The 113,347-nt window shown below is 64.7% G+C and carries 103 protein-coding genes (2 of these 103 only partly in view); 36 read left to right on the top strand and 67 right to left on the bottom strand.

Annotated elements, in window-relative coordinates:
- Positions 1–984, bottom strand: the 5' portion of a protein-coding gene (locus CFE42_RS10010; protein WP_004627697.1) for a helix-turn-helix domain-containing protein. 12 nt of this gene lie to the left of the window's left edge; 984 of the gene's 996 nt are visible here — the first part of the coding sequence; the start codon lies at positions 982–984; the stop codon falls past the left edge of the window.
- Between the two features lie 134 nt (positions 985–1,118).
- Between CFE42_RS10010 and CFE42_RS10015 the strand changes: the two genes are divergently transcribed.
- Positions 1,119–1,778: a cysteine hydrolase family protein gene (locus tag CFE42_RS10015; RefSeq protein WP_004627698.1), complete on the top strand. Its 660-nt coding sequence runs from the start codon at positions 1,119–1,121 to the stop codon at positions 1,776–1,778.
- 4 nt (positions 1,779–1,782) lie between these two features.
- Here the strand turns inward: CFE42_RS10015 and CFE42_RS10020 are convergent, their stop codons facing one another.
- Positions 1,783–2,322, bottom strand: coding sequence for a hypothetical protein (locus tag CFE42_RS10020; RefSeq protein ID WP_004627701.1), 540 nt, complete (start codon positions 2,320–2,322; stop codon positions 1,783–1,785).
- A 299-nt stretch (positions 2,323–2,621) separates the two neighbouring features.
- Between CFE42_RS10020 and CFE42_RS10025 the strand changes: the two genes are divergently transcribed.
- Positions 2,622–4,406, top strand: a complete 1,785-nt coding sequence (locus tag CFE42_RS10025) for an IlvD/Edd family dehydratase (protein WP_004627703.1) — start codon at positions 2,622–2,624, stop codon at positions 4,404–4,406.
- A 21-nt stretch (positions 4,407–4,427) separates the two neighbouring features.
- Here the strand turns inward: CFE42_RS10025 and CFE42_RS10030 are convergent, their stop codons facing one another.
- Both CFE42_RS10030 and CFE42_RS10035 read right to left on the bottom strand, forming a co-directional pair.
- Entirely contained in the window at positions 4,428–5,444 is a 1,017-nt protein-coding gene (locus tag CFE42_RS10030; RefSeq protein WP_004627704.1) for a LacI family DNA-binding transcriptional regulator, read from the bottom strand.
- An 89-nt stretch (positions 5,445–5,533) separates the two neighbouring features.
- Entirely contained in the window at positions 5,534–6,289 is a 756-nt protein-coding gene (locus tag CFE42_RS10035) for an IclR family transcriptional regulator (protein ID WP_004627706.1), read from the bottom strand.
- A 139-nt stretch (positions 6,290–6,428) separates the two neighbouring features.
- Here CFE42_RS10035 and CFE42_RS10040 point away from each other — a divergent pair, with 139 nt between their 5' ends.
- A complete protein-coding gene (locus CFE42_RS10040) occupies positions 6,429–7,613 on the top strand; it encodes a fumarylacetoacetate hydrolase family protein (protein ID WP_004627708.1) in 1,185 nt (394 codons plus the stop codon).
- Here CFE42_RS10040 and CFE42_RS10045 read toward each other — a convergent pair.
- The 5 genes from CFE42_RS10045 to xylF form a co-directional block, all read right to left on the bottom strand.
- Positions 7,604–8,509, bottom strand: coding sequence for an SMP-30/gluconolactonase/LRE family protein (locus CFE42_RS10045; RefSeq protein ID WP_004627709.1), 906 nt, complete (start codon positions 8,507–8,509; stop codon positions 7,604–7,606). The two genes, CFE42_RS10040 and CFE42_RS10045, sit on opposite strands and share 10 nt — an antisense overlap.
- On the bottom strand, positions 8,506–9,273 hold the full coding sequence (locus CFE42_RS10050) for an SDR family oxidoreductase (RefSeq protein WP_004627711.1): 768 nt from the start codon (positions 9,271–9,273) through the stop codon (positions 8,506–8,508). The genes CFE42_RS10045 and CFE42_RS10050 overlap by 4 nt, the downstream gene beginning before the upstream one ends.
- Before the next feature lie 46 nt (positions 9,274–9,319).
- On the bottom strand, positions 9,320–10,486 hold the full coding sequence (locus tag CFE42_RS10055; RefSeq protein WP_004627714.1) for a sugar ABC transporter permease: 1,167 nt from the start codon (positions 10,484–10,486) through the stop codon (positions 9,320–9,322).
- Between the two features lie 32 nt (positions 10,487–10,518).
- Entirely contained in the window at positions 10,519–12,090 is a 1,572-nt protein-coding gene (gene xylG / locus CFE42_RS10060) for a D-xylose ABC transporter ATP-binding protein (protein WP_004627716.1), read from the bottom strand.
- Between the two features lie 81 nt (positions 12,091–12,171).
- Positions 12,172–13,200 carry a D-xylose ABC transporter substrate-binding protein gene (gene xylF / locus CFE42_RS10065; protein WP_004627719.1) on the bottom strand — a complete coding sequence of 343 codons (1,029 nt, stop codon included), beginning with the start codon at positions 13,198–13,200 and terminating at the stop codon, positions 12,172–12,174.
- Between the two features lie 269 nt (positions 13,201–13,469).
- Here xylF and CFE42_RS10070 point away from each other — a divergent pair, with 269 nt between their 5' ends.
- Positions 13,470–14,693, top strand: coding sequence for a DNA-binding transcriptional regulator (locus CFE42_RS10070; RefSeq protein WP_004627722.1), 1,224 nt, complete (start codon positions 13,470–13,472; stop codon positions 14,691–14,693).
- Entirely contained in the window at positions 14,690–15,772 is a 1,083-nt protein-coding gene (locus CFE42_RS10075) for an aldose epimerase family protein (protein ID WP_004627724.1), read from the top strand. The genes CFE42_RS10070 and CFE42_RS10075 overlap by 4 nt, the downstream gene beginning before the upstream one ends.
- Before the next feature lie 28 nt (positions 15,773–15,800).
- Here the strand turns inward: CFE42_RS10075 and CFE42_RS10080 are convergent, their stop codons facing one another.
- The 13 genes from CFE42_RS10080 to nosZ form a co-directional block, all read right to left on the bottom strand.
- Positions 15,801–17,228: a nucleobase:cation symporter-2 family protein gene (locus CFE42_RS10080; protein WP_004627726.1), complete on the bottom strand. Its 1,428-nt coding sequence runs from the start codon at positions 17,226–17,228 to the stop codon at positions 15,801–15,803.
- Between the two features lie 378 nt (positions 17,229–17,606).
- Positions 17,607–18,368: an RNA polymerase sigma factor FliA gene (locus CFE42_RS10085; protein WP_004627728.1), complete on the bottom strand. Its 762-nt coding sequence runs from the start codon at positions 18,366–18,368 to the stop codon at positions 17,607–17,609.
- Positions 18,369–18,376: 8 nt separating this feature from the next.
- Positions 18,377–19,162, bottom strand: a complete 786-nt coding sequence (locus CFE42_RS10090) for a hypothetical protein (protein WP_004627730.1) — start codon at positions 19,160–19,162, stop codon at positions 18,377–18,379.
- 15 nt (positions 19,163–19,177) lie between these two features.
- Positions 19,178–21,088, bottom strand: a complete 1,911-nt coding sequence (gene flhF, locus CFE42_RS10095) for a flagellar biosynthesis protein FlhF (RefSeq protein ID WP_004627732.1) — start codon at positions 21,086–21,088, stop codon at positions 19,178–19,180.
- The gene (flhA, locus tag CFE42_RS10100) at positions 21,085–23,211 is read right to left on the bottom strand and encodes a flagellar biosynthesis protein FlhA (protein WP_004627733.1); all 2,127 of its coding nucleotides are present in this window, start codon (positions 23,209–23,211) and stop codon (positions 21,085–21,087) included. The genes flhF and flhA overlap by 4 nt, the downstream gene beginning before the upstream one ends.
- A 293-nt stretch (positions 23,212–23,504) precedes the next feature.
- Positions 23,505–24,668 (bottom strand): flagellar biosynthesis protein FlhB, encoded by a 1,164-nt coding sequence (gene flhB / locus CFE42_RS10105; RefSeq protein ID WP_004627735.1) that lies wholly within the window; start codon positions 24,666–24,668, stop codon positions 23,505–23,507.
- A 193-nt stretch (positions 24,669–24,861) separates the two neighbouring features.
- Positions 24,862–25,464, bottom strand: a complete 603-nt coding sequence (locus CFE42_RS10110; protein WP_004627737.1) for a nitrous oxide reductase accessory protein NosL — start codon at positions 25,462–25,464, stop codon at positions 24,862–24,864.
- 2 nt (positions 25,465–25,466) lie between these two features.
- The gene (locus tag CFE42_RS10115; protein ID WP_004627739.1) at positions 25,467–25,997 is read right to left on the bottom strand and encodes a nitrous oxide reductase accessory protein NosL; all 531 of its coding nucleotides are present in this window, start codon (positions 25,995–25,997) and stop codon (positions 25,467–25,469) included.
- The gene (locus CFE42_RS10120; protein ID WP_004627741.1) at positions 25,994–26,818 is read right to left on the bottom strand and encodes an ABC transporter permease subunit; all 825 of its coding nucleotides are present in this window, start codon (positions 26,816–26,818) and stop codon (positions 25,994–25,996) included. Before CFE42_RS10120 ends, CFE42_RS10115 begins: the two co-directional genes overlap by 4 nt.
- Complete coding sequence (locus tag CFE42_RS10125; protein ID WP_004627743.1) at positions 26,815–27,771, bottom strand: ABC transporter ATP-binding protein; 957 nt, start codon at positions 27,769–27,771, stop codon at positions 26,815–26,817. The genes CFE42_RS10120 and CFE42_RS10125 overlap by 4 nt, the downstream gene beginning before the upstream one ends.
- On the bottom strand, positions 27,749–29,044 hold the full coding sequence (locus tag CFE42_RS10130; RefSeq protein WP_004627744.1) for a nitrous oxide reductase family maturation protein NosD: 1,296 nt from the start codon (positions 29,042–29,044) through the stop codon (positions 27,749–27,751). The genes CFE42_RS10125 and CFE42_RS10130 overlap by 23 nt, the downstream gene beginning before the upstream one ends.
- The gene (locus tag CFE42_RS10135; RefSeq protein WP_024542224.1) at positions 29,041–31,665 is read right to left on the bottom strand and encodes a NosR/NirI family protein; all 2,625 of its coding nucleotides are present in this window, start codon (positions 31,663–31,665) and stop codon (positions 29,041–29,043) included. The genes CFE42_RS10130 and CFE42_RS10135 overlap by 4 nt, the downstream gene beginning before the upstream one ends.
- A 57-nt stretch (positions 31,666–31,722) precedes the next feature.
- Positions 31,723–33,672, bottom strand: coding sequence for a TAT-dependent nitrous-oxide reductase (gene nosZ / locus CFE42_RS10140; RefSeq protein WP_004627751.1), 1,950 nt, complete (start codon positions 33,670–33,672; stop codon positions 31,723–31,725).
- A gap of 238 nt (positions 33,673–33,910) precedes the next feature.
- Here nosZ and CFE42_RS10145 point away from each other — a divergent pair, with 238 nt between their 5' ends.
- Together CFE42_RS10145 and CFE42_RS10150 are read left to right on the top strand one after the other, a co-directional pair.
- Positions 33,911–34,333 carry a c-type cytochrome gene (locus tag CFE42_RS10145; protein WP_004627754.1) on the top strand — a complete coding sequence of 141 codons (423 nt, stop codon included), beginning with the start codon at positions 33,911–33,913 and terminating at the stop codon, positions 34,331–34,333.
- A gap of 4 nt (positions 34,334–34,337) precedes the next feature.
- Entirely contained in the window at positions 34,338–35,378 is a 1,041-nt protein-coding gene (locus CFE42_RS10150; protein WP_004627756.1) for an FAD:protein FMN transferase, read from the top strand.
- Between the two features lie 75 nt (positions 35,379–35,453).
- Here the strand turns inward: CFE42_RS10150 and cheZ are convergent, their stop codons facing one another.
- The 21 genes from cheZ to CFE42_RS10255 form a co-directional block, all read right to left on the bottom strand.
- Positions 35,454–36,122, bottom strand: coding sequence for a protein phosphatase CheZ (cheZ, locus tag CFE42_RS10155; protein ID WP_004627757.1), 669 nt, complete (start codon positions 36,120–36,122; stop codon positions 35,454–35,456).
- On the bottom strand, positions 36,122–36,523 hold the full coding sequence (gene cheY / locus CFE42_RS10160) for a chemotaxis response regulator CheY (RefSeq protein WP_004627759.1): 402 nt from the start codon (positions 36,521–36,523) through the stop codon (positions 36,122–36,124). The genes cheZ and cheY overlap by 1 nt, the downstream gene beginning before the upstream one ends.
- A 149-nt stretch (positions 36,524–36,672) precedes the next feature.
- Positions 36,673–37,800, bottom strand: coding sequence for a chemotaxis response regulator protein-glutamate methylesterase (locus CFE42_RS10165; protein ID WP_004627761.1), 1,128 nt, complete (start codon positions 37,798–37,800; stop codon positions 36,673–36,675).
- A gap of 22 nt (positions 37,801–37,822) precedes the next feature.
- Entirely contained in the window at positions 37,823–38,440 is a 618-nt protein-coding gene (gene cheD, locus CFE42_RS10170; RefSeq protein ID WP_037022279.1) for a chemoreceptor glutamine deamidase CheD, read from the bottom strand.
- Between the two features lie 89 nt (positions 38,441–38,529).
- Positions 38,530–39,411, bottom strand: coding sequence for a CheR family methyltransferase (locus CFE42_RS10175; RefSeq protein WP_182594004.1), 882 nt, complete (start codon positions 39,409–39,411; stop codon positions 38,530–38,532).
- 103 nt (positions 39,412–39,514) lie between these two features.
- Entirely contained in the window at positions 39,515–41,419 is a 1,905-nt protein-coding gene (locus CFE42_RS10180; RefSeq protein ID WP_004627766.1) for a methyl-accepting chemotaxis protein, read from the bottom strand.
- A gap of 224 nt (positions 41,420–41,643) precedes the next feature.
- Entirely contained in the window at positions 41,644–43,491 is a 1,848-nt protein-coding gene (locus CFE42_RS10185; RefSeq protein ID WP_004627768.1) for a methyl-accepting chemotaxis protein, read from the bottom strand.
- 123 nt (positions 43,492–43,614) lie between these two features.
- Positions 43,615–44,106 (bottom strand): chemotaxis protein CheW, encoded by a 492-nt coding sequence (locus CFE42_RS10190; protein WP_004627770.1) that lies wholly within the window; start codon positions 44,104–44,106, stop codon positions 43,615–43,617.
- A gap of 80 nt (positions 44,107–44,186) precedes the next feature.
- The gene (gene cheA / locus CFE42_RS10195) at positions 44,187–46,361 is read right to left on the bottom strand and encodes a chemotaxis protein CheA (protein ID WP_004627773.1); all 2,175 of its coding nucleotides are present in this window, start codon (positions 46,359–46,361) and stop codon (positions 44,187–44,189) included.
- A gap of 18 nt (positions 46,362–46,379) precedes the next feature.
- Entirely contained in the window at positions 46,380–46,793 is a 414-nt protein-coding gene (locus tag CFE42_RS10200; protein WP_004627775.1) for a response regulator, read from the bottom strand.
- 25 nt (positions 46,794–46,818) lie between these two features.
- A complete protein-coding gene (motB, locus tag CFE42_RS10205; RefSeq protein ID WP_004627777.1) occupies positions 46,819–47,766 on the bottom strand; it encodes a flagellar motor protein MotB in 948 nt (315 codons plus the stop codon).
- 200 nt (positions 47,767–47,966) lie between these two features.
- On the bottom strand, positions 47,967–48,827 hold the full coding sequence (motA, locus tag CFE42_RS10210; protein WP_004627779.1) for a flagellar motor stator protein MotA: 861 nt from the start codon (positions 48,825–48,827) through the stop codon (positions 47,967–47,969).
- A gap of 541 nt (positions 48,828–49,368) precedes the next feature.
- A complete protein-coding gene (flhC, locus tag CFE42_RS10215; protein ID WP_004627781.1) occupies positions 49,369–49,929 on the bottom strand; it encodes a flagellar transcriptional regulator FlhC in 561 nt (186 codons plus the stop codon).
- 77 nt (positions 49,930–50,006) lie between these two features.
- Entirely contained in the window at positions 50,007–50,324 is a 318-nt protein-coding gene (flhD, locus tag CFE42_RS10220; protein ID WP_004627783.1) for a flagellar transcriptional regulator FlhD, read from the bottom strand.
- Positions 50,325–51,184: 860 nt separating this feature from the next.
- Entirely contained in the window at positions 51,185–52,081 is an 897-nt protein-coding gene (locus tag CFE42_RS10225; RefSeq protein ID WP_004627784.1) for an SMP-30/gluconolactonase/LRE family protein, read from the bottom strand.
- On the bottom strand, positions 52,078–52,932 hold the full coding sequence (locus CFE42_RS10230; RefSeq protein WP_004627787.1) for a citryl-CoA lyase: 855 nt from the start codon (positions 52,930–52,932) through the stop codon (positions 52,078–52,080). The genes CFE42_RS10225 and CFE42_RS10230 overlap by 4 nt, the downstream gene beginning before the upstream one ends.
- A gap of 2 nt (positions 52,933–52,934) precedes the next feature.
- On the bottom strand, positions 52,935–54,122 hold the full coding sequence (locus CFE42_RS10235) for a CoA transferase (protein ID WP_004627789.1): 1,188 nt from the start codon (positions 54,120–54,122) through the stop codon (positions 52,935–52,937).
- 71 nt (positions 54,123–54,193) lie between these two features.
- Positions 54,194–54,988 (bottom strand): IclR family transcriptional regulator, encoded by a 795-nt coding sequence (locus tag CFE42_RS10240; RefSeq protein WP_004627791.1) that lies wholly within the window; start codon positions 54,986–54,988, stop codon positions 54,194–54,196.
- 20 nt (positions 54,989–55,008) lie between these two features.
- Positions 55,009–56,013 carry an ABC transporter substrate-binding protein gene (locus CFE42_RS10245; protein ID WP_004627792.1) on the bottom strand — a complete coding sequence of 335 codons (1,005 nt, stop codon included), beginning with the start codon at positions 56,011–56,013 and terminating at the stop codon, positions 55,009–55,011.
- 33 nt (positions 56,014–56,046) lie between these two features.
- Positions 56,047–56,877 carry an ABC transporter permease gene (locus CFE42_RS10250; RefSeq protein WP_004627794.1) on the bottom strand — a complete coding sequence of 277 codons (831 nt, stop codon included), beginning with the start codon at positions 56,875–56,877 and terminating at the stop codon, positions 56,047–56,049.
- Entirely contained in the window at positions 56,861–57,682 is an 822-nt protein-coding gene (locus tag CFE42_RS10255) for an ABC transporter ATP-binding protein (RefSeq protein WP_004627795.1), read from the bottom strand. The genes CFE42_RS10250 and CFE42_RS10255 overlap by 17 nt, the downstream gene beginning before the upstream one ends.
- A 258-nt stretch (positions 57,683–57,940) precedes the next feature.
- On the opposite strand from CFE42_RS10255, the gene CFE42_RS10260 reads away from it, so the two are divergent.
- Complete coding sequence (locus CFE42_RS10260; RefSeq protein ID WP_004627796.1) at positions 57,941–58,453, top strand: FlxA-like family protein; 513 nt, start codon at positions 57,941–57,943, stop codon at positions 58,451–58,453.
- Between the two features lie 158 nt (positions 58,454–58,611).
- Positions 58,612–60,225 (top strand): membrane protein, encoded by a 1,614-nt coding sequence (locus tag CFE42_RS10265; protein ID WP_004627797.1) that lies wholly within the window; start codon positions 58,612–58,614, stop codon positions 60,223–60,225.
- Positions 60,226–60,234: 9 nt separating this feature from the next.
- On the opposite strand, the gene CFE42_RS10270 is transcribed toward CFE42_RS10265, so the two are convergent.
- Positions 60,235–60,942 carry a GNAT family protein gene (locus CFE42_RS10270; RefSeq protein WP_004627798.1) on the bottom strand — a complete coding sequence of 236 codons (708 nt, stop codon included), beginning with the start codon at positions 60,940–60,942 and terminating at the stop codon, positions 60,235–60,237.
- 376 nt (positions 60,943–61,318) lie between these two features.
- On the opposite strand from CFE42_RS10270, the gene CFE42_RS10275 reads away from it, so the two are divergent.
- The gene (locus CFE42_RS10275; protein WP_235202090.1) at positions 61,319–61,915 is read left to right on the top strand and encodes a hypothetical protein; all 597 of its coding nucleotides are present in this window, start codon (positions 61,319–61,321) and stop codon (positions 61,913–61,915) included.
- Between the two features lie 411 nt (positions 61,916–62,326).
- Here CFE42_RS10275 and CFE42_RS10280 read toward each other — a convergent pair whose 3' ends face one another.
- A complete protein-coding gene (locus tag CFE42_RS10280; protein WP_004627801.1) occupies positions 62,327–62,881 on the bottom strand; it encodes an NADPH-dependent FMN reductase in 555 nt (184 codons plus the stop codon).
- Positions 62,882–62,924: 43 nt separating this feature from the next.
- The gene (locus CFE42_RS10285; protein ID WP_004627802.1) at positions 62,925–64,142 is read right to left on the bottom strand and encodes a cation:proton antiporter; all 1,218 of its coding nucleotides are present in this window, start codon (positions 64,140–64,142) and stop codon (positions 62,925–62,927) included.
- A 238-nt stretch (positions 64,143–64,380) separates the two neighbouring features.
- Between CFE42_RS10285 and CFE42_RS10290 the strand changes: the two genes are divergently transcribed.
- The 5 genes from CFE42_RS10290 to CFE42_RS10310 all read left to right on the top strand — a co-directional run bounded on the left by CFE42_RS10290 (position 64,381) and on the right by CFE42_RS10310 (position 67,458).
- On the top strand, positions 64,381–65,145 hold the full coding sequence (locus tag CFE42_RS10290; RefSeq protein WP_004627803.1) for a CoA-transferase: 765 nt from the start codon (positions 64,381–64,383) through the stop codon (positions 65,143–65,145).
- A 28-nt stretch (positions 65,146–65,173) separates the two neighbouring features.
- Positions 65,174–65,848 (top strand): 3-oxoacid CoA-transferase subunit B, encoded by a 675-nt coding sequence (locus CFE42_RS10295; protein ID WP_004627804.1) that lies wholly within the window; start codon positions 65,174–65,176, stop codon positions 65,846–65,848.
- Between the two features lie 16 nt (positions 65,849–65,864).
- Entirely contained in the window at positions 65,865–66,500 is a 636-nt protein-coding gene (locus CFE42_RS10300; protein ID WP_004627805.1) for a 2-hydroxychromene-2-carboxylate isomerase, read from the top strand.
- Complete coding sequence (locus CFE42_RS10305) at positions 66,493–67,197, top strand: Crp/Fnr family transcriptional regulator (RefSeq protein WP_004627806.1); 705 nt, start codon at positions 66,493–66,495, stop codon at positions 67,195–67,197. Before CFE42_RS10300 ends, CFE42_RS10305 begins: the two co-directional genes overlap by 8 nt.
- 93 nt (positions 67,198–67,290) lie before the next feature.
- Entirely contained in the window at positions 67,291–67,458 is a 168-nt protein-coding gene (locus CFE42_RS10310; protein WP_004627807.1) for a hypothetical protein, read from the top strand.
- A 412-nt stretch (positions 67,459–67,870) separates the two neighbouring features.
- On the opposite strand, the gene CFE42_RS10315 is transcribed toward CFE42_RS10310, so the two are convergent.
- The 4 genes from CFE42_RS10315 to CFE42_RS10330 form a co-directional block, all read right to left on the bottom strand.
- Positions 67,871–68,608: an aspartate/glutamate racemase family protein gene (locus tag CFE42_RS10315; protein ID WP_004627808.1), complete on the bottom strand. Its 738-nt coding sequence runs from the start codon at positions 68,606–68,608 to the stop codon at positions 67,871–67,873.
- Positions 68,609–68,638: 30 nt separating this feature from the next.
- Positions 68,639–70,054: a dihydropyrimidinase gene (gene hydA, locus CFE42_RS10320; protein WP_004627810.1), complete on the bottom strand. Its 1,416-nt coding sequence runs from the start codon at positions 70,052–70,054 to the stop codon at positions 68,639–68,641.
- 21 nt (positions 70,055–70,075) lie between these two features.
- Complete coding sequence (locus tag CFE42_RS10325; RefSeq protein WP_004627812.1) at positions 70,076–70,804, bottom strand: aspartate/glutamate racemase family protein; 729 nt, start codon at positions 70,802–70,804, stop codon at positions 70,076–70,078.
- Positions 70,805–70,966: 162 nt separating this feature from the next.
- Positions 70,967–72,274 carry an MFS transporter gene (locus CFE42_RS10330; protein WP_004627814.1) on the bottom strand — a complete coding sequence of 436 codons (1,308 nt, stop codon included), beginning with the start codon at positions 72,272–72,274 and terminating at the stop codon, positions 70,967–70,969.
- Between the two features lie 230 nt (positions 72,275–72,504).
- Here CFE42_RS10330 and CFE42_RS10335 point away from each other — a divergent pair, with 230 nt between their 5' ends.
- Both CFE42_RS10335 and CFE42_RS10340 read left to right on the top strand, forming a co-directional pair.
- Positions 72,505–73,272, top strand: a complete 768-nt coding sequence (locus CFE42_RS10335; protein WP_024974584.1) for a GntR family transcriptional regulator — start codon at positions 72,505–72,507, stop codon at positions 73,270–73,272.
- Positions 73,269–74,117, top strand: coding sequence for a fumarylacetoacetate hydrolase family protein (locus CFE42_RS10340; protein ID WP_004627818.1), 849 nt, complete (start codon positions 73,269–73,271; stop codon positions 74,115–74,117). Before CFE42_RS10335 ends, CFE42_RS10340 begins: the two co-directional genes overlap by 4 nt.
- Positions 74,118–74,135: 18 nt before the next feature.
- Here the strand turns inward: CFE42_RS10340 and CFE42_RS10345 are convergent, their stop codons facing one another.
- From CFE42_RS10345 to nirK, 3 genes are read right to left on the bottom strand one after another with little or no spacing between them, the layout of a single operon-like run.
- Positions 74,136–74,720 carry an SCO family protein gene (locus tag CFE42_RS10345; RefSeq protein WP_004627821.1) on the bottom strand — a complete coding sequence of 195 codons (585 nt, stop codon included), beginning with the start codon at positions 74,718–74,720 and terminating at the stop codon, positions 74,136–74,138.
- Positions 74,717–75,508 (bottom strand): formylglycine-generating enzyme family protein, encoded by a 792-nt coding sequence (locus CFE42_RS10350; protein ID WP_004627824.1) that lies wholly within the window; start codon positions 75,506–75,508, stop codon positions 74,717–74,719. The genes CFE42_RS10345 and CFE42_RS10350 overlap by 4 nt, the downstream gene beginning before the upstream one ends.
- Before the next feature lie 16 nt (positions 75,509–75,524).
- Entirely contained in the window at positions 75,525–77,024 is a 1,500-nt protein-coding gene (nirK, locus tag CFE42_RS10355) for a copper-containing nitrite reductase (protein ID WP_004627825.1), read from the bottom strand.
- 273 nt (positions 77,025–77,297) lie between these two features.
- Here nirK and CFE42_RS10360 point away from each other — a divergent pair, with 273 nt between their 5' ends.
- From CFE42_RS10360 to CFE42_RS10400, 9 genes are all read left to right on the top strand, one after another.
- Positions 77,298–77,588, top strand: a complete 291-nt coding sequence (locus tag CFE42_RS10360; RefSeq protein ID WP_004627827.1) for a DUF2249 domain-containing protein — start codon at positions 77,298–77,300, stop codon at positions 77,586–77,588.
- A gap of 32 nt (positions 77,589–77,620) precedes the next feature.
- Positions 77,621–79,897: a nitric-oxide reductase large subunit gene (locus CFE42_RS10365; protein ID WP_004627828.1), complete on the top strand. Its 2,277-nt coding sequence runs from the start codon at positions 77,621–77,623 to the stop codon at positions 79,895–79,897.
- Between the two features lie 146 nt (positions 79,898–80,043).
- The gene (locus CFE42_RS10370; protein WP_004627829.1) at positions 80,044–80,766 is read left to right on the top strand and encodes a GntR family transcriptional regulator; all 723 of its coding nucleotides are present in this window, start codon (positions 80,044–80,046) and stop codon (positions 80,764–80,766) included.
- Positions 80,767–80,819: 53 nt separating this feature from the next.
- Positions 80,820–81,614 (top strand): ABC transporter ATP-binding protein, encoded by a 795-nt coding sequence (locus CFE42_RS10375; protein WP_004627830.1) that lies wholly within the window; start codon positions 80,820–80,822, stop codon positions 81,612–81,614.
- The gene (locus CFE42_RS10380; RefSeq protein WP_004627831.1) at positions 81,604–82,500 is read left to right on the top strand and encodes an ABC transporter permease; all 897 of its coding nucleotides are present in this window, start codon (positions 81,604–81,606) and stop codon (positions 82,498–82,500) included. Before CFE42_RS10375 ends, CFE42_RS10380 begins: the two co-directional genes overlap by 11 nt.
- 292 nt (positions 82,501–82,792) lie before the next feature.
- Positions 82,793–83,821, top strand: coding sequence for an ABC transporter substrate-binding protein (locus tag CFE42_RS10385; RefSeq protein WP_004627832.1), 1,029 nt, complete (start codon positions 82,793–82,795; stop codon positions 83,819–83,821).
- A 35-nt stretch (positions 83,822–83,856) separates the two neighbouring features.
- Positions 83,857–84,255 carry a DUF488 family protein gene (locus CFE42_RS10390; RefSeq protein ID WP_004627833.1) on the top strand — a complete coding sequence of 133 codons (399 nt, stop codon included), beginning with the start codon at positions 83,857–83,859 and terminating at the stop codon, positions 84,253–84,255.
- Between the two features lie 29 nt (positions 84,256–84,284).
- Complete coding sequence (locus CFE42_RS10395; RefSeq protein ID WP_004627834.1) at positions 84,285–84,815, top strand: DUF3455 domain-containing protein; 531 nt, start codon at positions 84,285–84,287, stop codon at positions 84,813–84,815.
- Between the two features lie 135 nt (positions 84,816–84,950).
- Positions 84,951–85,169: a DUF1059 domain-containing protein gene (locus tag CFE42_RS10400; RefSeq protein WP_004627835.1), complete on the top strand. Its 219-nt coding sequence runs from the start codon at positions 84,951–84,953 to the stop codon at positions 85,167–85,169.
- Between the two features lie 17 nt (positions 85,170–85,186).
- Here the strand turns inward: CFE42_RS10400 and CFE42_RS10405 are convergent, their stop codons facing one another.
- Positions 85,187–85,828 carry a helix-turn-helix transcriptional regulator gene (locus CFE42_RS10405; RefSeq protein WP_004627837.1) on the bottom strand — a complete coding sequence of 214 codons (642 nt, stop codon included), beginning with the start codon at positions 85,826–85,828 and terminating at the stop codon, positions 85,187–85,189.
- A 116-nt stretch (positions 85,829–85,944) separates the two neighbouring features.
- Positions 85,945–86,382, bottom strand: a complete 438-nt coding sequence (locus CFE42_RS10410; protein WP_004627838.1) for a multidrug/biocide efflux PACE transporter — start codon at positions 86,380–86,382, stop codon at positions 85,945–85,947.
- Between the two features lie 115 nt (positions 86,383–86,497).
- Between CFE42_RS10410 and CFE42_RS10415 the strand changes: the two genes are divergently transcribed.
- On the top strand, positions 86,498–87,382 hold the full coding sequence (locus CFE42_RS10415; RefSeq protein WP_004627841.1) for a LysR family transcriptional regulator: 885 nt from the start codon (positions 86,498–86,500) through the stop codon (positions 87,380–87,382).
- Positions 87,383–87,386: 4 nt separating this feature from the next.
- Here CFE42_RS10415 and CFE42_RS10420 read toward each other — a convergent pair whose 3' ends face one another.
- The 7 genes from CFE42_RS10420 to CFE42_RS10450 all read right to left on the bottom strand — a co-directional run bounded on the left by CFE42_RS10420 (position 87,387) and on the right by CFE42_RS10450 (position 95,499).
- The gene (locus tag CFE42_RS10420; RefSeq protein WP_004627843.1) at positions 87,387–88,268 is read right to left on the bottom strand and encodes a flagellar brake protein; all 882 of its coding nucleotides are present in this window, start codon (positions 88,266–88,268) and stop codon (positions 87,387–87,389) included.
- A gap of 151 nt (positions 88,269–88,419) precedes the next feature.
- On the bottom strand, positions 88,420–88,809 hold the full coding sequence (locus CFE42_RS10425) for a RidA family protein (RefSeq protein WP_004627844.1): 390 nt from the start codon (positions 88,807–88,809) through the stop codon (positions 88,420–88,422).
- Positions 88,806–89,783, bottom strand: coding sequence for a threo-3-hydroxy-L-aspartate ammonia-lyase (locus CFE42_RS10430; protein ID WP_004627847.1), 978 nt, complete (start codon positions 89,781–89,783; stop codon positions 88,806–88,808). The genes CFE42_RS10425 and CFE42_RS10430 overlap by 4 nt, the downstream gene beginning before the upstream one ends.
- Complete coding sequence (locus tag CFE42_RS10435) at positions 89,780–90,421, bottom strand: PAS domain-containing protein (RefSeq protein WP_004627849.1); 642 nt, start codon at positions 90,419–90,421, stop codon at positions 89,780–89,782. The genes CFE42_RS10430 and CFE42_RS10435 overlap by 4 nt, the downstream gene beginning before the upstream one ends.
- Positions 90,422–90,562: 141 nt before the next feature.
- The gene (locus CFE42_RS10440) at positions 90,563–93,685 is read right to left on the bottom strand and encodes an efflux RND transporter permease subunit (protein WP_004627851.1); all 3,123 of its coding nucleotides are present in this window, start codon (positions 93,683–93,685) and stop codon (positions 90,563–90,565) included.
- Entirely contained in the window at positions 93,682–94,797 is a 1,116-nt protein-coding gene (locus tag CFE42_RS10445; protein WP_004627854.1) for an efflux RND transporter periplasmic adaptor subunit, read from the bottom strand. Before CFE42_RS10445 ends, CFE42_RS10440 begins: the two co-directional genes overlap by 4 nt.
- 87 nt (positions 94,798–94,884) lie before the next feature.
- Positions 94,885–95,499: a TetR/AcrR family transcriptional regulator gene (locus CFE42_RS10450; protein WP_004627855.1), complete on the bottom strand. Its 615-nt coding sequence runs from the start codon at positions 95,497–95,499 to the stop codon at positions 94,885–94,887.
- Between the two features lie 86 nt (positions 95,500–95,585).
- On the opposite strand from CFE42_RS10450, the gene CFE42_RS10455 reads away from it, so the two are divergent.
- The 3 genes from CFE42_RS10455 (at position 95,586) to CFE42_RS10465 (ending at position 99,446) form a co-directional block, all read left to right on the top strand.
- The gene (locus tag CFE42_RS10455; RefSeq protein ID WP_004627857.1) at positions 95,586–97,046 is read left to right on the top strand and encodes a TolC family protein; all 1,461 of its coding nucleotides are present in this window, start codon (positions 95,586–95,588) and stop codon (positions 97,044–97,046) included.
- A 63-nt stretch (positions 97,047–97,109) separates the two neighbouring features.
- On the top strand, positions 97,110–97,916 hold the full coding sequence (locus tag CFE42_RS10460) for an oxidoreductase (protein WP_004627860.1): 807 nt from the start codon (positions 97,110–97,112) through the stop codon (positions 97,914–97,916).
- 66 nt (positions 97,917–97,982) lie between these two features.
- Positions 97,983–99,446, top strand: a complete 1,464-nt coding sequence (locus CFE42_RS10465) for an MFS transporter (protein ID WP_004627861.1) — start codon at positions 97,983–97,985, stop codon at positions 99,444–99,446.
- A 95-nt stretch (positions 99,447–99,541) separates the two neighbouring features.
- On the opposite strand, the gene CFE42_RS10470 is transcribed toward CFE42_RS10465, so the two are convergent.
- The gene (locus CFE42_RS10470) at positions 99,542–100,498 is read right to left on the bottom strand and encodes an alpha/beta hydrolase (RefSeq protein WP_004627863.1); all 957 of its coding nucleotides are present in this window, start codon (positions 100,496–100,498) and stop codon (positions 99,542–99,544) included.
- Between the two features lie 55 nt (positions 100,499–100,553).
- Positions 100,554–101,315: an SDR family oxidoreductase gene (locus CFE42_RS10475; RefSeq protein ID WP_004627865.1), complete on the bottom strand. Its 762-nt coding sequence runs from the start codon at positions 101,313–101,315 to the stop codon at positions 100,554–100,556.
- 112 nt (positions 101,316–101,427) lie between these two features.
- Here CFE42_RS10475 and CFE42_RS10480 point away from each other — a divergent pair, with 112 nt between their 5' ends.
- From CFE42_RS10480 to CFE42_RS10490, 3 genes are all read left to right on the top strand, one after another.
- A complete protein-coding gene (locus CFE42_RS10480) occupies positions 101,428–102,354 on the top strand; it encodes a LysR family transcriptional regulator (protein ID WP_004627866.1) in 927 nt (308 codons plus the stop codon).
- 209 nt (positions 102,355–102,563) lie between these two features.
- Complete coding sequence (locus CFE42_RS10485) at positions 102,564–103,103, top strand: hypothetical protein (RefSeq protein WP_004627868.1); 540 nt, start codon at positions 102,564–102,566, stop codon at positions 103,101–103,103.
- Between the two features lie 79 nt (positions 103,104–103,182).
- A complete protein-coding gene (locus CFE42_RS10490; protein WP_004627869.1) occupies positions 103,183–104,904 on the top strand; it encodes a SulP family inorganic anion transporter in 1,722 nt (573 codons plus the stop codon).
- 59 nt (positions 104,905–104,963) lie between these two features.
- Here the strand turns inward: CFE42_RS10490 and CFE42_RS10495 are convergent, their stop codons facing one another.
- The 3 genes from CFE42_RS10495 to CFE42_RS10505 form a co-directional block, all read right to left on the bottom strand.
- Positions 104,964–106,730 (bottom strand): AcvB/VirJ family lysyl-phosphatidylglycerol hydrolase, encoded by a 1,767-nt coding sequence (locus tag CFE42_RS10495; RefSeq protein ID WP_004627870.1) that lies wholly within the window; start codon positions 106,728–106,730, stop codon positions 104,964–104,966.
- Positions 106,727–109,360, bottom strand: a complete 2,634-nt coding sequence (mprF, locus tag CFE42_RS10500) for a bifunctional lysylphosphatidylglycerol flippase/synthetase MprF (protein WP_004627871.1) — start codon at positions 109,358–109,360, stop codon at positions 106,727–106,729. Before mprF ends, CFE42_RS10495 begins: the two co-directional genes overlap by 4 nt.
- Before the next feature lie 284 nt (positions 109,361–109,644).
- Positions 109,645–109,839: a hypothetical protein gene (locus CFE42_RS10505; protein WP_004627872.1), complete on the bottom strand. Its 195-nt coding sequence runs from the start codon at positions 109,837–109,839 to the stop codon at positions 109,645–109,647.
- 294 nt (positions 109,840–110,133) lie between these two features.
- On the opposite strand from CFE42_RS10505, the gene CFE42_RS10510 reads away from it, so the two are divergent.
- The 3 genes from CFE42_RS10510 to CFE42_RS10520 all read left to right on the top strand — a co-directional run.
- Positions 110,134–111,651 carry a sensor domain-containing diguanylate cyclase gene (locus CFE42_RS10510; RefSeq protein WP_004627873.1) on the top strand — a complete coding sequence of 506 codons (1,518 nt, stop codon included), beginning with the start codon at positions 110,134–110,136 and terminating at the stop codon, positions 111,649–111,651.
- Between the two features lie 87 nt (positions 111,652–111,738).
- Positions 111,739–112,755, top strand: a complete 1,017-nt coding sequence (locus tag CFE42_RS10515) for a helix-turn-helix domain-containing protein (RefSeq protein ID WP_004627875.1) — start codon at positions 111,739–111,741, stop codon at positions 112,753–112,755.
- A gap of 321 nt (positions 112,756–113,076) precedes the next feature.
- Positions 113,077–113,347 carry the 5' portion of a S8 family serine peptidase gene (locus CFE42_RS10520; RefSeq protein ID WP_220485412.1) on the top strand. The gene runs 1,640 nt beyond the window's last position, so the window shows 271 of its 1,911 coding nt (coding positions 1–271); the start codon lies at positions 113,077–113,079; its stop codon lies off the right edge, out of view.

Here is a 113,347-nt window from a genome sequence, read left to right on the forward strand (position 1 = left end):
AAACAAGGCGCGGTAAGCGCTGGGCGACGTGTGATACGTCCGGCTGAAATGCTGGCGCAGCGATACGGCGCTGCCGAACCCCGCCAGTTGCGCAATCGCTTCGACGGGCTGACGCGTGGTTTCCAGCATGCGTTGCGCATAGGCCAGACGCTGCCCGAGCAACCATTGGCTGACGGTGGTTCCGGTCAGTTCACGAAAGCGCCGCGTGAAATTGCGCCGGCTCATGGCCGCGCGTTCGGCCAGCGAGTCGAGCGAATGCGGCTCCGCCAAGTTGGCCACTGCCCAGTTCAGCAAATCGGACAGTCGATCACCGCCCGGCGCATCGTGCAGCGGTTGCTCGATGTATTGCGCCTGACCGCCCTGCCGGTGCGGCGCCACCACGAGCCGCCGCGCCATGCGGTTGGCCACCTCCGCGCCATGCCAGCCGCGCACCAGGTGCAGGCAGCAATCCAACCCGGCGGCGGTGCCTGCAGATGTCACCAGCCGGCCGTCGGCAGCGTCCAGATACAGGACATCGGGCACCAGCTTCACACGCGGGTAGCGTTGGGAGAACGCATCGGCAGCGCTCCAGTGCGTGGTGGCCTCGTGGCCATCGAGCACGCCTGCCTCCGCCAGCACAAACGCGCCCAGGCACAGGCCGACCACCGTGGCGCCGCGTTCGTAAGCATCCCGTACCGCATTCACCATGGCCGTCGGCGGCCGCTCTTCCGTATCGCGCCATGACGGCACGACCAGCACGTCAGCGCGGGCGGCATCTTCGAGTGTGAAATCCGTCTGCACGGCAAACCCAGCCGTGGTGCGCAGACCGCCCTTCCTGGCGGGCTCCCCGGCACAGATCCGCAGGTTGTAGGACGGCAGCCCCGCCCAGACGCGGTCTTCAAATACAAGACACGGCACGGACAGGTGAAACGGGCTGATGTCGTTGAAGGCCAGAACGGCGATTTCCTGGGGATGCTGAGGTTGCTGGAGTTGCTGGGGTTGCATACGGGCTCCGCGCTTTGGCCCGATTCTTTCGATAAACGTCTTTCGGGCCACTGTCGGGAAGGATAGTCATCCGCGAAGATGCTGTCCACGGGCTCACGCAAATGCCCGATCCAACCGACCTTGAGGAGTCAGCCATGACCACGAACAACACCCCGAAGCGCGCCCTGATCGTCATCGATGTGCAGAACGAATATTTCACCGGCGGCCTGCCGATCGAGTATCCGGACCCGCAGCAGACCGTCGCAAACATCGGCGTCGCCATGGATGCGGCACGCGAGGCGGGCATTCCGGTGATCGTCGTGCAGCAGACCTCGCCGGCCAGCTCGCCGCTGTTTGCCATTGATACCGACGGCTGGCAACTGCACCCCGTGGTGGCGTCGCGTCCGCATGACCACTATCTGCGCAAGCTGCTGCCGAGCGCCTATCCCGAGACGGTCCTGGCGCAATGGCTGGAAGCCCGCGGCATCGATACGCTCACCGTGGTGGGCTACATGACGCACAACTGCGATGCATCCACGATCAACCACGCCCTGCACAACGGCACGGCGGTGGAGTTTCTGCATGACGCGTCGGGCGCGGTGCCGTATCAAAACCAGGCCGGCTTTGCGAGTGCGGAAGAGATCCACCGCGTGTTCAGCGTGGTGCTGCAATCGCGCTTCGCGGCGGTCATGTCGACCCAGGAATGGGTGCACAGCGTGAAGACCGGCGCGGTGCCCGTGCGCGACAATATCTACAAGTCGAATCAGCGGGCCCGTGGGCTGCTCAAGGATGAGGTGGCGCAGCGGGCAGCGTGACCGGTCAGCCGGCCACACCGTCCTCGGCCGGCAGGAACCCGCGGAACGACACCTCCACCTGTTCCACCATCGACGCCGATGTGGCTTCGCGCAGGGCCGCCAGCAACGCATCGAACGCGCTCTCCACAGAGGCGCGGTCGGTGGCCTCGACCAGGCGCTGGCGGATCGGGTGCTCGGCCGAGCTGAATGTGCGTGCCGCAATGTCCATGAGGTACATGCGCGCCGCCGCCAGCGAACGCTTGCGCGCCGGTGCGGCAGGTGCAGCGCGCTTGGGCACCTCGGGTTGCGGCTCGGCCACCTGAACGAAGACGGGCTCGCCAGCAACATCGGTTGCGCTTTGAATGAAACCTGCCTGCACCAGCTCAACCACGGCCTGCGCTTCCAGGCCGAGCTGGCCGGCACGTACGACAAGGTCCTCGCCCGTAGCCTGCCCGTCCACCATGATGAGCAGCGCGCGGCTTGAGCGGCTGAGCGCGCCGCTGCGCATGGCGATTTCACGTCGCCCCGCGTCAGTCTTTTCGAATCGTGCGGATAACACCTGCATGGCAGCCCCCCTATCTTCCCCCGAAGATCGGCACAACATAGGGCGGGTTGTTTGCAGATTCGTGAAACCGCAAGCCTCCCCCTCCAGCCGGCGGGCGGCAAACGCTTGCGCTCAGGCAGGTGTCGACAAATCCAAACACCCTCCCCGACAGTGGGGCTGACAACGCGCGCTATTGCCTGCGCTTTCTTCCAGCTCTACTATGTTTTGTTACCGGTACCAAAATAGCCTCGCAGGCCCCGGAAAGCGATACGCCGGTTCCCCGCAGAGGGAACCCTGTTCCTCATAACGACCGAGACGCCATGCCCGCCCAACCTCCACGCAGACTGCGCAGCCAGCTTTGGTTCGATGACCCGAGCCACGCAGACATGACCGCCCTCTACGTAGAACGCTTCATGAACTACGGCTTGACGCGTGAAGAGCTGCAGTCTGGCCGGCCGATCATCGGCATTGCGCAGACGGGTAATGATCTGGCCCCTTGCAACCGGCACCACCTTGAGCTGGCGCAGCGTGTGAAGGCCGGCATACGCGACGCGGGCGGCATTCCGATGGAGTTTCCAGTTCACCCGCTGGCCGAGCAAAGTCGCCGCCCGACCGCGGCGCTCGATCGGAATCTCGCCTATCTCGGTCTGGTCGAGATCCTGCATGGCTTCCCGCTGGACGGCGTCGTGCTGACGACCGGCTGCGATAAAACCACGCCCGCCTGCCTGATGGCCGCGGCCACGGTCGACCTGCCGGCCATCGTCCTGTCTGGCGGGCCGATGCTGGACGGCTGGCACGAGGGCAAACGGGTGGGCTCGGGCACCGTCATCTGGCATGCGCGCAACCGGCTGGCTGCCGGCGACATCGACTACGAAGGCTTCATGGAGTTGACCACCGCGTCGTCGCCGTCGATTGGCCACTGCAATACGATGGGCACCGCGCTGTCGATGAACAGCCTGGCCGAAGCGCTGGGCATGTCGCTGCCTGGGTGCGCCAGCATTCCGGCGGCGTATCGCGAGCGTGGGCAGATGGCCTATGCCACGGGCAAGCGCATCGTCGACCTCGTGCGTGAAGACATCCGCCCCTCAACGATCATGACGCGCGCGGCGTTCGAAAACGCCATCATGGTGGCCTCCGCGCTTGGTGCGTCGACCAACTGCCCGCCACACCTCATCGCAATCGCGCGCCACATGGGCGTGGAACTGAGCCTTGAAGACTGGCAGCGCCACGGAGAGTCGGTTCCGCTGCTCGTGAACTGCATGCCGGCAGGCGAATACCTGGGCGAGAGCTTCCACCGCTCGGGCGGCGTGCCCGCCGTATTGCGCCAGCTTGACGCGGGCGGGTTGCTGCGCCGCGATTGCCCCACCGTATCGGGCCGGACGATCGGCGCAATTGCCGATGCCGCCCCCCCCGCCGACCGCGAGGTGATCTTTCCTGTGGACGCACCGCTCAAGCATCGCGCCGGCTTCATCGTGCTATCGGGCAATTTCTTCGACAGCGCCATCATGAAGATGTCGGTGGTGGGCGAGGCGTTCCGGCAGACTTACCTGAGCGAACCCGGTGCGGAAAACGTCTTCGAGACCCGCGCCATTGTCTTCGATGGCCCCGAGGATTATCACGCCCGCATCAACGATCCGGCCCTCGCCATTGATGAACGCTGCATCCTCGTTATCCGTGGCTGCGGAACGGTCGGTTATCCGGGCAGCGCGGAGGTCGTCAACATGGCGCCGCCTGCAGCACTGGTCAAGCAAGGGATCGAATCGCTGCCGTGCATGGGCGATGGACGGCAAAGCGGTACCTCGGCCAGCCCATCGATCTTGAACATGTCTCCGGAGGCGGCAGCCGGTGGCGGGCTTGCGCTGCTGCGCACGGGCGATCGCATCCGCGTGGACCTCAATGCACGCAGGGTCGATGTGTTGGTCGATGCGGAAGAGCTGGAACGCCGCCGTGAAAGCGCGACCTTCAGCGTGCCGCAGTCGCAAACGCCCTGGCAGGAAATCTATCGGAAGTGCGTCGGGCAGCTCTCAACGGGCGGGTGCCTGGAGCCGGCAACCCTGTACCTGAACGTCATCGAGACGCGCGGCAATCCACGGCACTCGCATTGACGCTGCGCATGAAGCTGTCGGCTATGCGCTCTCGCGCTCGACAACGCTGAAGTCGATGCGCGAGAGCTTGCGGGTGCTCTTGGCCTCGCCAACGCCGAGCGCATCGAGCAAGACCTCGCCCGTGCGCAGGCCGATGCCATAGGCGTCGACGGAAATCGTCGTGATGGTCGGGTGGCAGCACCACGCGACTTCAAAATTGCCGAAGCCCGCAACAGCAATGTCACCGGGCACGGACAGACCGCGCCGGTGGCATTCCATGATGGCGCCGAATGCGGACATGTCGCTCACGCACATCACGGCATCGGTGTCGGGCCAGGCATCGAGCAACGCGGCCATCGCCGGGCCGCCGTGGCTCATGGTGATGGGCGACTCGCCCAGGCGGATCACACGCGGCTCGCCAAGGCCAAGCGACTTGATTCCGCTCATGTACCCGCGCATGCGGTCGGTGCCGCGCCGGTCCAGTTCGCTTGCCCCGCACAGGAAACCAATGCGCCGGTAGCCCCGCTGATGCAGGTGATGCAGCATCGCGAGCGACGCCTTGGCGTTCGAGAACCCGACCGCGCGATCGATCGGGCGTTCAGGCAGATCCCACATCTCGACGATGGGGATGCCGGCGCGCTCGAGCAACGCGCGCGTGCCTGGACTGTGATGGCGCCCGGTCAAGGCAATGCCACGCGGCTGATGGCGCAGCAGCGACCGCACCAGCGCCTCCTCCTGATCGAGGTGGTAGTCGGTATCGCCCAGGAGCAGTTGCAGACCATGCGGCGCCAGCGCATCGCTCAGTCCGCGCACGGTATCGGCAAAGTTGGAACTCGCCAGCGAAGGCACCAGGGCGGCGACGAATTCCGATCGGCCGCTGGACAGCATTCCAGCCGCGGCCGTAGCAACGTAGCCGAGTGCATCGATGGCCTCTTGCACGCGTGCGCGGGTCTCGGGCGACACGCTGCCGCCTGCCAGCACCCGCGACACGGTCATCTTCGACACGCCGGCAACGCGCGCAACGTCGGCCATGCGAGGAGGAGTGGTGCCGGTGGTCATGAGAAACGTCTACGCGCCGAGGGGAGAAAAGAGGAAAGAAAAAAGAGGTGTGGCGATCATAGCGGAACCGGCCACGAAGCAGCCCGCCGCTATGCCTGCGCGAGCGCGCGGCCGATGCGGTCCGCCATCCCCGCAACACCGACGACGAGGCGTTTCTCCCTGCGGGCGTCCAGTCGGCTGACGGGCACGCTCGAACTCACCGCAACGCGTTTCCCTAGCGGCGTGATGCCCACAAACGCCGCGAAGCAGGCGAGCCCCGCCACCACCTCCTCACGCTCTGTCGCCAGCCCCCGCACGCGAATGCGCTCAAGCTCGTCGAGCAAATCGGCGCGGCGCGTGGTGGTGCGCTCCGTCATGGCGGCAAGACGAGCCGGCAGGAGCGCGCACACCGCGTCATCATCAAGGCTTGCGAGCAGCGCCTTCCCCAGCGCGCAGCAATGCGCCGGCAGGCGCAGGCCGACATCCGATACCAGGCGGACCGGCCTCGGCGCGTCTTCCCGCGCGATGTAGACGACCTCCGTACCGTCGAGCACAGCCAGTTGCACGACTTCATTGTGTGCGGCCACGAAGGCGGCGGATTCGCGCCGGAACGCTGCCAACAAGCTGTCGTGGCGGAAGTAAGCGTTGCCCAACTCAAACAGGGTCAAGCCGATCAGATAGCCGTCTGCCCGCTTCTCGATCCAGCGACGCTTTTCGAGCGACTCCAGCAGCAGGTACAACGTGCTTCCGGACATGCCCGTCGCCTGCGCCAATACGGCCGGCCGGACGGGAGACGTCGCCGCGCAGAGTATTCCCAGCACGTCATGAATGCGCTTGAGTGCTGGCACCTCGTAGTCTGTCTTCACTGGAAACCTGCTCCGCTCGCAATTGGCTCGATTTTCCAACAGGTTGGAAATTGCGTCACGTGGTTGGACACCCCGCATCGCCATCTCTACGATCACGCGGGTTCCCTGGCAACAGGACAGTTCAATGAACGGAGCGCACATGACCGCCATCGCCAACCACTTGCCGCACGATCTCGAGCATGCAACGCTCGTCGGTCGGGTCTGGCGCACAACAGAAAAAAGCAAGGGGCCATCCGTCGTGGTGGTGCGCAACGGGGTCGTGTTCGACATCACGGAAGCCGTGCCAACGGTGGCAGATCTGTTCGAGCATCCTGACGCACTGGCCGTCGCGCGGCAGGCCCAAGGGGAAAACCTCGGTCGCGTCGAAACGCTTGTCGAACGCTCCCTGGCTGCCGATCGTGCGGGCAACGCGCCAACCCTGCTCGCTCCGAACGATCTGCAGGCGATCAAGGCTTGCGGCGTGACGTTTGCCGTCAGCCTGATCGAACGGGTGATCGAAGAGCAGGCGGGCGGCGACCCAGCCAAGGCGCGCGACGTGCGCGCGTCCATTGTCGGGGTGGTGGGCTCGGACCTCTCCAAGATCAAGCCCGGCTCCGATGCGGCCATGCGGCTCAAGGACGAACTGCAGCGCCGGGGCGCATGGTCACAATACATGGAAGTCGGCATCGGCCCCGATGCGGAAGTGTTTTCCAAATCGCAACCGATGTCGGCAGTCGGATTCGGCGCCGACGTGGGTCTGCATCCGGCCTCGCGGTGGAACAATCCGGAGCCGGAGATCGTGCTGGCGGTCAGCAGCACGGGGCATGTCGTGGGAGCAGCGCTGGGCAACGACGTGAATCTGCGCGACATCGAGGGGCGCTCCGCGCTGCTGCTGGGCAAATGCAAGGACAACAACGGCTCCTGCGCCATCGGCCCGTTCGTGCGCCTGTTTGACGAGCGCTTCACGCTCGACACGATCCGCGCGACGCAGGTATCGCTGCGTGTTGAGGGCGCCGACGACGGCTTCGTGCTCGACGGCGTGAGCCACATGAGCGAGATCAGCCGCGACCCGCTTGACCTTGTCGCCCAGACCTGCGGGCCGCACCATCAGTATCCGGACGGCTTCATGCTGTTTCTCGGCACGATGTTCTCGCCGATCAAGGACCGTGACGCACCTGGCGCCGGCTTTACGCACCACCTGGGCGACCGCGTGACGATCAGCGCCCCGCCCCTCGGCGCGCTGGTCAACACGGTACGCCTGTCGACGGAGATCGCGCCGTGGACGTTCGGTGTCCGTGCCCTGTATCGCAACCTGGCGGCGCGCGGGCTCATCAGTCAGGATTGATCGGTCATCGCGGCTGAAAAGTTCACGGTGCATTCCGCAGAAGGTAGCCCTTTGACCGGCGCGCGAAACGCAAACAAGCCGCCGGCAAGCGGCTCCTTCTGCAACGCCTCGTCCGTCAGGCCCTTTCGGGCGGTGGTCGCATAGACCGTCTGCAGGTCATCGCCGCCGAACGCAAGCTTGGTGATGTTGGAACAGGGAAAGTCGACACGCCCGATGCATCGGCCGTCGGGCGAGAACCGCTCGATCCGCCCGCCGCCGAACAGCGCGACCCACAGGCACCCCTCCTCGTCGACGGCCATGCCGTCTGGATAACCGCTGCCCTCGATCGAGGTGAAGATGCGTTTGCGTTCCAGGCTGCCGTCGTCGCCGAGGTCGAAGGCATAGATCACACGCTGCAAGGTATCGGTGTGATAGAGCGTGCGGCCGTCCGGGCTCGCGGTCGGGCCATTCGTGATCACGTAGCCCGAATCGCGCACGCTCAGCCCACCATCCCGGCCTACCCGGTAGAGCTGCCCGCTCGGCTCGCGCTCCGCATCGTCCATCGAACCAAACCACAGCGCGCCGGTGCGGTCGACATAACCATCATTGAGCCGATTTCCCGGCCTGTCGGTCTCGACCGGCAACACGCGGCTGAAGGTGCCGGTTTCGAAGCTGAACCGATAGAGACCGCCTTGTACGCCGCAGATCCAGCTGCCGTCAACGCTGGGCAGCGCAAAACCAATCGGACCGGGCGCGACCCAGCTGCGGCGCACATCGGTATCGGGGTCATAGCGGTAGAGCCGCCTGCCCTGGATATCGACAAAGACCACGCAGCGCGATGCCGCGTGCCACACCGCGCCCTCCCCAAGCGTTGCGCCGACGCGCCAGACGCAATCCGGAATGATCGGCGCCATCATCCGCCGTACCACCCGGCATCGACAAAGTACTCGCGCGCTGTGCAACGCGCGGCATCGTCCGACGCAAGAAACAGCGCCATACGTGCCACATGTTCGGGGTCGACACGCTCATGCAGGCATTGCTCGCCCAGCAGCTTGGCTTCGCTCTCGGGCGATTGCCAGAGCGCCATCTGCCGCGGCGTGCGGACCGCGCCGGGCACGATGCAATTGACGCGAATGCCGAATCCGCCAAGGTCACGCGCCAGACCGCGCGTCAGGCCCTCGATGCCGGCCTTGGCCGTCATGTAGATGGCGAGGTCCGCCTGGGCAAGGTGCCACGAAATGGACCCAAGGTTCAGGATCACGCCGCGCCCCAGCTTCTTCATGCTGGGCAGCACGGCCTGCGCGCAGAAGAACTGATGGCGCAGGTTCACCTCGATGCGGTTGTCCCAATAGGCCTGGGTCACGGTTCCGATCTGATGGCGGTCATCATTGGCGGCGTTGTTGATCAGCACGTCGATGGGGCCGGTGTCGGCCTCGATATCCGAGAACGTGGCGTTCAACGTGTCGATGTCGCGCAAGTCGCAGTAGCGGAAGACCGGCGGATGCACGCACTCGCCCAGCGACGACGCCAGCGCTTCTGAGTCGGCACGGGCGATATCGAGGAACGTCACACGCGCGCCCTGTTTGGCAAAGCCTTCGACAATGGCAGCGCCAATGCCGCTACCGCCGCCGGTAATCACAACGTTCTTGTTAACAAGGCTCGGATAAATCGCATAAGACATAAGAGATTCCAGTGACAGCAAAAGAAATAAAGCCTGTAGCGCAGCCTCAGCGGCGGCCGGAGCGCGAGATGACGTCCACCCAGACGGCCAGCACGAGGATGCTGCCCTTGACAATCATCTGCCAGTACGCGTCCACGTCGAGCATGGACATGCCGTTGTCGAGGCTGGCCATGACCAGCGCACCGACCAGCGCGCCGTAAACCGTACCCGCGCCGCCGCGCATGGACGTGCCGCCGATGAAGCAGGCCGCAATGGCATCCAGCTCGCCCATGGTCCCGGCGGACGGCGAACCCGCAGCAAGTCGCGCCGTATTGACGATGCCCGCAAACGCACACATCAGGCCCATGAGCCCGAAGATGGCCAGCTTCACGCGATCGGTATTGATGCCCGACAGGCGCGTGGCCTCCAGGTTTGAACCCACGGAGTAGATGCGGCGGCCGAATACCGTCTGGCTGGCGATCCACGAGAAAATACCCAGCAGCGCCAACACGAGCAGAACCGGCACCGGAATGCCGCCATAGCTGTTGAGCGTGGCGACAAACACGACGATGACCGCGCCTGCCACGATCAGCTTGGCGACGTCTTGCCATAGCGGCGCGACGTCGAGTTCATAGCGGCGATGTTCACGCCGCTGCCTCGCCACGACGAAGATCAACAGGCAGAAGATCAGCACCGCCATGAGGTCGCCCACATGGCGCGGCAAGTAACCCTGGCCGATCAGCACGAAGCTGTCCGACACCGGCGCAATCGTCGAGCCATGCGTCAGGCCGAGCAGGATGCCGCGATACGCCAGCATGCCGCCCAGGCCAACGATGAAGGACGGCACGCCCCGGTAGGTCGACCACCAACCGTTGAACAGGCCCATGGCCACGCCGAGCAGCAGCACCACGGGCACCGTCGCCGTGATCGGCCAGCCCAGTCCTTGATCCAGGATGGCCGCCACGCCACCGAGCAAGCCAAGCAACGAACCGACCGAAAGATCGATCTCGCCCGCGATGATGACGAACACCATCCCGCAGGCCAGCATCCCCGTAATCGACATCTGGCGCAGCAGATTGGAGAGGTTGCGTGGCGAGGTAAACGCGCCGTTTGTCAGCATCGAAAAAAGCAGCCAGATCGCGGCCACGGCGATCAGCAACGCCAGGATCTTGTAGCGTGCGAACAGTTGCCTCAGGCGCTGGCTTGCCTTGAACGTATTGCGCGAAGGGTCCATCGCGCCGGCGGCTTATGGGCTGGTTTGAGAAGTCATGCGTGACCTGCCTGATGGAAAGTGGGTGCGTGCCTGGGTGTGTGCCGGACTGGCCGAATGGCTGCGGTCAGAATGTGTTCCTGCGTCAAACCGTCGTTCACGAAGTCGCCGCGCAGCTCGCCCTCGCCGATCACGAGCACACGATCCGAAATGCCAAGCACTTCCGGCAGCTCCGACGAGATCACGATGATGGCCATGCCGCGCTTGACGAGATCACCGATCAGCTTGTAGATCTCGTACTTGGCGCCGACGTCCACGCCGCGCGTCGGCTCGTCCAGAATCAGGACGCGCGGCTCGGTCAGCAGCATTCGCGTCAGAACGGCCTTTTGCTGATTGCCGCCCGACAGGCTGGCAATGGGTAGCATCGGATGCGCCGCACGCACGGCAAGCCGGCGCATCTCTTTGCGGATCGTGTCGAGTTCGGCCGCGCCGTCAATGCGCCCAAGACGCGCGAAACGCTGCAGGACGGCCAGCGTGATGTTGTGCCCCACGCTCATCAGCGAGACGATGCCGTGACGCTTGCGGTCTTCCGGCACCATCGCAATGCCCGCACGAATGGCGTCTAGCGGCGCGCGGATTTTCAGCGGCTTTCCGTCCAGCACCAGCTCCACCTCACTGGCACCTTCGTACGCGCCAAACACCGCCTGCATCAGCTCGGTGCGCCCTGCCCCAACCAATCCCGCCACGCCGAGAATTTCGCCACGCCGCACCGCGAAGGACACATCGTCGACCCGCTTGCGAGTCGGGTTGTTGGCGTCGTAGCACGTCACGTTGCGTGCCTCGAACACCACCTCGCCGATGGGATGCGGCTCGCGCGGAAACAGTTGCGTAATTTCGCGCCCGACCATCTGCGCGATGATGCGGTCGGTAGTCAGATCACGCATCGGCGCGGTCGACACATGGCGGCCATCGCGGATGACGGTCACGGTGTCGCACACCGCCTCCACCTCGTCGAGCTTGTGCGAGATGTAGACGCACGCAATGCCGCGCGCTTTCAGGTCGCGCACGATGTCGAGCAGGATGCGCGTCTCCGCCGCCGTGAGCGATGACGACGGCTCATCCAGGATCAGCAGCTTGGCGCGCTTGTTAAGCGCCTTGGCAATTTCAATCAGCTGCTGATGGCCGCCGCCGTAGTGCATCACGGGCAACGCCACGTTGATGCCCTGGATGTTCAGGTCGCGCAGCAGCTTGTCGGCGCCCTGGTACATGGCCGCGTAATTCATGCGGCCGCCTGGCAGCGTGATTTCGTTGCCAAGATAGATGTTCTCCGCCACCGACAATTCCGGCACCAGCATCAGTTCCTGATGAATGATGACGATACCCGCGCGCTTGGTGTCGCAAATACCGCCGGCGCGCAGTGGCTGCCCCTCCCAGAGGATTTCGCCATCCCAGGTGCCGCTCGGGTACACACCGGAGAGCACCTTCATGAGCGTGGATTTTCCGGCGCCGTTCTCGCCGCACAGGCCAACACACTCGCCTGGCCTCACGACCAGGTTGATACCGTCAAGCGCCTTCACACCGTCGAAGGTCTTGACGATGCCGCGCATCTGCAACAGAGGTTCAGACATGCCCCGTCCTTGAGGTACGAACGCGGCCGGCGACGAGCGGTTGCCTCATCGCCGGCACAAAGCGGCCCTGACTGCGCGACCTTACTGGCCGCCGATCTGAGCCTGCGTGTAGAAGCCGTCTTTCACCACCAGGTTGACGTTGTCCTTGGTGAGTTGGGTGGGTTGCAGCAGCACCGTGTCGACCTTTTTCTTGCCGTTGTCGTACTGCGCGTTGTATTTGGGCTTGTCGCCCTTGGCGAGGGCTACCGAAAGCTGCGCAGCCTCGGTGGCAATCAGCTTGAGTGGCTTGTAGACCGTCATCGTCTGCGTGCCGGCAATCACGCGCTTGACGGCGGCAAGGTCCGCATCCTGGCCCGACACCGGCACCTTGCCGGCCAGCTTCTGCGCAGCCAGCGCCTGGATCGCGCCACCGGCCGTGCCGTCGTTGGATGCGACCACGGCATCGATCTTGTTGTTGTTCGCGGTCAGCGCGTTTTCAACGATACCCAGCGCCGCAGAGGCGCTCCACTCGGGCACCCATTGCGAGCCAACAACTTTGATGTCGCCGCGGTCGATGGCCGGCTGCAGCACCTTCAACTGGCCCTGCCGCAGCATCTTCGCGTTGTTGTCCGTCGGCGCGCCGCCCAGCAGGAAGTAGTTGCCCTTCGGGCGCACGTTGAAGACGCCCTGCGCTTGCAGTTCACCCACCTTCTCGTTATCGAACGAAATGTAGGCATCAACGTCGGCGTCGAGAATCAGGCGGTCATACGACACCACCTTGATGCCCGCCTTCTTGGCTTCGGCCACCACGTTGGTCAGCGCCTTGGAGTTGAACGGCACGATGACGATCACGTCGACACCGCGCGAGATCAGGTTCTCGATCTGCGAGATCTGGCGTTGCTCGCTGGCGTCCGCCGATTGCACCGACACCTTGGCACCCAGTTTTTCTGCAGCGGCGACAAAGTAATCGCGGTCGCGCGACCAGCGCTCCACGCGCAGATCGTCGATACAGAAGCCGATTTCCGGATGCGCCTTGCTCGCGTGCGCCAGCGGCGCGCCCATCGACAGGCTGGCGAGCACTGCACCGCAAAAGGCGGCCCTCAGAACACAACGGCGTTGGTTCGATTTCATGTCTCACTCCATCTTCTTTTGTTGGTGGGTACCGACGTGGCGTCTGCTGCGCCGCAATAGATTTCGGCCGGCTCGACGGCAGTCGCATGGTGCATGCGCCGCCTTGGCACCGGCAATTACGAAATTGCCCAACCGCCCTAACATTTATTTCCAACCGGCGGGCATCGTCTGACAGCGCCGCACGCAGCCCATAGAATGTGCGGGCGAGCGGCACGCCCCGGCGCCACCGCCGTATGGCAAACCCCTGCCACCGCGAGCGCCCTCAAGCCATGCATCGTCAACTGCCCGATCCTTCGCAGCACGCGCGCATTCATCGCATTGCGCTGCTGTTCAATGCCAACAAGGTGTATGACCGCGAAATCATTGCGGGCATCGGCGACTACATGCGCTCCACCCGCGTGACGTGGGACCTGTTTCTGGAAGAGGACTTCCGCTGCCGCCTGCCCGGTATCGAGCGCTTTGACGGCGACGGCATCATCGCGGATTTCGACGACCCCGCCGTGGCTGAAGCGCTGCGCGACTGTCCGCTTCCGGTGGTGGCCGTCGGCTCATCGTATGAAGACGCCGCGCACTACCCGGCAAACGTGCCCTATGTCGCAACGGACAACAGCAAGCTGGTCGCGCTGGCATACCGGCACCTGATCGAAGCCGGCCTGCAGCACTTTGCGCTGTACAGCCTGCCCCAGGCGCCGGAAAACCGCTGGGCACAGCAGCGCGAACTGGCCTTTACGCGTTTGCGCCGGCAGGACAATCCCGCCGCCCCCGTTGAGCAGGAGATCTATCGGGGGCTTTCGACCAGCGCGCCGACCTGGCATCAGGCGATCAGCCAGTTGATCGAATGGCTGCGCGGCTTGCCCAGGCCCATCGGCATCATTGCCGTGACGGATGCGCGGGCGCGGCATCTGCTGCAGGCCTGCATGACGGCAGGGTTCGCCGTGCCGGAAGAAATCGCCATCATCGGCATCGACAACGATCCACTCACGCGCACGCTGAGCCGCATCCCGTTGTCGTCGGTCATTCAGGGCACCGTGGAAATGGGTCGCACCGCCGCACATCTGCTGCATCAGATGCTGGGCGGAGCGCGCCTGGCAGGCCGGCAGATTCTCGTGCCACCCGTGGGCATCAATGTGCTGGCGTCGTCCCGGCACCAGCCGCTTGCCAGCCCGTACGTCATGCGGGCGCGGCACTTCATTCGGCAATACGCCTGCCAAGGGATCAAGACCGAGCAGGTCGCGGACTACGTCGGTATCTCGCGGTCATCGCTCGAGGAACACTTTCGTCGTGAATTGCATTGCACCGTGCACCAGGAAATCCTTCGCCATAAGCTCGACGCCGCCAAGCACATGCTGGCCAGCCGTGATGTCGCAACCGCCGAGGTGGCGGTGCGCTGCGGCTTTACGTCCCCGCAATATATGCACGCCGTATTCCGCCGTGAGCTGGATTGCACGCCGCGCGAATACCAGGAACGCGCCATCGCAGAGGGCCAATCATGAGCATCGCGCCAGCGCTGTCCGCACACGCGCCGCTCGACGGCGCCGTCTCGTCGGCAACATGGGGGCACTTGCCCGACGGTGAGCCGGTTCGGCTGTTCACGCTGCGCAATGCCTCGGGCATGCGCGTTTCGATCAGCGACCTCGGGGCGACGCTCGTCTCCTGGCAAGCGCCGGACCGCGGCGGGCGCCTGGGCGAGATTCTGCTCAACCACGCGACGCCTGCCGCCTACCTTCAATCGGGGGGCTACCTTGGGGGCTTGATCGGGCGCTGGGCCAACCGGATTGCCGGCGCACGCTTTACGCTCGACGGCATCGACTACGCGCTCGACCGCAATGAGGGCAGCAATCTGCTGCATGGAGGGGCAAGCGGATTTCATCGTGCGCTATGGGACGCCGAAGAACAGGACGGCGCTTTGGTCCTGAGGCTCATGTCTGCGGAAGGCGATGCGGGATTCCCGGGCAATGTCGCCGTCCAGGTTCGCTGTGCGCTTGACGACGACGGCACGCTGTCAATCGACTACGAAGCCCGGACCGATGCCCCCACGCCAATCAACCTGACCAGCCACGGGTATTTCAACCTGAGCGGCAAACCCGGCACTGACATCAGGGGCCACATCCTGTCGATCGATGCCGATGCCTACCTGGAAGTCGATGCCAAGTTGATCCCGACGCGAGCAGTGAGTGTCGCGGGCACGGCATTCGATTTTCGGCAGGCGGCGCCCATCGGGGTACGGCTGGACTGGCCTAACGCGCAGTTGGCGCAGGCCGGCGGGTTCGACCACTGCTTCGTGCTGCGCAACACGGTGCCGGACGATCACCCGCATGTGCGTCCGGTCGCGCGTCTGTATGAACCCGGCAGCGGCCGCGAATTGACAGTGCTCACAGACCAGCGCGGGCTTCAGTTCTACTCGGGCCACATGCTGTCGGGCACGCACGCGCAACGCAGCGGCTTATGTCTGGAAGCGAGTGCGTTTCCGAACCAGGTCAACATGCCCGATGCGGAGGCGGTCATGCTGCGCCCGGGCCAGGTCTATCGGCAGCGCACTGCATACCGCGTCTCGGTTGCCAGAGAAACCTGAGCCGCGTTGAAGCGCGGGCGTTGGATGCTCAATGTGCGGCTGCGGCCTCGCCATGTATCACTTCGTGCGAGCCGCGAATGCCGTTGAACCAGGCGTTCAGCACAACGGCCACCAGCGTGCCCATTACGATGCCGCTGTGGGTGATCGGGCGCGTCCAGTCCGGGAAGTGATGGAAGAAGGCCGGCGCCAGCGTCGGCATCATGCCAAAGCCCACCGACACCGCGATGATCAGCAGGTTGTGGCGCTGCTGCTGGAAGTCGACCATGCCCAGCATGCGGATACCGGCTGCGGCCACCATGCCGAACATCACGATGCCCGCGCCGCCCAGCACGTATTGCGGCACCGATGCCACCACGTAAGACAGCTTCGGAAACAGCCCCAGCACGATCAGCAGCACACCGCCGGCGGCCGCCACGTAGCGCGACCGCACGCCCGTGATCGACACCAGCCCGATGTTCTGCGAGAACGATGTATGCGGGAACGTATTGAACACACCGGCCACGACCGTCGCCAGACCGTCGGCACGCAGGCCATTGGTCAGTTCGTTGCGCGAGATCGGCTTGCCCACCACGTGCGCCAGCGCGAGGAACATGCCAGTCGATTCCACCAGCGTGATCACGATCACGATGCACATCGAGATGATGGCCGACAGCTCGAACTTCGGCATCCCGAAGTAGAACGGCGTCACCAGCGTCATCAGCGGCGCGGCGCTCGCGTCGGCCAGCGACACCTTGCCGAACGCCGCAGCCACCAGCGTGCCCGTGACGATGCCAAGCAGCACCGCGATATTGCACAGCAGCGCGTTACCGAACTTGGTCAGCAGCAGGATCGTCACCAGCACGAGCGCCGCAATGGCGAGGCCGAACGGATCGCCAAACGCCGGGTTCGGCACCATGTGGCGCGCGCCATCCACCACCTGCGGAATCATCTGCTGGCCGCCCGCAGCCCAGTTGATCCCCACGCTCAGCAGCGAAAAACCGATCAGCATGATGACCGTGCCCGTCACCACGCGCGGGAACAGGCCCAGCAGCCGCCCCATCAGCGGTGCAACGGCAATGCCGAACACGCCGGAAACGATCGACGCCCCGAAGATGCCGGGCAGCCCCATGCCGGGCTCCACACCGATGGCGATCATCGGGGCAACCGCCGCAAACGTGACGCCCATCATGACCGGCAGGCGGATCCCGAAAATCAGGAAGCCGAGCGATTGGATCAGCGTGCCGATCCCAGCCGCAAACAGGTCGCAATTGACGAGATACGAGAGATCGCTCTTCGAGAGGCCGAGCGCATTGCCGACAATCAGCGGCACGGCGATCGCCCCGGCGTACATCACCAGCAGGTGTTGCAGGCCAAGCGCGAACAGGCGCGGCAGCGGCAGGAACTCGTTGACGGGATCGGCAACGGTGTCGGCGATTGTTGACGAAGAAGGCGTGGGTTGGCCGGGGGATTGGCGCATTGTCTGTCTCCTGGGGCCGCCCCCGTGTCAATGCCGGGAGCGTGCTTTAGGCGGATGGGGCGGGTTCCATCCGCCGGCATTCATGCGGCGTGATGCCGCGTATTTGCCGGAATCTTGGAGGGGCGCCATTTTTCTGTCAACAATTACAACCGTTTTTTGTGTACATATTTTGCGTTCTGAAACGCATGTGCGCCGTGATCTACCTGTTTCACGCCTCCAAGCGTGCCTCGTGACCGAGGCCCCAAAGAAAAAGCGCGGCCGCGACATGAGTCGCTGACCGCGCAGTAGAAATACCTGGCAGGTAAAGCTGGGACCAAGAGCCGCCATCCAACCCAGTGAAGCAGAGGGTTTTGTTAGCAGCTCTCAGCCGACCTCATATCAGGTCGGCGTCGGCAGCCATGCGCGATCGCGCAGGCGCGAACGGATGCGGGCAATCGCCTGGCTGTGGATCTGGCACACGCGCGATTCCGACACGCCCATCACGGCGCCGATTTCACGCAGGTTCAGATCCTGCTCGTAGTAGAGGCTCATCATCAGCTTCTCGCGCTCGGGCAGTCCCTCGATGGCAGCGACAACCGATTCGCGCAGGTCGTGGTCCAGCAGCTGGTCCAGCGGCGTGGCGTCGTTCTCGGGTGCGCGGTTCTCGATGAAGGCGTCAGCGTCTTCACGGTCGAAATCTTCGTAATACAGCAACTGGCTGCCTTGCAGGTCGACCAGTTGCTTCTGGTATTCGGCCAGCGACATGCCCAGCGCTACGGCAATCTCGGTTTCGGTGGGCGCGCGGCCCTTCTGCTGCTGCAGCTTCTGGATTGCCTGCTCGATCGTGCGCGCGTTGCGGCGCAGGCCGCGCGGCAGCCAATCCGAGCCGCGCAGTTCGTCCAGGATCGCGCCGCGAATACGCTGGGCCGCGTAGAACTCGAACTGCACGCCCTGCGTTTCCTCATAGCGCGACAGCGCATCGAGCAAGCCCATCATGCCGGCCTGGATCAGGTCGTCCAGCTCAACGCTGGCCGGCAGCTTGACCATCATCTGGTTGGCAATGCGGCGCACCAGGGGTGCGTACGTGGCCATCTCGTCGGACTTGGTCTTGCGACCGGTTGCGGTGTACATATCCATGCCTGCCTTTGACGCTTCGTTCATGCTGCGCCTCAATAAACCAATTCGGCCGCGCGTGCGGTGGCGCCGGGTGTCGCTGTCGCTGTCGATGCCGACATTGACGTTGCCTGCGCCGATTCATCTGCCAGCTGTGCCGGTGCCCGCGCCGACATGACCACCCGCGACGGCACACTGCCATCACCGGCTTGGGCCTCGGCGCTGGCCCAGCTCAACATTTCTTCGGCAAGCTGGCGGAAGGCCATGGCCGAAGGCGATGCGGGAAACGCACTCGCCACGGGCTTGCCGAGCGAGAGCGCGAGTTCTACGTGCCGGTCCTCAGGGAGGTAGCCGGCGAAATCGATACGGGTGTTCAGGTACTGGCCCACGGTGTTGGCCAGGTTGCCGAACACGCGCACGGCGGAATCCACCGAGTGCGCGCCGCACACCACGGTGCGGATGCCAGCGCTGCCTTGCAGCACGGCGGTTTTCTTGAGTAGCGTGTACGCGCTCTTGAGGCCTTCCGGACCATCCGAGAAGGTCAGCAGCACGTCGTCGCACGCCTCAGCCACGGTGCTCAGCGCCCGGGTGCCAAAATGCGCGGCCACGAGCGTCACATCCGCCGTCTCGTCGTACTGCTTGAGCACGCCGGGCATGGCGAGCATGGTCTGGGCGTTCACTACCGCCGTGTCGCGGCCCATGGCGGACAGCGCGATGCGCAGGTTGTCGACAAAGTCATCGACCTGCTCTTCCGCACCGATCACCAGCACCCGGCGGGCAGCGGCATGACCGAGCATGCGCCGCAGCCCTGCGGCTTGATCCTTGGCGAATGGCGTCGTCATGGTCGCGCCCCCTTGTCAGGCGAAATCGAAAGCGGCCAGGCCGGGTTCGCGGTTGCCTGCGTTGCGTAACACCGCGCCTTGCGCCACGAGCAACGATTCATCCGAATCCAGCGAGAACGACGACTGCTCTGCACCGGCCCGGAACGAGCGGTGGATCAGCAGCTTCTTGTTCGGCACTGCAATGTCTTCCGGCACACGCTGGCCGTACGACACGTAGTGCAGCGGCAAGCGGCGACGGATCATCACGTCCATCGCATGGCCCACCGAGGCAGCCTCGTCGATCTTGGTCAGGATGCAGCCGGCCAGGTTGGCGTCGCGGTAGGCACCCACGACTTCATCGAGCGTCTTGCCGTTGCTGGCAGCGTTGAGCAGCAGCAGGCGCTTGATCGACGGGCCCACGGCATGCAGCATCGCCATCTGCTCGGACACGGCGCGGTCACGCTGGCTCATGCCGATGGTGTCGATCAGCACCACGTGCTTCTCGCGCAGGTCGTTCAGCGCCAGGCTCAGGTCTTGCGCGTCTTTCACGGCATGCACCGAGACGCCCAGGATCTTGCCGTAGATGCGCAGCTGTTCGTGGCCGCCGATCCGGTAGCTGTCGGTCGAGAGCAGTGCCACGCGCGATGCGCCATGGCGCAGCACGAAGCGCGCGGCCAGCTTGGCGGTCGTGGTGGTCTTGCCCACGCCGGTCGGGCCCATCAGGGCAAACACGCCGCCCTGGTCGAGCAGGCTGTTCTCGTCCGACACGGTGCTCAGGTTCTTTTCAATCGCGCGCTGCACGAAGTCCAGCGCACCTTCATACGCGTCGTGCTGCGGCATGTTCTCCAGCACGTAGCGCGTGAGCTGCGCCGAGAACCCCGCGTTGAGCATGGTCTGGAACAGGCGCGTACGCACCGGGTCGCCCAACTTCACGCCCAGCGAGGCCAGGCTCGACATGGCGTCGTTCAGCGTGCTCTTGAGCGTTTCGATCTCGCCGACCACGCGGCGGGTCATCACGTCGGTCTCGGCACGGATGCTTTCCTTCACGTCGGCCTGGATGGCCGAACGCTGCAGGCTCACGTCATCACGCGGGGCTTCGGGCTTGGCCATCGTGTCCTCCACGCGGACGAAAATGTCGGACGACGTGCCTGCCTCGGCTTGCGCCTCGATGCGCGCCTTCATGGGCGCCTCAGTCTTCTGCTGTTCTGCACGGAGGGTGCGCGCCTGCGCTTCCACGCGCTCGGTAAAGCTGCGCAGCGTGACCGGGCGGTCATCCTGTTCGCGTGCCTGCTCACGTGCCTGCTCGCGACGTGCGGCAAAGCGGGCGGTCGATTCCATTTCCGGCTGGTCGTCTTCCACCGTGCTGCGGCGGGCGATGAACTGGGCGGTGCTGGCCAGGGCCTGCGCCGCAGATTGGGCAACCTCGGCATTGGCACGGTCGAGCGACAGGCCCGCCAGCATGCGGGTGGACGCGGCCAGCGCATCTTCTTCGCCAAACGCCACGTCGTCGTCCACGCGCGTTTGCAGCGTGCGGCCGGCCGGCTTGGCCACGGGAGCAGCCGGCGCTGCCGGTGCGTCTTCCTGTGCGGGAGCGCGGCGCGAAGCAATGAAGCGGTTACGCAGACGGGCCAGTGCGTTGGGTGCCGGGGCCTCGGCCTGCGCGGCCTCTTCAGCGGGAGCGTGAGCGGCGACGACGGCTGCGGTTGCAGCGGCAATCGGTGCGGGCTCGGGAATCGGAGCCGGAGCCATCGGGCGGCGCTGTGCCGTCTTGGGTGCCGACGACTGCGTATCGACCAGCGCATCCACGTGCGAATCGGATGCCGCGATGATCTCGATGCCGCCCGGAATGGCACGGTTCGACAGGATCAGAGCGCCATCGCCCAGTTGGTCGCGGACCTTGCGCAACACGTCACGCGACGTCAGTCCGGTAAATCGATGCATTTTCATGCGCGGCCTCCAAGCATGGCGACAACCTTAATCGTTCGGTGATCCGGAATTTCTGCGTGCGACAGCACGCGCAGGCTCGGTGCGGCACGCTTGAACAGGCGGGCAAGCATCGGGCGCAGTGCGGGCGGCACGAGCAGGACGCCCGTCTGACCCATCTGTTCGTGCTGCCGCGACGAGTCCGCTGCCGCCTGCATGAGCGAGTCGGCCAGTTGCGGTTCGATCGGGCCGGCGTTAGAGCCAACGACGCTTTGCAGCAAGATGTTCTCCAGATTCGGGTCAAGCGTGACGACCTGCATTTCGGTCTTGTTCGGGAAGAGCTGCTGGGCAATCGCCCGGCCCAGCGCCACACGCACGGCGGCGGTGAGTTCGGCGGGGTCTTGCGTCCTGCCTCCGTGTTCCGCCAGCGTCTCGACGATGGTGCGGATATCGCGGATATGCAGGCCTTCGTCCAGCAGGTTCTGCAGCACCTTCTGCACGGTCGCGACGGGCAACAGCTTGGGTACAACGTCTTCGACCAGCTTCGGTGCTTCCTTGCCCAAATGATCGAGCAACTGCTGGACTTCCAAACGGCCGAGAAGCTCGGTGCTATGGGTGTAAATCAACTGATTGACGTGGGTGGCGATGACGGTGCTGCAATCGACCACGGTGTAGCCCTCGGCCTGCGCGCGATCGCGCACATCGGCGGTGATCCACATGGCCGGCAGGCCAAAGGTCGGGTCCACGGTGGGCGTGCCGGGCAGTTGCGTGCCCAGTCGACCACCGAGGCCACCCATGCCGCCATGACCGCCCATGCCATCCTGGCCGCCCGGATTGATGGCCAGGAACTTGCCCTGCTGCACCTCGCCGTGGCCGATCTCCACGCCCTTGAGCGTGATGCGGTACGACGATGGGCCCAGCTCCAGGTTGTCGCGGATATGCACCACCGGCGCCAGGAAGCCCATGTCCTGCGTGAATTTCTTGCGGATGCCCTTGATGCGGCGCAGCAGCTCGCCGTCCTGGCTCTTGTCGACCAGCGGGATCAGGCGGTAACCGATTTCCAGGCCCAGCACGTCGACCCACGACACGTCGTCCCAGCTCGCTTCGGGCGTATCCACCGGGGCAATGGCCTGCAGCACGGGCTCGATCTCGGGCACTTCGCGCTTCTTCTTCAGGTACCAGCCCAGATAGCCAAGGCCGCCCCCAAACAGGATGAACGGGAAGTGCGGCATGCCCGGCACCAGGCCCAGCAGGCCCAGCACGCCGGCGGTGGTCATCAGCACCGTCGGCATGGCAAACAGCTCGCTCGACAGTTGCTGGCCGACGTCCTTGTCGGTGGAGACGCGGCTGACCATGATGCCCGCCGCGGTGGAGATCACCAGCGCGGGAATCTGCGCGACCAGGCCGTCGCCGATGGTCAGCAGCGTGTAGTTGGTGGCCGCGTGGCCCACGTCCATGCCGTGCTGGAGCACGCCCACCGCCAGGCCGCCGACGATGTTGATCAACAGGATGGCGATACCCGCCACCGAGTCGCCGCGCACGAACTTGCTGGCACCGTCCATGGAGCCGAAGAATTCGGCTTCCTGGGCGATCTCCGTGCGGCGCCTGCGGGCTTCGTCTTCACGGATGAGGCCGGCGTTCAGGTCGGCGTCTATGGCCATCTGCTTACCGGGCATCGCATCGAGCGTGAAGCGCGCGCTGACCTCGGCGATCCGGCCCGCGCCCTTGCTGATCACCATGAAGTTGATGATCACCAGGATGACGAACAGCACGATGCCGACGGTGTAGTTGCCGCCCACCAGGAAGTGGCCGAAGGCTTCGATCACCTTGCCGGCGGCGTCGGGGCCGGTGTGGCCTTCCATCAGCACCACACGCGTGGACGCCACGTTCAGCGACAGCCGCATCAGCGTGGTGATCAGCAGGATGCTCGGGAACGACGAGAAATCCAGCGGCTTGAGCGTGTGCATGCTGATCAGCAGCACGATGATCGACAGCGCGATGTTGAAGGTGAACAGCAGGTCCAGGATGAACGGCGGCAATGGCAGCACCATCATCGCCAGGATCAGGATGATGAGCACCGGACCCGCGGCGGAGCGGTAGTCGCCCTTGCGCAGGATGTCGGTGACTCGGAGCAGTGCGGCGTTCATTGGCGGGGCGTGCAGCGGGGGGCTTTTCGATGGATGCCATCTTGCCGGGCGCGCCGCCAAATCGAAGACGTGAGAAAGCCGCCCAAAAGGCGGCTTTTCTTTGGAATACCCTCCCACCGGGGGGTGTGGAAGCGGCCAGTGGCGCCGTTTGGGCGAAATTGCACGCCAAGCGAGACATGCGCGAGCCTCAAACAGCCGTTCGCCGTGCAAAAAGTGTCGAGGGCGATGCTTTTTGCTTGGCGATCCGAGCTCGGAGCTCGGCGCGTGGAGCTCTTTACTCGGCGGGCGGCACTTTATGCGTCTTCGGGCTCGTCGTCCGGGCCGGGCTGTGGCCCCGGGTCCAACTCGGCAGGCACCGGCAGGTCGGTCGGGCGCACCGGCACTCGACCGCCCACCTGATGCAGGCGGCGCAACTGGTAGACATAGGCGAGCACTTCGGCCACGGCGGCGTAAAGCGCCTCGGGAATCTGGTGGCCGATCTCGGTGTGGCGGTACAGCGCCCGGGCCAGCGGGGGCGCTTCCAGAATGGGAATCTTGTGCTCCGTGCCCAGCTCGCGGATCTTGGCCGCCACCATGTCGGCGCCCTTGGCCAGCACGCGCGGCGCGCCGCCTTCCTTTTCGGAATAGCGCAGCGCCACGGCGTAGTGCGTCGGGTTGGTAACGATCACATCGGCCTTGGGCACGTCGGCCATCATCCGGCGCTGGGCGGCCTGGCGCTGCAGGTTGCGGATGCGGCCCTTGACGTGCGGATCGCCCTCGGACTCGCGGTGCTCCTTGCGCACTTCTTCCTTGGTCATGCGGTGCTTGCGCGCGTATTGCCACAACGACAGCGGCACGTCCACGGCCGCCACCAGCATCATCACCGCTGCCATGCAGAGGAAGGCCACGCCGGCCACGTGCAGGGTGTCGCGCATGGCAACGCCCAGGTCCTGCTGCGGCAGCTCGATCAGGTCACCCCGGTAATACCGGACCAGCAGCCAGCCCACGCCGGCAATCAGGAACAGCTTGATCAGCAGGCGGGGCAGCTCCATCAGCCCCTCCAGCGAGAACATGCGCGTCAGCCCCTGCAGCTTGAACAGGCGCGAAATGTCTGGGGACAGCGGCTTGAACGAGATGGCCCCGCGCGTGAGCGCCAACGGCGACAGCGCGGCAATCACCAGCATCAGCATCAGCCCGCCCAGGGCCATGGCCAGCGGCATGAACTGGCCGGTCACGTAGTTCCACTGGTCCTGCCCGCTGGTGTAGTTGTAGCGGTGGAACTCCAGGCAGCGCGCCAGAAACGCCGATGCGGCGCGCACGATCGAGTCGCCCATCACCCACAAACCGCCCGCGGACACCGCCGTGAGGGCGAACGAAGCCAGTTCCCGTGATCTGGGAACGTCGCCTTCCTCGCGCGCCTGCTCGAGGCGCCTCGGAGAGGCTGGTTCGGTTTTTTCGAGATCGCTTTCTTCGGACATGCCGGCGTGCGAGGGGGTGGGCGGGACATGCCGGCAGGTTGGCCGGCCGTCGCATTATCCAAGGCCGCACCGTCTGTCGAAGCGCAGAAAAACCAGCTTCCGGGCCGGCTTATCGACAGATGGCCGCCAAGCACCACGCCAGCACGGCCCGCACGGTGCAATCTGCGTCGCCCCACAACCAGACGGGAACGCGCTAGGTGTGCCGACCTGCCGGATGGGGCTGCGAGGGTTCCAACGCCCGGAGGCGTTCTGCGGTAATGCCGGCGGAGCCCGTGACTGATCCGCCGTGGCGCGTAATGAAATCGCGCGCATCCGTGTGATTCCGGAAGGCAGGGAGATTGCCCCTGCGCATTGGCCCCGGCACGTCGGACCCCCATACGTAGACGGCCTGCAGCGCGGCAATCCAGCGCCCGTCGCCAACTGCACGCACGTAGGCGGCGGCAATGTCGGCCGATTTCCGGCCGGCGGCGTAGCGCGGCAGGTTGCGCAAGTAGATGAACAGGCTCAATGGCGAGTCGAAGAAGTACGCGTCGCCATCGGCAAAGATGACCTGGGCTGCCCAATCCGGCGCGCGCGACGGAAACGCGCCGCAGACCGGGCAGCGTGCGTTGGGCGGGATGGCGCGCGGCGCATCGTGCGCCGTGCCCGAGCGCGGGTCATAGGGCGTTGGCGCCGCAACGAAGCAGATTTCGGTGGGAATCTCGGGCTCCACCCGGCGGCTCGCATACACGCCATACCACCAGAGCGAGGCCGCCAGCAAAGCGACTGTCACCAAGCCCGATCGACGCAGCCGCATGGCTACATCCGCCCGTCGTGCAGCGCGCCACCGCTGAGGTCCACCATGTCTGGCGTCACTTCGGCGTAGCGCAGCAGCTTGCCACCGTCGCGGGCAATGAACGCGCGGGCATCGGCTTCCAGCCGGAAGCTCGCGACCGTCGGCCCCATCGAGCCGCGGCGCCGGCTGCCGAACACGTAATAGCCGGTCTTGGCGTCAAACCAGTGGCCACGAGGATGCTCCCAGTCGGCCTGGCCCATGTCCTGCACGAGCGCCGCCCGAATTGGCCGCGCCTGCTCCGGCTTGAGCAGTGTGTTGAACATTTCCACCGTATCGCAGCACCAGTGCGGCGTCGCGTCGCCCTGGTAATAGAGCTGCGCCTTGGGCCCTGGATAATCCGCCACCAGCATGCCGTCCAGATCGCAGGTGGTCGCCGCGTCGGCTTCAGCGGGGACAAGGGTGGCTTCGGCCTGCCGGCCACAGGCAGCCAGACCAATCAGGGCGGCCGATCCGGCCAGGGCAGCCGCCAGCAGGCGGCGACGATCCGGGTTCATGCGCGGAATCTCCAGGCGGCCAGTGCCAGCGGCGCGGCAATCCAAGCCAGCATCGCCGCGCCCATCGCCCACGGGTTGCTCAGGGCAGGCGGCACGATGCTGACGAGGCCATGCAAGCCCCGCAGCTGGTCCAGCGAAAACACGTTGAGGATGCGAAAAATATCGGTGGGATTGAGCAGCAGCAGATACGCCAGCGCCTGGCCGCCAAAGCTGCCGCCGGTGGCGACGAGCAGGCCGAGCAGCAACAGGTCGAATACCAGCACGAAGCCAAACCACAGCGCGATGGCGGCGCCCGAAGCACGCGTGCGCTCACGGCTGACGACAGAGACGAACAGCGCCAGGCTCAGAAAGACCAGCCCCAGCAGCACCGAACTCAGCACGAAGCCAGCCGCCTGATACAGCCCCGCCGAGCCGAACTGGTGCCACAGGAGCACGGCCATCAGCGCGAAGCCACCCAACGTCGACAGGGTGAGCGCTGCGGCGAGCCCGAGGTATTTGCCTAGCAGCAGTTCCACGCGCGTCAGCGGGAGGGCCAGCAGCAGATCGAGCGAGCCGCGCTCGCGCTCGCCGACAACGGCGTCGAACCCGAGCAACAGCGCAATCAGCGGGATCAGGTAGATGACGAGGCTGACCAAGCTGGTAATGACGAACTCGATGGAACGCGGCCCGAGCGTGCCCTGCTCGGCGCCGCCAAAATAGCTGATCACGAGCGAGAACACGGCGAAGACGACGGCCACCGCGAGCACCCATCGGTTGCGCAGGCGATCGCGCAGTTCCTTGGCCGCCACGGCGGCCACTTGCCGATATTCGATGCCGATCATGCGGCCTCCGTTTGCCTGAGGCCAAAGAACACGTCTTCGAGCGACGGTTCGTGGATCTGCAGATCGAGCAGGCGCCCGCCCAGCGGCTGCAGTGCCTGAAGTACGTCCATCTTGAGCGAGCGGCTGCAGCGCAGCATCACCTCATGCCCGGCCTGCCCGTCGACGATCTCTGCGCCGTGTGCGCGCAAGGGCGCGAGTTGCGCCCACAGTGCGCCGCGCGCGCCGGCCTCGACCCGCAAGGCCAGCGTCAGGGGCAGATCGGCCTGTGCGCGCAGTGCAGCGACACTGCCAAGCGCAAGGACACGGCCGTCGGCCAGGATGGCAAGGCGGTCGATGCGCTGCTGCAGCTCGGCCAGGATGTGCGACGTGATCAGGATCGTGACGCCCTGCTCGCGCAGTGCCTGCAGCGTGGCGTAGAAGTCGTGGATTGCCGCCGGATCGAGGCCGTTGGTCGGCTCATCCAGAAAAAGCACGCGTGGCGCACCCAACAGCGCCTGCGCAAACCCGAGGCGCTGCCGCATCCCCTTTGAATACGCCCGCACGGGTTGGTCGACCGCACCCGCCAGCCCGACGCGGGCAAGCAGCGACGCGCAATCGGCTGCCGGTGCGCCCTTGAGCTTGGCGAAAAACCGCAAGGTCTCCAACCCGCTCAGGTTGTCGTACAGAACGAGGTTCTCGGGCAGGTAGCCGATCTGCCTGCGCGCGGCGCGGAATGCAGCCCCACGCACCGATGCCCCGGCCACGCGGATGCTGCCGACGGTTGCCGGAATCAGCCCAAGCATCATCTTGAACAGCGTGCTCTTGCCGGCACCGTTGTGCCCGATCAGGCCGAACAGTTCGCCGTAGCCGACGTCCAGGTCAACGCCGTCGACGGCTCGCACGGCACCATAGTGTTTACAGACGCCGCGCAGCGAGATGGCGGCAGTCTCGTCAACGTGAAGGTGATCTGTCACGCCAGGTGCTCCAATGTGGGTTCGCGGGTTGCATGCGCGGATACGCGTCCACCACGCTCGGCACACGCAGGATGGGAAACTGCCGGCTGACGAATCTAAGTGCCTGCACCGCCGGGCTCGCCAACAGCAGTTGCACGCCGGGGTGACGCCAGATCAGCCGGTCGACAACGTCGTTGGCCTCGTAGGGCACATCGCCGATGCCATCGCCATCGCGGTCCCAGCCCAGGTAGTCGCTCCAGAAGTTGCCCTGCGCGCGCTCGGCAGCCGTGCGTGCCCCCCATGCCTCGTCACGCGCGCCCACGTAGCGGACTTGCTCTCGGTTGCCGATGAAGTCGTTGCCTTGCACGACGTTGCGTGTCGAGCCTGCCGACAGGTGCACGCCCACCTGGTTGCCGACGATGAGGTTGCCGCGCAGTTGCGTGTATTCCACGTCGTAGATGAAGAAGCCGCGGTCGTTGTCGGCCACCACGTTGTTCTCCACCACCGAGTCCTGCAACGTGCGCAGCATGATCCCGTGGTCGGCATTGCCCCAGGTGCGGTTGTTGCGCACGATCTGGTCGCGCACCTCCATCAAGGCCAGGCCGCCCCGGTTGGCATAGCTGTCGTTGTCCTCCCACAGGTTGTAGTAGGAGTTCATGTAGTGCGTGCCATAGCGGCTGTGGTGGAGCCGATTGCCTTTGAAAACGGCGTGGTGCGACACGTCCACGTAAAGCGCATCCCGTACGAAGCTGATGTTGTTGCCGATGATGCGCGCGCCTTGTGTGTTGTACAGCTCCACGCCATTGCCGCGCTGCGCCGAGTTGTAGCCACGCTTGCCGGTGATGGTGTTGGCCTCGATGCGCACGTCGTTGGCTTTCTCGATCCACAGGCCGAACAGGTTGTAGGTCAGCTCACACTGGCGCACCACGGCGCGATGCGCGCCGGGCAGGATGTTGATGCCTGCGTTCTGCTCTTTCAGGCTGTCGCCCGAATCGCGAACGATCAGGCCCTCGATCACGACGTCCGGTGCGCCGATGCGGATCGTGTCGCCGCGCTGGCCGCCGCTGAGCGTGGGACGATCGAGTCCGCGCAGCGTCAGAGGCTTGTTGACGATGAGGTTGCCGGTATACATGCCGCGCTCGATCTCAAGCACATCGCCCGGATGTGCTGCGTCGATGGCTGCTTGCAGCGACTGCCCCGCCGCAACGCGCACCGTGGTGGCCGCCGATGCGTGAGCGCCCTGCACAGCCGCAAGCGAGCCGCAGACAACGAGCAACACCGGCAGCCACCTCATACCTGCAGCCACCCAAGCGCTTTCAGGGTCAGGAACAGCATGGCGCCAATCAGCAGGTTCTTGAAGCCGACGTAGCTCAGCATGTCCATGACGGTTGCGCGCCGATAATTGGCTTGCCACCACGGGCCATCCTTGACGTAGCGACGGCCGGCAAGGCGGATCAGCACTTCATACAGGCTCCAGCCGAACCACCATGCGATGACCGCGCCCGACGACAGGTGGCCCGTCGCCGCCAGGATCCATGCCACGCTCGCTGCAAGCGCAAGCGAAGCCCCCGCGATCTGCAGGCCGCGCGCCGACCTCCACCCGTTGCTGCTCCACGGCCAGAGGTGATCGCGCAATTCCAACATCAGCCAGCGCAGGCCACGCGCACCTTCGCGTCCGGTCGGCACCACGCGGTCGGTCGGCATGCGCGGGTCGGGGCCTTGTGCCACCCGCGGGTTCATGGGCACCGGCACCGGCTGGATGGGAATGAAGTAGCCGTCCTTACCGATGGGCGTGATCTCCAGCCCATCGCGCTCGCGCCGCTTGCGCTCCTTGGCCAGCGGCGGGCAGCCCTTGACGTCGGTGTACAGCACCATGCAATCGAGGCAGTGCAGGCATTCGCGATGGTCGATACGGCCGTCCGCGTCGATCGCCAAAGACCCGCAACCCACGGCGCAGGCCTTGCAACTGTTGCAGTCTTGCTTGCGGCGCAGGCCAAACCAGCGGAACGTGCTCGGCATGGCAAGCGCGGCACCCAGCGGGCAGATGTACTTGCAGTACGGGCGCTCGACAAACAGCGAGATCCCGAGCAGCGTGCAGACGAACAGCCCGTAGGGCCACGCTCGGTGGCTGATGCCGACCAGGAATGTCGTCTTGAACGGTTCCACCTCGGCAAGCTTTTCTGCCAGCCCCATCGAGAACACCGACACCGTCAACAACCCGAAGAAGATGGCGTACTTGAGCCACTTCAGCTTGTCGTGCCAGGCACGCGGCAGATGACGCTGCCAGCGTTTGAGGCCGAGCCGTCCGCCAATCTTGTAGAGCGCTTCCGACAGCGAGCCGAACGGGCACAGCCATCCGCAGAACAGCCCTCGCCCAAAGAGGAACACCGTCAGGATGATGAAGATCCAGAAGCAGAAGATGAACGGATCCGTCAGGAACAGCGACCACGTCCACTGGAACAGCAGCGAGTGGAACCATGTCAGCACTTGCGTGATCGACGGCTGCGCCATCGCACCGAAACCGACGAAGCCGATGCTCAGGGCCCACGCGGTGTACTTGAAGGCGTTCACCGGCCACTTGTTCTTGTGCGTCGAACGGCGCGTCAGGCGCTCACGCAGCGCATACACCACGCTCACCGAAACGAGCAGCACGATGAAGAGTGCAATCTGCGGCGCGCGCGTACGCCAGACCCGCCGCCAGGGGGCCTCCGGCTCGTCGATATGCGGGTGCCCGCCCTGCAGCAGCGTTTCGGGCAACCAGTACGGGGCATCGAACGTAACGAAGCTGCGCGTGCCGGTCGCCCGATCGACGCGGTTGCCCAGGAAGGACAGCTTCCACGGATACGCCGCCGAAAACGCTGGCGAGCGCACCACGAAGATGGCCGATTCCGTGTAGGCCGGCGCGCCAGGGGCTGCCAGGCCATAGAGGTTGAGGTAGTCCGAATCGCGGAAGGTAAAGGACTCCGCGCCTTGCTTGATCTGGATGCGGTCATAGATGCCGCCGCGCACGAAGCCCGACCCCTTGAACGACGCCGCGCCCGCGGTGCGGATGACGAAGATCGCATGCTCGTTCTGCTTGAGCTGAGCGTGCAGGTCGTTCCAGACGGATTGGCCGAGCAGGCTCGCACCCAGGTCGGGATGATTGAGATCACCGAACCACAGTTCAATGAACGGTTCCGGCGCGCGTTCGAGCCCAAGCTGTTCGGGCCGGATCAGCAAGCGCTGCACGCTGCCCTGCTTGACGAGTTCTGCCCAGCTTGCACGCTGCCCGGTCTGCGCATAGCGCGCGGGCTCATGGCGCGTTGGCGCCAGAATGCCAACCTGACGCGCCACGGAAGATGTGGCTGTGGCCAGCACCTGGTTCTGCGCAATCACGGTCACGGTGGCGCCCGAGATCGCATCGACGCCAAGCACACCCTCGTCTGGCCGTGACTGACCGACTTCGATCTTGTCCTTGACCGACTTGCCGATGTACTGCTTGTTGAAGTTCAGCAGCGCAGATTCGGGAATCCCCAGCAGCAGGATCGGCTCGGAATGCTTCAGGACCTTGATGCCGACATAGCGGCCTTGCCGGTCCATGCCGATCAGCGTGACCACGGGCTTGCCCGAATAGGCCGGGATGTCCGTGATGTCGGTGGACAGCATCACGTAGCCCAGCAGCGCCGCCTTACCGCCTTGCGCTGCGCCATAGGCTTCCACATAAGGCGGTTGCCCCATGCGTTCGGAAAAACGCACCGCGCCGGGAAACACGTCGGCGCAAGGTACGAGCGCGCACAGGTCCTTGGCCTCGGCCAGATTGGCGGGCAACTCGGCTTCGTAGGCGCCGCGACCGGCCTGCGCCGGTTGCACGCCCACCAACAGCATCAGGAGGAACACGGCGACCCACGCCGCGAACCCTTGTTTTCGGGATGGCATCTTGGAGTTCATCGGCACGCGCGGGCCCGCACGGGGCACGCGCGCTTCTCCTCGGAATCAGGCCTCAACGATCATGCGACTGCGCATTTCAAGGTGCAGTGCATGACAGAAATGCGTGCAGTAGCACCAGAACACGCCGGGCTTATCGGCAATGAACGTGACCGACGCGGTTTCCTGCGGATTGACGATGAAGTTGATGTTGTATTTCGGAATCGCGAAGCCGTGCGTCAGATCCTCGACCTTGTCCAGATTGGTGAGGATCAGCGTGACCTCGTCGCCCTTCTTCAGCTTGAACTCGCGCAGGCTGTACGCCGGTGCCTGCGAGGTGAGCCGCACCGTCACCTTCTTGCCATTGCGCACCACGCCGGACTGCTTCGGGTCCTTGGTGGCCAGCGGGAAATCGTCCAGCGAATAGACCTGCTTCGGGTGCAGCAGCTCGCGCTTGAAGATGATGAAGTCGTGCGGCTCGCTGCGGATCGGGTGGTCCTGCAGCAGCACCATCTTGTCGCCGGAGATGTCGATGAACTGTTCGTTTTCGGGGTGCAGCGGGCCAACGGGCAGGAAGCGGTCCTTGGAGAACTTGCAGCCCACGGCGAGGAACTTGCCGTCGGCGGCCATGGTTTCGGATTGCGATGCGCTCAGGTGGCCCGGCTGGTAATGCACGTCAAGGCGGTCGACCACGTACTTCGCGTTCTTGTCACCGTTGTGGAACTTGATGGCGGCGTCAATGTTCCACTTCACGATCTGGCTGTCGAGGAACAGCGTCGTGTATGCGTTGCCGCGCCCGTCGAACGCAGTGTGCAGTGGCCCCAGGCCAAGTTCGACCTCCGCCACGATGGCGTCGTCGATCTTGGCGAGCTTGCCGTCGAACCAGTCGAGCACGCGAGACAGCTCGATGACCGTACCGGTGGGCGAGAGCTTGCCGGCACAGATGAAGTACTTCTGGTCGGGGCTGGCATTGACGCCGTGCGGATTCTTCGGCACCGACACATAGGCCGTCAGTGCTGTCTTCGGATCCTGGTTGGCCGCGTGCGTGCCGTCCACCACCGGCACCTTGGAGTCGCCGATGGTCTTGAACTTGCCGGCCTTGACCGCCGCCTCGATGCGCGCAACGTTGAAGAACAGACAGGCATCGCGCTCCGCAGACATCATGTCTTCGTAGTGCACACCCATCTCGGTGTTGTACTGGTTGGTGGCAGCCAGCTTGCCGTCGTACGACGTTGCGACGAGGTCGCAATTGCCGTCGATCAGCACCTGCCAGCGCACTTCCATGGTTTCAGCGTCCACGCACGTGAACAGTGAACGGTACTTGGACGGATCATCAATGCCCGCCGTGTTCGGTAGCGGGATCGCAAACTCGCCGCCGCAGAACACGCGCGTCGTGTAGTTGATCTTCGGGTCGAGCGGATCGCGCTTGTCCGGGAAGATGCCGTGGAAGCCCTGCACGTTCGGCAGTTCGGTGATCTTGTCGCAGATGAAGTAGTCGAGCCGCACGCGCCCCAGGCGCGAGTTGATCTTGTCGTTGATCCACGCATAGCGGCCGTCGTAATTCCCATCCTTGTACGACGCGTGCACGTGGTGGGTATCACCCACCGTGTACCTGAGACTGCCGTCGGGCTTCGTACCCATCACCTTCTTGGATTCGTTCGTGATGCCCCAGCCGACCAGCGCATCGGGCACGAACATCGGAATGCGATGGATCTCGCGCCCCGAGGGCATGCCCATGACACGCATGTCGCCGGTATGTCCGCCGCTCCACAGGCCGTAGTAGGTGTCGAGTTCACCCGGCTTGGGATGCATGCCCGCAATGACGTGTTCCCCTGCGGCCGTGGCCGTGGGCGCGCTGGCAGATGCAGCGGGTGCGGCAGCGGGTGTGCCCTTGTCAGTGCATGCCACGACCGTTGCCAATCCGGCAAGCGCTGCGCTGTTCATGAAGCGACGCCGCCCCGGTACGCTCAGCGCTTCTTCCTGCTGTGTGGATGGCGATTGTTGGTGCTTGGTCATCATCGATCCCTGTATCGATTCCTCTATCGGTTTTCACAAAGCCGGGCGGAAAGATGCCGGCTCACATCTGCGCTCTGACCTTCTCGGCAAGTCGCATCTTCGGCTCGCAGGCAGCCGAAGCAATTGACTTTCGTCACACATTCTTGAAAAACATATTTTTTATGCATCTTTATGGCAAGGGAGCGTACAGAATGCGATTCGTGTTCATTTGCGGACCCCGCGCCGACTCAAGGAGATTTCCATGCGCACGAAAACCACCCTAGGGCTGATGTTGATTTGCGGTGCCGTTCTTGCGGCCTGTGGCCAGAAGGAACCCGCCGCGCCCGCGGCCTCCACCGCTGCGGCACCCGCGCCGGTACAAACCAGCACACCCCCCGCCGCAACGACGGTGGCCGCAGCAGCGGAACCGGAGAATGCGCTGGGTAAGCGCACGTTCGCCAACGTCTGCTCGATGTGCCACGCCGCAGGGGTTGCCGGGGCACCAAAGCCGGGCGACAAGGCCGACTGGGGGCCACGCATCGCACAAGGTAAGGACACCCTTTACAAGCACGCACTGGAGGGCTTCAACGGCAACAAGGGGGCCATGCCCGCACGCGGTGGATCGACCTTGCCGGACGACGCCATCAAGGCTGCGGTTGACTACATGGTGGCGAAGTCGCAGTAGCGCCATGCATCCGCTGCCCCCTTCCAACCTGGGCCGCCGGCGCTGCCTGGCGGGGGTGCCCCTGCTGGCAGTCGGCATGTTCGTACGGCCGGCCCTGGCAGACCCCACTGTGGAGCGCGCATCCACTCAATTGCTGGGCACTCAAATCGACATCATTGCGCAAGACGCGAGACCGGGCGCCGCCGGTGCGGCCATGCGCGCTGCCTTTGTGGAGATGGCGCGGCTCGAATGCTTGATGAGCCGCTACCGGCCCGACAGCCAGGTCAGCGCACTGGCACGCGCGGCGGGGCGGAACCCCGTGCCGGTGGCACCTGAAGTCATGTCGGTGTTCAAGCTTGCCCGACAGGTCTCGGAGCAAAGCCGCGGCGCCTTCGATATCACCGTCGGCGCGTACTCCGGCTGGAATTTTGATCCGGAGCACAGCCGCATTCCGAGCAGCAGCGAACTGGCGCGTGAGCGCCGCTTCGTCAACTATCGAGACGTCGTTCTGGACGAGCACAACGGCAGCGTCTACTTGCGACGCCCGGGGATGAGGCTGGATCTTGGCGGCATTGCCAAGCTGCCGATCCTGGAGGCAGGCATGCGCGTGCTACGGCAACACGGCATACGCGATGCCATGATCAACGGTGGAGGCGATGTGGTGGCCAGCGGGAAGCTGCAAGGTCACGAATGGCGCGTCGGACTGCGCGATCCGCTTGCGCCGGAGCGACTGCTGGGCGTGGTCACGCTCAGTGACGGGGTTGTGGCGTCATCCGGAGACTACGAGCGCTACTTCATGCTCAACGGTCAGCGCTTTCATCACGTTCTCGATCCGGAAACGGGTCTGCCTGCGCATGGGCCCCATGGCGTAACCCTGATCGGTCGCGACGTTGACGACGTCAACGGCCTTGGCGCGGCAATCATGGCAGCGGGCACCGCCACCGGGCAGCGGATGCTTGCACCGATGCTCGCACGCGTGGATGCCCTGATCGTAGGTTCTGGAGCTCGGCCGTGGATGTCGGCCGGAATGGCAACGCGCTTGCGGCAGTTCTCTGCAAGCAGTTGACGTTGATGCCGCCCGCTCAGGGTTCGGCAGAAGAAGTACCGGCCCTCGCGACTGCGAGGGCCAGGCAACGCATGTTCAGAAGCCGAGGCTTTCCAGCAGGTCGTCCACCTGTTCCTGGTTGGCAACCACATCCGGATGGTCCGGATTGATCTGCGGGCCGTTGAGCAGCGACGTCGCCACTTGTGCAGCTTCCACGCGAAGGTGTTCCGGCGCGTTGTCGAGCAGGATGCCGACGAGCTGGCTTTCGATGAGCTGGACAACGTCCAGCACCTTCTTGATCACCTGGCCAGTCAAGTCCTGGAAGTCCTGCGCCATCAGGATTTCCATGAGTTGCTGGTTCGTGTCGCGCGTTTTTTCAGGAACGCTGCGCAGGAAGCCATTGGTCTGGCCGACCAGCTCGCGGATCTCGTCGTCGCCCAGTTGGCGGTCCATCCACGACTGCCAGCGGTTGACCAGTGCCTGGGAGTCGGACTCCAGTGCGTCTTGCACGGGCCGCGCCGCGTCGATGGCATTGAGCACGCGGGTGGCCGCCTGCTCGGTCATGTTGGCGATGTAGTTCAGGCGGTCGCGCGCGTCGGGGATGGCTGATGCGGCCTTCTCGACACCCTTGTCCAGGCCCAGTTCGCGCATGCTTTCGCGCAGCATGCGGGTGAGGTGGCCGATGCGCTGGAGCATTTCGGGCATGTCGCCGTGGTCCACACCTTCTGCGGCCAGCGCCTGGGCGCCATCATGCATCTCGCTCATCACGCCCCCTTTTCGAGCTTCTCGAAAATCTTGCCCAGCTTTTCGTCCAGCGTGGCAGCCGTAAAGGGCTTGACCACGTAGCCGTTGGCTCCTGCCTGGGCGGCGGCGATGATGTTTTCCTTCTTGGCCTCGGCCGTCACCATCAGCACCGGCAGCTTGCTGATGGCGGTGTTGGCGTCGGCCCGGATGCTCTGCAGCATCTGCAGGCCATCCATGTTGGGCATGTTCCAGTCCGAGATCACGAAATCGAACCGGCCTTCCTTGACCTTGGCCAGGCCGGCGGCGCCGTCTTCGGCCTCGTCGACGTTGGCAAAACCGAGTTCCTTGAGCAGGTTACGCACGATCCGGCGCATCGTCGGGAAATCGTCGACGACGAGGAATCGGTACTGGCTCTTGTCCATGGACACAATCTCCGCAAACTAACTGAATTGGGGGGTTTCGGGCTTCCTTGGCAATCTTATCGGCGCCTGGGGCCGATTCTTGAGCGCCGGAATGGTTTGGGGCGCCTGACTGCTGCGCCCCGCAACCAATGTACCCATAAAGTGCAGCGTTAAACCCGCGTCACGCGGCCATGTGCAGACAGCTTGGCCAGCACGTGCGGGCCGATCTGCGACAGCGGCAGGACTTCGTGCACGCCGCCGTGGGCCACGGCTTCCTTGGGCATGCCGTAGACCACACAGGACGCCTCGTCCTGCGCGACGTTGTAGGCGCCGGCGTTGCGCATTTCCAGCATGCCCACCGCGCCGTCCTTGCCCATGCCGGTGAGGATGACGCCCAGGGCGTTGGCACCGGCGTTGCGCGCGGCGGACCGGAAGAGCACATCCACGGCCGGACGATGGCGGTTGACCGGCGGGCCCTGGTCCAGCTCCGTGACGTAGTTGGCGCCGCTGCGGCCCAGCGACAGGTGCATGTCACCCGGGGCAATGTAGGCATGGCCGGGCAGCACACGCTCGCCGTGCGCGGCTTCCTTCACGCGGATGCGGCACAGGCCGTCCAGCCGCTTGGCAAACGACGTGGTGAAACCCGCCGGCATGTGCTGCACGATCAGGATGCCGGGGCAGTCGGGCGGCATTTCCAGCAGGAAATCCTTGATGGCCTCGGTGCCGCCTGTGGAAGCGCCCACGATGATGAGCTTTTCCGTCGACGAGAAATGGGTACGCGCAAGTGCCGGCGTGGCCGCTGCATGCTCCGCGCGAACGTGTGCGCCGGGCGTCGATGCCGTTGCCGAGCCGGCCGCAGCAACCGGTGCGGCTGTGCGCGGACGCAGCTTTGCCCGTGCTGCCGCGCGGATCTTGTCGGCAATCTGGTCGGCGTATTCGTTCATGCCGTCGCGCATGCCCAGCTTGGGCTTGGCGACAAAATCCACCGCGCCCAGCTCCAGCGCGCGCAGTGTGGCTTCAGAGCCGCGCTCCGTCAGCGAAGAGATCATGACCACCGGCGTCGGGCGCAGGCGCATGAGCTTTTCCAGGAAGTCGAGGCCGTCCATCTTCGGCATTTCGACGTCCAGCGTGAGCACGTCCGGATTGGTCTGCTTGATGAGGTCGCGCGCGATGATCGGATCGGGCGCCACACCCACCACTTCCATGTCCGGCTGGCTGTTGATGATCTCCTTCAGGATGCTGCGGATCAGTGCGGAATCGTCGATGCACAGCACCTGAATCTTGCGTTTGTCGCTCATGTTCGGGGGCAAGTTTCAGGGATTAAGTAAAGAGTTGCAGGCGCGAGGCTGGCTTCGTCGTGATGGACTTCGACAGCTTGCTGGCGTATTGCGCCTCGCTGTCCAGCTCGGCCGCCGAGTTTTGCGAGCGCAGCTTGCGCACCATGATCTGGCCGGTGGACGGTACGAAATACACCTTGCGTGGATGCACGTCGAACAGGTCTTTGGCGGCCACGGTCAGGCCTTCGTTGCGCAGGAATTCGAGCACGAACTTGCCGTTGCGCTCGCCCACGTCGAGTGTGCTCATGCCGGCCAGCACGGCGGCGCCGCCAAACACCTTGATCTCCAGGCGCTCGCGCTTGGCGCCCGCCTTGTAGAGCTGGTTGAGCAGCACTTCCATGGCGTGCGTGCCATAGCGCATGGAGGGCGACAGGATCGATTCCCCTTCGTTGCGCGAGGGCAGCATGAAGTGGTTCATGCCGCCAATGCCAAGGGTCTTGTCGCGCACGCAGGCGGAGACGCACGAGCCGAGCACCGTGACCAGCATCAGGTCTTCGGTGGTGACGGAATACTCGCCGGGCAGCACTTTCATGGCGCGCCGGCTGAAGGTGGTGTCGTAGTAGGCGTGGGTGCTGGCCGCCGATTGCGCGAGCGTGGCCATGGCGCCAGCGCTCATGCCGCTGGCCATGCCGCTGTCGCCGCGCACGGCATCGGCGGCAGATTGCGGCGTCGCGCGTTTGCCGAATTCGATCATCGTGCCCCCATCCTGGCGCGCAGTTCGGGCGCGACTTCGTACACGGTCTTGCCGCGCAGCGACCACGCCTTGGTGACCTGCAGGAAGCTCTCCGAATGGCCGGCAAACAGCAGGCCATCGGGTTTCATCACGTCGATGAAATGCTCAAGAATCTTGGCCTGCGTGGGCTTGTCGAAATAGATCATCACGTTGCGGCAGAAGATCACGTCGAACTTCTGCTGCAACGGCCAATCGCGGTCGAGCAGGTTGATCTGGCGAAAGTCGATCATGGCCTGCAGTTCGGGCCGCACCCGGGCATAGCCCTCCTGCTTGCCGGTACCGCGCAGGAAGTACTTCTTCAGGCGCTCGGGCGACAGGGCCGCGACGCGCTCCATCGGATAGATGCCGGCGCGGGCGCGGGCCAGCGCGTTGGTATCCACATCCGAGGCGATCACGCTCACCTGGCTGGGCGACATCGAGCCAAAGGCTTCGGCCAGCGTGATGGCGATCGAGTAAGGCTCTTCGCCCGTCGACGACGCCGAACACCACACGGTGAACGGCGTGCGCTTGGCCTTGGCGTGCTCGTGCAGGATCGGGAAGTGATGCTGCTCGCGGAAGAACGCGGTGAGGTTGGTGGTCAGCGCGTTGGTAAAGGCCTCCCACTCGTCGGGCAGGTGGCCTTTTTCCAGTGCATCGAGGTAGTCGCGGAACGAGCCGAGGTTGACCACACGCAGGCGGCGGGCCAGCCGGCTATAGACCATTTCACTCTTGCGGTCGGACAGCGAGATGCCGACGCGCCGGTAGATCAGGTCGCGGATGCGGCCGAAATCTTCGGCGGTGAATGAAAACTCGCGCGACGCGAGCGTCGGCGAAACTGGCGCCAAGTTTTGTGCTGCCATGGATAACTAACCCCGTGTTTGGCGAGTCTTGATGCCCGCTCTCAGTCGTTGGCGGGCACCATTACCGCAGGCCGCGCCAAGTTTGCTGTTGGCGAGGCTGGCGTCAGAAGGTGCTCCAATCATCTTCATCGGCAGAACCGGTGGTCAGCTTGAGGGCCGGGGCGACGACGGCCTCCGAAGCGGCTGCCGAAACGACGGCGGCAGCCACCGGCACAATCGGTGCATGTGCATCGTGAAGCGCTTTTTCTCCTTGCGCGGCAGCCGGGCCGGCAACCTGCTCGGGGGCAGCCTCCGGTAACACAGCCGGCTTGGCGGCTTTGCGCGAAGCCAAGGCGCGCGCAATCGAGGGCACCACTTCGGTCTTGTGGGGGCGGGCTTCGCCGGGCACGGCTGGCGCCGCAACGGCAATCGGCGCCGCCACGGCCAACTCGGCCGAGGCATCGGTGCGGAACGTCGCCACGGCATTGCGCAGCAGTTGCGCCTGTTCTTCCAGCGACAGGGCGGCAGCGGCGGCTTGCTCCACCAGCGCGGCGTTCTGCTGCGTGACCTCGTCCATCTGGTTCACGGCCTGGTTGACCTGTTCGATGCCGGAGCTTTGTTCGTCCGACGCGGCGGAAATCTCGCCCATGATGTCGGTCACCCGGCGCACGGCCACTACCACCTCCTCGATCACCGTGCCGGCTTCGGCCACCAGGGCCGACCCGTTGCGCACACGGCCAACGGAATCGCCGATCAGCTCCTTGATTTCCTTGGCAGCCGTGGCCGAGCGCTGCGCGAGGCTGCGCACCTCGCCGGCCACCACTGCAAAACCGCGTCCCTGTTCGCCCGCGCGCGCGGCTTCCACCGCTGCATTCAGGGCGAGGATGTTGGTCTGGAAGGCAATGCCTTCGATCACGCCGATGATGTCGGCGATCTTCTTGCTGCTGGCGTTGATGCCGGCCATGGTTTCGACCACGCGGCCCACCACTTCGCCGCCCTTGACGGCGATGTCCGACGCGCTGCCGGCCAGCTGGCTGGCCTGGCGGGCGTTGTCGGCGTTCTGCTTCACGATGCTGGTCAGCTCTTCCATGCTGGAAGCGGTTTCCTCCAGCGACGAGGCCTGCTCTTCCGTGCGCTGCGACAAGTCTGCGTTGCCGGCCGCGATCTGCTTGGTGGCGCTGGCAATGGAATCGGCGGAACTCTTGATGTTGGTGATCGTGCCGGTCAGTTGCTGCTGCATCTGCGCCATGGCGAAGAGCATGCTGTCATGGTCGCCGGGGCGGGTCTGCACGTGCACGGCCAGATCGCCGGCGGCAATGCGGCGCGCGATCTCGGCCGCGTACGAAGGCTCACCGCCCAACTGGCGCGACAGCCGGCGCGCAATGACCAGACCCAGCACGATGCCGAGCAGCGCACCTGCACAGGCCATCACCATCATCACCAGGCGCGAGCGGTGTGCATCGTCACGGGCCTTGACGGTGGACGCGGCAGAGACCTCTTCCACACGCTTGACCATCTTGTCGAGCGTCTTTTCAAACGCGGCGGTGTCGTCCAGCAGGCCGACGTTCTCGGCCGTGACGCGGCTGTCGAACTGGGTCGGGTCCAGGCCCTGCTTGTCCATCAGCGCAACGAAATCGGTCATGCGCTTGCCCCAGACGGGGTAGATCGCATCGACCTCGCGGATCATCTTCTTGCCTTCGTCCGACGTGAACAGCGGGCGCACGTTCTCCACCCCGTCTTTGAGGTGCTGCATGCTGTCGGCAATCTGCGTGCTGAGCGTCTTGCGCTCGGTGAGCGTGGTGGCAATCAGCAATGCGGTCTGCGCACGGCTGGCGTGTGCCAGGCTGTTGGCCGCGCTGCCCATCTGCGTGATGGCGCGCATCTGCTTTTGCGCCAGCTCTTCGCTGGCCTTTGTCAACTGCGTGATCGTATAGATGCCCAACCCGCCGATGGCCGCGCCCATGGCCGCCACGATCAGAAAACCACCGGTGAGTACCGTGGACACCGGCAAACGCTTGATCCAACCCATGTTGTCTACCCTCTTCCTGTTTTTATATGCCCCCTACCGCTATCGGCCTGCGGGGGACGGCTCTTTAGAACCGCCATGGGGTCATGCCACTTCAGTGGGGGGTCACCCCGGCTTCAGCGGGCACTAGCCCAGGCAAAAAAAAACCTGCCCCGGAGGGCAGGCTGCACACCACAAACACACACGAGAGAGCTTTCGCGAGCAGCGAAGATCCCGTGCATACATGGTCAAAAGGTCTCCCAGTCGCTATCGTCGCCGCCTGCGGCAACGAGCTTGGGTACGGGCAACTTGGGCGCTGACGCAGCCGCTTTGGTCTCGGCAGCGGCGGCGGTGCGCTCGCGTTGTTGTTCCTTGGCGGAGGCCGGCGCTGCAGTTGCAGCCCCGGTCTGCGCGATGGGTTCAGCGGTGTTGCTGCCTGCTGCGGCCTTCGGCTTGGCGGCACGGCTGGGCACGGCCTTGGCTTTCAATGCCGGCTTGGCTGCCACGCGCGCGGCCACCGACACTGCGGGTACCACGTTGGCCTGCGCGCCGGCTTGCGTGCGGAACGCCTCCACAGCCTGGCGCAGCGCGCTGGCCTGCTCCTGCAGCGACATCGCGGCGGCAGCAGCCTGCTCCACCAGCGCGGCGTTCTGCTGCGTGCCTTCGTCCATCTGCGTGACGGCCCGGTTGACTTGCTCGATACCCGCGCTCTGTTCGTCCGATGCGGAGCTGATCTCGCCCATGATGTCCGTCACGCGCTTGACGGCGACCACCACTTCGTCGATCACGCTGCCCGCTTCCGCCACCAGCGTCGTGCCGTTTTCAACGCGGCCAACCGAATCGCTGATGAGTTCCTTGATTTCCTTGGCCGCCGTGGCGGAACGCTGCGCCAGGCTGCGCACTTCGCCTGCCACCACCGCAAAGCCGCGGCCCTGCTCGCCTGCGCGGGCGGCTTCGACCGCCGCATTCAGCGCCAGGATGTTCGTCTGAAAGGCAATGCCTTCAATCACGCCGATGATGTCGGCGATCTTCTTGCTGCTGGCGTTGATGCCGGCCATGGTGTCCACCACCCGGCCAACCACTTCACCGCCCTTGACGGCGATGTCCGATGCATTGCCGGCCAGCGTGCTGGCCTGACGCGCGTTGTCGGCGTTCTGGCGCACGATGCTCGTCAGTTCTTCCATGCTCGATGCGGTTTCTTCCAGCGCCGAAGCCTGCTGCTCGGTGCGCTGCGAGAGGTCCGCATTGCCGGCAGCAATCTGCTGCGTGGCACTGGCAATCGAGTCGGAACCCGAGCGCACCTGCCCCACCATCTTCTGCAGGCTGTCCTGCATGCGCTGCAGTGCGCGCAGCAGGCGGCCGGTTTCATCGGCGCGATCCACCTGGATGGTGTGCGTAAGGTCGCCCTGCGTGATGTGCTCGGCCGTTTCGATGGCGCGCATCAACGGCAGCGTGATCGAACGGCGTAGCGCCCACGTCAGCAGCCCGCCCACCAGAATGCCGCCTAGCAGCAGGCCGGTGGTGAGGGCGCTGAGATTGCGCTGTTCTGCCTGGCTGGCTTCGTAGCTGGTTTTGGCCACGTCCATCTGCAATCGGTTGAGCGCCGCGACCTTGTCGCCAAGGGGGCGGTACAGCGCCTGCATGACGTCCATGACCGTCTTGTTGATGCGCGCTTCGTCGTGCGCTTGCACGGCTTGCATCAACACCTGTGCGCCATCACGCAGGAAGACGTCGCGCAGGCCCTGAGCCTCGTCGGCCAGCTTGCGTTCGTCTGCCGGGGTGGGCAGCGCGCGGTAGCGCTTCCAGGCGGCGTCGGACTTGTCGAGGAACATCTGGGCGCGCTCAATCGTCTTTTCCATGCCGGGCGCATTGGGCGCCATGGCTGCACGATCCAGCACGATGCGGAAGCTCAGGAGATTGGAATCGGATTCGGCCAATGCCACGGTGCCCGCCATCTGCACGGCATAGCCGTCCTGCACGCGGGTGTTGGCGTGCCGCATGCCGATCAGGCCCGTCACGCCCACGATGACGGCGAGCACACCAATGCCCGCCATCATCAGCCCCAATCGGAGCCGGATGGTCATTTTGCTGAACATGCTTCCCTCCCCTAACGGCGCCGCACCTGTTGTTACGGTGTCTTGTCGCCGCTGGGCCCCGTGGGCCCAACCTTCATTTGCCGTGGGCACATACGCCGTGCCCCGGCCGAATTCATGTCGCGATCAGGCGGCTTCAGCTTCGTCGCACAGAGCCATGTCGGCCGACAGCAGCAGGCGCTCGATGTCCACCAGAATCAGCATGCGCTCGTCGATCGAGCCCAGGCCACGGATGTACTCCGTGTCCAGCGCGCCCGAGAACTCCGGCGCTGGCTTGATCTGCTGGCTTTGCAGCGTCAGCACGTCCGACACGCCATCCACCACGATGCCGACCACGCGGTCCATCAGGTTCAGGATGATCACGACGGTGTACTGGTTGTATTCGACACGATCGAGCTGGAACTTGATGCGCAGATCAACGATCGGCACGATGATGCCGCGCAGGTTGATCACACCCTTGATGAAGTCGGGTGCATTGGCAATGCGCGTGACGGTCTCGTAGCCGCGGATCTCCTGCACCTTCAGGATATCGATGCCGTATTCCTCGCGACCCAGCGTGAAGGCCAGGTACTCCTCCCCGCCGGTGTCGTCGCCGATCGCGTGTTTCTTGACTTCCATTGCGGCTCCCCTCGGCCCCGTCGGGCCACTAGATTGAATTCATTTTGGGTGGCGGATCCCACCCCGGCTGGCGTGAACGCTTATGCCGCGGCCATCGCCTCGGTCGAGAATCGACCGCCTTGTGGTTCGCCCAACTCGTGCTTCTCGGCAGTAACGGCACGCATCGCGTTTTCTGAATGGCCCGAGCGGGTCTCGCGCATCAGTGCCGACACATCGACGATCAGGGCCACGCTGCCGTCGCCCAGGATGGTCGCGCCCGAAATGCCCGGCACGCGGCGGTAGTTGGTCTCGAGGTTCTTGACCACCACCTGCTGCTGGCCGACCAGTTCGTCGACCTGCAGCGCAATCTTCTTGCCTTCCGAATCCAGGATCACGACGATGCCTTCCGACGGATCGGGCAGCGACGGCGTGATGCGGAAGCGTTCGTACATCGGCACCAGCGTCAGGTATTCGTTGCGCACCTTCAGCAGGCGACCGCCGCCCGGCACGGCCTTGATGTCTTCGGGGCGCGGCTGCAGCGATTCGGCCACGCACGACAGCGGGAGGATGAACACTTCCTCGCCGGTCTTGACCGACATGCCGTCGAGAATCGCCAGCGTGAGCGGTAGCACGATGCGGATCGTCGTGCCCTTGCCCTTCTGCGACTGGATCTCGACGTAGCCGCCCATCGACTGGATGTTCTGCTTGACCACGTCCATGCCGACGCCCCGGCCGGAGACGTCCGTCACCTGGTCGGCCGTGGAGAAGCCCGGCGCGAAGATGAGCTGGTTGATCTCGTCGTCGGTCATGTTGTCCGACACGGGCAGGCCGCGCTCGCGGGCCTTCTTGAGGATCTTGTCGCGGTTCAGGCCCTGGCCGTCGTCGCTCACTTCGATGACGATGTTGCCGCCCTGGTGGGCCGCAGACAGCAGCAACTGGCCGGTGGCGTCTTTGCCGGCGGCCACGCGGGCTTCGGGCAGTTCGATACCGTGGTCCAGGCTGTTACGCACCAGATGGGTGAGCGGATCGATGATCCGTTCGATCAGGCCCTTGTCCAGTTCGGTCGATTTGCCGAACGTCGACAGCTCGACCTGCTTGCCCAGCTTGTGCGCCAGGTCGCGCACCAGGCGCGGGAAGCGGTTGAACACGTAGTCCATCGGCATCATGCGAATGGACATGGCGGCCTCTTGCAGGTCGCGTGCATTGCGCGTGAGTTGCGACAGGCCGGCAAACAGGCGCTCGTTGAGCACCGGGTCGAAGGCCTGCGCGGTTTGCGCCAGCATGGCCTGCGTGATGACGAGTTCGCCCACCAGGTTGATGAGTTGATCGACCTTTTCCACGCCCACGCGGATCGACGTTTCGGCAGCCACGGTCGGCTTTTGGTCGGCCGCGGCCGGGCGGACCGGCACCGGGACGGCGGCAGCGGCAGCGGCCTGGGCCGGCGCAGCTTCGTTGGCAGCCGGGGCGTGCACTTCCGTCTGTGCGGCAGCGGGCGTCGGTGCCGCCACCACCGGCGCAGCGGCTTCAGCGGCCGGCGCCGCGCCACCTACGTGCGGTGTGATAACGATCTGGTCGGCATCGATGATGAAGCAGCTCACCGCGATGATGTCGTCGGCGGTGCAGGTGCTCTGCAGCACGATGTCGCTGTTGCGGCCGGTGCGCGCGTGGCGCAGCACGGTGCCCAGGTGCTTGAGTTCGGTGACGATCAGCTCGCAGTCTTCGTTCGAGACGTTGATGAGCTTGATGTCCAGGCCGCCTTCGATGTCGCCCACGACTTCGGCTGCAGGCGCCTCGACAACCACCGGGGCGGGCTGGGGCGCGGCCACCGGTTCGGGTGCCGCCGCCACGGGGGCCGCAACTGCCGGTGCGGCAGCAACAGGGGCACCGTCCTCGGCGGTCAGGCTGTTGAGCTTGGCCACCATGTATTCGAGCGTGGCCGTATCGATGGGGTGCTCTTGCCGGTAGGCATCAAGTTGGCTTTTCAACACGTCTTTCGTTTCCAGGAAGGCATCCACCATGTTTTCGCGCAGCTGCAGGGTACCGGTGCGGGCGCGATCCAGAATCGATTCGGCCACATGCGTGAGTTCCGTCATGTGCGTGAAACCGAAGGTCGCAGCACCACCCTTGATGGAGTGCGCGCAACGGAAGATGGCGTTCAGATCGTCGGAGGAAGGGTTGGCGACATCGAGGTTGAGCAGCAGCCGCTCCATGTCGACGAGCAGCTCTTCCGCCTCTTCGAAGAAGGCGCCGAAAAACTGGCTAAGGTCGAGGTTCATATCTGTCGTCTCGGTCGTTTAATGCGTCGATGCAGACCCGTGGGTCTGCGCATGCCATTCGAGCAACTGCATCACCGAATCCGTCAGCCCATCCGGGTCGAACGGCTTGGGCAGGAAGCCCGTCGCGCCGGCAGCACGTGCCTGGTCGCGGATGGAGTTGTCTGCCTCGGTGGTCAGCATGAGGATCGGGGTGTCGGCGTAGGCCGGCAGTGCGCGCAGCGCGCGGATGAGGGTCAGGCCGTCCATCGACGGCATCACCTGGTCGGTGATCACAAGGTGGTGGCTGCCCTGCGCACACGTGCGCACGGCCTCCAGCGCGGCGGAGCCGTCGCCGGCTTCCGTCACGGCAAAGCCGCACTCGCGCAGGCACGCGGCAATCATGCGGCGGATCGACGTGGAATCGTCCACCACCAGGATGTGTTTCTCGCTCATTGACTGTTTCTCCCCTCGGCGCTCTTTATGGCTTGGCCGCAGTCACCGCGTCTGCCACACCCGTGGCACGTGCGGCGGCGTCGGTCAGCGTGTCTTTGCCGTCATTGCGCAGGTCGGCCACCGGCTCGACCCCACCCGAGCGCACGGCTTCTGCGGCGCGCGCGTTGAGCACGACGATGCTGATGCGGCGATTGATCGGGTTGTAGATGTTCGTCTTGTCCAGCGGCACCGATGCCTCCAGGCCCACCACGCGGCTGACCTTCTCGGGCTTCATGCCGCCCGCCACCAGCTCGCGTCGCGATGCGTTGGCGCGGTCGGCCGACAGTTCCCAGTTGCTGTAGCCGTGCTGCGTGGCGTACTGCGTGGCGTCGGTGTGGCCCGACAGGCTGATCGGGTTGGGCACATCGTTCAGCGCCGTGCCCAGCTCGCGCAGGATGGTGCGCATGTACGGCTGCACCTCGGCGCTGGCGTTGGCAAACATCGGGCGGTTCTGCTGGTCGACGATCTGGATGCGCAGGCCTTCGGTGGTCATGTCGATCAGCAACTGGTGCTTGAACTGGCTCATCACCGGGTTCGTCTCGACCATCTCGGCAATCTTCTGCTTGAGCTTGTTCAGCGCCGCATCGTCCGATTCATCGCGGATGTTGCGCTGGCGCTGCACCGTCGGGCTGGGACTCGGGTTCGGCTGCGGCATGTTCTGCTTGAGCGCCGGGCTGCCCTGCAGGATGCTCGACTGGTCGCCCGACCCGGCGCCACCGAACAGCGCCACCTTCAGCGGCGTGCGGAAATACGTTTCGACCGACGACAGCTCGGCCTTGGTCACCGAACTGAGCAGCCACATCAGCAGGAAGAACGCCATCATGGCGGTCACGAAGTCGGCGTAGGCGATCTTCCACGCGCCACCGTGGTGGCTGTGTCCGCCTTTCTTGTTGCGCCGAATGACAATGAAGGTCGGCGTGCTGGACTTGCTCATGGTCCGCTCCCGTCGGTGTGTACTGTGTGGTTAGTGGCGCAGCTCGGTGGCTGTGCTCTTGTGGTCGTAGTGATCGTTTTGAACCCGCTCAGGATCCGTAGCGAGCAGGCCCGAGGTTGGCGCGAGAAGCGCAGCCGTACACGGGTACGGCGAGCATCGCAGGGCCAAGATCGGGACGCGCAGTAGGATCATGAGTGGGTTCAGGCTGTCTTGGCGCCACGGACGTGGTCTTCCAGCTCGGCAAAGGACGGACGCTCGGTCGAGAACAGCACCTTGCGGCCGAATTCCACGGCAATTGCCGGCGCGTAGCCGTTCATGCTGGCCAGCAGCGTCACCTTGATGCACTGGAACAACTTGGTCGATTCTTCGGCGCGCTGCTCCAGCAGCGAACCCAGCGGCCCGATGAAGCCGTACGCCAGCAAGATCCCGAGGAACGTACCGACCAGCGCAGAGGCGATCAGCTTGCCCAGCTCTGCCGGCGGCAGGCCGACCGAGCCCATCGTGTGCACCACGCCCATCACGGCGGCGACGATGCCGAAGGCCGGCATGGCGTCGCCCACTTTGGTGATGATGCGAGCCGGTTGTTCGGCTTCGTGGTGGTGGGTGTCGATTTCCTGATCCATCAGCGCTTCGATCTGGAACGGATTCAGGTTGCCGCCCACCATCAGGCGGAGGTAATCGCAGATGAAATCCAGCGCGTGGTGATCGGCCTGGATGGCGGGGTAATTGGCGAACAGCGTGCTTTCGTGCGGGGCTTCGATGTCGGCTTCGATCGACATCATCCCTTCACGGCGGATCTTGGACAGCACCACGTACAGCAGCGCCATCACTTCCATATAGAGGGCCTTGGTGTACTTCGAGCCTTTGAACAGGCCCGGCAGCGCCTTGACGGTGGCGTTGATGGCCTTTTTGTCGTTGCCGACCACGAAGGCGCCAATGCCGGCGCCGAAGATGATCAGCAGTTCGGTCGGCTGAAACAAGGGCCCGAGGTGTCCTCCGGCCAGCATGTAGCCGCCGAACACCGACGCGAGAATCACGATGTAACCGATGGCAACTAACACGGGGCGAACTCCTGAATGGGCGATCCTTCGATCAATACAAAGGGGAATATCGGCATTCCCCCGGTTAACTGAAGGCCGGGGCCCCTGGTTTTGCTGCTGCGCAGTGCTTGGAAAACCCTGCCACCGCGCGCTTCTTCCCCAAGAACGGCAACAAAACGGGCGGCTTGAGCGCCACCCGGCTCAAAGAGGCCGTTCCCATAGGCTGATCCAAAGAAAAAGGGACGGAAATCGCTTTCCGTCCCCCACTTTTCGCCCTTCTTCCTTCTTCTCTCTACGCGCGGCGGCAAAAAAAAATGCCGGTCCGCAGTTTCCCGTGACCGGCCTACCCCCTTCCCCTTTTGTCCTGCCTGAGCCCCTGTGCTTTTCCTGCTCTGTGTTCCTTGCTCTTTTGTTCTTTGTATTGTTATTCGCCGGTCTGGCCGGCTATTCCCGCAACTCCCTTACTGCTACGCGTATTTCCCGTCCGCCCTTTTTTGTCCATGCCCCGGCGGTTTTGCACGTCCCGTGTTCCCGACTTCCCGTATTCCTACAAATGCCGTTATCAGGCGTCGATCGTCTTTTCTGCGATCGCATCAACCGGAGCAGCGACGCGCTTTTTCTTTCCTGCGCGTGACGGCGGCTGGCACACACCGCACACGAAATCATGGTGCAGGTCGTCTGCGTGGGCCACGAAATGGCCGGTGCAGCGCTTGCACTTCACGGTGTGCAGCATCTTCCCCTCGAAGAATTTCAGCATCATCCACGCGCGGGTGATCGAGAGCACCTCTTCCTGTTCGTGGACGTGAATATGTTCCTGGTACAGCTTGTAGGCCGAGATCAGGCGGCGCACACCGGTGCTGCGGCTGTTCTCGCCCAGAAAACGGTAGATGTTCAGGAAGATCGACGAATGGATGTTCGGCGACCACGTCAGGAACCAGTCTGCCGAAAAGGGCAGCATGCCCTTGGGCGGCGATTCCCCACGGATTTCCTTGTACAGCTTGACCAGCCGCTCACGGCTGAGCGTGGTTTCCTGTTCCAGCAGTTGCAGGCGCGCACCGAGCGAAATCAATTCCGCTGCCAGGTGGATCTGCTCAACTTCGTTCATGACGCTGGTGTGACGCATGGCACTGCTCCCGCTTTCGCTTGCTGCTCATCCAAAGTGCAATCTCTGAACCCGGCGGAACACCCGCCGCAAACGGTTCAGCTGATCTGCTCAACCGCCTGACGTGCCAGCAGGATCGACATTTGCGATTGCTGCAGACCCTTGTCACGGTGCGGCTGGGTCACCAGACCCAGGATGGCGTGATCGTCAAAGCGGAAGCGGCACAGCATCATGTTCGTGCTGGCCAGCTTGACGATCTGCGCGGGCGACATCGTCAGCAGGATGTCAGCCAGTTCTTCAGAGATGCCAAGGCGAAAAAGTGCGGCATCGCGATCCTTGGCCAGCATCTGCTGAGCAAGCATCAAGTAGGTGAGATTCAGTTCGCTGATCTCGGAAACAATGTCTTGCGTGTCCATGTATGTCCCGTCGTGTGCAGTAAAAGTACAACCTGCATCCGATCTCGCATGGTGAAGTCCGGTTGGCGCTATTTTCTGCGCCTACCCTCGCCGGGCTGTCCACCAATCCCCACGGATCGGATGTTCCTGCAGTTGGCGCCGTTGCCGGCACTTCCTGCTCCTTCTTACTCACGTCGCTAAAGACATGGCGAAGTTGTTTTCTGTTGAACACATTGTGGGTTGACGTCCGGGGTAAGTAAAGAAGGGGGGACCCCTACGTCGGAGGGGTGATGTAGTCCATTTTCTTGTAGGCAATTTTCCTACAAATCTGTTAATAAACGTGGCAGATGAAGCCTTTGCCGACGCGACGGACTAGGGTGGACGATGCGCTAAAGCGGGCGTTTGACACGTATTTACCCCAATGAATGCCGAAAGAAAGCAATTAAATTGCCTAAAGTCTCCAAAAATCGACAGCGAAGGCGTCGCACTTCTGCGACTCTGAGCATCGGATGCTGGGTTAACCGCTTGTAGGACACTTCTGACCCACTCCTACACGCCGTGTAGGACAGTTCTGGTCGGTTTCTGGTCAGTTTTGTAGGAACGCTCCTACAGTCCAAGGAGGATTTTGTAGGAGATATCCTACCTTTCTGTTTACTTAAAGCAGACACGTCTATCTAAACGATACGAAAATCACCTGGGAAGAGAGCGCCCACGGATGGGGAAGGCCGGGCACATCACTTTTTCTGGTGCAGTGCGGCAAAAAGTGCCGCATAGGCCTCTGCGGAAAGGAAAAAGGCGGGAATTTTGACGATCCGACGGCCGACCCTCTTGTAGGACAGCTGTAGGACAACGTGAGCTGCAGCAACAGCCCACGTGTGCCGTCAGTCGTGGGGCGGCGGGGTCCAGCGGGCGCGCAATATGGTGCCCGTAGCGGATTCAGTGATGACGAGCGAGTGCCCGTCTGGCGTGAGTGCAACGTTGGTGGTAGTGCGCCCTCGGCACGACGCGATGCGGGCCAGCGGTTCGCCGTGCGGCGAGACGACGAACACCGCGCCTAGCGACGCATGCGCGACGAACAGGTGGCCGGCTGCGTCCATCGCCATGCCGTCGGGGCCGCTGGTGCCGTAGAACTGCGCGAAGCGGCCCACCTTGCTTGTGCTGCCATCGGCAAGCAGGGGCAAACGCCAGACGGCGTTGTCGCGCGTCATGGCAACGAACAGCGCGGATTCGTCAGGAGTGAGCACCAGACCGTTGGGGCTCGGGCCATTGGCGAGCAGGCAATCGAGCCGGCCATCCGTGCGCAGGCGATATACGCGGCCGGTGGGGTCGTGCAGGCCAGTCTGGCCTTGGTCGGTGAAATAGACATCGCCGTTACGAGCGACGATCAGATCGTTGGGGCCCTTGAAGCGTTCGCTGTTGCGGCGGGTCAGGAACGGCGTGACCGCGCCCGTCGCGGGATCCAGCGACAGCAACCCATTCTTATAGTCCGCGATCAGCAGCGTGCCGTCGTGGCGCAGCGCCAGGCCATTCGGTTCGCCGTCGTATTCCGACACCACATCCCAATCGCCCTGCGAAGAGACGCGCAGGATGCGGCCATGCGGAATGTCGACCAGCCAGAGATTGCCGTGCGCGTCCCAGCACGGTCCTTCCAGAAAGCAATCGACCGGCGCGCCGCCTTTATTGGCGCGGGACCATTCGGTCGGCACCGGGCGACGCAACGCGACCGGCATCTCCGCAAAGACGGTGGTTTCGATGACGGGCCAGTTGAAATACGTCATGGCGCGGGAGCGGGCTCGGCTTGCGCCAGATGCCGCGTGGCATGCCCGGTATAGCGGTACGGTAGCTGGCGCGGCATCGGGCCTTTGTTGCGCTCGCCGCGGCCGCTTTGCTCCCAGGCGTGCGCCAGGATGCCAACGGCACGCGAGAGACAGAACACACCGCGCGCAAGCGGCGCCGCAAAACCCAGTTCCGCATAGATCACGGCCGTGGCGCCGTCGATGTTCATCGGAATCGGCTTGCCCTTGCGGCTGGAGAGCAGTGCTTCGATGGCGCGGCCGATGGCGGCATACCGCCCGCCGACCACACCGTCCTGCGCAGCCTCGTCCACCAGCGCAAGCAGGCGCCCCGCTCGCGGGTCGACCGGGTGGAAGCGATGTCCGAAGCCCGGCAAGTATTTGCCATGCGCAGCGATAAACGCGTCGACACCCGCCGCCGTTGCCGCCTCCAGCGAGGCGCCGTCGAACATGCGCGCCTCGATATCGTGGAACAGCTCGACCGCCTGCTGCCCCGCCCCGCCGTGCACGTCGTCCAGCGCGTTCAACGCAGACGCCATCGCGCCGTTGAGCGGCAGGCCACAGCTCGTCGCCATCCTGGCAATCGCAATGGATGGCGCATGCGGGCCGTGGTCAACCGACGCCACCAGCGCCGCTTCCAGCAAGACCGCCTGCCGCTTGGCCGGCAATTCGCCGCGCAGCATCAGCCAGACCATTTCGGCAAAACCGATCTGGCCGATCAACTCCTGGATGGGGTAGCCGCGTACGTGAATGCGGCCCGGTTCGATGTCGATGATGTCGGTGCGCCAGTAATCGGCAGCGAGGCCGGCGGCGTCCTGTATCGGTGCGGTCGTCATGATCAGATGGCGCCTTCAGCGCGCAAGGCTTCGATTTGGTCGTGGCGGTAACCGAGCCTGGTGAGCCAGTCGTCGGTATGGGCGGAGAGCATTGGCGCGGGGGTCTGCGGGCACGGGTCTTCGCCCGAGAGGCGGAACCCCGCGCGCGTCACGTGCTGCCCCGCTTCCGGGAACGCGGTGACAAAGCCGCGGCCCGTCACTTGTTCGTGCGCCAGCACGCCAGGCACGTCGAGCACCAGCCCGGCAGGAACGCCGGCATCGATCAGCAGCGGTTCCCATTCGGTGGCCGGGCGCGCGGCCAACGCTGCTTCCAGCGCGTCGTTGAGCTGCTGGCGATGCTCCTTGCGTGCATGGCGCTCGGCAAAGCGTGCGTCGGTTGCCAATTCCGGATGCCCCACCACGCGGCACAGCGCGGCAAACTGCTTGTCTTCGTTGGCGGCGATATTGATCAGTCCATCGCCCGTGGTGAATGTGCCCGACGGCGCGGCGGTGAAATTCTGGTTACCCATCGGCTGCGGCGTCACACCGGCATTCAGATAATTGGAGACGACCCACCCCATGGTCGCGAGCGTCGACTCCAGCATCGACACATCCACCATGCAGCCCTGCCCCGTGCGCTGCGCGCCGAGCAGGCAGGCCGTCACCGCCAATGCCGCCGTGATGCCGCCCACCGTGTCGCTGATCGGGTAACCGACGCGCAGCGGCGCGGATGCGTCATCGCCCGTGACGCTCATCACACCGGAAATGCCCTGGATGATCTGGTCGTATGCCGGTCTGCCGCTGAGCGGGCCGTCCTTGCCAAAGCCCGAGATGGCGCAGTAGACGAGACGCGGGTTGACCTCGCGCAGCACGTCGTAGCCGAGTTCCAGGCGGTCCATCACGCCGGGGCGGTAGTTCTCGATCAATGCGTCGGCCTGCGCCACGAGCTTGAGCAGGATCGCACGCCCCTCGGGGTGCTTCAGGTTGACGGTGACGGACTGCTTGCCCGCATTGACGGCGACGAACGAGGCGCCCATCTTGCGGCGCGCCTGTTCCGGATCAGCGCCCAGGCGGCGGGCGAGGTCGCCGTTGCCGGGCACCTCCACCTTGATGACTTCAGCGCCGAGCAAACCCAGCTGATAGCCGCAGAACGGCCCGGCCAGCACGTTCGACAAGTCGAGTACGCGCAAACCCGCGAGAGGCAAAGCCATGAAAACAACTCCTGCTACACAGTCGGCTCCGCCCCTCGCCCCGCTCAGGAGGTTGGGCGTCGTGGCGGGGCCTAGGTTTTAGAGATCAGTTGGGCAGCGAGACGCAGCGGCGCGGGGTCGCCACCCAGCGTGGAAGTGATTTGCGCGGCGTGCTCAAGCACCGGCACGCGCCACGATTGCAGCAGCGCCCCGTCGATGCGCGACGCCGGACCGGCAAGGCACAGCGCACCCCGCAGCGCCTGCTGCACCCCAAACACCGGCACCGACAGGCCCACCGTTTCCCGATCGCGCTCGCCGATCGACACGTAGTAGTGATCGCGCCGGATCGCGTCGTACGTGGCGCCCTGCATGCCCGAGAACGCGCACAGCACGCGCCCGCCCGACCCGCGCTCCAGCGGCAGCACGTCGCCCTCGCGCACGTGATCGCGGATCGAATGGTTCGAATCCACGCGGTGCAGGCAGACACGCACATCGCGCTCGCGGATGTAGAGCGACACCGCCTCGCCCGTGGCCTCGGCCAACGCGCGCATGTGCGGCAGCACCACGTCGCCCAGGCGCATGCTGCGCTGGTAGAGCGCGCCAAGCATCAACGGCGCGGCCCCGATCTGGTAGCGGCCGTCTTCCAGGCGAAACAGCATGCGATGCTGGATGAGCGAGCCGGCCAGCCGCAGGATCGTGCTCTTGTAGAGCCCAGTGCGGGCGGCCAGCTCGGCCAGCGTCAGCGCGTAATCGCCCGGGCGGAACGCAAACAGGATCGAGAACGCGCGGTCCAGCGCAGCCACGCCCGACTGCCCCGGCGTGGCGGCATCGCCCTCGTTGGCGGCGGGCGTGGTCTCGTTCTGGGTGGTTTGGCGCTCTGCGGTCATGGCGGGTTGGGCGAGACGGTTCACTTGACCGTCTTCAAGGCTTGGTCGACGAAGCGGTTAGTGTACGTTTTCGCCAGGTCGATCCTGGCGCTGCGGATCTTTTCGTCGTAGCTCGAGAGGACCGTGAGGGCCACCTTGGCATCAGCATCGGTCATCAGGCCGTCCTTGGAGAAGATCGGCTTGGAGTGGCGCAGCGCATCGACAAACACGTCGCGCCCACCCACCTGCTGCTCCTTGGGCATCTTGTCGGCAATTGCCTCGGGCGTGCTGGCGTCGATCCATTTGAGCGTGCGGATGAAGGCATTCACCAGGCGCTGGACGGTCTCGGGGTTCTTTGTCATAAAGTCGCGCGTGACATACAGCGTGGCGGTCGGGTAGCGGCCGCCGAATACCGCGTTGGAACCGGCATCGGTGCGCGTATCGACAAGGAATTTGGCGGCGCGGCGCTTTTCCAGCAGGCTCGCCACGGGGTCGAAATTGACGAGTGCATCGATCTCCTTGCGATCCAGCGCCACCATGCCCGGTGCGCCGGAACCCACCGCGATGTAGGACACGTCGTTCACCTGCAGCCCGTTCTTGATGGCGTAATAGCGGGCAAACAGATCGGTGGACGAACCCGGCGCGGTGATGCCGATCCTCTTGCCCTTCAGATCCTTGCCGCTCTTGATATCCAGGTCGGGCCGCACGGCCAGCACGATGCCGGGCGTAACGTTGAGCAGCGCGACCGACACAATGTCCTTGCCCTGCGCCTGAATGTGGATGGTGTGGTCATAGAAGCCCACCACCGCATCGGTCGAACCGGCAATCAGCGCCTGCAGCGCCTTGCTGCCGCCGGCCTGGAAATTCTCCACCTTGACGTTGAGCCCTTCCTTCTGGAAGTTGCCCAGCGACTGCGTGAGCGGCACCGGCATGTAGTTCAGGATCATCGAGCCGACCGACAGGCTCACGTCCTTCTTCTCCGGCTCGGCGGCGTTGGCTGCGGTACAGACGACCGCACACAGCAGGGCCGAAATCCATCGCTTCATGGTTGTCTCCATCATCGTTATTGGTATCGGGGGTCAGGCGCCGGTCTCGGGATCAACCTTCGGACGCCACACCAGCAACTTGCCTTCGAGCGCATCGACGCTGCGGTCCAGCGCAATCACGAAGGCCGACAGCACGACGATTCCGGAGAACACGCCGGTGGCATCGAACACGCCTTCGGCCTGCGCAATCAGGTGGCCCAGGCCGGCTGACGAACCGAGGTACTCCGCCACGATTGCGCCCATCACAGCCATGCCGACGGAAGCGCGCAGGCTGGAGAGAATCCAGCTCGTAGCCGACGGCACATACACATGGCGCAGCAGGCTGATGCGGCTGGCCTTGAGCAGCCGCGCGTTGGCCAGGATGACGGGGTTCACCTCGCGCACACCCTGGTACGTATTGAAGAAGGTGATGAACAGCACCATCGTCGCGCCCAACGCCACCTTGGAGGTCAGCCCCAGCCCGAACCACATCACGAAGATGGGCGCGAGCAGGATGCGCGGGATCGCGTTGAAGACTTTGATGAACGGGTCCAGCACCTCGGCCGCGAGCCTGGACAAGCCGAGCCACAGCCCCAGGCTGATGCCGAGCAACGTGCCGATGCCGAACGAGAGAATCGTCTCGGCCAACGTGATGGCCAGATGCGTGTAGATGTCGCCGGCGGTAAACCACTCCCAGATGCGCGCGACGATCGACGACGGCATCGAGAAATAGAACGGATCGACCACGCCCGCACGGCCAAGGCCCTCCCACGAGCCGAACATCAACACCACTACGGCCAACTGGAACAGGCGGATCTTGGTCTTGTGCGCGAGACCCGTGCGCTGCGCGCCCACGGCAGGCATCGTGTTAGTGCTGGACGGCATGGCTCTTCTCCACTTCAGTGCCGAGGATCGACCAGATCTCGCGATACAGGCGGATGAACGCGTCGGACATGTTGATTTCAGACACGTTGCGCGGGCGCGGCAGCGTGATTCCCACATCGCCGACGGGGCGGCTGGCGGGCCCGGCGGACATGACGACCACGCGGTCGGCCAGGGCAATGGCCTCCTCCAGGTCGTGCGTGATGAACAGCAACGATTTGCGGTCTTCCTGCCAGAGGCGCAGCAACTCGCTCTGCATGAGGTGGCGCGTGTGCACATCCAGCGCCGAGAACGGCTCGTCCATCAGCACGATCTTGGGCGAGAGGATCAGCGTCTGCGCCATGCTGATGCGCTTCTTCTGACCGCCCGAGAGCTGATGCGGATAACGCGCTTCGAAGCCCGCCAAACCGACCTTCTTCATCCACGGACGGGCGCGCTCGCGGGCCTCATCCACCGGCATGCCCTGGAACACCAGGCCCAGCGCGACGTTGTCGAGCGCCGTCTTCCAGGGCAGCAGCGAGTCCTGCTGCATCATGAAACCGGCCTTGCCATTGAGCCCGGTCAACGGCTCACCAAACACGCTGACCGTGCCACCAGCGGGCTTGAGCAGCCCCGTCACGGCGTTCAGCAACGTGCTCTTGCCGCAACCCGTCGGGCCCACAACGGCCACGAATTCGCCTTCGCCAATCGACAGGTCAACGCCTTGCACCGCCGTGAAGCTGCCGAACCGCACCGAAACCTGATTGAGCTGAACCGCCGGCAACCCGGCGTGGAGTCGGCCGCTGGCGGCCGGAGGGGAAGAAAGCATGGGCGTCTCCTTGAACGCGCCTGATTCGATGCGTTCTGTCTGTTGAAATATAATTCTATTTTATACGCCACAAACCACGCCGTTAACGGGCGTAAACCCGTAACCTACCGAAAATCCACTGGAGCCCTGACAAAAGAACGCACAATTTCTCGCATTACGTTCTTTTAGAAGAAATTATGTTCTGTTTGTCAGAATTTAGACGGACACCACTTACGAGATTTATTGACCCGAACGCTAAAGTTTTCTGCCTGCCATCCGATGAAGGGCGTACTGATCAGCGAGATGGCCATGCAACTTTCTTCCCCTTCCGTTTCTACTGCGACCGCCGGCGCATCGGGCAGCGGGACCAGCTCGGCCCCTGACATCGAGCGCCTGCAGCGCCAGCTCAAGAACCTGCAGAAGTCGATGCAGGATCTTCCCGCGCAGAATCTGCCGCCCGATCAAGCACGCGAGCAGGCACAGTTGCTCAGCCAGCAGATCCAGATCGTGCAGGCGCAGATCGCGCGCCTTCAGGCGCAGAACGGCCTGGAGCAAGCGGAAACCCGCTTGGAAAATCGCCACAACGCCTCCAAGAGTGCATCGGGCACCAGCACGACCGATGCGACGACCCAGGCGCGCACGACAGCCAACGTCACTGGCTCCTCCACGCTGAGTGATGCCCGGCTGCAAGCCCGCCACGCAACACAGGCGCAAGCGGCACAGGCGGCCCACCCGGCCAGCGCTGAAGCCATCACACCGGCAGAGCCCCCGCTGGTTTCCGTCAAGGCCTGACCGGCGGCAGCGCGGCGCCGGCCTTGTCTTGCGGGCACCCAGTTGCCGATGCCCGACCCTCTCTTTCCTCACCCCCTCCCTTCGGGGGGACGCCAGCTTGCGGTGCCGACAGCGACAATCGCCGCGCCGCCATCCCATGTGCGGCATCGAGAACACGCATGACCTCCGCCGCCAGCGACGCCCTGCCCCCAACCGTCCCGACCGATCCGGATCGGGAGCGCGCGCCATCGCGCAATTTCTTTGCACGCCACTGGCGCGGTGATTACAGCCTGGCCCGCGCGTACTGGCTGCACACGGCGCTGATGCAGTTTGGCGTGGTGGCGCTCAGCGCCGGCGTCACGCATGCGCTCGCGCATAACGCGCCGGCACGCGCGGCATCATCGGCGCTGCTCGTGATTTATGTGATGGGATTGGCGCTGTGGATCTGGGCCGTGGTGGGCACCTGGCGCTCGGCCGATCGCGAGCAGGCGCGCAACCGGCTTGCCGGCCTGTCGAACCCGTGGCCCCTGATCGCCAAAGTGATGATCGTGCTTGGCGCCGTGGGCACCTGCTCGCGCCTGATCAACGATGGGCCGCGTCTGGTCGCGCATCTGCGCACCGCCCTGGGTGAGCAAGCGGCGTCGCCGTATGCGGTGATGCCACAACGCGATGGGCGCGCCATCCTCTTCAATGGCGGCATCAACGACGGCGCTGCAGATGCACTGGAAGCCGCGCTGCGCAAGGCACCGAACGCCACGGCCGTCGTGCTGCGCTCCGAAGGCGGCTGGCTGCGCGAAGGGACGCTGGTGGCAGACGTCATCCGCCGCCACCATCTGCGCACGTATGTTGAGCGGGCGTGCGCCTCCGCGTGCACGATCGCGTTTCTGGCAGGTGCTGACCGCGCCGCTGCACCGGGCGCACGCATCGGCTTTCACCGCCCGCGCGCGGTCGGCGCCGACCATGACCAAACCCCCGGCGCCACCGACAGCGAACTCTGGCGCGCGTATTCAGACGCCGGCCTGCCCGATGCCTTCGTGCGCCGCGTACAGGACACACCGTTCGATCAGATGTGGTTCCCCACCGCGCAGGAACTGCTGGCCAACCACGTCGTCACGCGCACGTCGCCCGGAGGCGAATACGCGACCATGGCCACGCAGTTGAATACCCGCGAGGCCCTGGCCGCAGAACTGCGCAGCGCCCCGCTGTATGCAACCCTGGAGCGCAAGTACCCCGCCCACTTCAGCCGCCTGATCGACACGCTGGGGCCAGAGCTGCAGCGCAACGTTACCGATGCGCAGGTGGTGACGCTGCTGCGCGAGCAGACGGGCAAGCTGTACCGCGCGCTGATCCCGACTGCCCCCGACGCGCTGCTCTTTGCCAACGCGCAACTCACGCTCGAACAGGCCCAGGCCTTGCAGCGCGTGAGCCCCGAAGCCTGCGTGGCTTATCTGGACGGCACGTCCGGTGCAAGCGCCGCTGCCGCCCGACTGCCGCGCGCGCTCGTGACCCGCGAGCAGGCCTTGTTTTCAGACCTGATGCAGGCTGCCGACCCCGACCACGCACCGGTTGTCACACGAGCGCAGACCCTGCCTGTGCTGCAACTGGCCATGGCCGCGCTTCCACTCAATGAACAACGCGTGCTGACCGTCCCCGCGCTACGCCGCACCGCACCGCCGGCCGAGCGCTGCCGGGCGCTGATCGGTTTCTCCCGCTCCATCCTGGCCCTGCCGGAAGCCGAACGCGCCCTGGCGCTGCGCGGCATGTATGCCGATACGTCCGCGCCCGATGCGTGACACCGCGCGTCAGGCCGAACGCAACGCAGCGAGCGACGCGCGCTGGCGCCCGTCTTCATCGAAGTTCTCAGGCGACAGCCATTGCTCGAATGCGGCCCGCGCTTGCGGCCAATCGGCATCGATGATGGAGAACCACGCGGTATCGCGGCTGCGCCCCTTGTAGACCACCGCTTGGCGGAAGATGCCCTCGAACAGAAACCCCAGCCGCTGCGCAGTCTGCCGCGACGGTGCGTTCAGGCTGTCGCACTTCCACTCGTAGCGCCGATAGCCGAGATCTTCAAAGACGTGCTTCATCAGCAGGAACTGCGCTTCTGTCGATGCCGGCGTCCGTTGCAGCAGCGGCGAGAACGTAACCGCGCCCACCTCAATCACGCCGTGTTCCGGCGTGACGCGCATCAGCGCCAGCGTGCCGACCGGCTGATCGTTGCGCGCGTCGATCACCGCGTACTGCAGTGGATCGCGCTTGGCCGCAATGCGCTCGATATAGGCGCGGTGTGCCGCCACATTGGCAAACGGGCCTTCCACCATGTACGTCCAGACACGGTCGTCCTGCGCCTGGCTGAACGCCTCGAATAGCGCGTCGGCGTGACGGGCGGCGTCAAGCGGCTCCAGCCGGCAGTAGCGGCCGGCGAGCGGCGTATGCGGCGGCAGCGGACGGGCCGTCCAGCTGGACAGCGGCGCACCGATGGGTTGCTGATAAGCGTTGAGCGTAGTCATGCGTGGAACCTGCACCGAAAGCAACAAGGACCTCTCACCCTACCTAACTTTCTGGCCCCATGAAAAGAGCCATGGATGGGCATGCCGATAGAGCCACATCAACACACCTACGGCCGGATTAAACCGTTCGATGCCCCGCCACACGCCGATAGCGCACCTGCATGCAAATCGATATGTTGGTGGCGGGGGAAGACAGCGCCACAAATGGGCGCGGGCATACGCATTGCTGTGCGGGGGTATGCACACGCCCACGGAATCGTCCGCCATCTTTTCTGCCAGGAGCCCGCGAGTGGCGCCGTTCATTACAGAGTGGTATCGCCGCTGGGGCCGCTGCGTCCGATACATATGCGCAGCCGTATGGATCACCTTTGCCGGCATGGCTCCGTGGAGCCCGACCGGCGCGGCGCCGAAATTCGCCTACCCGGTCACGCAGCGCATCGACGCCAGTGCGAGCCTCGCATTGCCGCGCACGTGGGGCCCACTGCGGCTGACCAGCGAAACGCCCATTCCGTCCATTGCGGCGACCATCAACTCGCCGTTCGGTCCGTCACGGCTCGTGTTTGCGCAGCAAACCGTGGCACCGGAGAGCTTCGCGCTGGTCACGGTGCGCAAATCCGATTTCGACAAAGGCACGCCCGGTTACCTCGAAACCCTGCGGCCACGCGATCTGGCCATCCTGCTCAACCACATGGAATCGCGCGTGCATGGCGATCGCCCGGCCTGGGCCGCCCGCCTCGTGCGCGGCAAGGCCCCGGCGTTGCAGGTGCTTGCCGGGCGCCGGGTCCTCTACTGGGAAGGCGAATGGAGTACGTCCGCCGCCCGGACGGTCGTCGTGCGCGGGTATGCCTTCTTTGGTAATGGTGCGGTTTATCTCCTGCGCATATTCGGCACCGCGAGCGGCAGCGAACCGGTGGAATTTGCCGAAGAAGCGCGCTTTGCCGACCTGGTCGCCGCTACCTTCCACACGAAATAGCTGCCGAGCCTCTGCTGCAATTGTTGCAATGCAACAACAAGAGAAGCGCTGGCAACGGCGCCAGTTCCCAAGCGCAGGCCCGTCCACGCAAGGACTGAAATCTGTTGTTACTCTTGGAACAGTCTGTTCACCCAAGGCCGTATTGTTCTTCCGCATTGCAACACCTACACTTCGTGACAGTTGTTCAGACATCGATTGCCTGAACAAGCAATGCAAGTGTTGTAAGGAGAACAATGATGAAATGGTTGGATATTGGCGCCGTCATGGTCGCCTGGATTGCGAGCTGCGTGGCAGCAGGCTGGCTCATCAGCGCCGCCGCCTTCCTGGCTTAACGCCCTTGCCCTAAAGGCAAAACGGCCGAGCGGGAACCCCTTCCCCGCCCGGCCATGAACACCCCGGTCGATTGATTCGTCAGGCTGGCTTCTGACCTGCCCACTGAACGAATCGGTCGACAAACCCCTGCAAGAACTGGCGAGTACGCGCATCCGTCACCCCGCCCTGGGCATCAAAGGGCTCCCCCGCAAAGTGGAAAAACACCTCCGGCAACGGTAAGACCTTCACGCCGACCGCCGCGAGCACATTGCGCAATTGCGCCTGCGACAGTGCTGTGCCAATTGCGCCTGGCGATGCGCCCGCAATGCCTGCCGGCTTGCCGTCCCACACGCTCTGGCCGTACGGCCGCGAACCCCAGTCAATCGCATTCTTCAACACGCCCGGTATGCCCCGGTTGTATTCAGGCGTGACGAATAATAGGGCATCCACGCCCGCCACCGCCGCCTTGAAGCGCTGTACCGGCTCGGGCAGGCTCGCGTCCAGGTCCTGGTTGTACAGCGGCAGCTCGCCAATCTCGATGAACTGCGCCGTCGCGCCCGACGGCAGCAAGCCCACCAGCGCCTGCGCCAGCTGGCGGTTGAACGACGCCTTGCGCAGGCTGCCGACGATCACTCCGATAGTCAGATTGCTCATGAACCCTCCTTGCGTGGAAAAACAGTTCAGGACTCCCTGATGGTCAATCCGCCGTCGCCGGCTCCGGGGCCACCTCGCGTTTGAGACGGTTGATCAGGGCAAACATCAGGGGGTTCAGCAGAATCGACAGAATCGCTGCCGACAACAATAGGCCCCGTGCACGGTCGGGCAGGATTTCCAGGCTGATCCCCAGCCCGATCAGGATGAACGAAAACTCGCCGATCTGCGCAAGGCTGGCCGAAATCGTGAGCGCCGTGCGGTTGCCGTGACCAAACGCGCGCACTACCGCAAACGCGGCCAGCGACTTGCCCACCACCACGATCAGCACCGTGCCGAGCACCGCCCAGGGGTCTTCGATCAGCACGCTCGGGTCGAACAGCATGCCCACCGATACGAAGAACAGCACCGCAAATGCATCGCGCAGCGGCAGCGATTCTTCCGCCGCGCGCTGGCTGAATTCGGACTCGGCCAGCACCATCCCCGCAAAGAACGCGCCGAGCGCGAACGACACGCCAAACAGCACCGTCGCCCCATAAGCGACGCCCAGCGCCGTGGCCAGCACACCCAGGCGGAACAGCTCCCGGCTGCCCGTCATGACGATACGCTCCAGCATCCAGGGGATCACGCGGCGGCCCACCACCAGCATGAGCGCGGCAAACGCCACCACCTTCGAGAGCGTGACCGCCAGCACCTTGATGATGTCCCATGCGCCGACCGCTGTGCTGCCTGCGCCGCCCAGCGCACCGGCCAAGGCCGGCAGCAGCACCAGCGTCACCACCATCACGAGGTCTTCCACGATCAGCCAGCCCACGGCGATATGGCCTTCGTGCGAGTTGTCGATGCCGCGATCCTCCAGCGCCTTGAGCAGCACCACCGTGCTCGCCACCGACAGCGCCAGCCCGAACACCAGCCCCGGGCCCCAATCCCACCCAAGCAGCCACGCCAGGCCCATACCCATGAGCGTGGCCAACGCAATCTGCCCGATGGCACCCGGAATGGCGATGGCCTTGACCGCTAGCAGCTCCTTCATCGAGAAATGCAACCCCACCCCGAACATCAGGAGGATCACGCCCAGCTCGGCCAGTTGCAGCGCGAGGCTTTGGTCGGCCACGAAACCGGGCGTGAACGGCCCCGCCACCACACCCGCCATCAGGTAGCCGACCAGTGGCGGCAGGCGCAGGCGCTGCGCAATGGTGCCGAAGATGAAGGCCAGCACGATGCCACCGATGATGGTGGAGATGAGCGGGGTGTCTACGTGCATGCGTTCGTGGAAAGGGACGGGTTCAAAGACGGAAGAGCGGGAAAGCGAAAGGGGCCGGGCCGGCCCTGGTGCGACAACGGCGGCGCGGATTTTTATTCACGTTGCGTCACAACTATAAGGATTGCCCTTTGCGAAACCTTACGAAGCAAATGTCATGCAGAAGACATCGCGCCGCAAACCCCGCTCCTACACTGCGCCGCAGACCCGCTCGTCCAGGGCGGCCCCAAGGAGACGACACATGCGCTACGCCAACAAAGTCCTTTCCGTGGACGAGGCCATCGCCCACGTCCGCAGCGGCAGCCGCCTGATGCTTGGTGAATTCGTGGGTGCCGGCGAGCCGGCCTGCTGCATCGAGGCGCTGCTCGCCAGCGGCATCGGGCAACTGACGCTCATCACCAACACGCCGGGGCTGCGCGGCGGCTTTCTCAAAGCCCGGTTGTTCAGCTCCGGCCAACTGGCCGAGTTCATCGGCACGCACGTCGGCACAACAGACGAATCGACGCAGGCTTACCTGACCGACGCCGTGCGCGTGGCCGAGTTCTTTCCGATGGGCACCTGGGCCGAGAAAGTGCGCGCGGGTGCGCTTGGCCTGGGCGGCGCGCTCGTGCCGGTGGGCGTGGGCATCCTCGACAAGCCCGGGATGTTTCCCAAGCGCGGTGCGCCCAAGCAGACGCTTACCGTCGATGGCATGACGTGCTTCGTGGAGCCGCCCCTGCGCGCCGACGTGTCGATCATCAAAGGCTGGCGCGCCGATACCTTCGGCAACGTGGAGTTTCGCGGCACGGCGCTGCAGAACCAGCGCGACATCGCCATGGCGGGCGATTACACCATCGTCGAGGTGAACGAGATCGTGGAGGTGGGCACGATTCCGCCCGAGCGCGTCGGCTGCCCGGGCGTATTCGTCAATGCGGTGGTGCAAGGTCTGTCTTTGGACGACCAGCACGCGCTCTACCGGCACCACTGGACCAAGCTCGGCCGCCTGCCCGCTGCCGCAGAAGCCTGATCGCCGATCGCCACAACAGGAAACCGCCATGCAAGCCCTGCCCGAAACGCCCAAGCAACGCATTGCCGCTCGCTGCGCGCTGGAACTGCGCGCCGGCGAAGTCGTCAACCTGGGCCTGGGAATCCCCACGCTCACGGCCAACTACCTGGACGCCAATGCCGGCGTCATCTTCCATACCGAAAACGGCGCCTTCGGCTTTGGCGGACGCCCGCCGCTGGACGCCATCGACAGCGACTTCACCAACGCCGGTTGCGAGCCCATCACCCTGATGCCCGGCGCGGCGCTCATGGACCTCGCCACGTCGCTGGGCGCGATGCGCAACGGCTACATCGACGTGACGATCCTCGGCGCGTTGCAAGTGGATGCGCTGGGCAACCTCGCCAACTGGGCCTGCGATCGCAACGGCAAATGGTGGCCCGGCATTGGCGGGGCGATGGACCTCTGCTACGGCACGCGCAAGGTGATTGCCGCGCTGGCGCATACCGACAACCACGGCAACTCCAAGATCCTGCCGCGCTGCACGCTGCCGCTCACGGGCCGGCGCTGCGTGAAGGTCATCGTCACCGAGCACGCCGTGTTTGACGTGACCGATGCGGGGCTCGTGCTGCGTGAAATCCTCTCGCATGCGACACTCGACGACATTCGCGCCATGACGGCAGCGCCCTTTACGCTGGCGCCGCTGCTGCAGATGCGTGCCGCTTGAGACCTCAGGAACGTTCATGCCCACCGCTGTCGATTGGTTCTTCGATGTCATCTCGCCGTTTGCCTACCTGCAACTGGAGCAGTTCGATGCACTGCAGAAGGCGAACGACATCGTCATCCGCCCGCGTCCGCTCGTGCTGGGCGCGATCCTGCATCACTGGGGGCAGAAAGGGCCGGCCGAGATCAGCACCAAGCGCGTGTTCACATACCGGCATGCGCTGTTTCGCGCGCAGCAGCTCGGCATTCCCTTTCGCATGCCGCCCGCGCATCCGTTCAACCCGATCAAGGTATTGCGGCTGACGATTGCGATGGGCGGCTCGCTCGATGTCGTGCGAGCGGTGTTCCGGCATATCTGGCGCGACGGCAACGATGTGGCGTCGCCCGAGGGCTTTGCCGCGCTGTGCGAGGCGGTCGGCTTTGCAGAAAGCGCAACTGCTGTCGAACAACCCGCCGTGAAAGATGCCCTGCGTGCGCACACCGATGCAGCTATCGCGCTCGGCGTGTTCGGGGTGCCCACCCTCGTGCACGAAGGCGAGCTGTTCTGGGGTGAAGATGCGACCGCCATGTTCCTGCAGAGCCTGCGCGCCGGCTGGCTCTCCACGCCCGAAGCGCAGCGCGTGAGCACGTTGCCGGTGGGCATTCAACGTGGCTGAGCACGACCCCAGCTCGCGCCCCGGCATCAGCCGCGCGCGGCTGGCGCATATCGCGGCGTGGTCCATCGATCTACCCGCGGAAGAAGCCGACCGCGCCTGTGCCGGCATCGTTGAAAAAACCTACGCGCGCGGCGCCTGCATCTGTCCGAAAAACACGTTGCTGGAGAGCTGGACGGGCGTGGTCACGGGCCTCATCAAAATCGGCACGGTATCGCCCGAGGGGCGCAGCGTCACGTTTACGGGCGCGCCTGCCGGCGGCTGGTTTGGCGAAGGTACGGTGCTCAAGAACGAGCCGCGCCGCTACGACATAGTTGCGCTGCGCGACACGCGCATGGCCTTCATGGAGCGCGCCACCTTCATGTGGCTGGTGGAAAACAGCGTGGCGTTCAACCGCTTCCTGGTCAAGCAGCTCAACGAGCGGCTCGGGCATTTCATGGCGCTGCTGGAATACGACCGGCTGCTTGATGTCACGCCGCGCCTGGCGCGTTGCATTGCGTCGCTGTTCAACCCGGTTCTCTACCCCGGCGCGGGCGACCACCTGGAGATCACGCAGGAAGAACTTGGCCTGCTTTCCGGCATGACGCGCCAAGTTGCCAACCAGTCGCTCAAGACCCTGGAGAAGGACGGCGTGGTGCGGCTGGAATACGGCGGCGTGACGGTCGTGGACCTCGATCGGCTGCGCAGCTACGGCGCCTGAAGACGCCACCTTTATTAACGAATCTTCATCCGGCGGAGCAGACCACACCCGCTGGAATCGCGGCACAACAAGACAGGATCATTACGCTGCGGCATGCATCACCTCTTCCCGACGTATAGCCATTGGCACTATCCAGCGCTGGCAGCGCGTGTGGCGGAGGTGGCGCGTGCCCATGCGCTCGACTACCGCGCGCTCACCTACCGGGAGCTGCTGACTGCGCAGCAGACCTTCCCGCGCGCCATGGGTCAACGACCGAACTGACGCGCAAGCCACACGCACCGTCTCGGTTGCACGCCTCGACCGCGTGCACTGCATCGAGGATCACCTTCGCTAGACCCCGCGGCCGCGACTGCTACGGCACATGGCTTGTCGGCAGCGTCGTCACCTTGGCGCTAATCTTCCTGGCCATGGCGCTCCAGATCCGGCTGGGCACCGAAGGCGTTTGTGCAGGCGATGCTGGATGTGGTGCGCCTCTGAGCCATCGAGCCCACGACGCTTCTGGATTACAGCGCCGAAGCAACCCTTGCAGTCATCCGCGCGTCAGGGCCAGCAGCGTCACCACGGCCGGCATGGCCGCTGCGGTAATGCCGGCCATGAGCGGGGCGTACCCCTCACCACAGCCCGGAGCGCCTCAGTTACAGCGCCCGCCCTTCGCACCGGCCAGACACGCCGCCTACGCCAGCATGGCAGCGAGCGCAGGAGGCAACCCGCGGTTTGGCTTGTGCGGCGGACGCGTAAAGCTGCCTTCCGCTGCACCGTTTGGCGCAAGCGCAATCAGGCCCTCGCAGTGGCGGATGGCGCTGGAGACGCCGTCCACGACCGGCACCGGAATGCGGTCCTTGAGTGTACGGGCCAGACCGGCGAGCGGCGCGCCGGCCACGATGATCACGTCCGCGCCATCTTCACGCACCGCTTGCAGGCTGAGTTCCTCAAGACGTGCCGCGTGGTCTTCCTGCACGCTGCCGATGTCGCGTAGCGGCTGCTGCAAGGAGCGCACACTCGCCAGCCGCGACGACAGCCCATTGGCGGCCACGCACTCGCGGTACCACGCCTGGATGCGGTTCGAAATGGCGATGATGGAAAAGCGCTGACCCAGCAGGCAGGCGCTGGCCAGTGCCGCCTCGGTCATGCCCACCACCGGCACATTGCAGAGCTCCTTGATGCCGGCCAGGCCGGGGTCCCCAAACGCCGCCACCACCACGCCATCGAATTGGCCGGCGTGCTCAGCAACGACGCACGCGGTGGCATAGCCGCCCACCAGTGCTTCGAAGCGCGTTTCGATATAGGCCACGCCAAATGGCGCTGTCGCCATCGTGAGCGTGGTGCCGGGTGAAACGGAGCGACGCGCCTCCGCATGGATCAACTCCGTCACGCTCTCGGAGATGTTGGGATTGACGACCAGAATACGCATGATGAAACCCTGAGAATCAAACCAGAAACGTCAGACCAGCGACGGCGCGCCCGCCGGCAGGAACTGCCCCCGCCCGGGTGCCGGTTCGAGGTACTTGCCGTTTTCGACCAGCAGCTCGCCGCGCGAGAAGCAATGCACTGGCCAGCCCGTCACTTCAATGCCTTCATAGGGCGTGTAGTCGACCGCGTGATGCAACGCATCGTTGGTGATGCGCACGTGGCGCTCCGGATCCCACAGCGTGATGTCGGCATCGGCACCCACGGCAATCGTGCCCTTGCGCGGGTACAGACCGTACAGCCGTGCCGGGCGATACGACGTCAGTTCCACAAACTGATGCAGCGAAAGCTTGCCGCGCGCGATGCCATCAAACAGCAACGGCAACCGCGTCTCGATGCCCGGCACGCCGTTCGGAATATGGTCGAACGGTTGCGCTAGACCGCCGAGCTTCTTGCCCTGCGCATCGTCATAGTTGAACGGTGCATGGTCTGAAGAAAACACGCTGAATACGCCCCCTGCCAGCGCGCGCCATACAGCCGCCTGGTTCTCCGGATCGCGCGGTGGGGGGCTGCAGACGCACTTGGCACCTTCGTAGCCATCGTCACCGTGCAGGCCCATGTCTTCAGCGGTCAGGTAGAGGTACTGCGGGCACGTCTCGGCCAAAATCTGCAGGCCGCGGCTTTGCGCCCAGCGAATCTGCTCGATGGCTTCCTTGCCGGAGACATGCACGATCAGGATCGGCACGTCCACCAGCTCGGCAAAGGTGATGGCGCGGTGCGTGGCTTCACGCTCGACGGCAGCCGGGCGCGAGAGGCCGTGGAAGCGCGGCGAGATGCGGCCTTCGCCCACCAGCTTCTCGGTCAGCCACGAAATGCAGTCGGCGTTTTCTGCATGCACCATCACCAGCGCGTTGTTTTGCTTGGCCACGTCAAGCACGTCCAGCATTTCGCGGTCGGACAGCTTCAGGTCGTCATACGTCATGTAGACCTTGAACGAGGTGTAGCCCTGGTGGATCAGCTCCGGCAGTTCGTGCTTGAGCACCTCGGGCGTGGGGTCGGCCACGATCAGATGGAAGCCATAGTCGGCCACCGCCCGGCCCTCGGCACGGCGGTGGTAGTCGGCCACCGCCGCTTTCAGCGAGCCGCCCTTCTCCTGCGCCGCAAACGGGATCACCGTTGTCGTGCCGCCGCAGATGGCCGCGCGCGTGCCGGTGAAGAAGTCGTCGGCCATGCGCATGCCATCGGGCATGGGCTGATCGAGGTGGCAATGACCATCGACGCCGCCGGGCAGCGCCAGCAGGCCGCTTGCATCCAGCTCCCGCACGCCGCGCGGCAAGCCGTTGCCGAGCACGGCGATGCGGCCATCGCGCACCCCGATGTCGCAGGTAAAGCGGTCGGATGCGGTGACCACATCCGCGTTGCGAATCACCAGGTCGAGTTCCGTGGACATGCTTGGCGCTCCCTCATTCCGTTAAGCAACGTCCGCGAACAGGCGGCCCCAGCCGTGCAGCTCGCGCGTGTCGACACCCGCCAGCCGCAGCGATTTCCACACGACGGTCGAGATGGTGTCGTACACCGGGATGCCCGTTTCCGCTTCCAGTGCTTCCACCAGATGCGCGGCTCGCAGGTTCGTGCAGAACGTGGTGATGGCAGCCGGCTTTTGCTGGGCCACTTCGCGCACCAGGGTACGGATCGTGTCTTCTTCCACGTCGGCAAAGCTGTGGTTGACGTGCAAGTCCAGATGACGCTCGGCCACGCACTTGAAACCGTGGCGCGCGTAGTTCTGCACGATGCGCTGCTGCACGTCATCCAGGTACGGCGTCACGAGGGCGAAATCGCGTGCGCCGGTCTTGGCCAGAATCTCGTTGAGCGCCAGCACCGAGGTGGTGGCCGGAATGCCGGTGGCTTCCGTGATCTGGCGGCACAGCGCCTCGTCCTTCTCAAAGCCGAGCCAGCCGGACGACGTGCCGTTCCAGGCGATCACGTCGACGTGCGCATCGGCCAGCAGCTTGGCGGCGTTCAGGATATTTTCCAGGTCGAACTGCCCCAGCGCCTGGTCGCGCAGCGAGATTTCCGTCACGGTAAAGCGCGAGAAATGCGCGCTGACGTTGGGCAGGCCGCTCACCATGGCGCTGGTAATGGGTTCCAGCGCCGTGTTGGATGATGGCGTGAGCATGCCGAGCTTGATGCGTTTTTTCATGGAGGTCTTCTTCGTGGTTTGTAGGCCCCGGCGCGCGCAGCAGCGGGCATCGGGGCTTGCTTGTTATGTTGATGTGTCGGGTCTCAGCTTGTCGCCGGAAGTCAGAAGCAAACGCCGCGCCGCAGGCGTAGATGGCATCGGCCTACGTGAGTGCATCGCACCTTAGACCGGCAGCTTCTTGCTGTAGTCGATCAGCAGCGTCGAACAGATGAACAGACCCGCACCGGCGGCTGCAAACAGCATCAGCGCCATGTCGTACGAACCGGTCGCCTGCACGATCAGGCCGACGATGATCGGCATGCCGACCCCTGCGAAGTTGCCGCCCAGGTTCATCGTGCCGCCCAGGAAACCGACACGCTTGCGCGTACCCAGGATCGACGGAATGCACCAGAACAGACCGCACCAGCGCAGGAAGAACAGCGTGGTCGACAACAGTGCCACCACCACAACCGGATCCTTGAAGCGCGCCACCGTGTAGATGGCGATCGTGGCCAATACAGAAGCGATGCCGAACAGGGTGCGCAGCACGCGGGCGCGCGATGCCCCGGTGGCCATCCACTTGTCGGCAATCCATCCACCGACCATCTCGCCCACAAAGCCGGAGAAGAACATCGTGAAGACGGCACCGCCCATCTCCTTGATGTCGAGCCCGTGCACCTTCGACAGATAGGTCGGCATCCACGTCAACAACCCGTAGAACAGTGCGTTGAAGCACATCCAGCCGAAGAACATGCCCCACACCGAGCGGTACTTGAAGAAGTCCAGCACGTTGCCGCTCAAGGCGGCGGGCTCGGCAGCCTGGTCGGCTGCGTGTGCCTCTTCAATGTAGGCAGCTTCAGCATCATTGACGGACGGATGCTCGCGCGGGTGGTTGCGGATGTACCACCACGCGAAGAGGCCTGCCACCATCGTGCCGATACCAGCCACCACGAACGACGTGCGCCACGAATTGAACTCGGCGATCAGCCCGGCGATGATGAGCGCGCCCAGTGCCGCACCCAGCGGCGCACCGCCGTCGAGCAGCGTGGCACCGCGGCCGCGTTCGTTCTGTGTCATCCAGATGGCGTTGAGCTTGCCCCCGGCGGGGTAGATGGGTGCCTCAGCCGCACCCAGGCCAAGACGCGTGACCAGCAGCGGCACCCAACCGGTACACAGGGCCGCGATGGATTGGAAGAAGCCCCAGCCCAGCGTGGCACCGGCAATCACCACACGCGGGCCGAACCGGTCGGCCAGCATGCCGCCTGGGATCTGCATGAGCGCGTACGTCAGAAAGAACGAACTCAGCAGTAAGCCTTGCACCGCGGGGCCGATGTTGAATTCCTTCGCGATCAGCGGCATCGCGACTGACAACGATGCGCGGTCGACGTAGTTGATGGAAATCAGCATCAACATCATCAAGAAAATCTTCCAGCGCACAGAGCTCTTCGTCTCCGTTAGCGCCATGGCCGGGGCCTGGCTTGCGGTTTCCATTACGCGTGTCTCCTGGTAGCTCGGAAAGCCCTTTCGAGAAGCGGGCTGGGAGGCCGGTCTTGACGCCGATCCTCCCGCCTTCGCCCACCGAAACGACCTCCTGAGTCGATTTGATTGGTTTGTGTTGCGCAACGTGGCTGAGTATAGGATACGTAATCTGTAATTACAACATCTGTAAGTTATTGATTTTATTGAATACAAAAAGCACAATATCGGTGTGTGATAGCCTTTTGTGGTGCATCTTCCCCATTCTGGTGACGTCTGTGACCCAACCGCTGCTCCAATCCCCTCGCCTGCGCACGCTCGGCATGTCGGCCGAAATCGCCTCGCGTCTGCGCACCCTCATCGAAGAAGGCGAATTGCCGCCCGGCGCCCGTATCGACGAGCGTGCGTTCTGTGAAATGTTCGATGTCTCCAAGACGCCGCTGCGCGAGGCGCTCAAGGTGTTGGTGGCCGAGGGTCTGGTGCTGCATCGTCAGTACATCGGCTACCGCGTTGCGCCGCTCGATCTCGATGAACTGCGCGCGACCTTCGAAACGCTGCATGGGCTGGAATTCACGGCAGGAGAACTGGCGGCGGCCCGTCTGTCCGAGGTGGCTCTTGCGCGCCTGGAACGCAGGCACCAGGCGATGCTCGACGCGCACGCGGCAGGCCGTCGCACCGAGTACTTCCGCATCAACCAGGAAATTCACCAACTCATCATCGACGGCACGGCCAACCCCGTACTGGCCAGCATTTATGCGGCGTTGATGAGCAGGGTGCACCGCGCGCGCGGCGCAGCCAACGCGGACATGCTGCGCTGGCAGGAATCGCACGAAGAACACGAAGCCATCATGGCCGCCCTTCGCGAGCCAGGGCGCCCGCGCCTTGCACAAGTGCTGCGGCACCACTCCGAGAACACCGCCAAGGAAGTGCTGAGCGTCGTGGCAAACAGCCTCGCCGAGGCCAGCCGCCCAACCCGATCAACCAAGGAATCCCCCAAGAAAGGAGCGCAATGAAACTCGTACGCGTAGGTGCACCCGGCGCAGAACGTCCGGGCCTGATCGATACGCAAGGCCGCGTGCGCGACCTGTCAGGCGTGGTCAGCGAGCTGGGGCCGCAGCAGTTGTCTGATGCCGCCCTCGCGCGACTCGCAGGCGTCGACATGGCGAGCTTACCGGTGCTGCCGGATGCCCGTTTTGGTGTGCCATGGACGGGCATCGGCAAAATCATCGCGATCGGCCTGAACTATGCCGACCACGCAGCAGAAGCCGGCTTGCCGCCACCCGCAGAACCCATCATCTTTCTCAAGGCCAACAGCGCACTGAACGGCCCCAACGATGCCGTCATGCTGCCGCGCGGCTCGGAAAAGACCGACTGGGAGGTTGAACTCGGTGTGGTGATCGGCAAGACGGCGAGCGATGTTTCCCGCGAAGCAGCGCTCTCACATGTGGCCGGCTACTGCGTGGTGAACGATGTATCCGAGCGCGAGTTTCAGCTTGAGCGCGGCGGCACGTGGGACAAGGGCAAGGGCTGCGACACCTTCTGCCCCGTCGGCCCGTGGCTGGTCACGCGTGACGAAGTGCCCGACCCGCAAGCGCTTGGCCTGTGGCTCGACGTCAATGATGAGCGTGCGCAGCGGGGCAACACAGCCACCATGGTGTTTGGCGTGGCGCATCTGGTGAGCTACGTCAGCCGTTTCATGACGCTGCACCCGGGCGACCTCATTTGCACCGGCACGCCGCCCGGTGTCGGCATGGGAGCCAAGCCCCCGCGCTATCTCAAGGCCGGCGATACCATGCGCCTGGGCATCGACGGCCTTGGCGAGCAGATGCAGACGGTCGTCGCCTACACCAAAGCCTAAGCATGCGGCGCGGCGCGCTTAGCGCTGCGCCGCCACCAGCTTGCGCATCGCATCCACCAGCTTCGGATCGACCGCGCCCAGCGTATTGGTGCGCGCGTTGATGCGCCCTTCTGCGTCCAGCAGCAGGATCGTGCTCGAATGGTTGAAATCGCCATCTGCCAAGCGTCGGTACTGCACGCCCAGCAGCGCCGCCACCTCGCGCGTGCCGCTGGCGTTTGCGCGGGCGACTTGCCAGCGGTCGTCGGCGCCATGCGCGCTGGCCGTCTTCTTGAGCGCTGCAACGGAATCACGTTCGGGGTCGACCGTCACCATCAGCACCCGCACGCCGTCGTGTGCGGGCTTGCCGCCCTTGGCTAGGGTCGCGCGAATGGTCTCGAAGATCATCGGGCAGACCATCTGGCACGACGCATAGAACATGCTCACCAGCACCGGCTCGCCGCGCAGATCCGCCAGGTGAAAGACGCGGCCGTTCTGGTCGGTCAGCGCCACATCGGATTGATACAGCGAGGCCGAGGGCGCTGGCCCCGCAGCATGGGCACCGGCTGTTGCGCCGGCCAGCAGGAGCACCACAAAGGCGCGTCGGATAAAAGTCGTGAACATCATGGATGATCTCCATTGAGGGATCGGGCGCAGCGAAAGCCGAGGCTGCCTGTGGCGTCTGCGCCTTCAAGGGAAGACAGCAACGCCACGCGCATCAGCACGGCATAGCTGTCGCGGCGGACGATGCTGATGGCACCGGCGCCGCAGAATTTCTGCTTGTCGGGGTCGCCCTGGGTGCGGCTGTCTCCGGCAATGAACAGTGCGTTGAAATCGTCGACCCATTCCCAGATCAGACCGTGCATATCGCGCACGCCATGGACATCCGCTGGGCCGCCCACTGGTGGCAACACACGCGTGGCGGGCCGCTCGTACCAGCCGAGAATGCGTTGTGCCCATTGCGGGTCGTCGCGGGCGTCTGTGCGTGTGGCGTCGGCCGCGGCGGCGGATTCCCATTCCAGCCATGTCGGCAGCCGAGCGCCTTCGTTTTCGCAATAGGCACGGGCGGCAAACCAGCTCACGCCGGTCACCGGCGCTTGCAGCGACGCCTGCGCATCGGCGTGCGTCGCATCGGCCCAGTCGGCAAGGTAGGCCTTACCGGCAAAGACTTGCGGCACACGGCCACGCTGCCAGGCCTCGTGGCGTTGCACGAAGGCCTGGAACTCGCCGATGGTGACGGGCGTGGAGCGCAGCTCAAACGGCTCGATGCGCACCCGCTGCGGCTGCCCCGGCGCGTTCTGAGGCAGCACGCTGTCGAAGTCGCCGCCGGGCAACCGCACATAGGTGGCCCCGTGTGCGGTTGCACTGGCCAGCGCCATCAACATGGCAGCAATGTGCGAGGTCAGGCGGGACATGGTCGTGCAGATCCGCTCAATGTTCGGCCACGGCCTTGGCGGGCGCCGGCTGGGCACGCACCTTCTTGACGTCTTCTGCGCTCACGCGGCCGCCGGGGTTGTCCCAGCTGTTGAGCACGTAGGTCAGGATGTTGGCGACCTCGTCGTCATTGAGTTGTGTCATCGGCGGCATGACGGAGTCGTATTCCTGGCCATTGACCTTGATCTTGCCGTTCAGGCCATGCAGCACGATGTTCATCGCACGCTTGGGGTCAGTTGCCAGGAAATCCGACTTGGCAAGCGGCGGAAACACGCCCGGCAGCCCGGCGCCATTGCCCTGATGGCACACCGAGCACGTGCCCGCAAACAGCGCGCGGCCGGCCTGCACCTGATCCTGCACCGTCAGCGTGCCGCTTACCGATGCCTGGGTCGCCTTGGTGACGGCGCTCATGTTGGGCGCGGCACGATCGCCCAGGTACACCGAATCCAGTTCCTTGCCGGAATAGACCAGCTTGCTCTCCGGCCCGTCGATCTTGAGGATGGCCAGCGCACCCTTGTTGAAGGCACGGAAGATCGAGTGGTCGACCAGCACATAGCTGCCAGGCACGCGCGCGGTGAACTTCACAACCGCCGCGCCACCCGCCGGGATCAACGTGGTCTGCACGTTCTTCTGCACGTTGGTGCCGCCCTCGTAGCGCACCTGATCGAAGATGGCGCCGATCACGTGGAAGCTGGAGACCAGATTGGGCCCGCCGTTGCCCACGAAGATGCGCACCGTTTCGCCCACCTTGGCGTGCAGCGCCTTGTCACCGGTGAGCGCGCCTTCCGCACCGTTGAACAGCACGTAGCTCGGGCGTTCGTCGATGGCCTTTTCCATGTCGAACGGCTGCAGGCCCTTCTCGCGGTACTTGCCGGCGGTGTAGAAATCGCCCTGCATGACGTAGTACTCGTGATCAACCTTGGGCAGGCCTTCGGGCGGTTCGACCAGGATCAGGCCGTACATGCCGTTGGCGATATGCATGCCCACGGGTGCGGTAGCGCAGTGGTAAACGTAAATGCCCTCGTTCAGCGCCTTGAAGGTGAACTGCGATTCATGGCCCGGGGCGGTAAAGCTCGATGCTGCGCCGCCGCCCGGCCCGGTCACGCCGTGCAGGTCGATGTTGTGCGGCATCTTGCTGCTCGGGTGGTTCTTGAGGTGAAACTCCACCGTGTCGCCCTGCCGCACGCGGATGAAACTGCCAGGAACGGTGCCGCCGAACGTCCAGAAGGTGTAGCTGACCCCTTCGGAGATCTGCATTTCCTTCTCGACCACTTCCAGCTCCACGATGACCTTGGCTGGATAGTTCCGGTGCACCGGCGGCGGCACAAGCGGTGGACTCGTCAGGACGGCGTGGATCGGCTCGCCGCGTGGCGGCCCGAAGTCACCCGGCAACTTGGCGCTGGCGGCGCGGGCCGCAGTGCCCGCAAGCAGTGCGCCCAGCACCACAGAAATCAAGCCCGCGCGCATCAGGCTGCGGACGGTGTGAAGACGGCTCATTTTTTCCCCCATGTATCGGTCTGGTGTCGTCCGCTCCACGTTAGGCCCCGGCGGCCATTAGGGCTTTGATACAGCGCAAACGAAAACCCGCCCCGACCGGCCCATCCACCCCCACCGCGTGGCACGCAAGCCCAGCCGTGGCCTGATTTGCGACATCAAGGCACCCATAAAACAAGCATCTGATATACATCAATAACACCGGGGATTTCACTCACTAATATAGTTGCATCCTTAATGCATCTTTTTGATGCGACACCCACAGAGGGAATCCCCATGACACAGTCCGCCTCCACCATCCAGCTCGACCTCCGCGTGCTGGCGCCGCGCGAGCGCCATCCGCTGATCTTCTCCGCCTTTGGGGAGCTCGGCATCGGGCAGAGCCTGGAGCTGATCAACGATCACGATCCGCGCCCCCTGCAGTCGCAGTTTCAAGTCGAGCGCCCGGGGCAGTTTTCCTGGGACTACCTTGAGCGCGGCCCCGGCACATGGCGCGTTGCCATCACCAAGGTGGCGTCTGCCGCCAGTGCCGGCCACTGCTGCGGTGGTTGCGGTGGTGGCGCCTGAATTTCCGATTGCATCCTGCAAGGAACCTTGTCATGAAAACCAATCAAAGGCTGTGGCGGTGGCTCGGCCTGATCTTCATCCTGTCGTTCGGGGCATTGGGCTATCTGGGCCGGCAGATCTATCTGGCAGCGCCGCCGATTCCGCATGCCGTCGTCACCTCTGTGGGCGAGGTGCTCTTTACCGGTGAGCAGATCCAGCGCGGCCAGGAAGCCTGGCTGGCAGCCGGCGGCCAGCAGCTTGGCACCGTCTGGGGCCACGGCAGCTACGTTGCACCTGACTGGTCTGCCGATTGGCTGCACCGTGAAGCCACAGCGCTGCAAGCCATCCGCGCGCATCAGCAGTTCGATACCGATGCGCCGTTGACGACCGTGCAGCAAGCCGCCGTCGACGCCAGCGTGAAGGAGGAAATGCGCCGCAATACGTACGACGCAAATCACGACATCCTGACCGTGTCGCGTGAGCGCGCAGAGGCCATCCACGGTGTGGCCCAGCACTTCGAGGCCCTGTTCGGCACCGATCCGTCGCTGGCAACGCTGCGCGATCAATACGCCATGGCCACCGGCGTGCTGCCGGAGGCGGCCGATCGTGAAGCCCTGGCGGCGTTCTTCTTCTGGACGTCGTGGGCCGCGGCCGCCGACCGCCCAGGCGAGACCGACATCTCGTATACGAGCAACTGGCCGCATGAACCGCTGGTAGGCAACACAATGACCGGCGGTGCGGCAGTGTGGTCGATGGTCAGCATCGTGCTGCTGCTGGGCGGTATTGCCGCCATGCTGTGGCTGCACGGCAGCAGCAAGCACGAAGAGGAGGCTGCGCCGCTGCCGGCCGATCCGTTCCTCAACGTGGTGGCCACGCCGTCGATGAAGGCCACGCGCAAGTACTTCTTTGCCGTGATCGGCCTGATGCTGGTGCAGATCGGCATGGGCGCCATCACCGCGCACTATGCGGTGGAAGGGGAATCGTTCTTCGGGATTCCGCTGGCGCAGGTGCTGCCGTACGTGATCAGCCGCACCGTGCACACGCAGCTTGGCGTGCTGTGGATTGCCACGGCATGGCTGGCCACGGGCCTGTACATTGCGCCGCTGCTGTCGGGGCGTGAACCGAAGTTCCAGAAGCTGGGCGTTGACCTGCTGTTCTGGGCGCTGATCTTTATCGTGGTGGGGTCCATCGCCACCGGCTGGCTCGGCACGCTGCAACATCGCGGTGCAGACTTCGGCTTCTGGGTCGGTAACCAGGGGCTGGAATACACCAGCATGGGCCGCGTGTGGCAAATCTTGCTGTTTGTCGGCCTGCTGTTCTGGGTCGTGCTGCTGGGCCGTGCCCTGTGGCCGGCACTGAAGACGCCGTCGGAATCGCGCGGTCTGATCGCCATGGTGTTCCTGTCGGCCACCTGCATCGGCGGGTTCTATTCGACTTCGCTGGTGTGGGGCCAACACACGCACTATTCGATGATCGAGTACTGGCGCTGGTGGCTCGTCCACCTGTGGGTCGAGGGCTTCTTTGAAGTGTTCGCCACCGCCGTCATCGCGCTCATCTTCACGCGCCTGGGCCTGATTCGCGCCAGCAGCGCCAACCGCGCCATCGTGGCCGAGACGATCGTGTTCCTGTTCGGCGGCATTCTGGGCACGCTGCATCACCTGTACTTCACAGGGACACCGACCTCGATCATCTCGGTGGGTGCAGTGTTCTCTGCGCTGGAAGTGGTGCCGCTTTCGCTGATCGGGCTCGAAGCGCTGCAGAACTATCGGCGCACGCAAGGCACGCCATGGCTCAACGCTTACAAGTGGCCCGTGCTGTGCTTCGTGGCCGTGGGCTTCTGGAACACCGTCGGCGCCGGCCTGCTCGGCTTTGCCATCAACCCGCCCGCTTCGCTGTACTACGTGCAAGGTCTGAACATGACGGCCGCCCACGGGCACGCTGCACTGTTCGGGGTGTACGGCATGCTCGGTATCGGCCTGATGCTGTTCTGCCTGCGCGGCCTGTATGCGCGCAGCCTGCATGCCGATCGCCTGCTCAAGCCCGCGTTCTGGGGCCTGAACATCGGCTTGGCGATGATGGTATTCATGTCGCTGCTGCCGGCCGGCATCTATCAGGCCTGGGCGAGTGTCACCAAGGGCATGTGGTACGCCCGCTCGCCGGAAGTGGTGCACTCGAAAGTGATGGAAACGCTGGTCTGGCTGCGTGTGCCGGGTGACATCGTGTTCGCCATCGGTGCGCTTGTGCTGGCCTGGTATGCGCTGCGGCTGCTGCGCCGTCCGAAGGCCCAACAGATGGAGCCATTGCCGGCTTCGGCTCGCGCGACGCGTTAATTCCTCATCCAGCAGTCCTCCCAAAAACCCGCAGGGCCCGTGTCGATCTGACCGGGCCCTGCGGGTTTTCCTGTAATGCCCTCCGCCCCCCAGCTCCCTACAATGTCAAGTCATATAGATGAATAGTTAACTACTTTCGATATCCCATGCCCGCCGATCTCCGCCTGCCCCGCTACCAGCAATTGCGCGACGATCTGGCCGCGCAGATCGCCCAACAGCACTGGCGCCCGGGCGACGCCATCCCGACCGAAGCCGAGCTGGCCAAGACGTACAACGTGGCGGTCGGCACCGTCCGCAAAGCCGTAGACGTACTGGTGGCCGAAGGGCTGCTCGAACGCTTCCAGGGCCGTGGCACCTTTGTGCGGCGTGCCAGCTTTGCCAGTTCACTGTTCCGGTTCTTCCGCTTCCAGAGTGAGAGCGGCGAGCGACGCATTCCAGAGAGCCGGATCCTCAAACGCGACGTGCTCGATGCGCCGTCTGCACCGGCTGCAGGGTTGCAGATCGAAACGGGCTCGCCAGTCATTCGCCTGACCCGGCTGCGGCTGCTGGATGGCGCGCCAATGCTGGCCGAAGAAATCTGGTTGCCATATGACCGCTTTGCGTCGCTCGCCACGCTGGAACTCAACGCGTTTGGCGACCTGCTGTATCCGCTGTACGAATCGCACTGCGGCCAGATCATTGCGAGCGCCGAAGAAACGCTCACCGCCGAAGCCGTCAACGCAACGTATGCGCGCCTGTTGCGCATCCAGCCCGGCGATCCGGTGATGGTCATCGAACGCGTTGCGCGCGGCTACGACCGGGTGCCGCTCGAATGGCGGCGTTCGCGCGGCGCGGCGGCGCACTTCCGGTACCACGTGGATATCCGGTAGCGCCGCCTACGCTGCAACCCAATCCGACAAAAACACACACAGGAGACAACATCATGCAGGCCAACGCATCGACGGCCCCACCGCTGCTGGACGTGCGCGGCGTCACGCTGCAGTACAAGACACGCCAGCATCTGGTGACGGCCACCTACCGCGTCGACTTCCAGGTCTACCCCGGCGAGCGCTACATCCTGCTTGGCCCCTCGGGCTGCGGTAAATCGACATTGCTCAAGGCCATCGGCGGCTACCTCACGCCCACCGAAGGCGAGATCCGTCTCAAGGGCCAGCCCGTGAGCAAGCCCGGGCCGGATCGCATGATGGTGTTCCAGGAGTTCGACCAGCTCCTGCCGTGGAAGACCGTGAAGGAAAACGTGCTGTTCCCGCTGCTCTCTACGGGCAAGCTGGGCGCGCGTGAAGCCGAAGAGCGCGCGCTGCACTACATCAACAAGGTCAACCTCACGAAGTTTGCCGACCACCACCCGCACATGCTGTCTGGGGGGATGAAGCAGCGTGTGGCGATTGCGCGCGGCATGGCCATGGAGCCCGACGTGCTGCTGATGGACGAGCCCTTCGCCGCGCTCGATGCGCTCACGCGCCGCAAGATGCAGGACGAGTTGCTGCGGCTGTGGGACGAAACGCGCTTCACCGTGCTGTTCGTCACGCACTCGATTCCGGAGGCGATCCGCTGCGGCAGCCGCATCCTGATCCTGTCGCCGCATCCCGGCCAGGTACGCGCCGAACTGCCGAGCCTTGCGCGCGGCGATGATGACCCGGAGCGCTTCAAAGCCCTCGAAGCCGAGATCCACGACATGCTGTTCGCCCGCGCGGTGGAGGAAACCCATGCAGACTGAAACCCTTTCCATGCCGGCCACCACCGACATCAGCAACCGCGCGCCCGTCTACAGCACGCCCGTGGCGTTCGAGCGCATCGGCGTGGTGGAAAAACCCCTCTCCGTTGCGGAGCGTTTGTACGAACAGGCATGGCTGCGCAAGCTCGTCATCCTCGTCGTGCTCGCACTGGTGTGGGAAGGCGGGGCGCGCTGGCTCGACAACCCGCTGTTGCTTCCGACTTTTTCCGACACCGTGCAGGCGCTGTGGGCAGGGTTGGCGAGCGGCACGCTGTTTGCTCGCATCGGCACGTCGATGCAAACGCTGCTGGCAGGCTACGCGCTCGGCTTGGCGTTGTCCTGCGCGCTGGTCGTGCTCGGCATCAGCAACCGGCTCGGGCAGGACTTCCTGGAAACGCTCACCGCCATGTTCAACCCGCTGCCGGCCATTGCGCTGCTGCCAATCGCCCTCGTGTGGTTCGGCCTGGGCAACGGCAGCCTGATCTTCGTGATCGTGCATTCGGTGGTGTGGGCGGTGTCACTCAACACGCATGCCGGTTTCCTGTCGGTATCGAACACGCTGCGCATGGTGGGCCGCAACTACGGGCTATCCGGCATGGGATACCTGACGAAGATCCTGATCCCCGCCGCATTCCCGTCCATCCTCACTGGCCTGAAGATCGGCTGGGCCTTCGCATGGCGCACGTTGATCGCCTCGGAACTGGTGTTTGGCGTCAGCTCCGGCCAGGGCGGCCTCGGCTGGTACATCTACGAGAACAAGAACCAACTGCAAATTCCCGAAGTGTTCGCCGGCCTGCTGACGGTGATCATCATCGGCCTGCTGGTAGAGAACCTAGTATTCCGCACGCTGGAAGCCCGCACCGTCAAACGCTGGGGCATGCAAAACTGAACATGGGCACAACGCCAGCGCCCAGACGGTGTGGCCGTACCCTGCCCTAGATGGCGCCTTGAATTTCTGTTGCAGGGAGGAAAGAGAGGGGAGGCCTGTTTGAGCGCAGCGAGTTTGCCTCTCCTCCCTCCCTGCGACATAAATTCAAGGGGAAGTCGCCATCTCGGGCGCGCATTTCTTTGCTTACTTTCTTTGGGCAAGACCAAAGAAAGTGAGTCAGCCCCGGCAGGGGATGAAACAAGGGATGCACCACCAACAAACAACCATATCGACAACAACAAGGAGACAACACATGCAGCACCCCCGCCGCACCATCCTCCGCCTGACAATCGCCGCCACGCTGGCCACATCGCTCCTGGCCGGCGCCATCACCACCGCCCACGCAGAAGCCAACGAAGTCCGCATCTCCCACGGCTACGGCATCCTCTACCTGCCCATCATGGTGATGGCCAGCAAGCACCTGCTGGAGAAGCAAGCCAAGGCTGCCGGCCTGGGCGAGGTGAAGGTCAGCTACCGCATCCTGGACGGCGGCAACGTCATCAACGACGCCATGCTCTCGGGCGCGCTGGACATCGCCTCGCTGGGCGTGCCGGGCTTCCTCACGCTGTGGGACAAGACGCGCGGCAGCGCGATGGAAGTGCGCGGGCTCTCGTCGCTCAGCTCCTCGTCGATGTACCTGATGACGCGCAACCCGAACGTGAAAACGCTGGCGGATTTCTCCGACAAGGACCGCATCGCCGTGCCGGGCATCAAGACTTCGCTGCCAGCGGTGGTGCTGCAAATGGCCGCCGCCAAGACCTTCGGCGACAAGCAGTTCAACAAGCTCGACCCGATCACGGTGCCGCTGCCACACCCTGACGCCACCGCCGTCATGCTGGCCGGCGGCAGCCAGATCAACAGCCACATGGCCTCGCCACCGTTCTCGTACACCGAGGCTGCTGCACCCGGCCTGCACCGCGTGTTCAACACGGTCGACGTGCTCGGCAACATCACGCTGGACATGACCTACACCAGCAAGAAGTTCTACGAGGCCAACCCGAAGCTGTCGGCGGCGTTCGTGGCGGCGCTGGATGAGGCGAACGCGCTCATCGCCAAGGACAAGTCGAAGGCTGCGCAGATCTACATCACTCAATCGAAGGTGAAGAGTTCGCCGGAAGAGGTGAAGAAGATCCTGGACGATCCGGACTCGCGCTTCACAACCACGCCGGTGGGCGTCGCACACTATGCTGAATTCATGCAGCGCGTGGGCACGCTCAAGAACAAGCCGGCGTCGTGGAAGGATCTGTTCTTTCCGACGGTGCAGAGCAGACAGGGTTCGTAAGCAGGCAGCGCGCAGCATCCACACGGAGACATTCCATGGCACTACGCATCGTCCGGCTCGGTGAGCCGCGTCACCCCGATGAAGGCTTGCGCATCGGCACCGTGCGGCGCCCACCGCGCGGCGTGCCCAAGGAAGAATTCGCCAGCCGCGATTTCTACGACGTCTGGATGCCGCTGCTTTCGCCAACGCCCGAGCTTGTCAAGCAAGCGCAGGCCGCGCAATCCCAGCACGACGAAAAAGCCTGGCAAACCTTCGTGCGCCACTTCCGCACCGAAATGCGCGACGGCGATGCCGCGCGCCTGCTCGACATGCTGGCCGCGCTATCGCACCAGACCCACCTGTCGGTCGGCTGCTATTGCGAGGATGAAGCGCATTGTCATCGGTCAGTGCTGCGCGCGTTGTTGGAGGAGCGTGGGGCGAAGCTGGCTCCATGAACGCTCTTTCCACCTGCACAAGGAAAACCATGCCGAACCTGACCCGCACGTCGCGCTGCGCAGTCTCATCTGCCCTCTTGCTCGCGCTGGCCATGACGGTCGCGCAGACGGTGACGGCGCAAACAGCCCCCGCCGCACTGCAACCGTCCGAGTCTCACCACACCGTCGCCACGCTATCCGCTACGGGGGTGCAGATCTACGTTTGCAAGCGCGACGGCGACAAGCCCCTGGCGTGGGCCTTCAAAGCTCCGCTGGCTGATCTTTACGATGGGAGCGGCAAGCTCATCGTCAAACACGGTGCGGGCCCAAGCTGGGAAGCCTCCGACGGCAGCAAGATCACAGGGAAAGTCTTGCAGCAGGCACCCAACACCGCGGAAGCCGGCGCCATTCCGCTACTGTTGCTGCATGCCACCAATGCTGGCGGCGCGGGGCTGTTGAGCAGTGTGCGATACGTGCAACGGCTGCAGACCCATGGCGGCATCGCACCGGCACAGCCCTGCACGGAAGAAGGCCAGGAAGGCCGCAGCCCGTACCTGGCACAGTACGTTTTCCTCGACTGACGCAGCGTCGCACATACAGCGCCATACCCCATACAGGGGACGCCGCTCTCCCCTGGCACCCCTATAACGAAGACACACGCGACCGGTTGTTCACCGCGTCGCGCCGTCGTCATTCGTCATTCCAGGAGCACTGCCATGGGCCGCCGCTACATCGATTGCCGCGCCTTCCCCAGCGAGACCAACTGCTCGGTCGCCATCAGCGCCGACAGCGATGCCGAACTGCTGGAGGCGGCTGTGCAGCATGCCGTTTCCGTGCACAAGCACACCGATTCGCCCGAGTTGCGGGCGCAACTGCAAACGCTTTTCCAGGACGGCACCCCCGCCGTGGCGCCACCAAAGATGGCCACGGTCTGATCCAGATGCAACACCGCCTACCGGCGCGCAGACAGCGCCAGCATCAGCCGCACCACGTCGCACTGGCTGTGCGTGTTGGTCTTGCGGTAGACGTGTTTGAGGTGCGTGCGCACCGTGTCGAGTGAAATGCCCAGCGTGCGGGCAATGCAGGCTGGGTCGGAGCCGCTTGCGAGCAGATCGGCAACATCGGCTTCGCGGCGCGTCAGGTGGAATGCGTCGGTCAGCCAGAGGCTGGCCGGCTGCGCAGGCGAAATGCCCGCGCGCGCCGCAACGCGTTGCCAGCACAACGGCAGTGCCTGCGCAAAGTGCGGCAGCAACGCTTGCGGCGCCGCACCATGCTGCATGGATTGCGGCACGCCCGCCTTGCGGTAATCGAGCCACACCGCCCCGCGCACTTCCGCATCGGCCATCGGCCACGCTTCGACGCCGTCACCGCGTACCGCATGCAGCAGCACGTCGGCCGAGCGTGCGCCGCGCGATGCCGCCCAGTGCCACCTCCCATCGACGCGCCACCGGATCATGGCCGCTGCATGGTCCGCGCCGCACGCATCGCGCAGCACGTTCATCACGCCCACGGCATCGCCCGCGCACGCCGCTACGTAGCATTGGCGCAGCACGGTTGCCGAGGCATGAGGTGACGTGACAGAAAGACGCGGCATGAAGGCAATACGGGCGCAGCGGCTTGCGACCGCTGCGCCCGTTTCGAAAGGGACTTCATTATAGGAAGCGCGTCACCTCCCGCACTGCTCCTTTTGCCCTAAGCCCATCGCGTGGATCAGGCCAGCGCGCGGCGCGACATCCAACGTGCGCGCAGATGGTCGTATGCGAGGTTGAAGAAGAAGGTGTACGGCAGGAACAGCAGCATGATGCCGATGTCGAGCACGAACGCTTCCCACAGACCCACGTCGAGCCACCAGGCGGCCAGTGGCACCAGCATCAAGACCAGCCCACCCTCGAACAGACAGGCGTGGACCACCCGCAGGACCACGGTACGCGAGAGCCTGTAGCGACGCTCCACGCGCTCGAAGATGGCGTTGAACACCATGTTCCACACCATCGCCACCGCAGCAAACATGAGCGTCATCACACCCATCTCAGCCAACGGCAGTTCCATCAGCCAGCTGAACAACGGCGCACAAATCAGCATGGCAACCAACTCGAACGTCAGCGCATGCACAAGGCGCTCAGCTGGCGTTTTCTGTATGACTTGCATTGCAATTACCTCCAAAGAACGAGGTGCATTTTCATCGGTATGAACGGTATGATCCAGTTCATTAATATCGGTTTTTCCGATATATTGGGCGATACATCGCCGTCCGGAGTGCCCAATGCGCCATTCACCCGAAGCCTTACTGGCGTTTGCCGAAGCCGCTACGCTGGGTTCCTTTTCCGCCGCGGCCCGAAAATTGGGCAAGCGGCAATCCACGATCAGCGAGGCGATCGCCAATCTTGAAATCGACCTCGGTCTGACACTGTTCGACCGCAGCACGCGCCAGCCCACCTTGACCGAAGCGGGCCACGCGATGCTCACTCAGGTGCGCCGCGTGCTCGACGCCAGCGCGCAGATGGACCGCATGGCCGCCCAGATGGCCGGCGGTCTGGAGGCGCGTCTGACGCTCGTCATGTCTGACACCTACCAATCCGATCGCTACGAGCAAACGCTGGCCACACTCGAGCAGCGCTACCCCGATCTTGAACTCGAATGCCTGATCGCCGAACACGAAGACGTGGTCGACATCATCCAGTTGGGCCGTGCCCAGATCGGTTTGGTGGCCGCGCAGGCGGCATATCCGGCCGATATCGGCTGGGCGACCATTGCAGAGCAATCGGAGATCGGGCTGTTCGTGGGGCTGCAGCACCCACTCGCCCGATACGGCGACGAGGAAGTGCCGCACGCCATCCTGCGCGAGGCGCGAGAGCTACGGCTGAACACCTTCGTCGACCCGACGGGGCCACGCACCGACGCGGTGCCCGTGCGCAGCCTGCGCCGCTGGTCTGCACCGAGCTACCTAATGCTTCTGGAAATGGCCGTGCTGGGCTTCGGGTGGACGGAGCTGCCGCGCTGGCTGGTGGATCACTTCGCGGCAGACCGGTTGCATGAGGTGCGTGCACGGGGCTGGCCCCGCCTCGTGCCGGTGGACGCCGTATGGTCACGCAATCGCACACTTGGGCAGGCCGGCGCCTGGCTCCTTGAAACGATGCTGGCGGGCTAGGCACTCACGCGTTTTCGTCCAGCCGTTCGATGATCAGATGCGAGAGTTGGGCTGTCTGCTCTTTCGACAGCGTGAATTCCACGCCAAACGAAGGAAACGCAGATGCGGTTGTGCCCAGCGCAGGCGACCCGCTTGCCACCCGGCCGGTCAGGGAAAACGTCTCCAACTGGCCGTCCACGTAGGCATTGAAATCCAGGGCGAGTCTGTCGCCGGGCTGGAACGCAGGGTTGGCGCTCTGCACCAGCGCACCGTTCAGGCAGATGTCGCGGATCACCGCCACGCGATCCGCAGCCGACGCGGCCTGCCCCTGCGCACGCACGCGCGCCCCGATCCGGACCTGCACGCGCTTGGCACGGCGCAGCGGCATCTTCTGCATCTTGATGGGCGCCGACAAGACCAGATACGGCGAGGGAAACTGTCCCACCGACACCACGCTGCACATCATGGTGAATACCGAGCGGCCGGAAAAACCGCGCAGTATCAGCACGTCTCGCGGCTCGGGCCGCAGCGTGCGCTTGGCGTCGGCTGGCTGCGTGACAAACAGCGCTTCGCCTTCGATATAACCGATCAGGCGGCACGGGAGCAGGCCACGTAGCGGTGCGGACTTCTCCTGCACCTGCAAGACCGTGCCGACACTCAGGCCAGCCGACCCAATGCGGGGCGGAGCTTCTGCGGGCGCGGTAGCAGGCACGGCGGCAATGTCATCACCTTCTGCCAGTGCCAGCACCGGGCCGTGATGGAACAGAAGGCGAACGTCTTCGGCATCCGGCACGACAGCACCGGCGGGCAGCAAAAGCCGGCCCACACTGTCAGCCAGGGGAAACGGCAGCGGTTGACCGACCGGAACGTCTTCCTGCGTGAGTTGCCGCGTTTTCTGAAGGATCATGGGTGGCAAAGGATCGCGTCTGTCATGGGCGGGCCAAGGCAAATGCCTTGGCAGGTACGCCCGCCATTTTGTAACAATGGCCGGCAAATCGTCTGAGAGCAACTCGCATCAACCCTCCCCGCCTGACCTGCATCAACGGCAAGCGTTTTCGTCACCCAGCAACTGCAGTGGCCTCAATCTCGACAGCCAGCCCGTAGTGCAGCGTCGGTACCGGCACGACGGCGCGCGCCGGACGCAACTCGCCGATCCACGCGCTATAGAGCGCATCGAACGCGGGCCAGTGCGATTCCATGTCAGTCACGTACACGCGCACCTGCACCAGACGCGAGCGGTCTGTGCCGGCAGCGGCAAGCACAGCGTCGAGGTTCGACAGCACCTGCCGCACCTGCGTCTCGAACGGCGCGTCAACGAGCTTTTCGCCGGTGGGCGTCACGGGAATCTGTCCGGCGACGAACACGAAGCCATTGGCGCAGACCGCGTGCGAGTAATGCCCCGCAGGCGGGCGCAGTTGCGGCGCGTTCAGGTAGCGTGCATCGCTCATTTCGCTGCCTCCGCGCCCAGCACAAGCTTGGCGAAGAGTTGCAGATCCACATTGCCGCCCGACAGGATCACGCCAACGCGCTTGCCTCGCACATCGACCTTGCCGTTCAGCACCGCAGCTGCAGCCAGGCAGCCGGTGGGCTCGACCACGGCCTTCATGCGCGAGGCGAAGAACTGCATGGCGCTGACGAGTTCTGCATCGCTCACGGTCACGATGTCGTCGACCAGCTCGCGAATCACGGCAAACGTGTAGTTGCCCAGGTGCTGCGTCTGCGCGCCGTCGGCCAGCGTCTTGGGTGTATCGATGTGGACGATCTCGCCCTTGCGCAAGCTCTGCTGGCCGTCGTTGCCTGCCTCGGGCTCCACGCCGAAGATCTTGCACGCCGGGTTCAGCGCGCGCGCCGCCGTGGCGCAGCCGGAGAGCAGACCGCCACCGCCCAGCGGGGCCAGCAGCACATCCAGTGGGCCGACCTCTTCGATCAGTTCCTTGGCAGCCGTGCCCTGCCCGGCCATCACGTGCGGATGGTCGTACGGCGGGATCAGCGTAAGGCCGTGTTCTTCGGCCAGTTGGCGGCCGATGGCTTCGCGGTCTTCGGTGTAGCGGTCGAAGAACACCACCTCGCCGCCGTAGCCACGCGTGGCCTCCACCTTCACGACAGGCGCGTCCTTCGGCATGACGATGACGGCGCGCATGCCGAGCAGCCGGGCCGACAACGCAATCGCCTGCGCGTGGTTGCCCGACGAAAACGTGATCACGCCCGCCTTGCGCTGCTCCGGCGTGAATTGCGACAGCGCGTTGTACGCCCCACGAAACTTGAACGCGCCCATGCGCTGAAAGCTCTCGGCCTTGAAGAACAGTTCGGCGCCGGTCATGGCGTTGGCGGTGGCAGAGGTCAGCACCGGCGTCTTGTGGGCGACACCCTGCAGGCGGGCGTGGGCGGCAACGACGTCGTCGTAGGAAATGGGCAGGCTCATGCGAGATCCTCGGGAAGATAGGTGTAGACGGTGGAGCGCGCCACGCCGAGTGTCTGGGCGACTTCGGTCAGCGCGCGGCGCAAGTTCAGCAGGCCACTGACGGCCAGTTCGCGCATAGCCTCGCGGCGCTGGTCGAGGGTCATGGCCATGGGTGTGGTGTTGCGGGCGGCAGCAAACTGTTCGAGCGCGATGCGCACGTCTTCCACGCGACGGGAGCCAAGCGACTCGGGCACTGGCGGCGCAGCCGCATCAACGCGCATCAGTTGCGTGAGGCCGGTGGTCACGGCATGCAGCATGGAGACATCCATGTTCAGGCAGATGGCCGCCACGTAATCGCCGCGGCTGTTCTTCAGCCCGATCGATGTGCTCTTGGCCGGGCGCCCGTCGGGAAACCGGTTGGCGTAGTTCTCGATGACTTCCGGGAAGTCGGGGTCGGCCAGGCGCGCGAGTCCCAGTTCCGTCACGGCGTCGCCCACCTGGCGGCCGGACAGGTTGTTGGCGATGGCGACGACGGCATGATCGGGATCGGTCAGGTCGTGCAGGACGACTTCCACCAGCGGCGCCAGCGTCTTGCCCAGCGCCTCGACGATCTTTCGGCCTTCGCGCAGCAGAAGGCGGTTTTCTTCAGTGGGCTTCATAGCACTGACGATACGTCAGTTACTGACATTTCGTCAATGCCATGTTGGCTGCCGTGCGCGGCGCCCCTCCCGGCCGAGAAAAAAAACGCCTGCCCGAAGGTCGAGAGAGAACGGAGGTAACGCGGGCAGGCGGCTAAAACGTTATTCGGGGAGCAGCTGTGCTGAGCCTGGCGCGGTCTCATGCTGCGCGGGCTGCACATGGGTGGCGCGGCCGGGCCGGATCTTGAACCAGATGGAGTACATCGCCGGCAGAAACACCAGGGTCAGGATCGTTCCGGCAAACGTCCCGCCGATCAGCGTGTAGGCGAGCGCGCCCCAGAACACCGAATGCGTCAACGGAATGAAGGCCAGGATGGCTGCCAGCGCCGTCAGAATCACCGGCCGCGCGCGCTGCACGGTGGCCTCCACCACAGCCCGGAACGGATCGAGCCCTTCGTCCTTGTTGTGCTGAATCTGCCCGATGAGGATGAGCGTGTTGCGCATCAGGATGCCCGACAACGCAATCAGGCCCACCAGCGCGTTGATACCAAACGGCTGCCCGAACAGGATCAGGGTGGGCACCACGCCAATGAGGCCCAAGGGGCTGGTCAGGAACACCATGACCATGGCGGGGATGGACCGCACCTGGAAGATGAGGATCAGCAGCGTAACCGCCAGCATGATCGGGAACAGCGGCAACATGGCCTTCGTCGCCTTACCCGACTCCTCGATGGAACCGGCTTGTTCAATGCGGTACCCGCTCGGCAGTTTCTCGATGATCGGAGCAAGCTGCTTGCTAATGGCCGTCGACACGTCGGGCGGTTGCAGGCCTTCAGCGATATCGCCGCGCACCGTGATGGTGGGCATGCGATCGCGTCGGCGGATGATCGGCTCTTCCATGCGCACATCGATCTTGCCGACTTGCGAGAGCGGAATGCGTTGCCCGTTGGCGCCAGCCAGTGTGAAGTCGCCGATCCGGGCCGGGTCCAGTCGAACATTGCCGGCGGAGCGCGCAGTGACCTGCACAGTGCGAATGTCCTCGCGCACCGCCGTCACCGGAATGCCGTTGAGCAGGAACTGCAGTTGCTGTGCGACGGCACTGGAGGTCAGCCCAACGACCTGCAAGCGATCCTGCTGCAACGTGAAGTGCAGCGTGGGCACGCGCATTCCCCAATCGGTATTGACTGTGCGCATCATCGGGCTGGCGTCCATGACATGCTGGACATCGGCCGCGATGCGGCGCAACGTTTCCGCGTTCGGGCCGGTCACGCGATAGGCCACGGGGAACGGCGAATACGGACCGAACACGAGCTGCGTGACACGCACACGCGCCCCTGGGGCAAGGCCGTCTGCAACGGCCTGACGCAGCCGCTGCTTCAACGCGTCGCGCTCTTCCTGACTATCGGTGCGGATCACGATCTTGGCGAACGATGGGTCCGGCAACTCCGGCCCCATCGCCAGATAGAAGCGCGGTGCACCCTGGCCAATGTAGGCCGTCACGATCTTGGCTTCCTTCTGCTTAGCCAGCCACGCTTCCAGCTTGGCGGTGGCCGCGTCGGTCTGGTTGATCGACGTGCCATAAGGCATCTGCACCTCGACAAGCACTTCCGGGCGATCCGAAATCGGGAAGAACTGCTTCTTGACGATCGCCATGCCCCCAATGGCTAGCGCGAAAAGGCCCACCACGGCACCCGCGACCAACCATTTGCGCGCAATCACGCGCCCGAGCAATTGGCGGAAACGGTTATAGCGCGGCGTGTCGTAAATCGCATCGTGTCCGCCTTCGACCTTCTTGAAGTTGGGCAGCATCTTCACGCCCAGGTAAGGCGTGAACACCACCGCCACCACCCACGACGCAATCAGCGCGATACCGACAATCCAGAACATGTTGCTGGTGTATTCCCCGGCCGTCGATCGCGCGAAACCGTTGGGCATGAAGCCGACCGCCGTCACCAGCGTGCCCGACAACATGGGTGCCGCAGTGTGGCTCCACGCGTAGGCTGATGCGGCCACACGGCTGTAGCCCTCTTCCATCTTCACCACCATCATTTCGATGGCAATGATCGCGTCGTCCACAAGCAGGCCCAGCGCGAGGATCAACGAGCCCAGCGTGATACGGTCGAAGTTCTTGCCTGTCGCGGCCATTACAACAAACACCACGGCGAGCGTCAGCGGCACGGCCGCAGCCACCACCAGGCCGGCGCGCCACCCCATGCTGACGAAACTCACCAGCATGACCACGAGCAGCGCCGCAAAGAACTTCAGCATGAACTCGTCGACAGAGGCGGCGATGTTGACCGCCTGGTCCGTCACCTTGGTCAGGCTCATGCCGAGCGGCATGTTCGCATTGATGGCGCCGACTTCCTTGTCGAGCGCCTTGCCCAGGTCCAGGCCGTTCCAGCCTTCGCGCATGACGATGCCCAGCAGCAAGGCTGGCTGCCCGCCATTGCGCACCATGAACGTGGCCGGATCCTCATAACCACGCTTGACGGTGGCAATGTCGGACAGCTTCAGCGTACGGCCCTGCGAGACCACCGGCGTATCGCGAATCTTCTGCAGCTCGTCGAACGCGCCATCCAGGCGGATGAACACCTGCGGCCCCTTCGTTTCCACCGAGCCCGCAGCGGCTAGCGCATTCTGGGTGTTGAGCGCGGCAAAAACGTCTTGTGGATTCACCCCAAGGGTCGCCAGCCGGTCATGAGAGAACTCGACGTAGATGCGTTCCGCCTGTTCGCCGATGATGTTGACCTTCTTCACGCCGGGCACGTGCAGCAGACGCTGGCGCTGCGTCTCCGCATCGCGCACCAGAGCACGTTGCGGCTCGCCCTGTGCCTTGAGCGCGAACAGCGCAAACGTCACGTCCGAATATTCGTCATTGACGATCGGCCCGATCACGCCCGACGGCAGGTTGGCCACCTCGTCGCCGACTTTCTTGCGCGCCTGGTAGAACTCCTCCTGCACTTCGGACGGCGGCGTGCTGTCGAGCAACGTCAACGTGGTGAACGCCAGCCCCGGCCGCGTGTATGTTTCCGTGCGGTCATACCAGCGCAACTCCTGCATGCGCTTTTCAATTTTCTCGGCCACCTGATCCTGCATTTCCTGCGCGGAGGCACCCGGCCACACGGTGACGATGTTCATCACCTTGACCGTAAAAGCGGGGTCTTCCGCACGGCCCAGCTTGAAGAAGGCAATGAGACCTGCCACCGAGATCAGGCAGATGAGGAACAGCGTGACGGCACGCTCGCGCACGGCGAGCGCCGACAGGTTGAAGCGGCCTTGGCTCACAGTCGCACCCCCGCGATGGCAGTGCCGGCATCCTGGCCCGCTACGCGCACCTGCTGCCCTTCACGCAGCAGTTGCGCGCCGAGCGCGACGATGCGGTCGCCCGGCTTGACCTGCCCACCGACGTGCGCGCCTTCATCCCCCACCCGCGCGATGGTGACGGACCGCCACGACACCTTGGCAGGCTCACCCTGGATGAGCCATACGCCCGGGCCCTTGCCAGCATCGAACACTGCGCCGAGTGGCACCTGCACGTCGCCTTGCGCAGTGGCAGGCCGATCGGCAATCTGGATCGTTACGGTGGAGCCCAGCGGCGCATTCGCCAGATCCCCGTCCAGCACGTAACGCGCTTCGAAGGTGCGGGTCAGCCGATCGGCCGCGTCCGAAAGTTGCCGCAGCTTGGCCGGCACGCCGGCAGTTTCCGCGCCAAAAAGCGTTGCCTGTGCAACCGAGCCAATCGCCGGCCGCAAGGTTTCCGGCAGCTGGACCACCGCTTCGCGTCGGCCCGCGTGCGCGAGGCGCACCACAGCCTGCGCTGCGTTGACGACCTGGCCGGGCTCCGCCAGCGTTTCCATGACCACGCCGTCGCCGTCTGCAACCAGCTCGGCGTAACGGCTCGCGTTGCGCGCCACATCGGCCTGCGCTTGCGCGGCGCTGAGTTGCGCTTTGGCCGCGTCCGCAGCAGCCTTGGCCTGGTCATAGGCCGAGGCAGAAATCGCCCCGGTTCCACGCAGATCGCGGTAGCGCGCCTCGTCTTCGGCCGTCTGTTGCGCGCGTGCCCGTGCGGCCGCCACGGTTTCCTGCTGCGCATGCGCGGCGAGCTTCAGATCAACCGGGTCGATGCGCATCAGCGGCTGCCCGCGCTTGACGGTCTGCCCCGCGTCAACCAGCCGCTCCAACACTTTTCCGGGCACCCGAAAGCCGAGGTCGCTCTGCACCTTGGCAGCCACGACGCCCGTGAATGAACGGGATGCGGAAACCGCCGGTTGAACGACCACCACACGCACCAAGGGCGCCTCGGTGCGCGGGTCGACGGGGGCTTTTTCGCCGCACGCACTCAGCGCGAGGGGCAACGCAAAAGCAACGGTAGAGATAACAAAGCGACGCGAAAACATGAAAGCCCCATCGACGAGATGATCTGGGCTTTCATTCTGGTTCTAGTGACCAAAATAGTCAATGGTCACAAAGAAAAAATCTGCGCATCAGGGGGAAAGACTCCGCAGCACCAGACTGGAGAGCAGCCCGGGCGCCGTCTCTGTGTAGTCAAAGCTGTACTGCAACAGCAGCGGATTCATGTACGGACGCATGACCAGGTAAATGGCTGCCGTGGTTTCGTCCAATGGCGTCTTGCGCTCGAAGTCTCCGGTCTCGCGGCCCTCCTGCAGCACATCGCGCAACAACGTCTGGATACGGCCTTCATAGGCGATCACAGACTGCCAGCGCTCAGTCGCTGCCGAGGCGGCAATTTCATACAACTTGCGGTCATGGGAAAACAGCCGGAGGCTGGCCTCCGTCAAGGCTTTGAACATCCGCCGCAGCTTCTCGGGCGGCGAGCCGGCCTCGGCCAGTGCCGCGTTGACGTCGGTCTCGATCTCGCGCAGGCAGTTGGCGCAAATCATCTCGCCAATGGCCTGCTTGGATTCAAAGAACTTGTAGATATAGGCCTTGGAAAAGCCGATGGCCTTGGCCAGATCGGACACGGCGGTCTTCTCATAGCCATAGCGGCTGAAATGCTCGGTGGCGGCGGCGACGATCTGGTCCCGCACGTCGTGATCCGCCGGACCGCGGGCGGAAACGGGGTAAGGAGTGGTCTTCATGGCGTCAGCTTACGCGAGTCGCAATCATTGAACAACTTGTGACCAATTTGTACTATAGTCACTAAAAGTTTCGATGGAAGTCGCCCATGTTGCCAAAACACTCCCTTACCGCACTCATCGTTGCCGCCCTGGCAGCAGGCTGCGCCGTCGGCCCGGACTATGTGAAGCCCGATATGCCGGCTCCAGCCAAATTCCTTGGCCAGACGGCCGTGGAACAGCGCAGCGCCACCACCGCAGCCGATCTGTCGGCGTGGTGGGCAGGTTTTGGCGATCCGCAACTGACGCGCTTCGTGCAGCTGGCGCTGGAACAGAACCTGGGCCTTGCCCAGGCCTTCGCCCGCGTCACGCAAGCGCGTGCAGGCCTTGGCGCCGCCAACGCCGCGTTACTGCCTTCGGGCAACGTCACAGGCCAGGCGGGGCGCGCCTATCAGTCCGTCGAGACCCCGTTGGGCCGCGTCTTGAATTCCCGACCCGGCTTCGACCGCTATGGCAATGCGCTTGAAGCGGACGCCAATGCAAGCTGGGAGCTGGATGTGTTCGGCGGCCTGCGCCGTGGCCGGGAAGCCGCGCTGGCGGATTACGAAGCCTCCCAGGCGGGCGCGGTTGCCACGCGGTTGGCCGTGGCCGCACAGACGGCCGACATCTACATCACGGTCCGCGGCTTGCAGACACGCCTGCGCGTGGCACGTCAGCAGGTAAAGACGCAAGAGGAACTGCTCTCCACGGTCAACCTGCTGTACGGCAAGGGGCTGGCGGCAGAACTTCAGGTCAGACAGGCGGAGGGCGCGCTGGCCCAGGTGCGGGCTTCCATTCCGCAGCTTGAGACCCGCCTCGACGCGGCGATGAACGCGCTCGACGTCATGCTGGGCTCACTGCCGGGCACGCACAGGGCCGAGCTTGCGCAAGACGGCGACATCCCTGCTGCGCCACGGATTTCGATCAGCGGATCACCGGGCGAACTGTTGCGGCGGCGCCCCGACCTCATCGTCGCCGAGCGCCGGCTCGCGGCTTCCAACGCACGCATCGGCGTCGCCATTGCGGAGTACTACCCGAAGTTCTCGCTTGGCGGGCTGCTGGGCAGCGCCACATCGGTGGGCGCCGGCAGCCTGTTTGGCAGCGGTGCCAGTCAGTTTGCCGGCGTGCTGGGCTTGCGCTGGCGCCTGTTCGACTTCGGGCGCATCAACGCGCAGATCGAGCAGGCCAAGGGGCAAGAGGCAGAGATGCTGGCCGCATACCGGCTCGCCGCGCTGCGCGCCACGGAAGACGTGGAAGACGCCTTTTCCGCCCTGGTCAAGTGTGAAGAGCAGGCGGCCGTGCTCACCCAAGGCGTGGATTCGCTTGGCCGCGCGCGAAACGCCTCGTTCGCTGCGTACCAGAAAGGCGTCGTCAGCCTCATCGAAGTCCTGCAGGCCGACGAAAGCCTGTTGCGTGCATCCGATGCGCGCGCCCAGGCGCAAACGGAATCGGCACGCGCTGCAGTCGCGGCATTCAAGGCGCTGGGTGGCGGCTGGAATCCGAACGCATCGACCGCCGTTGCCAGCAAATAGCCGCACAACCTCACAACAACCGCCTAACGCAGCACGTTTTCACTCACCGAGAAAGAAATTGCCATGTCGAATTCCAACGTTGTCGTCATCACCGGCGTGTCCTCGGGCATTGGTCGTGCCACCGCCGCAAAGTTCGCCCTGCGGGGCTGCCGGGTCTTCGGCACCGTGCGCAACCTCGCCAAAGCGCAGCCGCTCCCGGGCGTTGAGCTGGTCGAGATGGACGTCCGCGATGAAGCATCGGTTCAGCGCGCCGTCCAGACCATCATCGAGCTGGCCAAGCGCATCGATGTGCTGGTCAACAGTGCCGGCGTGACGCTGCTGGGTGCGACCGAAGAGACGTCGATCGCCGAAGCGCAGGCGCTGTTCGACACCAACGTGTTCGGCATCCTGCGGACCACGCGCGCGGTATTGCCGCACATGCGCACGCAGCGCTCAGGCCGCATCGTCAACATCAGCTCGGTGCTCGGCTTTCTGCCTGCGCCTTACATGAGCCTGTATTCGGCGTCCAAGCACGCAGTGGAAGGCCTGTCGGAGACGCTGGATCACGAAGTGCGCAAGTTCGGCATTCGTGTCGCGCTGGTGGAGCCGTCGTTCACCAAGACGAGCCTGGATGCCAACGCGCCTGATGTGGCGTCCAAGGTCTCGGCCTACGACGCCGAGCGCGGCGCCGTTTCGCAGACGATTCGGAAGAGTGTTCAAAAAGCCCCGGACGCCGACAGCGTCGCGAGCACGGTCGTCGATGCCGCGTTCGGTGCATGGAAGATGCGCCGCACGCCCAAGGGCGAGGCGACACTGCTGAGCAGGCTGCGCCGCTTCATGCCGTCTGGCCCGGTCGACTCGGGCTTGAGGAAGACGTTTGGCCTGTCCTGAAGCCGAAGCTGACGCGTGTTACCTGAAACAGACCCGGCGACCCATCGTCGAAATCGGAAGAATCCCATGACGCCTCCCGACAGCGCAGCCACTGGAACAAGCGGAACAACTGGAGCAACTGCCACGATTCCCGTGGCGTTGCCCGCCGCACACACCAACACCGCATCGCCTTGGCCGGTGTTCTGGATCGCCAGCGTGGCGGTGTTCCTGGTCTCGATGGATGGCACGATGCTGTTCGCCGCCTTCAGCGCCTTACGCGCAGGCTTTCCTCACGCCACTGCGGCGGACCTTTCCTGGGTGCTGAATGCCTACACCGTGGCGTACGCGGCAACGCTCATTCCATCGGGCGGATTGGCGGACAAGCATGGGCGCAAGAAGGTGTTTCTGATCGGTGTCGCCTTGTTCCTTGCGGCGTCCGTTGCGTGTGGCCTGTCGCCGAGCGTCGGGTGGCTCGTTGCAGCCCGCGTGCTGCAAGCCGTTGGCGCTGCGCTGCTGACGCCCGCGTCGCTCTCGCTCGTGCTGGCGGCGTTTCCGGTCAGCAAGCGCGCGGTGGCGATCAGTCTATGGGGAGCGGTGGGTGCGCTGGCTGCCGCGGTGGGCCCAAGCCTCGGGGCGTTCGTGATCGCATCGATCGGCTGGCAGTGGGCGTTCTATCTGAACGTGCCTCTGGGGCTGACGGCGATGTGGCGTGGCGCCACCCTTCTCGTCGAGACAAGACAGCACGGCACCAGACGCCCGCTGGATCTGTTCGGGATGGGCATGCTGATGATCGGCACGGCGGCTTTGGCGCTGTCCATCGTGCAATCGGAGTCGCCTGGATGGTCGCGCGATGAACTCCTCGGGATTGCCGCCATCGGGCTCGTGAGCATCGTCGGATTTGTCGCGTGGGCTCGCGTTGCAAGGGCGCCGCTCGTCGATTTGAGGCTGTTTCGCAACCCGACTTACCGATACGTCAATCTCGCCACGTTGAGCTTCGGCACGGCATTCTCGATGATGTTCTTCGGCTTCTTTTTCTACATGAAGTCGATCTGGCATTACTCGCTGCCGGTGGCCGGGCTGGCCATCACGCCCGGGCCGCTGCTGGTGATTCCGGTGGCCATGCTCTCAGGCCGGATCGCGAGCCGCCATGGCCATCGCCCACTGTTGGTCGCGGGCAGCGTGCTCTATGCGAGCAGTGCCGTCTGGTTTTTGCTGGTGCCCGGCCTGACTCCCGCTTACCTGACCCACTGGCTGCCCGGCATGCTGCTCAGCGGCGTGGGCGTTGGCATGGTGCTGCCGTCGCTGTCAGGGGCCGCCGTCAGTCATTTGCCTGCAGAGCACTACGCGGTCGGCGGCGCAATCAATCAGGCGATACGGCAAATCGGTTCCGTCATGGGCGTCGCCCTGACGGTGCTGCTGCTCGGCAGCGCCGGTCTGCAGCGCGCCGACTTCAATGCGCTCTACCTCTGCCATATGAGCCTGGCACTGCTGACCGCAGTCCTGTGCCTGCCCGTCAACACGCTGCCCCGGGCTATTGCTCAGTCCAGGTAATCCGCCCGCCCGTCTGCCGGCGAAACCCGCGCAATTCGTAGAGCACGTGGCAAAGCGTGGGGTGAATTCCGTGACCCAATCCACCCCCACACCACTCAGTCGGCCGCGCGCGAACGCATGCTGGTCTCGGCTTGCGGGGCGTTGATGAAACGCACCAGTTCGGTCATGCTGGCCTCGGGCGCTTCTTCCATCAGCCAGTGGCCGGAGCCCTTGATGGTGACGCCGTTCACGTTGGTCGCCACCATCCTTGCCTGTTCGATCAGGAAGGCGCCGGAAGCCTTTTCGCCCGCCAGTACAAGCATCGGCATCTTGAGCGGCGTCTTCGCAAAGCCCGCAAAGTCCACCGCATCCTGCGGGAAGGCGTGGAGATATTCGAACCCTGCCGCCATGCGCCCGGGTTGGCCGTAGGTGCGCGCGTAGAACTGGCGGTCGGCTTCGGGCACCGAGTGCTTGGGATCGGCCGCAAAGTCGTTCCAGAAGTGCTCGAAGTAGATGCGCTCGCGGCCCTGCACCAGCTTGAGCGGAGTGTCGCCATAGAAATGGAAGTGCCACAGGTCGCGCAGCAGCCAGACCTTCTGCCAGTCACCCACGCCGGGCAGGAAGGCGTCCATGAGCGTGATGCTTTCCACTTCGTCGGGGTATTGCGCGGCATAGGCGTACGCCACCATCAGACCGATGTCATGGCCGACCAGCTTGACCTTGCGATAGCCCATGGCCTGCACCATGGCGTGGATATCCTGCGCAAGCGTCGTCTTATCGAAGCCCGACGCGGGAATCGACGAGGTGCCCGCTCCCGGCAGGTCTGGCGCCAACACCACGCGGCGGTCGGCCAGACGCGGAATCAGCGGCAGCCACATGTGACTGGTCTCGGAATAGCCATGCAGCAGCACGACGGGCGTTTCGGGGCCGTTGCCGGCCTGCAGCGTGTGAATCAGCAAGCCCGCAGCCTCGACCATGCGGTCATGCACGGCGGGTGCGGCATGCGCGTGCAGCGCAGCCAGGCCGATGAGGGCAGCGCCCAGGTGGCTTACCAGGTTGGGAAGAATCTTCATGATGATCTCCAGCCGTGCCGCACGCGGTGTGCGGCACGCCGTAACAAGAGTTGGGTTAAAGCTGGCTCATGCCGCCATCGGCAATGATTTCCGTGCCGACAATGAAGGCCGATTCGGGCGCCGACAGATGCAACACCGTCGACGCAATCTCTTCCGGCTGACCAAAGCGGCCCAGCGGCACCTGGCCCTGGATCTGTGCGGCGGTGGCGGCCAGCGTGTCGGCATCCAGCCCGAGCTTGCCGTACAGCGGCGTCGTCACCGGGCCTGGGCTGACCACATTCACGCGGATTCCCGAGCCAATCAGCTCACCCGACAGCGTCTTCGCCAGCGAGATCAGCGCAGCCTTGCTTGCCGCATAGACCGACGAATTCGGCATGCCGATGTGCGCGTTGATGGAGCCGTTCAGCACGATCGACGTGCCCTTGTTGAGGATGGGCAGCAGCGCCTGCATCTGGAAGAACGCGCCCTTCACGTTGGCGTTGAAGGTCGCATCCCACAGGGCTTCTTCCACGTCCGGGACGGCGGCAAACTTGGCCATGCCGGCGTTAATGAACACAGCGTCCAGACGCACGCCGGCCTCCTGCAGCTGGCGGGTCAGCTCGCGCGCGGCTGCCACGGTGCCGGTTTCGTTACGGATGGCGAGGGCCGCATTGCCGCCGGCCGTGCCCAGCGTGGCGCGCGCCGTTTCCAGCGCTGCCGCATCGCGGCCGGTGATGACCACGCGGGCGCCTTCCCGCGCAAATGCCTGGGCGGCTGCCAGGCCAATACCGCTGTTGCCGCCAGTGACCAGAACGGTCTTGCCTTCGAAGCGATTCATGATGTCCTCCAGTAGGAAAGTTGAACTTGAACAATCGCGTGACTGCAGTGTGGACGCGGGCAAGCGGTTTGCCATACGATCCGGACGATGAACACGTTCGAAGGAATTGCACATGTTGACGGACGAAGAATTGGCACTCCTGGAGGCCATCCGCCAGACGGGCAGCCTGTCGCGCGCGGCGGCGCAACTGGGCAAGGCGCCGTCGACCGTGTCATATGCCGCACGCCAACTGGAGCAGCGCTTCGACGCCCTGCTGTTTGATCGCCGTCGCTACCGGCTGCAGCTCACGCGCGCCGGGCAGTTGCTGACGGAAGAAGCCGCGCGGCTGGCGCAGGATGTGTCGCGTGTTACGCAGCGCGTGCGGCAGGTGGCCAACGGCTGGGAAGACCGCTTGTGGATCGTGACGGACGAGCTGCTGGAGTTCGAATCGCTCATGCCAGTGATGCACGCGTTCGATGCGCTGCAATCGGGCGTGGCGCTGCGCGTGACGCACGAAGTGCTGGCCGGCACCTGGGAGGCCCTGCGCGACGGCCGCGCCGATCTCGTGATCGGGGCGACCAACGAGCCGCCTTCCATCCCGAACCTTGGGTGGTTCGAGCTGGGGGTGGTGGAATGGGTATTTGCCGTGTCGCCACGACACCCGCTTGCAGCCGTCGACGCGCCGCTCACGCGCGAGGAAATCGCCCGGCATCGCGCCGTGGTGGTGGCCGATTCGGCGCGCACCACCGCCGGCCGCGCCTATGGGATGCTGAGCGGGCAGCCTACGCTGGCCGTGCCCAGCATGCGTGCCAAGACGCTTGCCCAGCGCGACGGCCTGGGCGTCGGCTGGCTGCCGAGGCACCGCGTGGCGTCGCTGCTGGCGCGCGGCGAGCTGGTGGAAAAACGTACCACCGATCCGCGCGAGCCGAACCTGCTCTACGTCGGCTGGCGCAGCGGCGATGTCGACGGCGAGGGCCGCGCACTCCAATGGTGGCTTGAGCAGCTACGGCAGCCCCGCTTGGCCAGGCGGCTGGTGCAGGGCATCGACACATTCGCCTGAAACTTCGCCGCGCCGTGTGATCTTGCCTATGCTGGGATGGCGCCGACTTCGCATCGCCCGTCGGCGCAACACAAGCGACGCCGACTGTTGCGGAATGATCAACGTTGCAGCGTTTGTCTTCTGACAAACCCTCGGGTTGGTCAACGCGCGCTGTCGGCCAGCGTTAATCGGTCACGCACGTATTTCCGTGCCTCGTTGGGGGTCTCGTTATGAAACTGTCTGCGTTGATGTTTTCAATCGGTGCGCTGGTGATGGGTTCAGCGTTTGCGCAAGGCACCGCCGCACCCGCCACCGCACCGGCAGCGGCCCCGGCGGCCGTCCACGCGGTCTGCAAGGACGGCACGCCCTATAGCGGCGCGACGCTCAAGGGCGCCTGCCGCGGCCACGGTGGTGTCGACAAGAAAGCCAGCGCAGGCGGTGCTCCGGCTGCCGCGCCCGCAGCGGCGCCTGCCGCATCGGCTCCGGCCAAACCTGCGGCCGCGGCTCCTGCGGCGCCTGCCGCAGCACCGGCTCCGGCGCCAGCAGCCAAACCCGCAGCAGCAGCGCCTGCCAAACCGGCCGCGGCCGCAGCGGCCACCGTTGCCCCTGGCGGCGGCCCCGACAAGGTATGGGCCAATGCCAGCACCAAGGTCTACCACTGCCCGGGCGATCGCTACTACGGCAAGACCAAGCAAGGCGAATACATGACCGAAGCCGACGCCAAGGCCGCCGGCATGCGCCCAAGCCGCAACAAGGCCTGTACCAAGTAAGACACGCCTGCAGCCAACCCGTACGCCGCGGCCCGCCCGGGTCGCGGCGTCGTCCATTTCAGCCGGATCACCGCGTCGCATGCCCCCGAGCAACGAACATCCCGCCGCCGCCCTGCAACACCCAGAGAGCTTCGCCCCGCTGGATGCGCCGCCCCAGCCGCCACAGCAGCGCGCGGTGCGCGACGTCATCGCCGGGTTCTCGATTGCGGGCCTGTTGCTGCCCGAAGCCGTTGCCTACGCGGGCATCGCCAGCCTGCCGCCGCAGGCCGGGCTGATCGCATTGCTGTGCGGTCTGGTGGTCTACTCGTTGCTCGGCTCGAGCCGCTTTGCGATTGTCTCGGCCACGTCATCGTCGGCCGCCGTGCTGTTTGCGACGGTGCTCTCGGAGCCCGGCGCCAGCAGTGCGACGGCGCTCACGATGGCGGCGGCGCTCATCATCGCAACGGGTGTGCTGTTTATCCTGGCCGGTGCGGCGCGGCTGGGCGGCATGTCGGATTTCATCGCGCGGCCGGTGCTGCGCGGTTTCACGTTCGGGCTGGCGCTGACGATTGCCGTCAAGCAATTGCCCAAGATCCTCGACGTAACGGTTCACCACAGCGACACGCCACGCGTTGCGCTGGACCTGATCAGCAGCGCGGCCAGTGCCAACCCGTACAGCACCGCATTGGGTGCCATCGCACTCGCCCTGCTCTTCGGCCTGGGCCGCTGGGGGCGCATTCCGGCCACGCTGGTCGTCATCGTGCTCGCCATCGCGGCCGGCTACTGGATCAACTGGCACAGCTATGGCATTGCCGTGGTCGGCCATATCGACTTGCAGAACATCAGCTTCGGCGTGCCGGCGCTGAACCGGGTGCAATGGATGCAAAGCGCCGAACTCGGCTTTGCGCTCATGCTGATCCTCTACGCCGAATCCTACGGCTCCATCCGCAACTTCGCGCTCAAGCACGGCGATGGCATCTCCGCCAACCGCGACCTCGTCGCACTGGGCTGTGCGAATCTGCTCTCGGGCCTGCTGCACGGCATGCCCGTCGGCGCCGGGTATTCAGCCACTTCTGCCAACGAAGCCGCGGGCGCGCAATCACGTCTGGCCGGGCTGTGCGCGGCGGTCGTGGTGGCGCTGATCGTGTGGCTGTTCCTGCCGGAGCTTGCGCGCATTCCCGAGCCGGTGCTGGCGGCCATCGTGATCTTTGCGGTCAGCCATTCGCTGCATCCGGCCGTCTTCAAACCGTACTGGGCCTGGCACCGCGATCGGCTGGTGGTGATTGCCGCGTTGCTCGCCGTGCTGGTGCTGGGCGTGCTGCACGGGTTGCTCGCCGCAATTGGCGTGAGCCTGCTGCTCACCCTGCGCAAGCTCTCCGAGCCCAACGTGAGCGTGCTCGGCCGCCTGCGCGGGAGCCATGATTTCGTCGACGTGTCTCTGCACCCTGAGGCCAAGCCCGTGCCCGGGGTGCTGATCGTCCGGCCCGAAGTGCCCCTGTTCTTCGCCAACACTGAGCGCGTACTCGGCAAGGTTCGTGCGATGCTTCAACAACCGCACGAGCCCGCGCTGCGCGCCATCATGCTGAGCCTGGAAGAAACGCCGGACGTGGACGGCTCGGCCATCGAAGCGCTGCGCGTCTTTGCCGCCGAATGTGCGGCGCGCGGCCTGCAACTGATGCTCGTGCGCCTCAAGCCGCGCGCGCTGACAGTCTTGCAGCGCGCTACCGACAGCACACTGCGTGCCGAGATGCTGCACGAGTTGAGCGTGGATGAATGCGTGCAGTCGCTGGCCGCAACGCCCAGCACACCGGCCGGCGCCTAGCGCGACAACGCCAGGGCACAACACGGTGCGCGAAGCGCGTCAGCCCCGGGACCGGCGTATCAGCGCGAGGCGTTGCCCGGTGCACGCGCGCCTTCGAGAATGATGCGCGCGAGCTTGGCGTAATCGCCATCAAAGTGATGGCCGCCAGGCAGCTTCACGAGCTGCACCTGCTTCGGATCCAGGCCCGGGCAATTGGTGTCCTTCTCTTCCTTGCCGTAGATGCACATGCCCAGCCCCGCCGGCAGCTTCTGCACCTCGGGCAGGATCAGCAAGCCAGAGGCGCTGCTCGACACCCAGTTGGTCATGTGGAACTCAAAATCGGCACGCTTGCCCAGGCCCATCATGACCGCCAGCGCGACATGCTCGCGCGACGCCGCTGGCAACCGGTTGACGATGAAGGGCAGCACGTCTGCGCCCTGCGAATAGCCGATCAACAGGGCCTTCTGCTTCTTCCAGCGCGACGCATAGAAACGCACGAGGCGGTCCATGTCGGCGGCGGCAGAGGCCGGCGTGCGGGGCGTCCAGAAGTAGCGCAGCGAATCGATGCCCACCACGGGCACGCCCGACTTGGACAGCGCGGCCGCGACCTCCTTGTCCAGCCCCGCCCAACCGCCGTCTCCCGAGAGCAGCACCGCAAACAACTCGGACGATGACCCGGGCTGCGCGGGCACTTCGATGATCGGCAGGTCAGACACCGCCGCGGGCGGCGGCGGGGGCGGCGGCTTGCGCTGGGCGACAAGCTTGGCGAAGGCGGTCTTGAACGGTTCGCTGGCTGTCACAGGCGGCGCATTGGCGCCCGTTGCCATGGCCGGCAACGCCACCGATTGCGCCCCGGAAATCGTATCGATGAAGGCTTGCGTGGCACGCGCGTCGCACAGCGGACCGGAGCGGCGCGCAAACGACGTCGGCGTGGCGGATTGCAGCGCCACCCAAGGCGCAGACAACTTCGTGGCCGGCAGGAGCACCACCCCGGCGTTCTCGGGCGGCTTGACGCGTTTGGCCGTGGTGCGGCTCTCGCTCATGCGGCGGCTGAAGTGCACGCCCTCGCCCTTGCACAACGGCTTGCGCAGCTCCAGCACCGGACAGAACTCCATCGACATGGCCCCGGCAAAGATGTTCGGGCGCGCCTGGGCAATCATGGCGTAGGCCAGCGCACCGCCTTCGTTGTCGCCAACGAGGATGGGCGGGTAGTAGCCGGGCACCTTTTCGTAGGCCTGCAGGAAGCGGCTGAAGTTTTCGAGATCGCCATCGGGGAAAGCGCAATCGCCCGGATCTGCCTCCAGGCTGGCGAACAGCGCAGGCGTCGACAGGCCTGCCACCAATGCGCCCTGCTGCGCGAGGCTCTCTGCCATGCGCGATGCGGCGGGCGTCCAGCCCAGGTCGCCCGACAGCATCAGCACGACGGAGCGGATTTCGCCCTTCGGCTTATAGACCGGCACATCGCGAAAACGCCCGTGCGTGACGAACTCGACCGCGCCCGGTGCGGCGGCGGGCGTAGCGGGCGCCACCACCGGCAGCGACAACACGCCGCCGTTGGCAGCCTTGTTGGCCGTCACGGCCGGCCCGCTCATTTGCAGCCGAGGCGGCATGTCACCGCGCGGCGGCACTGCCACGACACCACTGGCGCCCGTCATGCCCACGGGAGGAACCAGCACCGCGCCCTGCACGGGCGTCGGTTTGGATGTAGGCGCAGGAGCGTCGGCGGCGATGGCCCAGGACGCTGCCAGCACCATGCCGACCGCACCCACATGCCCGGCCAAACGCAAGCCTTTGCGTAGCACTCCCCGATGCCGCGCCTCTTGCGTGCGCGGTGCTTGCCAACTCATTTGGAGATCACTCCCTTCAAGCCGCCGCCGATCAGCGCAGCGACGTCCGTCAATGTGAACAGCGGCGCGATACCGCCACGTGCGAGCAGGTAGCGGGCTTCCCACACCGGCTCGAATTTGTCCTTGAAATTGCGCAGCCCTCTGAAATTGTAGAAGCGCGCACCGTGCCGGAACATCATCCGTCCGAAGCGGTGCCAGCGCGGCGCAAGCTGATGCTCAACCATGCCCGACATCGGCGCCATGCCCAGCCCGAAACGCTGATACCCCTGCGCCTGGAAGTGGAGGATGACCTTGCCAAACAGGAAATCCATCGTGCCGGGCGGCACGTCGCTGCGATAGCGCATCAGGTCCACGCTCGCCTCGATGCGCAGCACATCGGGGCACATCAGCGTGGCAAACGCCACGATGACGCCCTCGCGGCGCACCACGGCCACGGGCTGGCTGCGGATGTAGCGGTCGTCAAATGCGCCGAGCGAGAAGCCTTTCTCGCGCGCGTTCTGATTGCGCAGCCATTCATCGGAAATGGCCCGCAATTCGTCCAGGACGGTCGGCACGTCTGCCGTCGGGATGATCTCGAACGACAGCCCTTCGCGCTCGCCGCGCGTCACGCCATGGCGCAGATTGGCGCGGCGCGAGCCCTTGAGGCTGAAGTCGGGCAGCGACACATACGCCTCTTCGCCCAGCTTGTAGGCACGCAGGCCGGCATCGAGATACAGCGGCAGCGTCTGCGGCCGCGTCTTGTAGAACGCGGCGCGCCCGCCATGTGCGTCGGCCATTTCGATAAAGCGCCAGATCAGCTCGGGCCACTCCTGCTGCGCGCCCACGGGGTCGGACAGCGCCACCCACGAGCGCCCCTGCTTGGCGTACATGATGAACGCGTTGCCCGACGGCGAGAACAGCAGGCTCTTGTCGCCCATCAGCGCGAGCGTGGCATCGGCGGCAGGCTGCTTGCGGACGATCTCGGCCGCGCGGGCGAGTTCTTCGTCGCTCGGGAAGGTCGTAACGCCTGGCTCCTTGCGAAAGAGCTGCCACATGCCGAAGCCGAGCCCGGTGACGGCCACGGCCATCAGCGCGCGGATGGAACGTGGCGCATCGCCGTCAAATGTGAATTGCCACCAGAGCTGGTTGGCGTAGGCCACCTCGCGGTAGGCGAAGAAGAGAATCCACACGCACGCCGCAAACACGCACACCATGGCAAGCAGCCACCCCGCCTCCAGCCGCTGCGAGAACAGCGACGACGGCCGATCGAACTGCCGGCGCGAGATGACGAGCAGCACCGCCAGCGTCACCAGCACCGCCATCTCCGACACGGCAATGCCCTTGGGCAGCGCCAGCACGCCGGTCAGCAGCGACAGCACCAGCGCCGCCCACCACGCGGCATCCAGCCGGTGCAGCAGCCCGCGTGCGACAAACAGCATGATGAGCCCCGCCACGCTACCGATCATGTGCGAGGCTTCCACCACGAACAGCGGCACATGCATGCGCAGGAGGTCTTCCGCTTCGTCGCTGGCAGGGGTGACGCCCGAGACCAGCAGCATCACGCCGGCCACCATCGTCAGCGCGGCCAACAGCCCCGGCGACAACTTGACCGCAGCGCGGCCGAACGGTGCCCCGGCGCCGGAGCGCAACTCGAAGGCGCCAAGCATGGCAGCGGCCACGACCAGTGGCAGCAGGAAATAGATGGCGCGGTAGAACAGCAGCGCGGCCAGCACCTCGGCCGGCGGCGCCTGGCCGCTGCAGCCCAGAAGGATGACGGCCTCGAACACACCCAGGCCGCCCGGGCTCTGGCTCAGGACGCCCAGCGTGACCGCCAGCGCATAGAACGCCACAAACGTCGGTAGGTCGACCGCGCCTGCCGGCATCAGCACCCACAGCGCCGCCGCCGCGGCAATCATGTCGGCCGCTGAAATCGCAAACTGACGCGCGGCCAAGCCCGGCGGCGGCAGGCGGACCTCCCACCGGCCGAACAGCGTCACATGGCGCTGCCGCATGCACAGCACGAGCAACGCCACGACGCCGGCCAGCACCAGCAGGGCCACGACTTCGAGCAACGGCGCCGGCAAATGCGTAATGGTAGCGATGTGCGGCGCGCCCCACAGCAGCCCGACCGCGCCAAAGGCCGTGGTGGACACGCCAAGCGCGCCCGCATCGAAGGCGACCGCTTCTGTCACACGGGCAGGATCGAGCCCGGCCGCCGTGTACAAGCGCGTGCGCACCGCCCCGGCCGTCAGCGAACCGAGACCGACGGTGTTGCCCAGCGCATAAGCAATGAACGAGGTGGTGGCCACCGTGCCTGGGGCGACGTGCGCGCCGGCATAGCGCAGGCCGGACGCGTCGTAGCCGGTCAGGGCGACGTAGCTCAGCGCCGTGGCCAGCACGGCCAGCAGCAGGTGCGAGCGCGGCGTAGCCTGCAGCGCGGCGACCATATCGGCGTAGTGCACGTGGTCCAGCAGCGCATACAGGCTGTCGAACACGAGTGCGCCAAGCACGAGCACCATGCCGACCACGATCCAGCCGGCCAGGCCTAGGCCCGATTCGGATCGCACGGGCGTGGCGGGCGCGGCAGGCGGGGTGCGGGCCGAAGATCGGCGCGATGTTGGACTGGCGTCGTTGGACGCGGCGTCAGGCATGGTGAAAAACGAAATCCTGCTGGCTTGGCGGAGTGCCGGGTCGAAGCGATATGCGAATCCGGACCCGCAGAAGTGGGAGAGCGCGGCAAGACAAACCGCCGAAGACCACGCTCCGCACGGTATCGACGTCTTGATTGGAGCCTGGCCTACCGGCACGGGCTTGTCGCGCGCGCCGGTTTTCTCTCGACCCGCGCTTCAGACGGCCCGTGTGCTGGATTCGCACGTTGTTTGCGGCCTACGTAATACGGCTGAAGCAGCCGATTCGTTGACACGCAGTCCGCATTTTACGGTTTGGGCGCGCTCTCCGGCGGCTTGGGCGGCACATTGGGCTTGCCGGCGTCGACGGAAACCGGGTCGCTCGCAGGAAAGGTTTCCTCAAGGCCCTCGTCGAGCAGGGCTTCCTCATGCGTATCGGCCACGGGCGGATGCGGGTTGGCGGGCGCCGGGGTGGGTGAGGCGCGATCGTCTGGCTCTGGCATGGCGTTCTCCAAGGATGCTTACCCAGAATAGGCAAAGCCGGCTTAACAGGATGACATGGAGGACGGCATGGGCATATGTCGGGCCGGCGGCGGGCTCGGCGCCACGGGTGCGGCACTCAGCCGATGCTCAGCAAACCGTGCGCCAGCCGCCCCAGAAAGCGTTGCACAAACGGGATCGAATGGATAACCGCAAACGTTTTCTATGCTGAAGAAGTCTTAGACAGTATTGCGTAGGAAGGAGGAGTCCGGTACACCATTGAAGCGATCGTTTTCAATATTTTCACAATTCTGCGCATGCCTTTACAGCGCGCCACTGGTGCACTCCTGCGGCGGCCTTCTCTGCTGATCATCGGCGCGTCGGCGCTGTCGCTGGTGCTGGCCGCGCTGACCGCGCTCTCGCTCTGGGAAATGCGCTCGGACGCACTGGCCCGCGCGCGCGATGCCGCCGACAACCTCGCGCTGATCCTGCAGCGCGACATTGCCCGCAACATCGAGGTGTACGACCTGTCGCTGCAGGCCGTGATCGACGGCGTACGCGACCCCGCCATGCTGGCGCTGCCGCCCGCCGTACGCCAGCTCGTGCTGTTCGACCGGTCGACCAACGCGCAGGACCTGGGCTCGCTGCTGGTGACCGACAAGGCCGGCGACGTGGTCATCGATTCGCACTCGGTGCCGCCGCGGCACATTTACCTCGGTGACCGCGATTATTTCCAAGTACATCAAGCCTCCGACGACGTCGGGCTGTATATCAGCGAGCCGTTCATGCCGCGCGCGACTGGCCTCGAGCGATCGCTGGGACTCAGCCGGCGCCTGAACGGCCCGCACGGCGAATTCAACGGCATCGTGGTCGGCACGCTGCGGCTGAACTACTTCAGGCGGCTGTTCGACGGCATCAACCTGGGGCCCCACGCCACCGTCACGCTGATCCGCACCGACGGCACGCTGCTCATGCGGCGCCCGTACAACGAAAAGCTCATCGGCCGCAACCTGGCCGATGCCACCGCGTTCCAGAAGCGGCTGCTCGCACCAGAAGGCTCGTATGTGGACATCGCGGGCATTGACGGTATCGAGAGGCTGTTCAGCTTCCGCCATATCGGCGACCACCCGCTGATCGTCACCGTTGGCCTTGCCACCGAAGACATCTACGCTGAATGGTGGCGGCGCGCATGGGTGATCAGCGGCATCGTGCTGATGCTTGACGCGGTGTTCATCGTGCTGTCATTCCTCTTTGCGCAGCAGCTGCGCAAGCGGCTCGAGATGGAGCAGCAATTGCATCTGCTGGCCAATACCGACAGCCTGACCGGACTTGGCACGCGCCGCGCCTTGGATTCCGCCCTCGACGTGGAGTGGCGCCGCGCCAATCGGCATCACACCCCGATGGCGGTGCTGATGATCGACGTGGACGACTTCAAACCCTACAACGACAGGTACGGCCACGCCGCCGGCGACACCGCCCTGCGCACGGTGGCACGCTGCATCAACGACAGCATCAAGCGCCCCGGCGACTTTGCCGGCCGCTATGGCGGCGAGGAGTTCTGCGCCGTGTTGCCGAACACCGACCTGGGCGGCGCCGCGCGCGTTGCCGAGAGCATCCGCGCTGCCGTTCTGGCCGCCAACGAGCGCAATGCTGGCAGCGCGTACGGCAAGCTGACCGTGAGCATCGGCGTGGCGGTGCATTCGGGCATTGCCGCCGAGGACGACACGCTGGAAGACCTCGTTCGACTGGCGGACGGGCGGCTGTATGAAGCCAAGGCCGCCGGCCGCAACGTGGTCATGCCGCGACACGAGCGGCCCAAGCTGCCTGTCGTCTAGCCAACACCCGTCGGGCACCCCACTTTGGGGGCATGCCATCATCGGCCACCGCTTCTGCACAATGCGCGGGGCTTTCAGGAAACCGCCGTGAGCAAACCTCCGCATTCCCACTTCGATACGTCTGCGCTGCCGCGCGAGCATCAATTTGCGGCGTGGCGGGATGCCATCAACGTGCTGTTCGATTCGCGCTCCGCCGCGCCGCAGTCGCATGGCTTTCAGGCCAGCGTCGACGCCTATCTGTGCGGCGAGACGGGTGTGGGCATGCTCAGCGCCCAGGCACAGCACTATGACCGGTCCCGCTCCAAGCTGGGGCGCGACGGCATGGACGTCTACGTGCTCCAGTACTACCTGGAAGGCAGTTGCGGACAGCGCGACGGCGCAAGCGACAGCGCCACGCGCCCCGGCGATCTGTTCATCGTCGACGCAGCCCAGCCGCTCGCCACAAGCACGACCGACAGCCGCTTCCTGAGCCTGGCCGTGCCACGGCGCCTGCTGGCACCGCTGCTGCGCGCACCCGACGAACTGAGCATGCGCGTGCTGCGCGGCGGTGCTCCGATGGTCGGGCTGCTGCGCGATCACCTGTGTTCGCTCTATCACTCGGTCGGGAAATTGAGCGATGCCGAAGCACAGGCCGTCATCCCGGGCACCCTGCAACTGGCTGCGGCCGCCATCAACTGCCAGGTGACCGAAGCCAATGCGCCGGCCGTGAGGGAAAGCCTGTTTGCCTCGGTCTGCCGGCATGTGCAGCACAATCTGTCCGACCTGGCGCTTTCGCCCGAAGGCGTGTCGGTGCAGTTCGGCATCTCGCGTGCCACGCTGTACCGGCTGTTCGAGCGCGAAGGCGGCTTCTTCAACTACCTGCGCATGCAGCGCCTGCGGCAGTGCCACGCGATCCTGGCCGACCGATCGCAGACGCACCGTTCGGTAGCCGAAATCGCGCAGACCTACGGCTTTTCCGACGCCTCGAACTTTGCGCGTGCGTACCGGCGCGCGACGGGCATGTCGCCCCGCGAGACGCGCATGCTGGCCGTCGAAGGGCGCGCCGCAGCCATGCCGTTCGTGCAGCACAAGGACTGGCGCACCTGGGTCATGCAGATGCGCTGATGCGCGCGGCGGCCCCTCCCGCACCCCGTTTTTTCCTCCTACCTCCCGCGCTTGCCGCCCCCAGGCTGAGACGCGCTGACAGGTTCGCGCGACGGCCGGACCGGTTCGCGGCCGCAGCCGCTTTCTCCGTTGAATCCCGGCTGGCGTGCGTGCGAGCATCCGGCCCGACCTGACGAGTGCCCATGTGCTCGCGGCGGGCACGCGCGACGTGCCCTCTCTTCGTCGAACAGGTCGGAGCGGTGCGGACATTCCGCGCCTCGCACAACACACAACGACAAAAACGGGGGTCTTGTGAAAGACATAACGGGAAAATCGCTTGCCTTGACGCTCTTCGCCACCGTGGCGCTGGCCGCGTGCGGCGGTGGAGACTCGGGAAGCAACACCGCCAGCAATGGCGGCAACACCAGCGGCAACACGCCGCCCGCATCCACGTGCGCAGAAACCGGCGTCGATGCCAAGTACGCCTGCCAGACCGGCAGCACGGAGCCGCTGTACACCTACCAATGGGCGCTCAAGCAGGCAACGAGCTTCTTCGCGGCGTTCGGCCTGGTGGCCAACGGCACGACCGATATCAACGTTGAAGACGCGCACA

It is taken from the genome of Ralstonia sp. PBBBR1 (assembly GCF_002256165.1).
GTDB classification, from domain to species: Bacteria; Pseudomonadota; Gammaproteobacteria; order Burkholderiales; family Burkholderiaceae; genus Ralstonia; species Ralstonia thomasii.

What these genes read in the sequence shown, in the direction of transcription:
- CFE42_RS10015 (WP_004627698.1), top strand. Translation starts at nt 1,119, where the DNA reads ATGACCACGAACAACACCCCGAAGCGCGCCCTGATCGTCATCGATGTG.
- CFE42_RS10020 (WP_004627701.1), bottom strand. Translation starts at nt 2,322, where the DNA reads ATGCAGGTGTTATCCGCACGATTCGAAAAGACTGACGCGGGGCGACGT.
- CFE42_RS10025 (WP_004627703.1), top strand. Translation starts at nt 2,622, where the DNA reads ATGCCCGCCCAACCTCCACGCAGACTGCGCAGCCAGCTTTGGTTCGAT.
- CFE42_RS10030 (WP_004627704.1), bottom strand. Translation starts at nt 5,444, where the DNA reads ATGACCACCGGCACCACTCCTCCTCGCATGGCCGACGTTGCGCGCGTT.
- CFE42_RS10040 (WP_004627708.1), top strand. Translation starts at nt 6,429, where the DNA reads ATGACCGCCATCGCCAACCACTTGCCGCACGATCTCGAGCATGCAACG.
- CFE42_RS10045 (WP_004627709.1), bottom strand. Translation starts at nt 8,509, where the DNA reads ATGATGGCGCCGATCATTCCGGATTGCGTCTGGCGCGTCGGCGCAACG.
- CFE42_RS10050 (WP_004627711.1), bottom strand. Translation starts at nt 9,273, where the DNA reads ATGTCTTATGCGATTTATCCGAGCCTTGTTAACAAGAACGTTGTGATT.
- CFE42_RS10055 (WP_004627714.1), bottom strand. Translation starts at nt 10,486, where the DNA reads ATGGACCCTTCGCGCAATACGTTCAAGGCAAGCCAGCGCCTGAGGCAA.
- xylG (WP_004627716.1), bottom strand. Translation starts at nt 12,090, where the DNA reads ATGTCTGAACCTCTGTTGCAGATGCGCGGCATCGTCAAGACCTTCGAC.
- xylF (WP_004627719.1), bottom strand. Translation starts at nt 13,200, where the DNA reads ATGAAATCGAACCAACGCCGTTGTGTTCTGAGGGCCGCCTTTTGCGGT.
- CFE42_RS10070 (WP_004627722.1), top strand. Translation starts at nt 13,470, where the DNA reads ATGCATCGTCAACTGCCCGATCCTTCGCAGCACGCGCGCATTCATCGC.
- CFE42_RS10075 (WP_004627724.1), top strand. Translation starts at nt 14,690, where the DNA reads ATGAGCATCGCGCCAGCGCTGTCCGCACACGCGCCGCTCGACGGCGCC.
- CFE42_RS10080 (WP_004627726.1), bottom strand. Translation starts at nt 17,228, where the DNA reads ATGCGCCAATCCCCCGGCCAACCCACGCCTTCTTCGTCAACAATCGCC.
- CFE42_RS10085 (WP_004627728.1), bottom strand. Translation starts at nt 18,368, where the DNA reads ATGAACGAAGCGTCAAAGGCAGGCATGGATATGTACACCGCAACCGGT.
- CFE42_RS10090 (WP_004627730.1), bottom strand. Translation starts at nt 19,162, where the DNA reads ATGACGACGCCATTCGCCAAGGATCAAGCCGCAGGGCTGCGGCGCATG.
- flhF (WP_004627732.1), bottom strand. Translation starts at nt 21,088, where the DNA reads ATGAAAATGCATCGATTTACCGGACTGACGTCGCGTGACGTGTTGCGC.
- flhA (WP_004627733.1), bottom strand. Translation starts at nt 23,211, where the DNA reads ATGAACGCCGCACTGCTCCGAGTCACCGACATCCTGCGCAAGGGCGAC.
- flhB (WP_004627735.1), bottom strand. Translation starts at nt 24,668, where the DNA reads ATGTCCGAAGAAAGCGATCTCGAAAAAACCGAACCAGCCTCTCCGAGG.
- CFE42_RS10110 (WP_004627737.1), bottom strand. Translation starts at nt 25,464, where the DNA reads ATGCGGCTGCGTCGATCGGGCTTGGTGACAGTCGCTTTGCTGGCGGCC.
- CFE42_RS10115 (WP_004627739.1), bottom strand. Translation starts at nt 25,997, where the DNA reads ATGAACCCGGATCGTCGCCGCCTGCTGGCGGCTGCCCTGGCCGGATCG.
- CFE42_RS10120 (WP_004627741.1), bottom strand. Translation starts at nt 26,818, where the DNA reads ATGATCGGCATCGAATATCGGCAAGTGGCCGCCGTGGCGGCCAAGGAA.
- CFE42_RS10130 (WP_004627744.1), bottom strand. Translation starts at nt 29,044, where the DNA reads ATGAGGTGGCTGCCGGTGTTGCTCGTTGTCTGCGGCTCGCTTGCGGCT.
- CFE42_RS10135 (WP_024542224.1), bottom strand. Translation starts at nt 31,665, where the DNA reads ATGCCATCCCGAAAACAAGGGTTCGCGGCGTGGGTCGCCGTGTTCCTC.
- nosZ (WP_004627751.1), bottom strand. Translation starts at nt 33,672, where the DNA reads ATGATGACCAAGCACCAACAATCGCCATCCACACAGCAGGAAGAAGCG.
- CFE42_RS10145 (WP_004627754.1), top strand. Translation starts at nt 33,911, where the DNA reads ATGCGCACGAAAACCACCCTAGGGCTGATGTTGATTTGCGGTGCCGTT.
- CFE42_RS10150 (WP_004627756.1), top strand. Translation starts at nt 34,338, where the DNA reads ATGCATCCGCTGCCCCCTTCCAACCTGGGCCGCCGGCGCTGCCTGGCG.
- cheZ (WP_004627757.1), bottom strand. Translation starts at nt 36,122, where the DNA reads ATGAGCGAGATGCATGATGGCGCCCAGGCGCTGGCCGCAGAAGGTGTG.
- cheY (WP_004627759.1), bottom strand. Translation starts at nt 36,523, where the DNA reads ATGGACAAGAGCCAGTACCGATTCCTCGTCGTCGACGATTTCCCGACG.
- CFE42_RS10165 (WP_004627761.1), bottom strand. Translation starts at nt 37,800, where the DNA reads ATGAGCGACAAACGCAAGATTCAGGTGCTGTGCATCGACGATTCCGCA.
- cheD (WP_037022279.1), bottom strand. Translation starts at nt 38,440, where the DNA reads ATGGCCACGCTCGCGCAATCGGCGGCCAGCACCCACGCCTACTACGAC.
- CFE42_RS10175 (WP_182594004.1), bottom strand. Translation starts at nt 39,411, where the DNA reads ATGGCAGCACAAAACTTGGCGCCAGTTTCGCCGACGCTCGCGTCGCGC.
- CFE42_RS10180 (WP_004627766.1), bottom strand. Translation starts at nt 41,419, where the DNA reads ATGGGTTGGATCAAGCGTTTGCCGGTGTCCACGGTACTCACCGGTGGT.
- CFE42_RS10185 (WP_004627768.1), bottom strand. Translation starts at nt 43,491, where the DNA reads ATGTTCAGCAAAATGACCATCCGGCTCCGATTGGGGCTGATGATGGCG.
- CFE42_RS10190 (WP_004627770.1), bottom strand. Translation starts at nt 44,106, where the DNA reads ATGGAAGTCAAGAAACACGCGATCGGCGACGACACCGGCGGGGAGGAG.
- cheA (WP_004627773.1), bottom strand. Translation starts at nt 46,361, where the DNA reads ATGAACCTCGACCTTAGCCAGTTTTTCGGCGCCTTCTTCGAAGAGGCG.
- CFE42_RS10200 (WP_004627775.1), bottom strand. Translation starts at nt 46,793, where the DNA reads ATGAGCGAGAAACACATCCTGGTGGTGGACGATTCCACGTCGATCCGC.
- motB (WP_004627777.1), bottom strand. Translation starts at nt 47,766, where the DNA reads ATGAGCAAGTCCAGCACGCCGACCTTCATTGTCATTCGGCGCAACAAG.
- flhC (WP_004627781.1), bottom strand. Translation starts at nt 49,929, where the DNA reads ATGCGTCACACCAGCGTCATGAACGAAGTTGAGCAGATCCACCTGGCA.
- flhD (WP_004627783.1), bottom strand. Translation starts at nt 50,324, where the DNA reads ATGGACACGCAAGACATTGTTTCCGAGATCAGCGAACTGAATCTCACC.
- CFE42_RS10225 (WP_004627784.1), bottom strand. Translation starts at nt 52,081, where the DNA reads ATGACGTATTTCAACTGGCCCGTCATCGAAACCACCGTCTTTGCGGAG.
- CFE42_RS10230 (WP_004627787.1), bottom strand. Translation starts at nt 52,932, where the DNA reads ATGACGACCGCACCGATACAGGACGCCGCCGGCCTCGCTGCCGATTAC.
- CFE42_RS10235 (WP_004627789.1), bottom strand. Translation starts at nt 54,122, where the DNA reads ATGGCTTTGCCTCTCGCGGGTTTGCGCGTACTCGACTTGTCGAACGTG.
- CFE42_RS10240 (WP_004627791.1), bottom strand. Translation starts at nt 54,988, where the DNA reads ATGACCGCAGAGCGCCAAACCACCCAGAACGAGACCACGCCCGCCGCC.
- CFE42_RS10245 (WP_004627792.1), bottom strand. Translation starts at nt 56,013, where the DNA reads ATGAAGCGATGGATTTCGGCCCTGCTGTGTGCGGTCGTCTGTACCGCA.
- CFE42_RS10250 (WP_004627794.1), bottom strand. Translation starts at nt 56,877, where the DNA reads ATGCCGTCCAGCACTAACACGATGCCTGCCGTGGGCGCGCAGCGCACG.
- CFE42_RS10255 (WP_004627795.1), bottom strand. Translation starts at nt 57,682, where the DNA reads ATGCTTTCTTCCCCTCCGGCCGCCAGCGGCCGACTCCACGCCGGGTTG.
- CFE42_RS10260 (WP_004627796.1), top strand. Translation starts at nt 57,941, where the DNA reads ATGAAGGGCGTACTGATCAGCGAGATGGCCATGCAACTTTCTTCCCCT.
- CFE42_RS10265 (WP_004627797.1), top strand. Translation starts at nt 58,612, where the DNA reads ATGACCTCCGCCGCCAGCGACGCCCTGCCCCCAACCGTCCCGACCGAT.
- CFE42_RS10270 (WP_004627798.1), bottom strand. Translation starts at nt 60,942, where the DNA reads ATGACTACGCTCAACGCTTATCAGCAACCCATCGGTGCGCCGCTGTCC.
- CFE42_RS10275 (WP_235202090.1), top strand. Translation starts at nt 61,319, where the DNA reads ATGGCTCCGTGGAGCCCGACCGGCGCGGCGCCGAAATTCGCCTACCCG.
- CFE42_RS10280 (WP_004627801.1), bottom strand. Translation starts at nt 62,881, where the DNA reads ATGAGCAATCTGACTATCGGAGTGATCGTCGGCAGCCTGCGCAAGGCG.
- CFE42_RS10285 (WP_004627802.1), bottom strand. Translation starts at nt 64,142, where the DNA reads ATGCACGTAGACACCCCGCTCATCTCCACCATCATCGGTGGCATCGTG.
- CFE42_RS10290 (WP_004627803.1), top strand. Translation starts at nt 64,381, where the DNA reads ATGCGCTACGCCAACAAAGTCCTTTCCGTGGACGAGGCCATCGCCCAC.
- CFE42_RS10295 (WP_004627804.1), top strand. Translation starts at nt 65,174, where the DNA reads ATGCAAGCCCTGCCCGAAACGCCCAAGCAACGCATTGCCGCTCGCTGC.
- CFE42_RS10300 (WP_004627805.1), top strand. Translation starts at nt 65,865, where the DNA reads ATGCCCACCGCTGTCGATTGGTTCTTCGATGTCATCTCGCCGTTTGCC.
- CFE42_RS10310 (WP_004627807.1), top strand. Translation starts at nt 67,291, where the DNA reads ATGCATCACCTCTTCCCGACGTATAGCCATTGGCACTATCCAGCGCTG.
- CFE42_RS10315 (WP_004627808.1), bottom strand. Translation starts at nt 68,608, where the DNA reads ATGCGTATTCTGGTCGTCAATCCCAACATCTCCGAGAGCGTGACGGAG.
- hydA (WP_004627810.1), bottom strand. Translation starts at nt 70,054, where the DNA reads ATGTCCACGGAACTCGACCTGGTGATTCGCAACGCGGATGTGGTCACC.
- CFE42_RS10325 (WP_004627812.1), bottom strand. Translation starts at nt 70,804, where the DNA reads ATGAAAAAACGCATCAAGCTCGGCATGCTCACGCCATCATCCAACACG.
- CFE42_RS10330 (WP_004627814.1), bottom strand. Translation starts at nt 72,274, where the DNA reads ATGGAAACCGCAAGCCAGGCCCCGGCCATGGCGCTAACGGAGACGAAG.
- CFE42_RS10340 (WP_004627818.1), top strand. Translation starts at nt 73,269, where the DNA reads ATGAAACTCGTACGCGTAGGTGCACCCGGCGCAGAACGTCCGGGCCTG.
- CFE42_RS10345 (WP_004627821.1), bottom strand. Translation starts at nt 74,720, where the DNA reads ATGATGTTCACGACTTTTATCCGACGCGCCTTTGTGGTGCTCCTGCTG.
- CFE42_RS10350 (WP_004627824.1), bottom strand. Translation starts at nt 75,508, where the DNA reads ATGTCCCGCCTGACCTCGCACATTGCTGCCATGTTGATGGCGCTGGCC.
- nirK (WP_004627825.1), bottom strand. Translation starts at nt 77,024, where the DNA reads ATGAGCCGTCTTCACACCGTCCGCAGCCTGATGCGCGCGGGCTTGATT.
- CFE42_RS10360 (WP_004627827.1), top strand. Translation starts at nt 77,298, where the DNA reads ATGACACAGTCCGCCTCCACCATCCAGCTCGACCTCCGCGTGCTGGCG.
- CFE42_RS10365 (WP_004627828.1), top strand. Translation starts at nt 77,621, where the DNA reads ATGAAAACCAATCAAAGGCTGTGGCGGTGGCTCGGCCTGATCTTCATC.
- CFE42_RS10370 (WP_004627829.1), top strand. Translation starts at nt 80,044, where the DNA reads ATGCCCGCCGATCTCCGCCTGCCCCGCTACCAGCAATTGCGCGACGAT.
- CFE42_RS10375 (WP_004627830.1), top strand. Translation starts at nt 80,820, where the DNA reads ATGCAGGCCAACGCATCGACGGCCCCACCGCTGCTGGACGTGCGCGGC.
- CFE42_RS10380 (WP_004627831.1), top strand. Translation starts at nt 81,604, where the DNA reads ATGCAGACTGAAACCCTTTCCATGCCGGCCACCACCGACATCAGCAAC.
- CFE42_RS10385 (WP_004627832.1), top strand. Translation starts at nt 82,793, where the DNA reads ATGCAGCACCCCCGCCGCACCATCCTCCGCCTGACAATCGCCGCCACG.
- CFE42_RS10390 (WP_004627833.1), top strand. Translation starts at nt 83,857, where the DNA reads ATGGCACTACGCATCGTCCGGCTCGGTGAGCCGCGTCACCCCGATGAA.
- CFE42_RS10395 (WP_004627834.1), top strand. Translation starts at nt 84,285, where the DNA reads ATGCCGAACCTGACCCGCACGTCGCGCTGCGCAGTCTCATCTGCCCTC.
- CFE42_RS10400 (WP_004627835.1), top strand. Translation starts at nt 84,951, where the DNA reads ATGGGCCGCCGCTACATCGATTGCCGCGCCTTCCCCAGCGAGACCAAC.
- CFE42_RS10405 (WP_004627837.1), bottom strand. Translation starts at nt 85,828, where the DNA reads ATGCCGCGTCTTTCTGTCACGTCACCTCATGCCTCGGCAACCGTGCTG.
- CFE42_RS10410 (WP_004627838.1), bottom strand. Translation starts at nt 86,382, where the DNA reads ATGCAAGTCATACAGAAAACGCCAGCTGAGCGCCTTGTGCATGCGCTG.
- CFE42_RS10415 (WP_004627841.1), top strand. Translation starts at nt 86,498, where the DNA reads ATGCGCCATTCACCCGAAGCCTTACTGGCGTTTGCCGAAGCCGCTACG.
- CFE42_RS10420 (WP_004627843.1), bottom strand. Translation starts at nt 88,268, where the DNA reads ATGATCCTTCAGAAAACGCGGCAACTCACGCAGGAAGACGTTCCGGTC.
- CFE42_RS10425 (WP_004627844.1), bottom strand. Translation starts at nt 88,809, where the DNA reads ATGAGCGATGCACGCTACCTGAACGCGCCGCAACTGCGCCCGCCTGCG.
- CFE42_RS10430 (WP_004627847.1), bottom strand. Translation starts at nt 89,783, where the DNA reads ATGAGCCTGCCCATTTCCTACGACGACGTCGTTGCCGCCCACGCCCGC.
- CFE42_RS10435 (WP_004627849.1), bottom strand. Translation starts at nt 90,421, where the DNA reads ATGAAGCCCACTGAAGAAAACCGCCTTCTGCTGCGCGAAGGCCGAAAG.
- CFE42_RS10445 (WP_004627854.1), bottom strand. Translation starts at nt 94,797, where the DNA reads ATGTTTTCGCGTCGCTTTGTTATCTCTACCGTTGCTTTTGCGTTGCCC.
- CFE42_RS10450 (WP_004627855.1), bottom strand. Translation starts at nt 95,499, where the DNA reads ATGAAGACCACTCCTTACCCCGTTTCCGCCCGCGGTCCGGCGGATCAC.
- CFE42_RS10455 (WP_004627857.1), top strand. Translation starts at nt 95,586, where the DNA reads ATGTTGCCAAAACACTCCCTTACCGCACTCATCGTTGCCGCCCTGGCA.
- CFE42_RS10460 (WP_004627860.1), top strand. Translation starts at nt 97,110, where the DNA reads ATGTCGAATTCCAACGTTGTCGTCATCACCGGCGTGTCCTCGGGCATT.
- CFE42_RS10465 (WP_004627861.1), top strand. Translation starts at nt 97,983, where the DNA reads ATGACGCCTCCCGACAGCGCAGCCACTGGAACAAGCGGAACAACTGGA.
- CFE42_RS10470 (WP_004627863.1), bottom strand. Translation starts at nt 100,498, where the DNA reads ATGAAGATTCTTCCCAACCTGGTAAGCCACCTGGGCGCTGCCCTCATC.
- CFE42_RS10475 (WP_004627865.1), bottom strand. Translation starts at nt 101,315, where the DNA reads ATGAATCGCTTCGAAGGCAAGACCGTTCTGGTCACTGGCGGCAACAGC.
- CFE42_RS10480 (WP_004627866.1), top strand. Translation starts at nt 101,428, where the DNA reads ATGTTGACGGACGAAGAATTGGCACTCCTGGAGGCCATCCGCCAGACG.
- CFE42_RS10485 (WP_004627868.1), top strand. Translation starts at nt 102,564, where the DNA reads ATGAAACTGTCTGCGTTGATGTTTTCAATCGGTGCGCTGGTGATGGGT.
- CFE42_RS10490 (WP_004627869.1), top strand. Translation starts at nt 103,183, where the DNA reads ATGCCCCCGAGCAACGAACATCCCGCCGCCGCCCTGCAACACCCAGAG.
- CFE42_RS10495 (WP_004627870.1), bottom strand. Translation starts at nt 106,730, where the DNA reads ATGAGTTGGCAAGCACCGCGCACGCAAGAGGCGCGGCATCGGGGAGTG.
- mprF (WP_004627871.1), bottom strand. Translation starts at nt 109,360, where the DNA reads ATGCCTGACGCCGCGTCCAACGACGCCAGTCCAACATCGCGCCGATCT.
- CFE42_RS10505 (WP_004627872.1), bottom strand. Translation starts at nt 109,839, where the DNA reads ATGCCAGAGCCAGACGATCGCGCCTCACCCACCCCGGCGCCCGCCAAC.
- CFE42_RS10510 (WP_004627873.1), top strand. Translation starts at nt 110,134, where the DNA reads ATGCCTTTACAGCGCGCCACTGGTGCACTCCTGCGGCGGCCTTCTCTG.